General features: G+C 54.3%; 91 protein-coding genes, 3 pseudogenes and 1 riboswitch (2 of these 95 running past the window's edge). Of the genes and pseudogenes, 71 read left to right on the forward strand and 23 right to left on the reverse strand.

The window, feature by feature from the left end; genetic code table 11:
• Positions 1 to 2,496, forward strand: partial view of a HAMP domain-containing protein gene (locus NSS83_RS27525; protein WP_341346911.1) — the final stretch only. Its footprint begins 3,213 nt before the window's first position; only the last 2,496 of its 5,709 coding nucleotides appear in the window; its start codon lies off the left edge, out of view; the stop codon is at positions 2,494 to 2,496.
• A 116-nt stretch (positions 2,497 to 2,612) separates the two neighbouring features.
• Here the strand turns inward: NSS83_RS27525 and NSS83_RS27530 are convergent, their stop codons facing one another.
• Complete coding sequence (locus NSS83_RS27530) at positions 2,613 to 3,656, reverse strand: LacI family DNA-binding transcriptional regulator (RefSeq protein ID WP_341346912.1); 1,044 nt, start codon at positions 3,654 to 3,656, stop codon at positions 2,613 to 2,615.
• A gap of 258 nt (positions 3,657 to 3,914) precedes the next feature.
• On the opposite strand from NSS83_RS27530, the gene NSS83_RS27535 reads away from it, so the two are divergent.
• From NSS83_RS27535 to NSS83_RS27550, 4 genes are all read left to right on the forward strand, one after another.
• On the forward strand, positions 3,915 to 5,447 hold the full coding sequence (locus NSS83_RS27535) for a DUF5605 domain-containing protein (RefSeq protein WP_341346913.1): 1,533 nt from the start codon (positions 3,915 to 3,917) through the stop codon (positions 5,445 to 5,447).
• A gap of 1 nt (position 5,448) precedes the next feature.
• Positions 5,449 to 6,486 (forward strand): Gfo/Idh/MocA family oxidoreductase, encoded by a 1,038-nt coding sequence (locus NSS83_RS27540; protein WP_341187566.1) that lies wholly within the window; start codon positions 5,449 to 5,451, stop codon positions 6,484 to 6,486.
• A complete protein-coding gene (locus tag NSS83_RS27545) occupies positions 6,464 to 6,592 on the forward strand; it encodes a hypothetical protein (protein WP_341187567.1) in 129 nt (42 codons plus the stop codon). Before NSS83_RS27540 ends, NSS83_RS27545 begins: the two co-directional genes overlap by 23 nt.
• 67 nt (positions 6,593 to 6,659) lie before the next feature.
• A complete protein-coding gene (locus NSS83_RS27550) occupies positions 6,660 to 7,325 on the forward strand; it encodes a serine/threonine protein kinase (protein WP_341346914.1) in 666 nt (221 codons plus the stop codon).
• A 65-nt stretch (positions 7,326 to 7,390) separates the two neighbouring features.
• Here the strand turns inward: NSS83_RS27550 and NSS83_RS27555 are convergent, their stop codons facing one another.
• On the reverse strand, positions 7,391 to 8,287 hold the full coding sequence (locus tag NSS83_RS27555) for a helix-turn-helix domain-containing protein (protein ID WP_341346915.1): 897 nt from the start codon (positions 8,285 to 8,287) through the stop codon (positions 7,391 to 7,393).
• Between the two features lie 607 nt (positions 8,288 to 8,894).
• Between NSS83_RS27555 and NSS83_RS27560 the strand changes: the two genes are divergently transcribed.
• The 4 genes from NSS83_RS27560 to NSS83_RS27575 all read left to right on the forward strand — a co-directional run bounded on the left by NSS83_RS27560 (position 8,895) and on the right by NSS83_RS27575 (position 16,256).
• Positions 8,895 to 12,413 (forward strand): DUF5107 domain-containing protein, encoded by a 3,519-nt coding sequence (locus NSS83_RS27560; protein WP_341346916.1) that lies wholly within the window; start codon positions 8,895 to 8,897, stop codon positions 12,411 to 12,413.
• Positions 12,414 to 12,434: 21 nt separating this feature from the next.
• Complete coding sequence (locus NSS83_RS27565; protein WP_341346917.1) at positions 12,435 to 14,399, forward strand: sugar-binding domain-containing protein; 1,965 nt, start codon at positions 12,435 to 12,437, stop codon at positions 14,397 to 14,399.
• A 28-nt stretch (positions 14,400 to 14,427) separates the two neighbouring features.
• Entirely contained in the window at positions 14,428 to 15,714 is a 1,287-nt protein-coding gene (locus NSS83_RS27570) for a cellulase-like family protein (RefSeq protein ID WP_341187572.1), read from the forward strand.
• 146 nt (positions 15,715 to 15,860) lie between these two features.
• Positions 15,861 to 16,256, forward strand: a complete 396-nt coding sequence (locus NSS83_RS27575; protein ID WP_341187573.1) for a DUF488 domain-containing protein — start codon at positions 15,861 to 15,863, stop codon at positions 16,254 to 16,256.
• A gap of 67 nt (positions 16,257 to 16,323) precedes the next feature.
• Here NSS83_RS27575 and hmpA read toward each other — a convergent pair whose 3' ends face one another.
• Positions 16,324 to 17,505, reverse strand: coding sequence for an NO-inducible flavohemoprotein (gene hmpA, locus NSS83_RS27580; RefSeq protein WP_341188095.1), 1,182 nt, complete (start codon positions 17,503 to 17,505; stop codon positions 16,324 to 16,326).
• A 163-nt stretch (positions 17,506 to 17,668) separates the two neighbouring features.
• Between hmpA and NSS83_RS27585 the strand changes: the two genes are divergently transcribed.
• Positions 17,669 to 18,157 carry an Rrf2 family transcriptional regulator gene (locus NSS83_RS27585; protein ID WP_341187574.1) on the forward strand — a complete coding sequence of 163 codons (489 nt, stop codon included), beginning with the start codon at positions 17,669 to 17,671 and terminating at the stop codon, positions 18,155 to 18,157.
• Here NSS83_RS27585 and NSS83_RS27590 read toward each other — a convergent pair.
• Positions 18,114 to 18,530, reverse strand: a complete 417-nt coding sequence (locus NSS83_RS27590; protein WP_341187575.1) for a hypothetical protein — start codon at positions 18,528 to 18,530, stop codon at positions 18,114 to 18,116. The genes NSS83_RS27585 and NSS83_RS27590 overlap by 44 nt on opposite strands.
• Positions 18,531 to 18,841: 311 nt before the next feature.
• Here NSS83_RS27590 and NSS83_RS27595 point away from each other — a divergent pair, with 311 nt between their 5' ends.
• The 8 genes from NSS83_RS27595 to NSS83_RS27630 are packed head-to-tail and all read left to right on the forward strand — an operon-like array spanning position 18,842 to position 28,101.
• The gene (locus NSS83_RS27595; RefSeq protein ID WP_341346918.1) at positions 18,842 to 22,516 is read left to right on the forward strand and encodes a nitrate reductase subunit alpha; all 3,675 of its coding nucleotides are present in this window, start codon (positions 18,842 to 18,844) and stop codon (positions 22,514 to 22,516) included.
• Complete coding sequence (gene narH / locus NSS83_RS27600) at positions 22,506 to 24,077, forward strand: nitrate reductase subunit beta (RefSeq protein WP_341346919.1); 1,572 nt, start codon at positions 22,506 to 22,508, stop codon at positions 24,075 to 24,077. The genes NSS83_RS27595 and narH overlap by 11 nt, the downstream gene beginning before the upstream one ends.
• Positions 24,070 to 24,636 (forward strand): nitrate reductase molybdenum cofactor assembly chaperone, encoded by a 567-nt coding sequence (gene narJ, locus NSS83_RS27605; protein ID WP_341187578.1) that lies wholly within the window; start codon positions 24,070 to 24,072, stop codon positions 24,634 to 24,636. The genes narH and narJ overlap by 8 nt, the downstream gene beginning before the upstream one ends.
• Positions 24,633 to 25,319, forward strand: a complete 687-nt coding sequence (gene narI / locus NSS83_RS27610; RefSeq protein WP_209875083.1) for a respiratory nitrate reductase subunit gamma — start codon at positions 24,633 to 24,635, stop codon at positions 25,317 to 25,319. Before narJ ends, narI begins: the two co-directional genes overlap by 4 nt.
• 53 nt (positions 25,320 to 25,372) lie before the next feature.
• A complete protein-coding gene (locus tag NSS83_RS27615; protein ID WP_341187579.1) occupies positions 25,373 to 25,831 on the forward strand; it encodes a GAF domain-containing protein in 459 nt (152 codons plus the stop codon).
• Between the two features lie 32 nt (positions 25,832 to 25,863).
• Positions 25,864 to 26,874 (forward strand): sensor histidine kinase, encoded by a 1,011-nt coding sequence (locus NSS83_RS27620; RefSeq protein WP_341188096.1) that lies wholly within the window; start codon positions 25,864 to 25,866, stop codon positions 26,872 to 26,874.
• Positions 26,875 to 26,902: 28 nt separating this feature from the next.
• Positions 26,903 to 27,550, forward strand: coding sequence for a response regulator transcription factor (locus NSS83_RS27625; protein WP_341187580.1), 648 nt, complete (start codon positions 26,903 to 26,905; stop codon positions 27,548 to 27,550).
• Positions 27,551 to 27,573: 23 nt separating this feature from the next.
• On the forward strand, positions 27,574 to 28,101 hold the full coding sequence (locus tag NSS83_RS27630) for a hemerythrin domain-containing protein (protein ID WP_341187581.1): 528 nt from the start codon (positions 27,574 to 27,576) through the stop codon (positions 28,099 to 28,101).
• A gap of 65 nt (positions 28,102 to 28,166) precedes the next feature.
• On the opposite strand, the pseudogene NSS83_RS27635 reads toward NSS83_RS27630, so the two are convergent.
• Positions 28,167 to 28,868, reverse strand: a pseudogene (locus NSS83_RS27635) (Rpn family recombination-promoting nuclease/putative transposase); the annotation flags it as partial.
• A gap of 261 nt (positions 28,869 to 29,129) precedes the next feature.
• Between NSS83_RS27635 and NSS83_RS27640 the strand changes: the two are divergent.
• The 4 genes from NSS83_RS27640 to ilvB are packed head-to-tail and all read left to right on the forward strand — an operon-like array spanning position 29,130 to position 34,671.
• The gene (locus NSS83_RS27640; RefSeq protein ID WP_341346920.1) at positions 29,130 to 30,620 is read left to right on the forward strand and encodes an MFS transporter; all 1,491 of its coding nucleotides are present in this window, start codon (positions 29,130 to 29,132) and stop codon (positions 30,618 to 30,620) included.
• Positions 30,621 to 30,632: 12 nt separating this feature from the next.
• Positions 30,633 to 31,913: a gephyrin-like molybdotransferase Glp gene (gene glp, locus NSS83_RS27645; RefSeq protein ID WP_341346921.1), complete on the forward strand. Its 1,281-nt coding sequence runs from the start codon at positions 30,633 to 30,635 to the stop codon at positions 31,911 to 31,913.
• A 32-nt stretch (positions 31,914 to 31,945) separates the two neighbouring features.
• Positions 31,946 to 32,962, forward strand: a complete 1,017-nt coding sequence (gene moaA / locus NSS83_RS27650) for a GTP 3',8-cyclase MoaA (protein WP_341346922.1) — start codon at positions 31,946 to 31,948, stop codon at positions 32,960 to 32,962.
• A gap of 32 nt (positions 32,963 to 32,994) precedes the next feature.
• Positions 32,995 to 34,671 (forward strand): biosynthetic-type acetolactate synthase large subunit, encoded by a 1,677-nt coding sequence (gene ilvB, locus NSS83_RS27655; protein ID WP_341187586.1) that lies wholly within the window; start codon positions 32,995 to 32,997, stop codon positions 34,669 to 34,671.
• Between the two features lie 84 nt (positions 34,672 to 34,755).
• Here the strand turns inward: ilvB and NSS83_RS27660 are convergent, their stop codons facing one another.
• Positions 34,756 to 35,481, reverse strand: coding sequence for a YwiC-like family protein (locus tag NSS83_RS27660; protein ID WP_341346923.1), 726 nt, complete (start codon positions 35,479 to 35,481; stop codon positions 34,756 to 34,758).
• Between the two features lie 199 nt (positions 35,482 to 35,680).
• Between NSS83_RS27660 and mobB the strand changes: the two genes are divergently transcribed.
• The 14 genes and pseudogenes from mobB to NSS83_RS27730 all read left to right on the forward strand — a co-directional run bounded on the left by mobB (position 35,681) and on the right by NSS83_RS27730 (position 49,845).
• Positions 35,681 to 36,247: a molybdopterin-guanine dinucleotide biosynthesis protein B gene (gene mobB / locus NSS83_RS27665; protein ID WP_341188097.1), complete on the forward strand. Its 567-nt coding sequence runs from the start codon at positions 35,681 to 35,683 to the stop codon at positions 36,245 to 36,247.
• Positions 36,248 to 36,271: 24 nt separating this feature from the next.
• Positions 36,272 to 36,715: pseudogene (locus NSS83_RS27670) on the forward strand (molybdenum cofactor guanylyltransferase); the annotation flags it as partial.
• A 168-nt stretch (positions 36,716 to 36,883) separates the two neighbouring features.
• Positions 36,884 to 37,369, forward strand: coding sequence for a molybdenum cofactor biosynthesis protein MoaE (locus tag NSS83_RS27675; protein ID WP_341188098.1), 486 nt, complete (start codon positions 36,884 to 36,886; stop codon positions 37,367 to 37,369).
• Between the two features lie 19 nt (positions 37,370 to 37,388).
• Entirely contained in the window at positions 37,389 to 38,096 is a 708-nt protein-coding gene (locus NSS83_RS27680) for a DNA alkylation repair protein (RefSeq protein ID WP_341187588.1), read from the forward strand.
• A gap of 107 nt (positions 38,097 to 38,203) precedes the next feature.
• Entirely contained in the window at positions 38,204 to 38,695 is a 492-nt protein-coding gene (locus NSS83_RS27685; protein WP_341187589.1) for a pyridoxamine 5'-phosphate oxidase family protein, read from the forward strand.
• A 170-nt stretch (positions 38,696 to 38,865) separates the two neighbouring features.
• Positions 38,866 to 39,423 carry an RNA polymerase sigma factor gene (locus NSS83_RS27690; protein ID WP_341346924.1) on the forward strand — a complete coding sequence of 186 codons (558 nt, stop codon included), beginning with the start codon at positions 38,866 to 38,868 and terminating at the stop codon, positions 39,421 to 39,423.
• Positions 39,405 to 40,589, forward strand: coding sequence for a DUF4367 domain-containing protein (locus tag NSS83_RS27695; RefSeq protein WP_341346925.1), 1,185 nt, complete (start codon positions 39,405 to 39,407; stop codon positions 40,587 to 40,589). Before NSS83_RS27690 ends, NSS83_RS27695 begins: the two co-directional genes overlap by 19 nt.
• Before the next feature lie 201 nt (positions 40,590 to 40,790).
• Positions 40,791 to 42,140: an extracellular solute-binding protein gene (locus tag NSS83_RS27700; RefSeq protein WP_341187592.1), complete on the forward strand. Its 1,350-nt coding sequence runs from the start codon at positions 40,791 to 40,793 to the stop codon at positions 42,138 to 42,140.
• 280 nt (positions 42,141 to 42,420) lie between these two features.
• Positions 42,421 to 43,383 (forward strand): sugar ABC transporter permease, encoded by a 963-nt coding sequence (locus NSS83_RS27705; protein ID WP_341187593.1) that lies wholly within the window; start codon positions 42,421 to 42,423, stop codon positions 43,381 to 43,383.
• Entirely contained in the window at positions 43,380 to 44,225 is an 846-nt protein-coding gene (locus NSS83_RS27710) for a carbohydrate ABC transporter permease (RefSeq protein ID WP_341187594.1), read from the forward strand. The genes NSS83_RS27705 and NSS83_RS27710 overlap by 4 nt, the downstream gene beginning before the upstream one ends.
• A gap of 102 nt (positions 44,226 to 44,327) precedes the next feature.
• A complete protein-coding gene (locus NSS83_RS27715) occupies positions 44,328 to 46,091 on the forward strand; it encodes a sensor histidine kinase (protein WP_341187595.1) in 1,764 nt (587 codons plus the stop codon).
• A gap of 43 nt (positions 46,092 to 46,134) precedes the next feature.
• A complete protein-coding gene (locus NSS83_RS27720; RefSeq protein ID WP_341188099.1) occupies positions 46,135 to 47,739 on the forward strand; it encodes a response regulator transcription factor in 1,605 nt (534 codons plus the stop codon).
• Between the two features lie 112 nt (positions 47,740 to 47,851).
• Complete coding sequence (locus NSS83_RS27725) at positions 47,852 to 48,934, forward strand: Gfo/Idh/MocA family oxidoreductase (protein WP_341346926.1); 1,083 nt, start codon at positions 47,852 to 47,854, stop codon at positions 48,932 to 48,934.
• Positions 48,935 to 49,458: 524 nt separating this feature from the next.
• The gene (locus tag NSS83_RS27730; RefSeq protein ID WP_341187597.1) at positions 49,459 to 49,845 is read left to right on the forward strand and encodes a hypothetical protein; all 387 of its coding nucleotides are present in this window, start codon (positions 49,459 to 49,461) and stop codon (positions 49,843 to 49,845) included.
• Positions 49,846 to 50,617: 772 nt separating this feature from the next.
• Here NSS83_RS27730 and NSS83_RS27735 read toward each other — a convergent pair.
• Together NSS83_RS27735 and NSS83_RS27740 are read right to left on the reverse strand one after the other, a co-directional pair.
• On the reverse strand, positions 50,618 to 51,667 hold the full coding sequence (locus tag NSS83_RS27735; RefSeq protein WP_341187598.1) for a HAMP domain-containing sensor histidine kinase: 1,050 nt from the start codon (positions 51,665 to 51,667) through the stop codon (positions 50,618 to 50,620).
• Positions 51,664 to 52,338, reverse strand: coding sequence for a response regulator transcription factor (locus NSS83_RS27740; RefSeq protein ID WP_341187599.1), 675 nt, complete (start codon positions 52,336 to 52,338; stop codon positions 51,664 to 51,666). Before NSS83_RS27740 ends, NSS83_RS27735 begins: the two co-directional genes overlap by 4 nt.
• Positions 52,339 to 52,553: 215 nt before the next feature.
• Here NSS83_RS27740 and NSS83_RS27745 point away from each other — a divergent pair, with 215 nt between their 5' ends.
• Positions 52,554 to 54,932, forward strand: coding sequence for an ABC transporter ATP-binding protein/permease (locus tag NSS83_RS27745; protein ID WP_341187600.1), 2,379 nt, complete (start codon positions 52,554 to 52,556; stop codon positions 54,930 to 54,932).
• Between the two features lie 178 nt (positions 54,933 to 55,110).
• On the forward strand, positions 55,111 to 55,452 hold the full coding sequence (locus NSS83_RS27750) for a hypothetical protein (RefSeq protein ID WP_341187601.1): 342 nt from the start codon (positions 55,111 to 55,113) through the stop codon (positions 55,450 to 55,452).
• A 44-nt stretch (positions 55,453 to 55,496) separates the two neighbouring features.
• On the opposite strand, the gene NSS83_RS27755 is transcribed toward NSS83_RS27750, so the two are convergent.
• Both NSS83_RS27755 and NSS83_RS27760 read right to left on the reverse strand, forming a co-directional pair.
• Positions 55,497 to 55,787, reverse strand: a complete 291-nt coding sequence (locus NSS83_RS27755; protein WP_341187602.1) for a hypothetical protein — start codon at positions 55,785 to 55,787, stop codon at positions 55,497 to 55,499.
• Between the two features lie 162 nt (positions 55,788 to 55,949).
• Entirely contained in the window at positions 55,950 to 57,443 is a 1,494-nt protein-coding gene (locus tag NSS83_RS27760; protein WP_341187603.1) for a DHA2 family efflux MFS transporter permease subunit, read from the reverse strand.
• Between the two features lie 236 nt (positions 57,444 to 57,679).
• Between NSS83_RS27760 and NSS83_RS27765 the strand changes: the two genes are divergently transcribed.
• The 4 genes and pseudogenes from NSS83_RS27765 (at position 57,680) to NSS83_RS27780 (ending at position 60,534) form a co-directional block, all read left to right on the forward strand.
• Positions 57,680 to 58,261, forward strand: a complete 582-nt coding sequence (locus tag NSS83_RS27765; RefSeq protein ID WP_341187604.1) for a TetR/AcrR family transcriptional regulator C-terminal domain-containing protein — start codon at positions 57,680 to 57,682, stop codon at positions 58,259 to 58,261.
• A gap of 123 nt (positions 58,262 to 58,384) precedes the next feature.
• Positions 58,385 to 59,212 carry a metallophosphoesterase gene (locus tag NSS83_RS27770; RefSeq protein WP_341187605.1) on the forward strand — a complete coding sequence of 276 codons (828 nt, stop codon included), beginning with the start codon at positions 58,385 to 58,387 and terminating at the stop codon, positions 59,210 to 59,212.
• A gap of 147 nt (positions 59,213 to 59,359) precedes the next feature.
• Positions 59,360 to 59,811: pseudogene (locus NSS83_RS27775) on the forward strand (VOC family protein).
• A gap of 24 nt (positions 59,812 to 59,835) precedes the next feature.
• Positions 59,836 to 60,534 (forward strand): SDR family NAD(P)-dependent oxidoreductase, encoded by a 699-nt coding sequence (locus NSS83_RS27780; RefSeq protein WP_341346927.1) that lies wholly within the window; start codon positions 59,836 to 59,838, stop codon positions 60,532 to 60,534.
• 225 nt (positions 60,535 to 60,759) lie between these two features.
• Here NSS83_RS27780 and NSS83_RS27785 read toward each other — a convergent pair whose 3' ends face one another.
• Positions 60,760 to 61,971, reverse strand: a complete 1,212-nt coding sequence (locus tag NSS83_RS27785; RefSeq protein WP_341187607.1) for a sugar efflux transporter — start codon at positions 61,969 to 61,971, stop codon at positions 60,760 to 60,762.
• Positions 61,972 to 62,246: 275 nt separating this feature from the next.
• Between NSS83_RS27785 and NSS83_RS27790 the strand changes: the two genes are divergently transcribed.
• Positions 62,247 to 65,069 (forward strand): glycoside hydrolase family 3 C-terminal domain-containing protein, encoded by a 2,823-nt coding sequence (locus NSS83_RS27790; RefSeq protein WP_341187608.1) that lies wholly within the window; start codon positions 62,247 to 62,249, stop codon positions 65,067 to 65,069.
• A gap of 77 nt (positions 65,070 to 65,146) precedes the next feature.
• Here NSS83_RS27790 and NSS83_RS27795 read toward each other — a convergent pair whose 3' ends face one another.
• Complete coding sequence (locus tag NSS83_RS27795; protein WP_341187609.1) at positions 65,147 to 65,536, reverse strand: hypothetical protein; 390 nt, start codon at positions 65,534 to 65,536, stop codon at positions 65,147 to 65,149.
• Between the two features lie 17 nt (positions 65,537 to 65,553).
• Complete coding sequence (locus NSS83_RS27800; protein ID WP_341187610.1) at positions 65,554 to 66,465, reverse strand: AraC family transcriptional regulator; 912 nt, start codon at positions 66,463 to 66,465, stop codon at positions 65,554 to 65,556.
• Between the two features lie 183 nt (positions 66,466 to 66,648).
• Here NSS83_RS27800 and NSS83_RS27805 point away from each other — a divergent pair, with 183 nt between their 5' ends.
• A complete protein-coding gene (locus NSS83_RS27805) occupies positions 66,649 to 69,825 on the forward strand; it encodes an alpha-mannosidase (RefSeq protein WP_341187611.1) in 3,177 nt (1,058 codons plus the stop codon).
• Positions 69,816 to 70,955, forward strand: a complete 1,140-nt coding sequence (locus NSS83_RS27810) for a glycoside hydrolase family 88 protein (RefSeq protein ID WP_341346928.1) — start codon at positions 69,816 to 69,818, stop codon at positions 70,953 to 70,955. Before NSS83_RS27805 ends, NSS83_RS27810 begins: the two co-directional genes overlap by 10 nt.
• Before the next feature lie 410 nt (positions 70,956 to 71,365).
• On the opposite strand, the gene NSS83_RS27815 is transcribed toward NSS83_RS27810, so the two are convergent.
• From NSS83_RS27815 to NSS83_RS27845, 7 genes are all read right to left on the reverse strand, one after another.
• Positions 71,366 to 71,713 carry a hypothetical protein gene (locus NSS83_RS27815; protein ID WP_341346929.1) on the reverse strand — a complete coding sequence of 116 codons (348 nt, stop codon included), beginning with the start codon at positions 71,711 to 71,713 and terminating at the stop codon, positions 71,366 to 71,368.
• A 10-nt stretch (positions 71,714 to 71,723) separates the two neighbouring features.
• Complete coding sequence (locus NSS83_RS27820; protein ID WP_341346930.1) at positions 71,724 to 72,653, reverse strand: phosphotransferase; 930 nt, start codon at positions 72,651 to 72,653, stop codon at positions 71,724 to 71,726.
• Positions 72,654 to 72,729: 76 nt separating this feature from the next.
• The gene (locus NSS83_RS27825) at positions 72,730 to 73,182 is read right to left on the reverse strand and encodes a GNAT family N-acetyltransferase (RefSeq protein WP_341187615.1); all 453 of its coding nucleotides are present in this window, start codon (positions 73,180 to 73,182) and stop codon (positions 72,730 to 72,732) included.
• Positions 73,183 to 73,219: 37 nt separating this feature from the next.
• A complete protein-coding gene (locus NSS83_RS27830; protein WP_341346931.1) occupies positions 73,220 to 73,675 on the reverse strand; it encodes a DinB family protein in 456 nt (151 codons plus the stop codon).
• A gap of 64 nt (positions 73,676 to 73,739) precedes the next feature.
• Positions 73,740 to 74,252 carry a GrpB family protein gene (locus NSS83_RS27835; protein ID WP_341346932.1) on the reverse strand — a complete coding sequence of 171 codons (513 nt, stop codon included), beginning with the start codon at positions 74,250 to 74,252 and terminating at the stop codon, positions 73,740 to 73,742.
• Between the two features lie 46 nt (positions 74,253 to 74,298).
• Positions 74,299 to 75,309, reverse strand: a complete 1,011-nt coding sequence (locus tag NSS83_RS27840) for an alpha/beta fold hydrolase (protein WP_341346933.1) — start codon at positions 75,307 to 75,309, stop codon at positions 74,299 to 74,301.
• A 35-nt stretch (positions 75,310 to 75,344) separates the two neighbouring features.
• Positions 75,345 to 76,331 carry an alpha/beta hydrolase gene (locus NSS83_RS27845; protein WP_341346934.1) on the reverse strand — a complete coding sequence of 329 codons (987 nt, stop codon included), beginning with the start codon at positions 76,329 to 76,331 and terminating at the stop codon, positions 75,345 to 75,347.
• A 207-nt stretch (positions 76,332 to 76,538) separates the two neighbouring features.
• Here NSS83_RS27845 and iolG point away from each other — a divergent pair, with 207 nt between their 5' ends.
• The 18 genes from iolG to NSS83_RS27935 all read left to right on the forward strand — a co-directional run bounded on the left by iolG (position 76,539) and on the right by NSS83_RS27935 (position 102,548).
• Positions 76,539 to 77,588: an inositol 2-dehydrogenase gene (gene iolG / locus NSS83_RS27850; RefSeq protein WP_341346935.1), complete on the forward strand. Its 1,050-nt coding sequence runs from the start codon at positions 76,539 to 76,541 to the stop codon at positions 77,586 to 77,588.
• A 39-nt stretch (positions 77,589 to 77,627) separates the two neighbouring features.
• Complete coding sequence (gene iolB, locus NSS83_RS27855) at positions 77,628 to 78,458, forward strand: 5-deoxy-glucuronate isomerase (protein WP_341346936.1); 831 nt, start codon at positions 77,628 to 77,630, stop codon at positions 78,456 to 78,458.
• A 465-nt stretch (positions 78,459 to 78,923) separates the two neighbouring features.
• Positions 78,924 to 79,934 carry a LacI family DNA-binding transcriptional regulator gene (locus NSS83_RS27860; protein WP_341187622.1) on the forward strand — a complete coding sequence of 337 codons (1,011 nt, stop codon included), beginning with the start codon at positions 78,924 to 78,926 and terminating at the stop codon, positions 79,932 to 79,934.
• Positions 79,935 to 80,725: 791 nt separating this feature from the next.
• Positions 80,726 to 81,736 carry a 5-dehydro-2-deoxygluconokinase gene (gene iolC, locus NSS83_RS27865; protein ID WP_341187623.1) on the forward strand — a complete coding sequence of 337 codons (1,011 nt, stop codon included), beginning with the start codon at positions 80,726 to 80,728 and terminating at the stop codon, positions 81,734 to 81,736.
• A 46-nt stretch (positions 81,737 to 81,782) separates the two neighbouring features.
• Entirely contained in the window at positions 81,783 to 83,243 is a 1,461-nt protein-coding gene (locus NSS83_RS27870) for a CoA-acylating methylmalonate-semialdehyde dehydrogenase (protein WP_341187624.1), read from the forward strand.
• A gap of 23 nt (positions 83,244 to 83,266) precedes the next feature.
• The gene (iolD, locus tag NSS83_RS27875) at positions 83,267 to 85,291 is read left to right on the forward strand and encodes a 3D-(3,5/4)-trihydroxycyclohexane-1,2-dione acylhydrolase (decyclizing) (RefSeq protein WP_341187625.1); all 2,025 of its coding nucleotides are present in this window, start codon (positions 83,267 to 83,269) and stop codon (positions 85,289 to 85,291) included.
• Between the two features lie 94 nt (positions 85,292 to 85,385).
• Complete coding sequence (gene iolE, locus NSS83_RS27880) at positions 85,386 to 86,282, forward strand: myo-inosose-2 dehydratase (RefSeq protein WP_341188100.1); 897 nt, start codon at positions 85,386 to 85,388, stop codon at positions 86,280 to 86,282.
• 682 nt (positions 86,283 to 86,964) lie between these two features.
• Positions 86,965 to 89,232 (forward strand): AraC family transcriptional regulator, encoded by a 2,268-nt coding sequence (locus NSS83_RS27885; protein WP_341187626.1) that lies wholly within the window; start codon positions 86,965 to 86,967, stop codon positions 89,230 to 89,232.
• A gap of 408 nt (positions 89,233 to 89,640) precedes the next feature.
• Positions 89,641 to 91,254 (forward strand): extracellular solute-binding protein, encoded by a 1,614-nt coding sequence (locus tag NSS83_RS27890; RefSeq protein WP_341187627.1) that lies wholly within the window; start codon positions 89,641 to 89,643, stop codon positions 91,252 to 91,254.
• A gap of 138 nt (positions 91,255 to 91,392) precedes the next feature.
• On the forward strand, positions 91,393 to 92,232 hold the full coding sequence (locus NSS83_RS27895) for an ABC transporter permease subunit (RefSeq protein ID WP_341188101.1): 840 nt from the start codon (positions 91,393 to 91,395) through the stop codon (positions 92,230 to 92,232).
• Between the two features lie 25 nt (positions 92,233 to 92,257).
• Entirely contained in the window at positions 92,258 to 93,130 is an 873-nt protein-coding gene (locus tag NSS83_RS27900; RefSeq protein WP_341187628.1) for a carbohydrate ABC transporter permease, read from the forward strand.
• 40 nt (positions 93,131 to 93,170) lie between these two features.
• On the forward strand, positions 93,171 to 94,112 hold the full coding sequence (locus NSS83_RS27905; protein WP_341346937.1) for a TIM barrel protein: 942 nt from the start codon (positions 93,171 to 93,173) through the stop codon (positions 94,110 to 94,112).
• A gap of 60 nt (positions 94,113 to 94,172) precedes the next feature.
• On the forward strand, positions 94,173 to 95,912 hold the full coding sequence (locus tag NSS83_RS27910) for a hypothetical protein (protein ID WP_341346938.1): 1,740 nt from the start codon (positions 94,173 to 94,175) through the stop codon (positions 95,910 to 95,912).
• A 325-nt stretch (positions 95,913 to 96,237) separates the two neighbouring features.
• Positions 96,238 to 97,620, forward strand: coding sequence for a radical SAM protein (locus NSS83_RS27915; RefSeq protein WP_341346939.1), 1,383 nt, complete (start codon positions 96,238 to 96,240; stop codon positions 97,618 to 97,620).
• A 76-nt stretch (positions 97,621 to 97,696) separates the two neighbouring features.
• Positions 97,697 to 97,831, forward strand: coding sequence for a hypothetical protein (locus NSS83_RS27920; protein WP_341187632.1), 135 nt, complete (start codon positions 97,697 to 97,699; stop codon positions 97,829 to 97,831).
• Between the two features lie 76 nt (positions 97,832 to 97,907).
• Positions 97,908 to 99,278: a radical SAM protein gene (locus tag NSS83_RS27925; RefSeq protein WP_341346940.1), complete on the forward strand. Its 1,371-nt coding sequence runs from the start codon at positions 97,908 to 97,910 to the stop codon at positions 99,276 to 99,278.
• Between the two features lie 28 nt (positions 99,279 to 99,306).
• Positions 99,307 to 101,262 (forward strand): radical SAM protein, encoded by a 1,956-nt coding sequence (locus tag NSS83_RS27930; protein ID WP_341346941.1) that lies wholly within the window; start codon positions 99,307 to 99,309, stop codon positions 101,260 to 101,262.
• Between the two features lie 41 nt (positions 101,263 to 101,303).
• On the forward strand, positions 101,304 to 102,548 hold the full coding sequence (locus NSS83_RS27935; RefSeq protein WP_341348774.1) for an MFS transporter: 1,245 nt from the start codon (positions 101,304 to 101,306) through the stop codon (positions 102,546 to 102,548).
• A 223-nt stretch (positions 102,549 to 102,771) separates the two neighbouring features.
• On the opposite strand, the gene NSS83_RS27940 is transcribed toward NSS83_RS27935, so the two are convergent.
• Positions 102,772 to 103,011, reverse strand: coding sequence for a hypothetical protein (locus tag NSS83_RS27940; RefSeq protein WP_341346942.1), 240 nt, complete (start codon positions 103,009 to 103,011; stop codon positions 102,772 to 102,774).
• 218 nt (positions 103,012 to 103,229) lie between these two features.
• Positions 103,230 to 104,549, reverse strand: coding sequence for a helix-turn-helix domain-containing protein (locus NSS83_RS27945; protein WP_341346943.1), 1,320 nt, complete (start codon positions 104,547 to 104,549; stop codon positions 103,230 to 103,232).
• 117 nt (positions 104,550 to 104,666) lie between these two features.
• On the opposite strand from NSS83_RS27945, the gene NSS83_RS27950 reads away from it, so the two are divergent.
• The 8 genes from NSS83_RS27950 (at position 104,667) to NSS83_RS27985 (ending at position 114,618) form a co-directional block, all read left to right on the forward strand.
• Positions 104,667 to 106,946 carry a glycoside hydrolase family 3 C-terminal domain-containing protein gene (locus NSS83_RS27950; RefSeq protein ID WP_341187637.1) on the forward strand — a complete coding sequence of 760 codons (2,280 nt, stop codon included), beginning with the start codon at positions 104,667 to 104,669 and terminating at the stop codon, positions 106,944 to 106,946.
• 118 nt (positions 106,947 to 107,064) lie between these two features.
• A riboswitch (guanidine-I (ykkC/yxkD leader) is annotated at positions 107,065 to 107,173 on the forward strand.
• 59 nt (positions 107,174 to 107,232) lie between these two features.
• Positions 107,233 to 107,592 carry a multidrug efflux SMR transporter gene (locus NSS83_RS27955; RefSeq protein ID WP_341187638.1) on the forward strand — a complete coding sequence of 120 codons (360 nt, stop codon included), beginning with the start codon at positions 107,233 to 107,235 and terminating at the stop codon, positions 107,590 to 107,592.
• A gap of 1 nt (position 107,593) precedes the next feature.
• Positions 107,594 to 107,908, forward strand: coding sequence for a multidrug efflux SMR transporter (locus NSS83_RS27960; RefSeq protein WP_341187639.1), 315 nt, complete (start codon positions 107,594 to 107,596; stop codon positions 107,906 to 107,908).
• A 107-nt stretch (positions 107,909 to 108,015) separates the two neighbouring features.
• Positions 108,016 to 108,879: an aldo/keto reductase gene (locus tag NSS83_RS27965; RefSeq protein WP_341346944.1), complete on the forward strand. Its 864-nt coding sequence runs from the start codon at positions 108,016 to 108,018 to the stop codon at positions 108,877 to 108,879.
• A gap of 528 nt (positions 108,880 to 109,407) precedes the next feature.
• Positions 109,408 to 110,847 (forward strand): PTS mannitol transporter subunit IICBA, encoded by a 1,440-nt coding sequence (locus NSS83_RS27970; protein WP_341346945.1) that lies wholly within the window; start codon positions 109,408 to 109,410, stop codon positions 110,845 to 110,847.
• Positions 110,848 to 110,955: 108 nt separating this feature from the next.
• A complete protein-coding gene (locus NSS83_RS27975) occupies positions 110,956 to 113,022 on the forward strand; it encodes a BglG family transcription antiterminator (RefSeq protein WP_341346946.1) in 2,067 nt (688 codons plus the stop codon).
• A 16-nt stretch (positions 113,023 to 113,038) separates the two neighbouring features.
• Positions 113,039 to 113,473, forward strand: a complete 435-nt coding sequence (locus NSS83_RS27980; RefSeq protein ID WP_341019648.1) for a PTS sugar transporter subunit IIA — start codon at positions 113,039 to 113,041, stop codon at positions 113,471 to 113,473.
• A complete protein-coding gene (locus NSS83_RS27985) occupies positions 113,473 to 114,618 on the forward strand; it encodes a mannitol-1-phosphate 5-dehydrogenase (RefSeq protein WP_341346947.1) in 1,146 nt (381 codons plus the stop codon). The genes NSS83_RS27980 and NSS83_RS27985 overlap by 1 nt, the downstream gene beginning before the upstream one ends.
• A 106-nt stretch (positions 114,619 to 114,724) precedes the next feature.
• On the opposite strand, the gene NSS83_RS27990 is transcribed toward NSS83_RS27985, so the two are convergent.
• Positions 114,725 to 115,343: the 3' portion of a M42 family metallopeptidase gene (locus NSS83_RS27990; protein WP_036697912.1), read on the reverse strand. It continues 455 nt past the right edge of the window; 619 of the gene's 1,074 nt are visible here — the last part of the coding sequence; its start codon lies beyond the right edge, outside the window; the stop codon is at positions 114,725 to 114,727.

Raw genomic sequence — 115,343 nt, forward strand, 5'->3', positions numbered from 1 at the left:
GTCGGCCAGTGCCTGATTGAGAAGCAGCGGATTCTGCTGACTAATGTTCCGGGCGATTATGTGATGATCTCGTCCGCACTGGGCGAAGCAACGCCGCTTAATATCATTCTGCTGCCGATCATCTTCGAGGATCAGGTGCTGGCGATTCTGGAGCTGGCGACCTTCCGGCCTTACAGCGATATCGACATCGCCTTCCTGGATCAGCTTACGGAATCCATCGGCAGTGTGATCAACACGATGCAGGCGAACCAGCGTACGGAGGAGCTGCTGATCCAGTCCCAGTCGCTCACCGAGGAGCTGCAGAAGCAGCAGCTGGAGCTGCGGAGCACAAATGACGAGCTGGAGGATAAGGCGAAGCTGCTGGTGCTGCAGAAGGCAGAGGTGGAGAGCAAGAACCATGAGGTGGAGGTGGCCAAGCGTTACCTGGAAGAGAAAGCGGAGCAGCTTGCCCTTACCTCCAAGTACAAATCCGAATTCCTGGCCAACATGTCCCATGAGCTGCGCACGCCGCTGAATTCCTTGCTGCTCCTGGCAGAACAGCTGGCCGAGAACCCGGATGAGAATCTGCATGAGCTGCAGGTGAAGTTCGCCAAGACGATTCAGGACTCGGGGCTTGAGCTGCTGAATCTGATTAATGATATCCTCGATCTGTCCAAAATCGAATCCGGCACGATCACGCCGGATTTCAGCGAAGTCTCGCTTACGGAACTGACGGACGGGCTGGACCGTACCTTCCGTCATATGGTGGATGCCAAGAAGCTTGACTACCGGATCAAGATTGATCCCGGTGTACCGGCCAGCATCGCTACGGATTCCAAGCGTCTGCTGCAAATCCTGAAGAACCTGCTGTCGAACGCCTTTAAGTTCACCGAGCAGGGACAGATTATGCTGCAGATCCGCAAAGCGGCCGACGGGTGGCACCCGGATAAGGAGTCGCTTGAGCGGGCCACCACCGTAATCTGCTTCTCGGTAAGCGATACGGGAATCGGCATTCCGGCGGAGAAGCAGCAGATTATCTTTGAAGCGTTCCAGCAGGCGGATGGCAGTACGAACCGGGAATACGGCGGAACGGGACTCGGGCTTGCCATCTCCCGCGAGATTGCCGAGATGCTCGGCGGGGAGATTAGCTTGTACAGTGAAGTAGGCAAGGGCAGTGTATTTAACCTGTACCTGCCGACGGAAGCTGAATTCACTGAACCGGAGCCTCCGAAGGCTCATGTTCCCGAGGTCATTGATATCACCCCGGCCAAACGCAGAAGCAGCCTTGCAAGGCCGGAAGTGGAGCCCTTCGCGGATGACCGCGATCAGATTGAACCGGGAGACCGGGTGTTCCTGATCATTGAGGATGACCAGAAGTTCAACGAGATCATTCTGGGGATGCTCCACAAAAAAGGAATCAAAGCGATTATCGCCACCAGCGGCTGGGATGTGCTGGAGCTGGTTCAGAAATACCAGCCGGCGGCCATCACGCTGGATCTGCATCTTGGCGGGGATACGGACGGCTGGCTGGTGCTTCAACAGCTCAAGAATGATATCGGGGTGCGGCATATTCCGGTCTGCGTAATGACTGTGGATGAAGACGAGGTGCTGCTGCTGCAGAAGGGGGCTTACGATTACTTCCGCAAGCCCGTGACCAATGAGGAGCTGGAGAATGCGCTGGACCGGCTGAACCGGTTCGCGGATCATGCCACGGCTAATCTGCTGGTTGCCGTCCAGGATGAACAGGAGCGCAAGCATGTTGCCGGGCTGCTGGACAACCCGGATCTTACGCTTACTCTTGTAGAGACCGGGCGCAAAGCCTTGAACCAGTTGAACAGCAAGACGTTCGATGCGATCGTGCTGGACAGCAGCCTGGCGGACATGAAGCTGATCCGTTTCCTCCGGGAGATGTACAAGAACGCCAGAAATAAGAGAATCCCCGTCCTGGTGCAGATGAACCGGAAGCTGACATCGGAGGAAGAAGCCGAGTGGGATGAGCTGGCGAAGATGGCGGTGCTCAAAGAGGTGAAGTCGGATGCCCAGCTGATTGATGAATCCACCCTCGCCCTGCACCGCAAGGCAGAGAATCTGCCGCCGCTCTCCAGAGATAAGCTGGTGAAGCTCTATCAGTCGGATGAGATGATCGAGTATAAAAAGGTGCTTGTGGTGGATGATGATATCCGCAACATCTTTGCGCTCACCTCCATTCTGGAGCGCCATCAGATGAAGGTGATCCCTGCAGAGAATGGCCAGGATGCGATCACGCTGCTGGAGCAGACGCCGGACATCGAAATTGTCCTCATGGATATCATGATGCCGGGAATGGACGGCTACGAGACGACCCGGGCGATCCGGGAGAAGCCGGAATGGAGGGACCTCCCGATACTTGCGCTTACAGCCAAGGCGATGAAGGGGGACCGGGAGCTGTGCCTGGAAGCAGGCTGCTCGGATTATATTACCAAGCCGGTGAACAGCGGACAGCTGTTATCGATGATGCGTACCTGGCTGGACGAATAGAGCAGGACGAATAGGACGGACTATGCAGACAGGAGCAGGAGCCAACCCCTTAGCCGCGATCAGGCGGTTAGGGCTGGCTCCTGTTTTTTTTGCAAATAGGCTGTGAGTGTAGCTTATTAATCCCCAGAGGGTTCGAGCCGCCGGCAGGAAGCTCTCTCGATAAAGAGGGTGTCGACTTTGACCTTGGTGCTGACTGCGGGCTGCCGGTGAAGAGAAGCGGTGAACAGATCGACTGCCCACGCGGCCATCCGTTCTTTCTCCACATGAACCGTGGTCAGCTCCGGGGCTACAATCTGTGATTCATTGATGTTATCGAAGCCGATGACGGATACATCCTCCGGGACGGAAAAGCCCAGCTCGCCAAGCGCTTTGATCGCGCTGATGGCGATGTAGTCACATTCACAGAAGAAGGCGGTGGGAAAAGGCTGTCCGCTGTCCTTCAATCGCTGCAGCTTGTCCCGTAACGGCGCCTGGGAGGAAAATAAGGTCGGCGGCACCTCCAGTATACTGCTCCGGGGGATCTCCACCTTCGCCTCCGCTATGGCGTCCATGAACCCGCGCTGCCGTTCCCCGAAGTTATGAATCCGCTCCTCGGATGCAATATAGCCGATCCTCCGGTGTCCGTGGCCGGTCAGATAGGTGCCCGCCTGATAAGCCCCCATATAATTATTGATCTCGACAAAATGGACAGGCAGCGCATCGAAGCAGGTATCCAGCACGATTAGGCCGGGCAGCTTGTCCGCGATATCGGCTATTCTGGCCGCATCCAGGCTGGTCCCGAGCAGAATCACGCCGCTGGTGGGCTCCTCCATCACCGCTTGAATGCCCTGCTCATAGTGCTTCTCTTCAATCGCGGAGAACATCAGACTGTAGCCCCCCATCCGGCAGCGTTCCTCAATATGATGAATCAGCTCCCGGAAGAAGGGCTGCTGATAATACTCCTCATGAACGAGTCCGGCATTGGTGAACACCAGGAACCGCAGGGTGGTGGGGTTCGCCTCAGCGGCGGCCGCTCTTCCCCTGCCGGTATATCCATAGGTCTCCGCCAGGCGCAGGATTCGCCCGCGTGTCTCCGGCCCGACCCCCGGCTTCCCGTTCAGCGCCAGCGAGACGGCCCCTTTGGAGACCCCGGCCAGCCGGGCAAGCTCCTCCATATTCAATGACAAGACCTCCATTTCGCATCGTAGCTTAAGTATGTTTAGTGTAAGGGAAGGTGCCGATTTTAGCAATGAAGCGGTTATGAACCGGTTTGTTTAGTTATGTTTAGTTGTAAAAAATAATATTGACGATAATTATAAGGTGATGTAGGATTGCTTTAGAATAGATATAAAGTTGTTTCATCTGATTTGTTTAGTTAATGTTTAGTTCAATGTTGCTAATTGTATATCTGAGGATTCATACAGAAGGGAGCAGGACTTATGGCTAATCCGAAGGAAGCAGGGCAGGCTGAAGCATTTCAGGGGAGGATCTCCATATCGGTGCCGGACCAGACTTCGCAGTGGGGGGTATGTGAAATTGTACTGCAAGGAGGCCCTGCAGGGGGCAATCCGTTTACAGAGGTAGCGCTGCAGGCGGAATTCTCGATGGGAGACCGTTCGGTTCTGGTTCTGGGCTTCTATGATGGAGACGGGGTGTACCGCATCCGCTTCATGCCGGAGCACCAGGGGAGGTGGACGTTCCGGACCAGCAGCAATGCGCCTGCTCTGCATGGACTTGAGGGGGAACTGGAATGCATAGCGGCGGCAGGGGAGAATCATGGCCCGGTCCGGGTGCGGAACACCTTTCATTTTGCCTATGCGGACGGAACGCCCTATCTTCCTGTCGGCACCACCTGCTACGCCTGGACCCACCAGGGGGACGAAATGGAGCGTCAGACACTGGATACGCTGAAAGCGTCTTCTTTTAACAAAATAAGAATGTGCGTGTTCCCGAAATCCTACTCCTATAACGAGAATGAACCGGAGTACTATCCTTATGAAGGCTCGGTCCAGGCAGGCTGGGATTACAGCCGGTTCAACCCGGCATTCTTCCGGCATCTGGAGGAGCGGATTGCAGACCTTGGGGAGCTGGGCGTCGAGGCCGACCTGATTCTGTTCCACCCGTATGACCGCTGGGGCTTCGCAGATATGGGCAAGGAGGCGGATGACCGCTATCTCCGGTACCTTGTAGCCAGACTCTCGGCTTACCGCCATATCTGGTGGTCGCTGGCCAATGAATATGATTTCATGAGCAACAAGCTGCTGGCCGACTGGGAGAGGTACGCGCATATTGTAACGTCTTATGACCCTTACGGGCACCTGATCTCTAATCACAACGGTATAGCCTTCTATGATTTCAACCAGCCCTGGGTTACGCATTGCAGTATTCAGCGTGTGGATGCATACAAGACCTCCGAGAATACGGACGAATGGAGACGGCGCTGGAATAAGCCTGTCGTAATCGATGAATGTGTCTACGAGGGTAATGTCGAGCATGGCTGGGGAAATATTACCGGGGAAGAGATGGTCCGGCGCTTCTGGGAAGGTGCGGTCCGTGGAGGATATGTGGGACATGGGGAAACCTACCTGCACCCGGAGGATAAGCTCTGGTGGGCCAAGGGCGGCCAGCTGTATGGCACGAGTCCTGAGCGGATTGCTTTTCTGCGGCGTGTGCTGGAGGAAGGGCCTTCAGAGGGGCTGAACCCGTTGCCTTCAGATTGGGATCTGCCCAGAGCCGGCGTGGAGAATGAATATTATCTCTACTATTTCGGATTCAACCGGCCGGGCTTCCGCCAATTCACGATGAACCCGGAGTTCCGCTACAAGGTGGAGCTGCTGGATACCTGGAACATGACGGTGGAAGAGCTTACGGGTAGCTATCAGGGAACCTTCAGGGTCGATCTTCCGGGACGGACCTATATGGCGGTGAGAATGACTCGCCTGCACGATGAGTATGACTTGGAGGCTAAATAGGATGTGGAAGATTGGTATAGTGGGCGCCGGGTATTGGTCAGATAAGCATTTGCAGGCATGGCAGCGTATCCCCGGCGTTCAGATTCAAGGCCTGTGCGAACTGGATGCGGTTAAGCTGCACAGTAAGGGGGAGGCATACGGGATTCCCCGGGACATGCTGTACTCCACGCTGGAAGAGATGCTGTCTTCTGCGGAGCTGGATGTAGTGGATATTATTACTGCGCCGGATACCCATCCCGGGCTGGTCGGACTGGCCGCACAGGCCGGGAAGCATATCATGTGCCAAAAGCCTTTTGCCCGTTCTATGGAGGAAGCTTGTGAAATGGTGGAAACGGCGCGTGCTGCGGGCGTCCGGCTGATGGTTACCGAGAACTGGCGCTGGCTGCAGCCGATTCAAGCTATCCGCAAGCTGCTGGATGTGGGAGCGGCAGGACAGCTCCAGACGATCCGCTATATTCACACGGATTATTATTCACCACGGTTTGCCCCGGAGAATGAGCTGCCGCAGCCGTTCTTCCGGGAGATGCCGAGGCTGCTGTTCTATGAGATGGGGGTTCACTGGTATGATACGTGGCGCTTCCTGTTCGGGGAGCCGAAGCGGCTGTATGCGGAGACCCGGAAGGCCAGCCCGTATATTGCCGGGGAGGACGCCGGGCTGATTACCCTCGGCTATGAGGATTATATGGGCCTGATGGATATGAGCTGGGCCACCCGGCAGAATCTGCCGGGCAGGCTCACGCTGCCTGTGCTGCCGGACCATAAGGAACAGCTGATTATTGAAGGCGATCAGGCAACGATCAAGCTGTACAGCAGCGGTACCCTCAGCCTGATCGATAACAGCGGTACCGAGACGGTCGTGTCGGAGAAGAACGGGCTTGATTTTGAAGAGAGCCATTACCGCCTGCAGTCGCATTTCATTGAATGCCTGAACACTGGCGAGGAATTCCAGACGAGCGGCGAAGATAATCTGAAGACACTGGAGCTTGTATTCGGGACCTACCGAAGTGCGGAGGAGCATGAGGTTATTCATTTGGCATAGCGGGCGGTGTCCATTATGGGCGATTGTAACCGATACCCTTGGATATACGAAGAACCGGGGAGCTTTTGTCCGGTTCTTCGCCATGCTTACCGGCAAGATTGGCTGATCGCCGGGGAATAGCGTACACTGGGTGGATAGAGTCATTACTGAACTTAAGCTGCGGGGTGAGAAGGATGGACAAGCTGCTGGAGCAGATCACGGGCGAGTTGCTGGGGCTGGTTAAAATAGAGAGCGTGAATCCGCTGGAGCCGGTGAAGGTCAGTCGTGTACCGAAGCTCTGGAGGGTACTCGGAACCGGAAATTATGCGGCTGTCTTCTGCCGTCAGGGGGCTGAGGCTTACGCAGTGAAGATCTACGCGCCGGGCAGGCCGGGCATTGAGGAAGAAGCAGAGGTGTACCGCCGCCTTGGGCAGCATCCGGCTTTCTCGGAATGCTATTATGCCGGAGCGGATTACCTGGTCCTCAAAAGGCTGGGCGGAGTCACCTTCTACGATGCCATGAAACGGGGCATTCTCATTACCGGACAGGCCATTGAAGACATTGACAACGCGCTTCAGTATGCGAGATCCCGGGGACTGCGCCCGCATGATATCCACGCCAAGAATGTGATGCTCCGGGACGGCCGGGGACTGATTGTAGATGTCTCGGATTTCCTGAAGGATGATGATTGCAGCATGTGGGAGGATTACAAGCGGTTGTATTACCGGTTATACAGGCCGGTGGCCTCCCGCCGGGTATTTCCCGTTCCCCGTCTGATTTTGGAGACAGTCCGCAGAGGGTACCGGTTCTGGCGGCGGCGGAAGCAGGGGCGGACCGGGTTCACTCTTTTCCGGAAATGACAGAGGCTGGTAGATCAAAGCCTGCAGCCTGCGGTACGGATAAGAAAAGCGGCTCCGGTCCGGCTTCACCCCTTCGGAATTCGGCGATAGCTGGAGGGGGAGAAGCCGGAGATTCGCTTGAACAGCCGGGAGAAATAATAAGGGTCGTTGATCCCTACGGCAGAGCCGACCTCCTTAATGCTGAGTTCGGTAAGATCGAGCAGATGGCCAGCGCGCTGGATTTTGAGCCGCAGGAAATATTCGATCGGGGAGACCCCGGTCTCGGCGTTGAAGATATAGATCAGATGCTGCTTCGACACGCCGGCATGCTTAGCGAGCTCGGGCAGGGTGAGGGTGCTGCCCAGCCGTCCGTTCATATACTGGATTGCCTGTTCCAGATACGTCTCCCGCTTCTTCTCCTGAGCTGATTTCCCGGTACTGAGGCCTATCCCGGAGAGCAGTTGCCTAACCGTCTGAGCGATGTGCACATGGGTAGCCAGGGCATAAGTTCGCTCAGCCAGCAGCTCATAAGCAGGGACGAACCAGTCGATGAGCCGGGCCTTGCCGCTCGGGGCTAAGGCGAAGGGGGCACCGGACAATCCGAACAGCTTCACCAGCCGGTCGGCATGGCTTCCTTTGAAATGGAACCAGTAAATGCTCCATGGCTTCTCCTGCATGGCCCCGTACCGGTGAGGGGTGCCTGGTGGAATAATCATCATGTCCCCCGGCTGCAGGGTCATCGCCTCCCCGTGGTTCAGCTCCACCCAGCCCTCCCCTGCTTCACATAAGATCAAGATATGCGACGGGCTGCCTTCCAGGCGTTCCCTGAAATGATGCCGGGCATTCGGGAAGTACCCGATGTCCGTAATGAACAAGGAGGCGGTCAGCTCCTCCTGCTCTAACTCCTTCATCCAGTACTCCGGCAGCACGTACAGCTTCTCCTCCTCGAATCCTTCCGGCTTACGGATATTACTATCATTCATGCCGCTTCCCCCTCCCGATAGATCGTATATAAACCACACGTTAGACTCTGGCCCAACCAACTAACTAACTTTCCAATCCCTGCCCGCCGACACCAGCGTATTCATCAGAAGGCCTAGAACAGGATAGCCGCTTACAAAGTGAAATTGAGATTTTATGGAGCTGTAGAGGCTGAATAGAGGAAATGCTGAGATGCTGAGAATGTTGCAATGCTGAGATGATGAAAATGTTGCACATTTTGCAATTTTGATTCCCGGATAAGGGAGGGCAGAGTGGATTGTTGCACAAAATGCAGGAATTTCCCCGTTTGGCCGCCGGAAGGAGGACAGATGTTGCTTTTTGTGCAACATTTCCGGTTTATGGCTGAATTCAGGGGCGGAATGTTGCATTATGGGCAGAATTTAGGAAAAGAGCAATCCGATCGCAAAGAGCGGCTGATCCCCCACCCCAACCAGCGGCCGAGAAAGTGTATATTCACTGCAGTGACGCCCGGAATCTAAGCTTGCACAGAATAAGAATATAATCCATCACTTCCCGCATTTCGTCAATTGGAACCTTCCCGGCCAGAGGCTAGAGTAGAACTATCAAGTCAAGGGAGGCAGTGAAGGCATGCAGCATACAGGTAGCGGTAAGATGCCGGAGGCAGGCGGGGGGAACACAGACTTCGCTGGCAATGGGGACAACACGTATAATGCAGGCAACGCGGACAACGCGGACTACGCAGACAGAGCGGATAGAGCGGACCGGGTGCAGGTACGGGAGGCCAGTGTGATTATACCAACCTATGAAGCAGGCGCCGCTGATCCAAATCCTATGTTTCTGGAGAAAAGAGTCTATCAGGGAAGCTCCGGGCGTGTATACCCGCATCCCGTGATTGAGAGCATCTCGGATGTGAAGCAGGATAAGGCGTACAAGCTGATTATTCTGGAGAATGAATATCTGCGGATAGAGATCATGCCGGAGCTTGGAGGGCGGATCTACCGGGCGCTGGACAAGACGAATAACTATGATTTTGTCTATTATAACCGAGTGATCAAGCCCGCGCTGGTCGGTCTTGCGGGTCCCTGGATCTCCGGGGGCATTGAGTTCAACTGGCCGCAGCATCACCGCCCGAATACATTCGGACCCGTAGAATATAAGCTTGAGACTGCTGCGGATGGAAGCGCTATCCTTTGGGTGAGCGAGATTGACCGGATGTACGGGACGAAGGTTACGGCTGCATTCAGACTCTACCCCGGTTCCGCTTATCTGGAGGTCAATGCCCAGTGCTATAACAGGACACCGCAGGCGCAGACCTTCCTCTGGTGGGCCAATCCGGCGGTTGCGGTTAATGATCAGACGCAGTCTGTTTTTCCGCCTGATGTTACAGCCGTCCTCGATCACGGTAAAAGGGATGTATCGCGCTTCCCTATTGCGACCGGCACCTACTACAAACAGGATTATTCGGAAGGCGTGGACATCTCCCGCTATAAGAATATCCCGGTTCCGACCTCCTATATGGCCTACAAGTCCGATTATAATTTCGTCGGCGGATATGATCACGGTGCCCAGGCCGGGCTGCTGCATGTGGCTAATCATCATATCTCACCGGGGAAGAAGCAATGGACCTGGGGGAACGGGGAGTTCGGGCAGGCCTGGGACCGCCAGCTGACCGATGAAGACGGACCTTATATTGAACTTATGACGGGCGTATACACCGATAATCAGCCTGACTTCACCTGGCTGCAGCCGTATGAGGAGAAGAGCTTCACCCAGTATTTCATGCCGTATAAGGGCATCGGTCTGGTGAGAAATGCCTCGGTAGACGCTGCGGTCAATCTGGAGGTTGATGCGGCATTGGCTCAGGCGGTGGTGAAAGTATATGTTACTTCACGGTTTGAACAGGCTATTATCCGGTTGAGCGGAGCCGGTGGTGATTATCTGCAGGAGACCGCAGATTTGTCCCCGGTAGAGGCCATAGAGCTTACAGTCATACTGCATCGCGGAGAAGAGGAGCATGACCTCAAGCTGACAGTCCAAAGTGCAGAGGGCAGGCTGCTGGTCGCCTATCAGCCGAAGCGGCCGGAGATCGGGCGCATCCCCGAGGCGGCGAAGCCGCTGGCAGCGCCGGAAGAACTGCGTTCAGCAGAGGAGCTGTATCTGGCCGGTCTGCATCTGGAGCAGTACCGGCATGCCACCTTTGAGCCGGAGGCTTATTATCTGGAGGGGCTTAAGCGGGACAGCGGGGATATCCGGCTGAATGTGGCGTATGGAACGCTGCTGCTCCGCCGCGGGCAATATGCCCAGAGTGAGCCCTTGTTCCGCCGCGCCATTGAACGTCTGACCTCACGTAATCCTAACCCGTATGACAGCGAAGCTTACTATCAGCTGGGGGTTGCCCTGCGCGGCCAGAACCGCCTGGATGAGGCTTTTGCCGCCTATTACAAGGCGGTATGGTCGGCAGCCTGGCAGGATGCAGGGTATTACTCACTAGCTCAGATTGCCTGCCAGCAGGGCCGGTATGCCGAGGCATTGGAGCTGGCGGAGCGTTCGCTGATCCGCAATGCGCGTAACTATAAGGCGAGGAACCTGAGGTCTGCTCTCCTGCGCAGACTTGATCGGCCGCAGCAGGCGAGAGAATTCGCCAGTGAGACTGTGCAGCTTGATCCTGCTGATTTTGGCGCATATAACGAGCTGGTCCTGACTCTTGCAGCACTGGAGGACCCTGCTGCGGCAGAAGAGGCGCTGACGGAATTGGAGCGGCTTATGCGTGGTGGCGCACACAACTACCTTAATCTTATGGCGGATTATATGGACTGCGGACTCTATGCGGAAGCTCTTGCCGTAGGGCAGAGGGCAGTCAAACGCGGAGCATCCGAAACTGACACCGACACCGACACCGACACCGACACCGAATCCGTCTACCCAATGCTGTATTATGCCCTTGGCGAAATCTATGAGCGTATAGGACAAGTCGGGCAAGCACGGGAGGCCCGCCGCAAGGGGCAAGCGGCCCGCCCGCTGCACTGCTTCCCGAACACCCTGTCCGAGCTTGAATGGCTGTTAAGCGCCGTCCGGGCGAACCCCATGGATGATAAGGCCCACTACTATCTGGGCAATCTCTATTATGACAAGAAGCGGCCGGAGGAAGCGGCGGCGAGCTGGGAGCGTTCACGTGAACTGAGAGGGGATTTCGCCATCGTTCACCGCAATCTGGCGCTGGCTTATTACAACAAGCAGAACAATCCTGAGGCGGCGCTCGCTTCATTGGAGCAGGCCTTCGCCTGTGCGCCGCAGGATGCGCGGATACTGTATGAGCTGGATCAGCTGCGTAAGAAGCTTGCGTGGTCTGCCGGGGAACGACTGGGTCATCTAGAGGCACATCGCAATCTGGTAGAGCAGCGGGATGATCTGTATATCGAATATGTTACTTTGCTTAACCAGCTTGAGCACTATGACGAAGCAATTAGGGAAATAAGCTCGCGTACCTTCCATCCATGGGAGGGCGGGGAGGGAAAGGTGACCGGGCAATACCAATTCGCCCACAGCGGTCTTGGCAGACAGGCGCTGGAGAGCGGGCAGTATGAAGCGGCACTGGAGCATTTCCGGCTGGCGCTGGCCTATCCGCATAATTTGGGCGAGGGCAGGCTGGAGGGAGCGCAGGAGAATAATATCTATTATAACCTTGGCCGGGTATATGAAGGACTTCAGCAGGAACAAGAGGCTGCCTGCTGCTACAGAACGGCTTCACAAGGTCTGTCGGAGCCAGTAAGCGCGGTGTTCTACAATGACCAGCCGCCGGAGATGATTTTCTACCAGGGACTGGCTTGGCTGAGGCTTCAGGAGCCGAAGGAAGCAAAACGGCGCTTCAACCGATTGATCGATTATGCCGAGCGGCATCTCTTTGACGATATCAAGCTGGACTATTTCGCCGTATCGCTGCCGGATTTCCTGGTGTTCGAGGATGACCTCAACCGGCGTAATGTCATCCATTGCCGCTACATGCGGGGACTCGGGCTTCTCGGGCTGGGCCGGTATGAAGCAGCGGCAGCGGAGCTTGATACAGCGCTGGCCCTGGACCCTAATCATCAGGGGGCCGGGGTTCACAGACGGATGGCCGGCAGTGCACTGAACCGGGGACAACTCTAAGCAGAAGGAGGACAACAGAGTATGCATACAACAGGACGGCATAATTTAAGTCTGGACGAAGACTGGTGTTTTCAGGCGGATACAGCAGGTATAGGGGAGCATGAGGAATGGCAGATTACAGGCTTGCCAGCCCCAAGGAAGGTTGCGGTTCCGCATACCTGGAATGTGGAGGAAGGTCTGGAGGAGCACCGGGGAGCCGGGTGGTATGAGTATAGCATCAGTATTCCTGAGGCGTGGAGCGGCAGCCGGTTCCGCCTGCATTTTGAAGCCGTCTACCGTGATGCGGTGATCTGGGTCAACGGCCAGAGGGCCGGTTCGCATGTCAACTCAGGGTATACTGCCTTTGAGCTGGAGGTAACCGCGCATATTCTGCATGGCAAGGAGAACCGGATTACGGTAAAAGCGGATAATTCCCCGTCCGCTCAGGCGCTCCCGCAAGGCCGCAGCTTCGACTGGGCTGATGATGGAGGGATCATCCGGCCTGTCCAGCTTATTGTAACCGGCCCGGCCGCAGTCCAGCATATCCGCGTCACCCCGGAAGTCCGGTTTGGACCAGCGGGCCTGCAGGCATCCGGCCGGTTGCTGGCAGAAGTGCAGCTATGCGGACCCTCTGCTTCAGCGACTGTAGAGACGTTGATACTCAAGGAGGGGACAAGGATTTGGGGGGATCTCCAGCCTTTGCCTCCGCAATCCGAGACCTGGCAGCTTGCCGGGATGGAGTGGCTCCCGGTGGACTTATGGCATTTCGATCATCCGCAGCTCTATCAGCTTAAGCTCACCATCCGTGAAGGCGGGCAGCTTCATGATGAGGTAACCGTGAACTTCGGGTTCCGTGAGATTGTGGTCCGAGGGCAGGAGCTATGGCTGAACCGCGAGCCTGTCCGCCTGATGGGCGCGGAATGGATGCCGGGTTCTAACCCCGCGGTTGGCATGGCCGAGAAGCGGGAGGATCTCAGCGCGATGCTGGAGCGGCTGAAAGAGGCGAACGCTGTGATCACGCGCTTCCACTGGCAGCAGGGGAATGAGCTGCTGGACTGGTGTGACCGCAACGGAATCCTTGTGCAGGAGGAAATCCCGCATTGGCAGCAGCCGGGGGAACCGGATCAGCAGACGTTCGCGGCAGCCTTGTCCCAGGCGAAGGAAATGATCTGCGGCCATTCCCATCATCCGTGTATCTTCGCCTGGGGGATGGGCAATGAGCTGAATGGACAGTCGGAGACCACCCTCCGGTACATGGAACAGCTGAAGCAGGAGATCCATACGCTGGATTCACAGCGCCTGATTAACTATGTGAGCAACACGGTGCACCTGCAGCCGCGTAGTGATGCTACGGGAGCCGGGGACCTGCTGATGTGGAATGACTATATCGGAACCTGGCACGGCGGGCTGGATGAGGATGAGGTCATCCGGCAAATGCTGGCCGATTATCCGGATAAGCCGGTGGTAGTGGCTGAATATGGCCTTTGCGAACCGGTGTACGAAGGCGGAGACCCTAGAAGAACAGAAATCCTTATGCACAAAACAGAGCTTTACCGTAAGTATCCCCAATTTGCTGCCCTGATCTTTTTTAGTCTGAATGATTACCGTACGCAAATGGGAGAAGACGGGCAGGGAAGATGGAAGCAGCGGGTTCATGGTTCGGTGGATGTGCATAACCGGGTGAAGCCCTCTTTTGCCGCCTTGCGTGAGATTTCTTCACCGCTCCTGCTGTCAGAGTCCCCTTGCTGGAACGGAAGAGAGCTTGTAGTAACCCTGAAGTGCCGGAAGGATATTCCCAGCTATGCCGTACAGGGCTATTATGTAACAGTGTCTGCGGATAGTGTAGAAGGGGTGATACAGGTGATTCCTGATATGCAGCCGGGAGAGCTCCGCACCCTGAACCTTACGCTGACTGCTGCTCCTGCGCCGGGACTAACGCTAACCGTCTGCCGTCCGAACGGCTTCAGCGTGCTGGAGCTGGAATTGAGCCAGTACTCGACCCGGTAATTCAACCTAATCCTAAGGAGTGAAAAAAATGGATACAGTGCTGAGCAGGCTGCCGCGCAAGCTTACCCTAACCATGTGGGATTTCTCCTGGTATACGATGACCTTACCGGGCGAGCCCTATCATGATCTGGCGGCAAGATGTAAGGAAGCGGCGGACAGAGGGTACAACACCATCCGGATCTGTGCTATGCCGTTCCTGTTGTTCACGGAGGAAGGCAAACGCCCCGGACCGCTGCACTTCGGCAGTCTGGGGGAAGTGGGCCAGCGTACCCGCTGGTACAACTGCCGTGGAGGTGCCGTGCTGGACGGGCATGCGCATCTGCTGGAGCTGTTCAGACAGGCCAAGGCGCACGGACTCTACATTATGCTGTCTTCCTGGGAGTATCAGCAGAGCCCCAGCTTCCTGGCCTATCCCGCGCTGCGGGATGAGCTGGCTGCAATTGCTCCCGCAGAGCGGTTCATGGCCCTGGCCCGGTCGATGAACCAGCTCATCCGGTTCATCAAGGCGGAAGGCTTCGCCGGTCAGATTGTCTATGCCGAGCTGCACAATGAAGTGGAGTTCGGGCAGCTTACGGCCGTGGGTGTCGAACAGGGCATCGGTGAAGCGGATACGCCGAGATTGGTGGAGGCCATGCAGCCTTATATTGAGGAAGCAGTGGGTTATCTCCGGGAACAGCATCCCGATGTTCTGATCACGGCCAGCTATACGCTGAACGAGGTTTATCCGAAGGCCTATGTTGCCCGCAATCTGCAGGTAGCCCACTATCATCTCTATCTCAAAGGCGTGCTGAATGAGCTTATGGACGCTGCAGGGTTGAATGATGATGAGGTGCCTTTTCCGAATGCCTTTGTCCGGTCTATGCTGAGGGAAGAGGCCCCGCCTTTTGGGGAATGGACCCTGCCCGCAGGGCAGGAGTGGCGGATGGAGGGCAATCCGGTCGGGATGAAGCTGATCTATCTGCATGACTGGGCCGACCCTGATCTATGGGATCTCTATCTGTATGACCGCTACGGAGCCCACAAGCTGGCGATGCTGCAAAAAGCGGACATGCGCCTGGAAGAAGCGCAGGAATGGGCTGCACATTCCGGCCTGCCGGTGGTAATCGGCGAAGGCTATGTCGGCTATACCCCGCTGCTTGCAGGCTTCGAGGAGGGGCCGGTCGGGAAGTTCATTGCCGAGTATGCGCTGCGTAAGGGGATGGCCCTGGGCTTCTGGGGCATGACGCTGTGCTCCAACTGTGCGCCGCATCATCCGTTCTGGCAGGATGTGGCTTGGCAACAGCGGTGGAACCGGTACATTCTTGAAGCGGAGTAGAGGAGTGGCAGAGTCAGTGTGCCGGACTGACAGACCGCCAGAATATCAGCATGTCATGCCGCATCTCTCTAGGACGACAGCCGTTGGAGGTAGAGTTGGCTCCGTGGTATATTGGGTGTAATAGTGGTGAGCAGGAGGGATGCAGCATGGGAGAGTCATCCGGCGGCAAGGGCGCTGATGCTCCGTACGCTATTGGTCTGAAGCGGATCTATGAGCCTTCGGACCCCGGGGACGGCTACCGGATTCTGGTGGACCGGCTGTGGGCGCGCGGAGTGACGAAGCAGCAGGCGGCCATTGACGAGTGGATGAAGGATATCGCTCCAAGCCCGGCGCTGCGCCGGTGGTTCGGCCACCTGCCGGAGCGGTTCACGGCATTCAAGGAACGGTATACCAGGGAGCTGGAGGAGAACCCGGCATGCGCAGGGCTTGCGGAATCGATCCGGGAGCGGGCGCTTGAACAGAAGGTCACGCTGGTCTATGCGGCGAAGAACCCTGTCCATAACCATGCGAAGGTACTCTATGAATGGCTGATCTCACGTTGAAAAAAACGGGCTTCCTCCGAACCGGTAACGGTTCGGCAGGCGGCCCGTGTGCTTTTTGCTGAACAATCTACGCGTTGCTGAGCTGCAGTGCCGGTCCGAAGAACTCATAATGAATCTGAGCCTCGGTCATTCCCAGCTTCCGCAGTTCGCCAATCATGGCTTCCATAAAAGGAACGGGCCCGCACACGTAAGCTTCACCGGTAACATCTACATAGCTCTTCAGAATTTCGCCTGTAATCACGCCATCCGGCCCGCCGGAGAAGAAGGTTCTGGTCTTGACGTTGCTCAGCGCCGCCGCATGCTTCTCAATATCCTTCCCGAAGGCAGCGAGCGATTCGTTTCGTGCAGAGTGGAGGAAGACAACCGGCCGGTCCGGTGTTACATTAGCCACAGTCTCAAGCATGCTCATCATGGGGGTGATGCCTACGCCGCCCGAGATGAACGCTACAGGGGTGGTTCGGGAAGTATCCAGCAGGAACTCACCGGCAGGTGCGCTCACCTCAACAGTATCGCCCTCATTTACCCCGTTATGAAGATAGACAGACACTACGCCATTCGGGTCATTCGTCTCCTCGCGTTTCACTGAAATGCGGAATTCATCCCGCTTCGGCGCTTGGGATAGGCTGTACTGGCGGATCATGGTGTACTGCTCTCCAGGGATCAGCACGCGGACAGAGATGTATTGGCCCGGTTTATAGTCTGGTACATTCGAGCCATCGGCCGGCTTCAAGTAGAAGGAGGTAATGCTGCCGCTCTCCTGAACCTTACGAACTATGGTAAAAGGTTTGAAGAAGTTCCAGCCGTTGTCCTGCTCCCGCGCTTCCTTGTACATGCTGTCTTCTACGCCGATGAATGCATCGGCAATGACGCCGTAGGCCGCTTCCCAGGCAGTGAGGATCTCATCGGTAGCTGCATCGCCCAGCACTTCCTTGATCGCTTTCAGCAGAAATTCACCGACAATCGGGTAATGCTCCGGCTTGATGCCGAGACTGACATGCTTGTGGGCGATCTGAATCACCGCCGGGAGTATATTCTCAAGGTTGTCTATATGGACAGCCGCTGCATAGACCGCATTAGCCAGTGCCGCCTGCTGGCGGCCTTGCGCCTGGTTGGCGTGGTTGAACACATTCAGTAGTTCCGGGTGGGCCTCGAACAGATTTTTGTAGAACACCGTTGTAATGGTAGTGCCGTGTTCCGCCAGGACGGGCGCGGTGGATTTGACAATGTCACGAGCTTGCTTTGATAAAATATCAATCATCCCCTCTCCATATAGTACAAAATTAATATATACGGTTTTGAAGATAAAAGATATATTTAAAATACCACTTTAACAAATTGGACAAAAAATATGATAAACTTTGTAATAAATATCACTTACATTTAGCTGAGTTAAAATAGAACGGAGCATGACTATGAGGCTGACGTTATACACCGATTATTCCCTGCGAATCCTCATGTATCTGGGAGCCAAGCAGCGGGAGGAGTTAACAACAATACAGGATATCTCCAGTGCCTACGGCATCTCCAAGAATCATCTGATGAAGGTCTCCCATGAACTCGGCAAGGCAGGCTATATTGAAACGGTCAGGGGGCGCGGGGGAGGAATCAGGCTTGCGCTTGCGCCGGAGAAGATCAATATCGGGGAGGTCGTGCGCCGGATGGAGGATGATTTCTATCTCGTGGAATGCTTCAACCCTTCAGGCGGCAGCTGTCCGATCTCTCCGGTGTGTAGACTGAAGGGCGTGCTGGGCAAGGCCCTGCACGCCTATCTTAAGGTGCTGGATGAGTATACGCTCGAGGATCTGCTGATGAATCGAGATGATCTGCGTGCCATTTTGCAGGAGATCAGCAGTAATGCTACTCCCCGAACAGCAGACGCTCTTCATCCCGGCTATGAATAGCGTTCACCACCAGCAGGGCGTGGAACTGGTGCAGCACCTCTGAGGTGAGGCCGTCTTCGGCGAGCATGCTTTTGACATCCTGCACGATGATCCGCAGCAGCTCATGATCCCGCTTCAGCCGGGTAACGGCTTCTTCAAGGGCGGGATTCTTCGCAATCATCTCCTGATAGAAGCCGTCTTCTTCCGCATCGGCATGGCTGAGAATCCGTGTCTCCCAGTACTCAATCAAGTGGTCAGCCGCCTGGCGGGCCACCTCCACTTCCTTAAGCGCCAGCAATTCTTCCACCTCTTCTGTCTTGGCTACAGCGCCGGAGAGCCCGCCCTGATGTATGGCGTGATGGGCATGCAGTTGGCGTAGTGAGGGTCCTGACATCTTCTTCATCCTCCCGTATTATAACTATCTCAGACGTATCTACTGGTCAGTATAGCATATAGTATTGGCATGGAATTCCCGCTAGGAACTTCCCCCGGAGAGAAAGAGGGAAGTCCCTAATGGATCTCCCCGCCCGGCACAGCAGCGCAGAATCAGAGCTTTTCTCCTCAGGGGGGAAGGCTTTTTTGCTGCGGGATGAAGTCGAGGGAATTCCCGAGGTTCAATAGGTGTTTCCCTAATGGGAAGCGCAGCCGGGTAGATCCATAATGAGATTAATTGAATAGATTCGTACAAAGGAGTGTTCTGGACAGATGAAGAAGAAATTCGGCCTTAACTTTTTTAAGCCGGTAGAGAGCTATTCCGGGAACTGGTCCATTCTTGAAGAGAAAAATAGAGATTGGGAGAACATGTACCGCCAGCGCTGGTCTCACGATAAAGTAGTCCGCACCACCCATGGCGTGAACTGTACAGGCTCCTGCAGCTGGAAGGTGTTCGTGAAGAACGGGATTATCACCTGGGAGAACCAGCAGATCGATTACCCGTCCTGCGGACCGGATATGCCGGAGTTCGAGCCGCGCGGCTGTCCGCGCGGAGCTACCTTCTCCTGGTATGAATACAGCCCGCTGCGCGTGAAGTATCCGTATATCAGAGGGAAGCTGTGGCGGCTGTGGCAGACGGCGCTCCAGGAGCATGACAATTATGTCGATGCCTGGGCCAGTATCGTGGAAGATCCCGAGAAGGCCAGCCTGTATAAGAAGGCACGCGGCAAGGGCGGCCATGTCCGGGTTGCCTGGGACGACGCACTGCGGCTGATCGCGGCACAACTGATCTATACGATCCGCAAATACGGTCCTGACCGGATCGCCGGGTTCACCCCGATTCCGGCCATGTCGATGGTCAGCTATGCTTCAGGAGCACGGTTCATCTCACTGCTGGGCGGCCAGATGCTGAGCTTCTATGACTGGTATGCCGATCTGCCTCCGGCTTCGCCGCAGATCTGGGGCGAGCAGACGGATGTCCCGGAATCCTCGGACTGGTACAATGCCGGGTACCTGATGATGTGGGGCTCGAACGTGCCGCTGACCCGCACGCCGGATGCCCACTTCATGACTGAAGTGCGCTACAAAGGCACGAAGGTTGTATCGGTTGCGCCGGATCTCGCCGAGAACGTGAAGTTCGCCGACAATTGGCTGGCTCCGAACCCCGGCTCGGACGCGGCGCTTGCCCAGGCGATGACGCATGTCATTCTGCAGGAGTTCTATCAGGAACGCCAGGAGCCGATGTTCCTGAATTATGCGAAGCAATACACCGATATGCCGTTCCTGATTCTGCTTGATCCGCATGAGGACAGCCTGAAGGGCGGACGCTTCCTGCGGGCCAGTGATCTGGGCGATGCTTCCCCGCATTCGGACTGGAAGCCGGTGATCTTCGATGAAGCCACAGGGGAGATGATCGTGCCGAACGGGACGATGGGTCAGCGCTGGGAGGAAGGCAAGAAATGGAATCTGATTCTGGAGCGGGAGGACGGCAGCAAGGTGGAGCCGGCCCTGACGATTGAAGGCCACGGGGAAGAATGGACGGAAATCGTGTTCCCGTACTTCGACAATGCCGGCAACGGCACCTTCAGCCGGATCATTCCGGCCCGGAAGATGAAGCTTGCGGACGGCACGGAACGTTATGTCGCCACCGTATACGATCTGATGATGAGTCAATATGGCATTAAGCGCAGAGACAGTCTGCTGAACGCCAAGGGGTATGAGGATGAATTGTCCCACTACACTCCGGCCTGGCAAGAGAAGATTACCACAGTCAAAGCAAGTGTTGTTGTGCAGATTGCCCGCGAGTTCGCCCAGAACTCCATTGAGACCGGAGGGCGCTCCATGATTATCATGGGCGCAGGCATCAACCACTGGTTCAACAGCGATACCATCTACCGTTCGATTCTGAATCTGGTGGTGCTGACCGCTTCCCAGGGCGTCAACGGCGGCGGCTGGGCGCATTATGTCGGTCAGGAGAAATGCCGTCCGATTGAAGGCTGGTCCACGGTTGCCTTTGCCAAGGACTGGCAGGGTCCAGCGCGGCAGCAGAATGCAACCTCCTTCTTCTATTTTGCCACCGAGCAGTGGCGTTATGAGGAGAGCGGCACGGATTCCCTGAAATCGCCGACCGGCGGGGATGTTGCTTACCAGCACCCGGCAGATTACAACGTACTGGCTGCGCGTCTTGGCTGGCTGCCGTCCTTCCCGCAATTCAACAAGAACAGCCTGTTGTTCGCCGAGGAAGCGGCGCAGCAAGGCAAGAAGACGAATGCGGAGATTATCGGCCATGCCGTAGAAGAGATTACATCGCGGAAGACGCGGTTTGCTGTGGAAGATCCCGGCGCACCGGAGAACTTCCCGCGCTCGCTGTTCATCTGGCGCTCGAACCTGATCTCAAGCTCCGCTAAGGGACAGGAATACTTCATGAAGCATCTGCTCGGAGCGTCCGATGGTCTGCTGGCTGAACCGAATGAGGAGCAGAAGCCGGAGGAGATCGTCTGGCGGGAGGATGTGGAAGGCAAGCTCGATCTGATGGTGGCGCTGGATTTCCGGATGACCACTACGCCGCTGTATGCCGATGTGGTCCTGCCTGCCGCAACCTGGTATGAGAAAACAGATCTGTCGTCCACCGACATGCATCCGTTCGTCCATCCGTTCAATCCGGCCGTGAATCCGCTGTGGGAGTCCCGTTCGGACTGGGATATCTACCGCCAGCTCTCGGAGGTATTCTCCGAGATGGCGAAATCGCAGCTGCCCGGCGTCTATAAGGATGTAGTGATGTCCCCTCTGGGCCATGACTCCATCAGCGAAATCTCACAGCCGATGGGTCTGGTCAAGGATTGGACCAAGGGCGAAGTGCCGGCCATTCCGGGTAAAACCATGCCGAACTTCACCATTGTCGAGCGGGATTACACGCAGATTCATCATAAATACAGCTCGCTTGGACCGAATCTGGCGACCGGCAAAACAGGCGCACACGGCGTCAGCTTCTCGGTTGCCGAAGAGTACGAAGAGCTGAAGAAGATCAGCGGCGTGCATTACGATGAAACGATCCGGAACGGACTGCCGAAGCTGCAGACGGCCCGCCAGGCAGCGGATGCGATTCTGCATCTGTCTTCCGCCACCAATGGCCGTGTCTCCCAGAAGGCTTATGAATCAGCCGAGAAGGATCACGGGGTCGAGCTGCGGGATATCTCAGCAGACCGGGCCGCCGAGAAAATTACGTTCCAGAGCATTACTGCTCAGCCGCGTGAGGTCATTCCGACACCGGTATTCAGCGGCTCGAACAAGCAAGGCCGCCGGTATTCACCGTTCACTACGAATATTGAACGTCTCGTTCCGTTCCGTACCCTGACCGGACGCCAGCATTTCTATATTGACCATGAGATCTTCCAGCAGTTCGGCGAAGCGTTGCCGGTCTATAAGCCGACCCTGCCGCCAATGGTCTTCGGACCCCGGGACAAGGAAGTGAAGGGCGGGATGGATGCACTGGTGCTGAGATACCTGACGCCGCACGGCAAGTGGAATATCCACTCGACCTACCAGGATAACCAGCACATGCTGACTCTGTTCCGGGGCGGTCCGACGGTATGGATCAATAACGAGGATGCGGCGGCTCATGACATAGCGGACAACGACTGGCTTGAGGTCTATAACCGGAACGGTGTGGTAACTGCACGCGCCGTAGTCAGCCACCGGATGCCGAGAGGCACCATGTTCATGTACCACGCCCAGGATAAGCATATTCAAGTGCCGGGCTCCGAGATTACGGATACGCGCGGCGGAAGCCACAATGCGCCAACCCGGATTCATCTCAAGCCCACCCAGATGGTCGGCGGGTATGCACAGCTCAGCTACGGCTTCAACTACTACGGTCCGATCGGCAACCAGCGTGATGTCTACGTAGCCGTTCGCAAAATGAAGGAGGTCAACTGGCTTGAAAATTAAAGCGCAAGTGGCAATGGTAATGAATCTGGATAAATGCATCGGCTGCCACACCTGCAGCGTGACCTGTAAGACAACGTGGACGAACCGCAAGGGTGCGGAATATATGTGGTTCAACAATGTGGAGACGAAGCCGGGCATCGGCTATCCGAAGCGCTGGGAAGACCAGGAGCTGTACAAGGGCGGCTGGCAGCTGCGCAAGGGGAAGCTTGAGCTGAAATCCGGGAACAAGCTGTCCAAGATCGCGCTCGGCAAAATCTTCTACAACCCCGATATGCCGGAAATGAAGGATTATTACGAGCCGTGGACATACAACTATGAGCATCTGACCAACGCCGGGGAGCAGGAGCATTCCCCGGTAGCACGGGCCCACTCTGCTGTCACCGGCGAGAAGATGGATCTGGAATGGGGACCGAACTGGGAGGATGATCTGGCAGGTGCGCATGTGACCGGCCCGCTGGACCCGAACATTCAGAAGATCGAAGAAGAGATTAAGTTCAACTTCGAGAAATCCTTCATGATCTATTTGCCTCGTCTGTGCGAACATTGCTTGAACCCGAGCTGCGTGGCTTCCTGTCCATCTGGAGCGATGTACAAGCGGGATGAGGACGGTATTGTGCTGGTGGACCAGGAGGCTTGCCGTGGCTGGAGATACTGCATGACCGGCTGTCCGTACAAGAAGGTGTACTTCAACTGGCAGACGAACAAGGCGGAGAAATGCACGTTCTGCTTCCCGCGTGTGGAGGCAGGCCTGCCAACGGTCTGCTCCGAGACCTGTACGGGCCGTATCCGTTATCTGGGTGTGCTGCTGTATGACGCAGACAAGGTTCTGGAAGCAGCGTCTACCCCGGATGAACAGGACCTGTACAAGGCGCAATGCGATCTGTTCCTGAATCCGCATGATCCAGAGGTTAGAGCCCAGGCAAGACGGGATGGCATCTCCGAGGATTGGCTGGAGGCTGCCCAGAACTCACCGGTCTACAAGCTGGCCATTGAGCATAAGCTGGCCTTCCCGCTGCACCCGGAATACCGGACGCTGCCGATGGTATGGTATGTACCGCCGCTTAGCCCGATCATGAACTACTTTGAGGGCAAGGATTCACTCAAGAATCCCGATATGATCTTTCCGGCCATCGAAGAGATGCGTACGCCTATTCAATATCTGGCGAATATGCTGACGGCTGGCGATACGGAGACTGTGAAGAAAGCCCTGCAGCGGATGGCGATGATGCGCTCTTACATGCGCGCCCAGTCGACCGGTCAGGAATTCGATCTTAGCCGTCTGGACCGTGTCGGCATGACGGCGCAGCAGACCGAGGAGATGTACCGCCTGCTGGCGATTGCCAAATATGAGGACCGCTTCGTGATCCCGACCTCCCACAAGGAGCAGCACATGAACCCTTATCGCGCGCAAGGCGCGGCTGGCTATGGCAGCGACATGGGCGGCTCGGGCTTCGGCTCCGGCTGTGACGGCTGCGGACCGGCCAGTCCTTCCGGCGACACCATGAAGACCGGCAAGGAGATGTATGAAGAGAATTTCTACGGGGGGATCTGGCGTGATTGATCTGAACAAACTGCATCAATACAAGGAGTCCTTCGGTTATTTCGCCTTGCAGCTTATGTACCCGGAGAAGCTGGATTTCCATCCGGCTTTTCTGGAAGAGGCGTTTGACCCTGCTCACCCGGGATATGCCCACGTGCAGACATACTGGAAGCACATGCAGAGCTTCAGCCTGGAAGAGATTCAGGAGAACTATGCGGCTACGTTTGATTTTCAGAAGGACTGTGCGCTCTATATGACCTATTTCAAGTTCGAAGATGCCAAGGAACGCGGGCAAATGCTCGCCAAACTGAAGCTGCTGTACGAAATGTTCGGCCTTGAAATGCCGGAGAGCGAGCTGCCCGATTACTTGCCGCTGATGTGCGAATTCATCTATGCCGCGCAGTGGCTGGATGTCCCTGGTGCGCCGGAGAACTTCAAGATGCTGATGGCGATTCTGGAGGATGGTACGTATCATCTGGTGAAGGCGCTGGAGCAGCGGGAGAGTCCATATTATCACCTGGTTAAAGGGTTGCGGGAAACCTTCAAAGCTTGTGCGGAACAGGAGGCCCTAAGTCAATGAATATGATGGGTCAGTTTTTATGGGTTATTTTCCCTTATATGTGTATGGTGGTGTTTATAGGCGGTCATATCGCCCGCTACCGCAAGGATCAATTCAACTGGACAGCCAAATCCAGCGAATTCATTGAGAAAAAACAGCTGAAATTCGGCAGCATTCTGTTCCACCTCGGCATCATGCCGGTCATTCTGGGCCATATCGGCGGTCTAGCTGTTCCCAAGTCCTGGCTGGAGGCGGTTGGTGTCAGCGATCATATGTACCATATCGGTGCTGTATACATCGGGGGAATCTTCGGTGCGGCCACCCTGGCAGGGATGCTGATTCTGACCTCACGGCGCTTCACGCTTAAGAACGTCCGCCGGCTCAGCAGCGCCTCCGATCTGATCGTTAACTCGCTCCTGCTGTTCATTGTGTTCATGGGAATGTACTCCACGATTGTCACGAATGCGGTACAGCCTGAGTTCGACTACCGGGATACGATTTCGGTGTGGTTCCGCGGCTTGTTCATGTTCCGCCCGGACCCGTCGCTGATGAGCGGAGTGCCGTTCTCCTTCAAGCTGCACATCCTGTCAGGGTTCGCGATCTTTGCCTTCTGGCCGTTCACCCGGCTGGTTCACGTATGGAGTGTTCCGTTGAATTATGTAGGCAGAAGTTATATCCTATACAGAAGAAATAAATCAAATTAACGGAAGAGAGCAGCGTGGACTTCTTTCCCTGTTCGATCCGAGGAGAGAAAGCGATGATGAATAAGGTGGATTACCAGACGCGGCTGGACCAGATCCGCGCGGCGCTGGGATATGACTTCATGTCGCTGGCGTTCGCCGAACCGGCGGAGTATGACTATGCGATCCGCTGGAAATACGCTTCAGGCAATATCAGTGACCGCTACAAACGGATTGTGCTGCAATCCGGCAGAGGGATTGCCGGCATCGTGTTCAAGACCGGCAAGCCGTTCCTGATCCCTTCGGTGAAGCTCATGGTGAAGCCCGACAGCCTGTTCAATTACCCTATCACCAAGATGGAGAATCTGAACAGCATCGGGGCGGTGCCGATGTGGAATGATGCCCGCGTGGAAGGCGTGCTTCTGGGCGGCTTCAGAGGGGACCGGCAGGTGACTGCTGAGATGCTGCGTGACCTGGAGGCGACAGCTCGGGGCGGTATTGGAGACTTGAACGGGAAGGAATTGTTGCTCAGTTGAGGAACCCCGCTACGGATTTGCGCAGTGAGCTTATGACGAAGCTGTTCGAGAACAGCTCGGAGGCGATGTTCTTTTTTGACCGGCAAGGGAAAGCCCTGGCGATGAATCCGGCTGCCGAAACGATTGTCGACAAGGATATTCTGAGGCAGCTGTATCAGGGAAATCCTGAAGCACTCTGCGGAACCTGCCGGGGATATACCAGCGAGACGGAGCTGCGGACCTGCCTGAATTGTTATTTTCACACCCCGGACTCGGAGGAGTTCACCTCTTATCAGGTCTATCTGGAGACCAGGGACAAGGGAATTGTGCCTTATGCCGCAACCTTTCACACTATAGATGAAGAGAATGGAATCCGGGTCTTCATGCTCAGGGATTTAACGAGACAGTTCAAGACGCAAGAGAAGTTCTACCAGAACAAGATGATGAAGCATATTATTGAAGCCCAGGAGAATGAACGCAAGCGGATCTCCCGTGAACTCCATGACAGTGTTGCGCAAGAGCTGATGAGTGCCGTGATTGATCTGCGTGTGCTGAAATATATGACAACCGATGACGGACTGCTCAAAAAAGTAAAGCAAACCGAAGTGTCGATGACCCGTCTGCTGAGCGATATCCGCAACCTGTCAGTGGAGCTTAGGCCGGCTGCCCTGGATGATTTCGGTCTTGAGGCGGCTTTCCGCTCCCACTTCAAGCGGGTGGAACAAACGTATGGCCTGATGATTGAATATGAGTCCCGGCTGTCCGAGAAGCGGTACGGGAGCGAGATTGAAACGGTTATGTACCGGGTATGTCAGGAAGCGGTGCTGAATGCCTTGAAGTATGCCCAGGTCGACAGTGTCAAGGTATCGCTGACCGAGAACGACGGCATGCTCCAGCTGCTGATTCAGGATGAAGGGATCGGCTTCCATCTGGGCGATGAGCCTGCCGGAACAGGCTTGGGCTTGTTCGGGATGCAGGAGCGGGCGGAGCTGGTGGGCGGAACCTTCAGTGTGGATTCAGAGACCGGCAAGGGTACCCGGATTATGCTGCAGGTTCCTGTATGATGGGCCCGAGGAAAGGAATGAGCTTCTGATGAAGATCGTCATTGCAGACGACCATGCGATCGTACGCAGCGGATTCTCCATGATTCTTAATTTTCAGGATGATATTGAAGTGATCGGAGCAGCGGCGGACGGCAGAGAGGCCTACACCATGGTCGCCAAGCTCCGGCCGGATATCCTGATCATGGATTTAAGCATGCCTCCCGGAGAAAGCGGACTGACCGCAACCGGCAAGATCAAAGAGGATTATCCCGATACCCGAATTCTCATTCTGACGATGCATGACGATGATGAGTATCTCTTCCATGTCTTGAAGAACGGGGCCTCCGGGTATGTGCTCAAGAGTGCGCCGGATGAGGAGTTGCTGCTGGCGGTCCGCACGATTTATGAAGGCGGTACTTATATTCATCCCAAGATGGCTACCTCGCTGGTTCGTGAGTTCATTAAGCAGGACAAGACTGGCGGGACCGAGGATCTGTTCGAGCTGCTGTCCAAGCGGGAGCTGGAGATTCTGCCGCTCATTGCCAAGGGATACGGGAATAAGGAGATTGCAGAGAAGCTCTATATTTCCGTGAAGACCGTGGAGGCCCATAAGGCCAAGATTATGGAGAAGCTTAACCTTAAGAGCCGGCCCGAGCTGGTCGAATACGCTTTGAGGAAAAAAATGCTGGATTTCTGACCGGCCACTGGAGGGTTAGCCGTATGCCGGAACATACAGGCCTTAAGTTCACGTTGCCCGCGATGCGCATTCTTGAGAATGAACACCGCTATTTATCTTTTCTGATGGAGGAATGGCATGCCATTGTCCTCTGGTTTGAACAGGAGCAGCTTACGCTGGAAGAGGCCAGGACACAGCTTCAGAAGCTGCGCCGGGCGGTGCTGGAGTTCATGGTTCCGCTGAAGAAGCATACCGATAAGGAAGAGACGTATTTCTTCCCGCTGCTGGGCCGGTATATCGGCTTCGACCAGGGACCGCTGGCTGGCATTCAGGAGGAGCACCGCGAGATTGACGGGTACATCGGGCATTTCCTGCATCACTCTGAGGGAGATATCGGCCAGATGACACTCGCGGGAATCCGCTCAGCCGTGCACGATGCGGGTGAGGCCTTCGAGGTGCTGACCGTCCATTTTGTCAAAGAAGAGACCGTGATCTTCCCGATGGGCGAGAACCAGCTGAGTCCGAAGGACAAGGAACGTTTAGGTGAACAGTTAAATACGCTGATTACGTGACAAAAAAACAGGCCGCTCCATTCTAACTGGGGCGGCTTTTTGATACAACAGGGGACTTTTCACGGTCAGTGCTTCCCCATCTGTGCTTTTAACCTTAGGATTTGTTGTTCTGTGAGACCTGAAGCTTTAACAATAACTGAGGTTTCTACTCCAAGCGCAAGAAGTTCAAGTACTATGGCCTCTGCTCTTTTTTGTTCACCCTTAGCAATTCCTTCCGCACGTCCTTCCGCACGTCCTTCCGCACGTCCTTCCGCACGTCCTTCCGCACGTCCTTCTGCACGTCCTTCCGCTTTAGCACCGTTCATCCGTGAAGCCTCATCACGTAAATACTTCATCCGGGCATCATACTCCATACGTGTAGCGGCATCCTGGCTTAGAAATTCAAGTGTATCCATTGCTTTTTTTAACATGGGTTCATTCATGGTCAGCACCTCCCAGTTTGGTTGTTCAACACCCTTCAGGAATAATAACCAGTTGATTAAACCGCCTGTTAACGGTATAGCCTGCTCCTCGAGCTTTGTTAATTCCATCACATGAATCTCCAGATCATTGTTCAGCGAAATCCCGGTATGATCTTCCCGAAGGCGAAACACATTATGATGGCGGTCATTCGGTAGGCAGGAGTAGTTCAATATATTAATCGTAACACATTTCTTCAATTGGCTATAATCGTCGCCCTTTTGAATTTGGTGATAGTACATCTCACTCCAGTAAAAAAGTGTCCGCTTCTCCATATTGTAAGGATTGAACAATTGCATTTCGATGTTCTGTCCCTAAAACTCTGTAACGCATACAGTCAATTAGGCGGGGCTATTTTTTACAAGAATTTATATGTTTTAGGGTCCCCGCAAAGTACCTGAATCATCACCTACGCTAAAGCCCCACTTTGTGGGGTTATTTTAGGGTTTCCCCTGTCAGGGAAAGGGGACTCCCCTATATCTGAGCCGGGGAACGGCGGATACAATGAGTACAGGAAGTATTGATTACATGAAATCATCACAAGAAAAAACGGCGAAAAGGTGAAACGAATGATTAAAAAAATGCAATTGCCGCTGCAAACCTTAAACTTGATTACCGGATTCATGGTGTGGGTGATTATCTCTTCCCTGATGCCATTTATCTCGGAGGATATCAGCATCCCTCCCGGGCGGCTGGCGATGGTTACGGCCATTCCGGTAGTACTTGGCTCGATTCTGAGAATTCCGCTGGGCTACTATGCGAATATTCTGGGGGCGCGGATTATTTTTATGTCCAGCTTCATTCTGCTGCTGTTCCCGGTCTACTTCATCAGTGAAGCGTCCACGGTTACCCATTTGATTATCGGCGGCCTGTTCCTGGGTGTCGGCGGCGCAGTCTTCTCTGTAGGGGTAACCTCTTTGCCGAAGTATTATCCGAAGGAGAAGCACGGTCTGGTTAACGGTATCTATGGAATCGGGAATCTCGGCACAGCGGTTACAACCTTCTCGGCGCCTATACTGGCAGCACAGTTCGGATGGGCGAACGCAGTTAAAATGTATCTAATCCTGCTGCTGGTATTCATCGCTCTCAACTTCTTCTTCGGGGACCGTCAGGAGCCCAAGCTCCGCACTCCGATCATCGAACAGATCAGGGGCGTGTCCAGGAACGAGAAGCTCTGGCTGTTCTCCCTGTTTTATTTCATTACCTTTGGCTCCTTCGTAGCTTTTACCATTTATCTGCCGAATTTTCTGGTATCCAGTTTTGGTCTGGAAAAAGTGGACGCCGGGATGCGCACCGCCGGCTTCATCGCGGTGGCGACCTTCTTCCGTCCGATCGGCGGCTGGCTGGCTGACAAGTTCCAGCCCTTGTTCCTACTTATCTTTACCTTCAGTGTATACACCGTGGCTGCCATTATTCTGGCATTCATGCCGGACATGGGCCTGTATACAGCAGGCTGCCTGGCGATTGCGGTAAGTGCGGGAATCGGCAACGGTGTTATTTTCAAGCTGGTGCCGTTGTACTTCAATAAGCAGGCGGGGATTGCCAACGGGATTGTGTCGATGATGGGCGGCCTGGGCGGATTCTTCCCTCCGATTATGCTATCCGTGATTCATGCGGCAACCGGACAATATTCTATCGGCTTCATGCTCTTGTCCCAGGTGGCGCTGGCCAGTCTGGTACTCGTGGTGTGGCTGTACTTCCAGGACCGGCTGGCCCTTACCTCTGAGGTGTTCAATTCTACCGGCCAGGGGATTCTCGTTACGGATGTGTCCGGCCACATTAAGACGGTCAATCCGGCCTTCACGAAGCTCACCGGCTATACCGAAGAAGAGGTGCTGGGCAAACAGCCGAGCCTGCTGAAGTCCGGCCGCCAGCCGAAGGACTTTTACCGCGTGATGTGGGGTGAGGTCAAGGCCAAGGGCATGTGGCAAGGCGAGATCTGGAACAAGCGCAAGAACGGGGAAGAATACCTGCAGTGGCTGAATATCAGCGCGGTGAAGGATGAGACCGGTGAAGATGTCCGCTATGTAGGCACCTTCAGCGACATTACGCAGAAATAAACGGATGAGCGGATGATCATTCCAGCACCCGGTGAGGAGCAGATGAAGGTGGAGAAGACCAGAACTCCGGTTACTGTAGCGGAAGCGGTGCTGCGGGTAACCGGAAGAGTATGCCGCACAGGTCCGGAGACCATTCCGCTCCATGCAAGCTATGGACGTATTCTGGCTGAGCCGCTCACGGCAACCCATGATGTACCGCATTTCACCCGTTCCCCGTATGACGGCTATGCCATAGCTTCGGCAGATTCGGCCGGTGCTTCCGGGAGTAACCGGGTCAGCTTCACGGTGGTGGATCATATCGGCGCAGGGGAAGTGTCGCAGGCAGTAATCGGACGCGGCGAAGCGGTCCGGCTGATGACGGGGGCGGCGCTGCCGGCCGGAGCGGATGCGGTAGTCATGTTTGAGCAAGCGGTCCAGGCGGGGCAGACATTTACGATCCGCAAGGCGTTTGCGCCGCAGGAGAATCTGTCCCTGCAAGGGGAGGATATGCTGGCGGGGGAGATGGTCATTCCGGCCGGGAGCTTCATTCATCCCGGGGTTGTGGCACTGCTTGCTACCTTTGGCTACGGGGAGGTTAAGGCCGGGAAGCTTCCGGTGGTGGGGATTCTGTCTACAGGCACCGAGCTGCTGGCAGTGACAGACCCGCTTGTACCCGGCAAAATCCGTAACAGCAACGGGCCGATGATTGCCGCCCAGCTCGCGCGGATGGGTATCCCGTACCGGATCTATGATACGGCAGCGGACCGGCTGGAGGAATGCCTGCAGACCGTCCGGCAAGCACTCGCTGAGACTGACTGTCTGATCACTACGGGCGGAGTGTCAGTGGGCGATTATGACTATTTGCCGGAGATCTACAAGCGCCTTGGAGCCGATGTGTTGTTCAACAAGGTAGCGATGCGTCCCGGAAGTGTAACTACAGTGGCAGTGGCCGGGGATCAATTCCTGTTCGGACTGTCCGGCAATCCTTCAGCGTGCTTCACCGGCTTCGAGCTGTTCGTAAGACCTGCGCTTCTTAAGATGATGGGGGCGGACCATCTGTATCTGCCGCGTACCACAGCCGCTCTGGCGGAGGATTTCACCAAGGCGAGCCCGTTCACCCGGTTCATCCGGGCGGTATATGACGGCACTACGGTAAGGCCTGCCGGCTTCAACAAATCAAATGCTGTCTCTTCCATCGCACGCGGCAATTCCCTAATAGTACTGCCAGGCGGAACAAGAGGCTTCGCCGCAGGAGATAAGGTAGATGTCATGCTGCTAGGGATGGAAGAGGGCATGAATGATTGGGTACTGTAAGGCTAAGTGTACGGGAAGGGAGGTAGACGCACATGAATGATCATCCACTGCAGGATCAGCTGCGGCGGCCTATCCATGATTTGCGGATTTCGGTCACGGACCGGTGTAATTTCCGCTGCTCCTATTGCATGCCAAAGGAGATATTCGGTGACGACTATGCTTTTCTTCCATCCAGTGAGCTGCTCACCTTCGACGAGATCAGCCGGCTGGCGAAGCTGTTCGTCTCGCTTGGCGTAAGCAAGATCCGGCTGACCGGGGGCGAACCGCTGATGCGCCGCCATTTGCCGGAGCTGGTTACCAAGATCTCCGCCATTCCGGGTGTAGAGGATATGGGACTGACGACGAACGGAGTCCTGCTGGGCGGACAGGCAGCGCCGCTGTATGCTGCGGGCCTGCGCAGGCTGAATGTCAGCCTGGATGCGCTGGAGCCGGAGCTGTTCGGCAGAATGAACGGGCGCGGCTTCAGACCGGGAATGATTCTGGACGCTATAGATCAAGCGGCAGGCGCCAGGTTCGAGGTCAAGGTGAATATGGTCGTCCAGCGGGGGATGAACGAATCCGAGATTCTTCCAATGGCCGCCTACTTCAAGAAGCGGAAGATCACACTGCGCTTCATCGAGTTCATGGATGCCGGCAACGATAACGGCTGGAGCTATGATAAGGTCGTCACCAAGCAAGAAATCCTGCAGCAGCTGCAAAGCGTCTATACGCTGGAAGCTCTTGAGCAGAATTACAGCGGCGAGGTGGCGCAGCGCTACGGCTATCTTGGCAGTACGGCCCAGGTCGGCTTCATCACTTCCGTGTCGGAATCGTTCTGTTCCGCCTGTTCGCGTGCCCGGCTGTCTTCTGACGGTAAGCTGTATACCTGCCTGTTTGCCTCCAAGGGCTTTGACCTTAGGGCCATGCTGCGCGGAGGGGCTGGCGATGAGGAGCTGCTGGCAGCAATTAAGCAGGTATGGGAGATGCGCAGCGACCGTTATTCCGATGAGCGGACGGAAGAGACCCGCAGAAGCAAGGCCAAGATTGGCATGTCCTATATTGGCGGATAAATTATCTGGATGACAGGAGACGAAGGGGAAACATGAACGGAGCAGAGCTGTTGATTGAGATGCTGATTGACAAAAAGGTAGAGACCTTGTTTGGCTACCCCGGCGGCGCCGTATTGCCTCTATATGATGCGCTCTATGATAATGACCGGATTCAGCATGTGCTGGTGCGCCATGAACAGGCTGCGGTTCACGCTGCAGACGGATACGCCAGAGTAACGGGACGTCCGGGGGTAGCGCTGGTGACCAGCGGTCCCGGAGCCACCAATGCAGTGACCGGAATTGCTACTGCGTTCATGGATTCTGTTCCGTTAATTGTGCTTACAGGCCAGGTAGCGACTGACCTTATTGGTCTGGACAGCTTTCAGGAAGTGGATATCTACGGAATGACCATGCCGGTCACCAAGCACAATTATATCGTCAGAGACATTGCCGAGCTGCCCGGAATTGTGAACGAAGCATTCCATATAGCAACAAGCGGCAGGCCCGGTCCGGTTCTAATCGATCTGCCGAAGAACGTGATGAATGCGGAGTTCATTCCTGTCAGTGATGCGGCTACGCCTTGCTCTCAGCCGGTGATCCGGGGATACGAGCCGAATCCGTCCATTGAACCAGCGGATATTCTGCTTGCGGCAGAGCGGCTGAGCCGTGCAGAGCGGCCGCTGGTACTTGTCGGCGGAGGCTGCATGCAGGGAGAGACCCCTGCACTCTTGCGGGAATTCGCGGAGCGGCATCGCTTCCCCGTAGCGGGTACGCTGATGGGGATTGGGGCTTTCCCTTCAGGGCATCCCCTACATCTGGGTATGGTCGGGATGCATGGAACAGTGGCAGCCAACCGTGCGCTGCAAGCGGCCGATGTCGTGTTATGTCTCGGGGTGCGGTTCAGCGACCGGGTAACGGGCAAGCGGAAGGCGTTCTCGCCGGGATCGTATAAAATCCAAGTGGATCTGGATACCTCAGAGCTGAACAAGAACATCCCAGTAGAGCTTGCGGTGACCGGCTCTTGTGAGCAGCTGCTCAGAGGAATACAGGAACAAGTACATACAGTAGAGCATCCGCTCTGGGAAGAGCAGATCGAGGTCTGGCGTCAGCGCAAGCCGAAGCCCGGCCGGGAACAAGGCGTTAAGCTGACCCCGCAGGAAGTCATCCGCGCCCTTCAAAAGGCTACTGCAGGCGATGCGGTGATTGCCACCGATGTAGGCCAGCATCAGATCTGGACGGCTACGCATTATGAATTCTCGGAAGCCCGCTCCTTCCTGACCTCCGGCGGGCTGGGCACGATGGGGTACGGCCTGCCTGCTGCGATTGGGGCGGCCGTAGCTTTTCCTGACCGCGATGTGGTGTGTATTACAGGGGACGGAAGCTTCCAGATGAATATGCAGGAGATTATGACCGCCGTGGATCACGGCCTGAATGTCAAGGTGGCCATCTTCAAGAACGGGTATCTGGGGATGGTACGGCAATGGCAGCAGCTGTTTCTGGGCCGGCGTTATTCCTCAGTGCGGATCAGCTCGCCGGATTTCGTTGCCTTAGCCAAGTCCTTCGGCGCCCACGGGTTCCGGGCACGAACGCTGGCCGAAGCGGAGCAGATTATTGAACAGGCTCTGTATACGGAAGGGCTGGTCGTGATGGAATTTGATATCACCGAGGAGGATAATGTCTATCCCATTGTGCCGCCGGGCTCAAGCAATCAGGATATGATCGTAGAATAGGCTGGAAGACTTGAAGGAAGCTCCTCTCGCGCAGACTAGCGAAGGAGCTTCCTGGTTTTTGTCCAAATAAGCATGGTGGTGCTCCTAGAAATACAGCACCAGCACAGACACATATAACATGACGGAGAAGCCGATCTCGATCATACCGGTGTGCTTGGCGCTGAGACCTGTCCTCGGCAGAATGGCTGCCCGCAGCAGCAGAACCAGCAGCGGGACCAGCAGCGGGACCAGCAGCGAAGGAAACAGGAACAGTCCGGCTGCCGCGAACAGCAGATGATAGGCCACGGACCCGTAATAGAAGCGGATATTGTTCCGCTCACGGATGACGGTCTTGACATAGAAGGCAGTTCCTATGAAGTATAGCACCGCCAGCACGAACAGCTCATTCACGGCTCTCCAGTTCTCCCCCTGCCCCACATAGAAGACCGGATAAATCACCAGGCAGAACGCCACAATAGCGGAGATGTCATTAAGCAAGGCGCGTTCATTTCGGGTCCGGGCATAATAGAGGTTAACGGCGAATAACGGCAAGAGCAGCAGCACGAAACCCAGCAGCACGGGCTGGACAATCACCAGATAGAGGGCGAATGGAAGAAGCAGAAGCCCGTATAACCTGAGCGGATGGGCATAACGTGCGAACTTCCGGGTCTTCACCCCCTGCAAAAGCGGAAAGCTGAACAGATAGATCAGCAGCCAGCAGACAAACAGCGGAATATGTAAGAACTGCCCCTTGGAAGCAGCGACGCCCAGCAGAAAAGGGAGAATAAGCATCGCCCAGGCGCCGTGCTGGTTGGGGATGTATTTTTTCATGCAGTAATAGACCTCCTTCGCGGATATATCATGACATGTAAGCTGCCAGACTCTTTAACTATACTTGTACCCGGCCGGGAAGGCTGGTGATTTGAAGCACAGTGGCTTCCTGTCAGGCAATTAGGCGGGGAATGGGCAGCGGCTGGAATAGTGTATAATCGAAAATAGATCTTCAAGCAGAGGAGCAGACACCGTGACTATGGAATCCCAGCATGCGGCGGTACAGCGCCTAGTTCCTGTACTGCAAATCATCGGATACAAGAACAGCGGCAAAACAACTCTCGCCTGCCGGCTAATCGAGGCCTTGTCTGCGCAAGGATTACGGGTTGGCTCTGCCAAGCATGATGCCCATTCCTTCCAGCTGGATGATCCGGGGACGGATAGCAGCAAGCATCTCCTGCACGGTGCAGTGGAGACGGTATTGACCTCGCCTGAGGCAACAAGGGTCATGCGCAGATCCGCGGCTTCACTAAGGGAAATAGCGGAGTCGATGCACGGCAGAGTAGATCTGGTAATTGCCGAGGGGTTCAAATCTGCGGAATATCCCAAGATCGCCCTAATTCGCCGCACAGCGGACCAGATAACGCTGCAAAAGGAAGCAACGAACATACGCCTGTGGTTAAGCTGGGGAGAGGCTGCGGAACTACAGAGTGCTGCGTCTGGTTCCCGGATTAGCCCGGATAGTCCGCCGGTATTGCCATTGCGGGATCAGGCGCTTGCGGATCAGGCGGTTATCGCACTGGCGCTGTCACTGCTTCAGTCCTAAAATTTACTACAGGAGGTGTCCTTGGTGCTGACAGGAATTATACTGGCGGGCGGACAGAACACCCGCATGCAGGGCCGCAATAAAGCCCTCCTGACCTACCAGGGAGAACCGTTCATTGTCCGGCAGGTAAGGGAGCTGCAGACCCTCTGCTCCAGCGTGATTGTGGTCACGAACAATCCTGCCCCGTATCTGGAACGTCTTCCACCGGATATTCTATATATACCGGATGTTTATGCCGGGCATGGGCCGCTGAGCGGGTTTCATGCCGCTTTTCTCAATGTAGAGACGGACTATGCCTGGGTGGTAAGCTGTGACAGCCCCGATATATCAGCTCCGGCCGCCGCATGGATGCTTACCCGGCTTGAGGCCGGCGGCTATGATGCGGTTCTGCCCGTGATTGACGGCAAGCATCAGATGCTGCACGGCGTATACCGGCCGCACCGGATCTTGCCGGATATTACAGCAAGACTTGCGAACCGTGAATACCGGCTGGGCGGGTTGTTAGAATCACTGCACTGGTTAGGGGTGGAACGGGAGGATCTGGCCGGTGCGGGGCTAAAGGAAGATTTCGCGGCAGATATAGATACACCCGAACAATATGAGCAGCTGCTGCATCACTCGAAGGGAAGTGAGGAAATGGGCGATTCGTTATTTGAAATTACAGAATCCGTGATTATACCCGCTAAAGTATCCGATAAAGTTCTGCGCAGAGAGGCCGGGGCGATTACCTTATTCATCGGTACGGTGCGTGAGTTCACGCAGGGAAAAAAAACCTTGTATCTTGAATATGAAGCATACCCGTCCATGGCTGTAACGCAGCTGAAGCGCATCGGACAGGAAGTGCTGGAGCGCTGGCCGGATACGAAGGTTGCAGTTACTCACCGGATCGGCAGGCTGGAGATTACCGATATTGCTGTAGTCATCGCAGTCTCCTCGCCCCACCGTAAGGCTGCCTATGAAGCGAATGAATACGTGATTGAGCGGATCAAGCAGATTGTTCCAATCTGGAAGAAGGAGATGGGCGAGGACGGCGAGGCCTGGATTGGCGACCAGCTCGGCCAGCAGACGTACCCCAAGGGGCGTCCTGACTTGCCGGATATTCCGGCGGAAGACCAGAGGTAGCGATAAGGAGGAACGTTCAATGAATGCAGAACAGGTGATGCAGGAGCTTGAAGCGCTTGGCAAGGAACGGACCAAGAAGATGTATACCGCAAACGGTGCACGGGAACCGCTCTTTGGTGTGGCTACCGGTGCCATGAAGCCAATTTTTAAGCAAACCGGAATCAATCAGGCGCTGGCTGAGGAACTGTATGCTACAGGTAATTATGATGCGATGTATTTTGCCGGGATCATTGCTGATCCGAACGGGATGACAGAGGCGGATTACAACCGCTGGATGGACGGGGCTTATTTCTATATGCTGTCTGATTTCGTTGTGGCTGTAACCTTGGCTGAAGCGGATATTGCCCAGCAGGTGGCCGACGAATGGATCAGGAGCGGAGAAGACCTCCGAATGTCGGCAGGCTGGAGCTGTTACTGCTGGCTGCTGGGAAGCCGCCCGGATCAGGAGTTCCCGGAGAGTAAGCTGGCAGATATGCTGGAGCAGGCCGAGCAGAGCATTCATCAGTCCCCGGAGCGCACCCGGTATTCGATGAACAATTTTATGTATACGGTGGCCGTATCCTATTCGCCGCTTCATGAGCTGGCTCGTGAGACGGCGGAGCGGGTGGGTCCGGTTGAGGTGGACAAGGACAAGCCGAAGAGTAAGCTCATCAGCGCATACGATAATATTATGAAGGCTGTCGACAAAGGACGGATCGGGTTCAAGCGCAAGCATGTACGCTGCTGATCTCGCGGATTTCACCGGCATCCGGTAATGTTTCGCTGCTTCTGGTTAATAAATGCTATGCATTTGGATAACCTATTCCCTATCCTGGAAGAAAAGAGGCGGTAAAGATGTCAACTACACACCATAGTCACGAGGAAGCCGTTGAGACGGTCCGCAAGCTGATCAAGGGTATCGATATGGCCATGCTCACCACCATCTCGGAGGAAGGGCTGGTCTCCCGGCCCATGAAGACCCAGGAAGTCGAATTCGACGGAGACTTGTGGTTCCTGACCAAGAAGGATACCAGCAAGTTCGGGGAGATTCTGTATGATCCGCGAGTGAATGTCGTGTATGCTGATAAATCTTATGTATCGATCCGCGGGACAGCCGAAATTGTAAACGATGTGAACAAGAAGAAAGAGCTCTGGAGTGCAGGGTACGATACGTTCCTGAAGACAAGCTATGATGATCCGAATGTCATTCTGCTCAAGGTCCATGCCGAAGCCGCCGAATATTGGAAGAGCGGCAATCTGGCCGAGAAGGCAGTATATATGTTCAAGCGGATGACCGGCCAGGACACGGAAGGGCTGAATCTGAATCAGACGGTCGAGCTGGAATAGAGCAGACAGAAGGTTTTAGGAAGCTATAGGTTCATAGGTTCTGCAACGGAGAGATCAACAGAATTCATCTGGGGGTCTCTTTTTTTTGTTGTGGCGCTTGTAAAAGATAATTGTCACATTACATACGGCTCATGTGTTATATCTATATGCTTTGCAGAAAGGAGATTATCGTGGACCCTATCGAAGAGAAGATTAGAAGGATTCAGGGCGGGGAAGGAGGCTTGTACTCGGATGTGATCAGGCTGTACCAGCAACGGATTTACCTCTATTGTTACCGCTTGTTGAATAACAAGGAAGAGGCAGAAGACGCAGTACAGGATATCTTGATCAAGGCCTACCAGAATATCGGGCAGTACAAGCCTCAGGCAGATTTCACCTCATGGCTCTACAAGATTGCTTATCATCATTGCCTCAATCAGCTGCGGCGGCAGAAATCACGGCAGCAGCTGCGGAAGCTGCTGGGGCAGGAGGTTACGGAGAAGAGCGCCGAGCAAATGTTTGAGAACCGCCTGTTCAGCGAGCCGGTCTCGGCGGCTCTGGGGAAGCTGGATGTGGAGGACCGGAATTTATTGATCCTGCGGATTTATGAAGATAAATCATTTGCGGAAATCAGTGAAATTCTGGGTGTGAGTACGGCTACCGTACGCAAAAGATATGAACGGACCAGGGAAAAACTTAAAAAAGCGATTGAGCGAAAGGAGAAACAATTATGGGCAAGCGTGAATTAACTCCAGAGGAACAGTTTCTCAAGGATGGAGACCGTTCAGCACATTGGAACACCGTTGATGTTCATGATCCAGTAATGAAGGCGCTCGGGCTTGAGGGGGCATTGACTGCTGAAGGAGACGAGAACCTGCTTCAGACCCTTCCGCCAAGCGTAGAGGCACCTAAAGTAATGCGCAGAATGGAAACAAGAACCGGGCGGAGACAGAAGCGGATGCCAGTGAAGGGCTGGGCGGCGGCGGTCCTGGCACTGGTCTTGCTGGGCGGCGGCTATACCCAGTTCTCCGGTATACTCCAGCAAGGAGCTGAAGCCCAGAGTCCGGGTGAGGTCCGGCAAGGGGCTGGAGCCCAGTATAAGGTGCTTCCGTATCAGCCGCTTCCGGCGACGGCTTCCGGCGGAACGCTGATTGAGAAGGCGAAAGAACCCCTGAAGCCTTATATTCCCAACGCAGAGCCGGGTGCAGACGATGAAGCCAACAAGAAGCTGAGTATTCTCTATAACCAGAAGTATTCAAAAGGGGCAGAGCTTATGAAGGAGATTTTGCTTCCTGGAGAGTATGCCACCTATCTAATTACACGTGAAGGAGAGGAGGGAGAGGGGAGTATGAATATGTATCGTCCGCCCCTCACGTTCAAGGACTATACCGCCTATAAGACCAGTGTAGAGGAGCACAACGCTCCGGTCCTGGAGCAGCCGGCGTATCTGCCGGAAGGGTATACCCTGGACGAGGCCATCATCAACCCTTCTTTCTTAAAAGTGCCGGATGTGCAGGAGCTTAAAGGCGAAAACGAGAGAGACCTGGGAGACAACTTCCAGTTGGCCTGGAGAGTCGAGAAGGCGGAGAACATTGACTATCCGTATTCCTCCCTGGTATACAAGAAAGGGGAGGCTCAGGTGAGAATCAGTGTCTCGCGTGTGGATAACAACCAAAACCCGGCAGACCCGCTCTCGTGGAGTGAACATACAAAGATGGAGAATATCGAGATTAAAGGCAGACAGGCCATTTTCTCGGATGACTCGGACAACAAGGAACTTGACTTGGGATTTAAGTACGAGTTAGTTTGGTCTGACCCCGATGCAAAGGTCATCTATTCTGTGATCGCCGGCCAGGAGAATACGGAGCTAACGAAGGATGAGCTTATCGGCATTGCCGCCAGCATGATGAAATAATTAATTCAGAGTTGACACTCAGGGCTGTTTCACTATCTTAGGATAGCGGAGCAGCCTTTGAACGTTTTTTGCCTAGCTGCAGGATGGCATATTCGTAAGATTTTATAAGAATTCGTGCATCGCCCTCCTATGAACTTCCAACCCGTCTTGTTAATATAGCAATGTAGCAAGAGAATACAGATGCATACAGGAGGGTTCAAGATGTTGAAATGGAAGCGTTCTCTTTCGGTCCTGGCGATGACAGCGATATTAGGTACACTGGCTGCCTGCGGCGGCGGAGGGAATAAAGTAAACAATGCAGGAGGGGCTACAGAAGCACCCGCCGGCACCAATGCGGCTGCAACGGCAGCTGCAACTGAAGCGCCAAGCACCAATGAACCGGTCAAGCTGCGGATTATGTGGTGGGGCTCCCAGCCGCGTCACGAAGCTACCTTGGCGGCCCTGGAATTGTACACGAAGAACAATCCGAATGTAACCTTCGAGCCGGAATATTCCGGGATGGACGGTTATCTGGACAAATTATCCACGCAGGCTGCGGCCAACAACGCACCCGATGTGGTTCAGCTTGACCCGGGCTGGATGCCGGACTGGATGGCCCGCCAGCAATTGGCCGACCTGGCTCCTGAGGTCGATGTAAGCAAATTCGATACGAAGCTGCTGTCAGGCGGCCAATTGGACGGCAAGCAGTATGCCGTTCCGCTCGGCTCGGTGGCCTTCGGTATGGTATATGATAAAGCCGCTATGGATAAGCTGGGGATTGCGAATCCGGCCAACGGCTGGACCTGGGATGAGTTCTTCGCCCTGGCGAAGGAATCCAAGTCCAAGCTGCCGAAGGGGCAGTATTTCACCCTCGACTATGCAGGTAACTATTTCATGTACTCGGCGTATCAGTATGCCAGAGGCAAAGGGCAGGTCATCACGGATGACGGCCACTTCAACGTGGATGAAGCCACCTATCTGGACTGGACCCGCAAGTTCGAAGAGCTCCGCAAGGAAGGGCTTGTTCCTCCGGCGGATGTGAATGCTTCCGATAAGGAAAATGATCCGCAAATGGATCTGCTCGCAGCAGGCAAGGTACTGTTCCGTTACAGCTTCTCCAACAATCTGGGAACCTGGGACAGCATTAAGCCAGGAGCCTACGCACTTGTAACCATGCCGCGTGCCGAAGAGGCCGGAGGCTGGCTGAAGCCGTCGATGTACATGGCGGTCTCCAAGAACTCCAAGCATGCCGAAGAAGCCAAGAAATTCATCAACTGGTTCGTGAATGATGCTGAAGCGGCCAAGATTACCCAGACCTTCCGTGGCCTCCCGGCCAACAAGGATAACGCCGCTCTGCTGGAAGCTAATATGAGCGATCTGGATAAGGTAGGCTTGGCTCTGCTCCGTGCTACAGAGCCGGATGGCCAGACCTGGTCAGCCGGAGCCGGCGGCTGGACGAACTTCGTGGACAAAGACTGGGTACTGGTCCGTGATCAGCTCAGCTTCGGTAAATCCACACCGGAAGAGGCGTTCAAGCAGCTGAAGGAAGCCTCGCTATCCTACGAGAAATAAGGTATGAACTGAAAGCCCGGGACAGCAATGTTCCGGGCTTTATCTTTTTAAAAGATAAGAATTTATATGCTTCACGCTATAATTATCCTTATCTTTCTCGCTGAAACGGTACCGTCCTTAAAAGGACGGCATTGCCGTTTCCACTTGGAACGCGGTTATACTCGTGTTTTCGAATTAATCGTTATATTTTGAAAGAATTCGAGCATTGCCCTCCTTTAGCCGGAGTGTGGACCAATACTATACTTAAGCTATACAAATTGACCACAAGAGGTGACCACAGATGAACCGCTCCACAACCACTTTAGCCCAAGCCTCGCCAGCGCCCAAAAAAAGCTCTTATTTCAAAAGCCGGTGGAATGCTCCGCTTGCAGGCTATTTGTTTATTTCGCCCTGGCTGATCGGGTTCCTGGCCCTGACGGCGTATCCGTTGTTCTTATCGCTGTACTATTCGTTTACCGACTACACCCTGATGCAGCCGATGAAATGGATCGGGTCCCGCAATTACGAACGGATTTTCACAGCAGACCCCAAATTCATTCAATCCGCCAAAGTCACGGTCATGTACGTGCTGGCCTCTGTGCCTCTTAAACTAATTGCGGCCCTGCTCGTGGCCATGATTCTCAGCAGAGCGGTCAGAGGGATCAGCGTGTACCGCACAGCGATCTATTTCCCTTCACTGATCGGCGGAAGTATCGGGGTATCGCTGCTCTGGCGCAACATCTTCGGGGTAGACGGGATTTTCAACAAGCTGATTGCTGTCTTTGGCATCGAGGGGAAAAGCTGGATCACCAACCCGGACACTGCGCTTGGTACACTGATTCTGCTCACGGTCTGGCAATTCGGCTCAACCATGGTTATCTTCCTGGCCGGGCTGAAGCAGATTCCGAATGACTTATATGAGGCTTCCTCGGTAGACGGGGCTAATAAGTTCATTCAATTCTTCCGCATCACACTGCCCATGCTGTCGCCGATTCTCTACTTCAATCTGATCATGGCCGTGATCAACGCCTTCCAGATGTTCACCTCGGCCTTTGTGATTACGAATGGCGGACCGATGAACGCTACATACGTGTACGCTATGTATTTGTACGAACGGGCCTTCAGCCGGTACGAGCTGGGCTATGCCTCTGCACTGGCCTGGATTATGCTGGTCGCTATCGTAGCTGCAACGCTGCTGATCTCCTACACCTCGAAATATTGGGTATTCTATGAGACTGACACTGGAGGGAAAAAACGCAAATGACAACTCTGAATTGGAAGCCTGCACTCCGGCATGTGTTCATGATTCTCTTCAGCTTCATCATGGTCTATCCGATTGTCTGGTGGGTCGGCGCCTCGCTGAAGGATAGTACGGAGCTGAGTTCACCGGGAATCTTCCCGTCCGTCCCGCAATGGGAGAATTTCACCAAGGGCTGGAACTCGGTACCCGGACACACGTTCACCGATTTCTATCTCAACACCTTCTGGCTTGAAATTATGGTGCTGATCGCAACGCTGCTATCCTGTACACTGGTCGCTTTCGGGTTCGCCCGACTGGATTTTCCGCTCAAGAAATTCTGGTTCTCGATTCTGATGCTGACGCTGATGATGCCGGGCCAGGTACTGATCATTCCCCAGTACGCCTTGTTCCATCAGCTGGGCTGGGTGAACACGTATTTGCCGTTTGTCGTTCCCCATCTGCTGGCGGGCGGGGCCGGCGGGAGCTTCTTCGTCTTCCTGCTGATCCAGTTCATCCGCGGTGTGCCCAAGGAGCTGGATGAATCGGCCAAAATCGACGGTTGCTCCTGGTTCGGGATTTTCTGGAGAGTGGTCATGCCGCTGGCCTTCCCGGCGGTCGTTACGGTGACCATCTTCTGCTTCCTGTGGAACTGGGATGACTTCCTGGGACATCTCCTCTACATCAACACGGTTGACAAATACACGGTGGGTCTCGCGCTGCGCATGATCAATGACTCCCAGTCTGCAGCTGAGTGGGGCCAGCTTCTGGCCATGTCGCTTGTCTCTATTGTTCCGGCAACGCTTGTGTTCACCTTCCTGCAGAAGTATTTCGTGGACGGGATTGCCACAACAGGCATAAAGGGATAAGATTTAAAAAAAACATCCGTCCGATAACGGTAAAGCGCCTGAGCCTTATTCGACGCTTTACCGTTTATTTCTTGTGAACCGGAGGCGAAGGAAGGGGATCATTTGACCAACCCTTTTAAAAAGTACAGGATCGACCGTCTGTTTTTTCACAGCTTTGCCATTATTCTTATTCTGGTAATTGCAGTTACGGCTTGGACCAGCTACAGCAATTCCTCCAAAGCCCTTGTGCAGACGACCTCCCATTATCAGCAGCGGCTGCTGGATGAACTGAATAATGAAATTACCACCCGGCTGGATATGATTGAGCAGATCTCACTGTCTACCTCACGGGACAACGAGCTGACGACCTTTCTGCTGAACCGGCAGGATGATTTCGAGCGGTACCGCAAGCGTGTAAGCGTTGAGAGTGCCCTCGGCAATCTGACCTATGCCATTCCGTTGATTCAGGGGATTGACCTGTATATGGATGAACCGATGCCGAGCGACGGCCAGAGCTATATCCAGTTCCGGAATATTCGCGATTTGGATAAGCAGCCCTGGTCCAGGAATCTGGTAAAAAGCGATTTCGCCTGGTCGGGGGAACATTCCATTCCCAGCGTGCAGGGGGAGATTCCGGTTCTAAGCTTCGCCAGAAAGGTAATGAACGAGAACGATTATCTCGGAGTGCTGGTCGTCCATATTAAGGCCAAGGAGATTCGGGCGCTGCTGACCGGTAACTCCGCCGGGTCGAACCGGATCATGGCGGACAGCGGGGGGAAGCAAATTCTGAGCATCGGGGAGACACTGGAGCAGAACGAATGGTCTAAATGGATCGACCTCAAGAGCAACAAATCCGGCTATGTTCATATTCCCGGCGACAAGGATTCGGGCAATACCCTGCTCGTCTATTCCAGAATGGACAACTCCATATGGACACTGCTCGAATTCACCTCCTGGAAACAGATTACCGCAAGCAGTCTCGAACTGGCGGAATGGATCGGACTGATCGGGATTGGAGCGATTCTGCTGGTCCTGCTGCTGACGCATTATCTGAGCAAGCAGTTTACCAAGCCGATCAAGCAGCTTGTAAGCGCTATGAAGATGTATTCTGTGGGAGGGCATAGGGAGGAGCTGCCTATAGATTACGAGAATGAATTCGGGTATTTATTCTCCGGCTACCGCAAGCAGACCGATCGTATCGAGGAGCTGTATCTGTCGCTGGAGCGGCGGTATGAGCAGCAGCGCAAAGCGGAGATTGAGGCCTTGCAGGCCAATATCAATCCTCATTTTCTGTACAATATGCTGGACCAGCTCAACTGGATGGCGATTGAGGCCGGACAGGATGAGCTGAGCCGGATACTGGAGCTGATGGGCCAGATGTTCAGGATCGGCTTATCCAACGGCGCAAGCTTCATCATGGTGTCGGAAGAATTGCAGCACATCCAGTGTTATCTGGAGATCCAGCAGCTCCGCTGGGGCGACGGCCTGGAGTACACCATCAATGTGGAGCCGGAGCTTCTGGAGGCTTACCTTCCCAAGCTCACCCTGCAGCCTTTTGTGGAGAACTCCATTGTACACGGATTCAATAAACAACGCAGCGGACAGGTCACCATCCGCTTGACTAAGATTGAGGAGACACTGCAGATTATAATTGATGATAACGGGGCCGGTCTGAAGCAGCCGGAGGCGCGGCCGCAGAGGCGGCACACCGGCGGTTATGGCATACGGAATGTGAGAGAGCGGATTGCCGGATATTTCGGAAATGACTACGGGGTTACGCTGAAGGAACGTGAAGAGGGAGGGACCCGGGTAGAGATTGTTCTACCGCTGCTCAGAGAGGCTCCGGCACAGATACTGACTGCTTCTCTCGCCGTGAAGGAAGGCTGAATGCGGCTGCTGCGGGACAGAGAAGCTTAAGGAGGCAGACATGATGTGGAAGATCGCTATTGTTGACGATGAGCGCCAGGTGCTTCAGGGGATGAAGCGGGCGATTCCATGGGAGGAGCTGGATGCAGAGTGGGCCGGTGAGGCGCTTAACGGGGAAGACGGTCTGGCGATGATCCGCGAAGCCAGCCCGGACATTGTAATCACCGATATCTACATGCCGGTGATGAGCGGCCTGGAGATGATGGAGCAATTAAGGAACGAGGGCTTCAAGGGCAAAATTATTATTTTGAGCGGATACTCAGACTTTGAGCATGCCAGACAAGCCCTCCGGCTTCAGGTCAGTGACTATGTCTCCAAGCCGATCAGTCTGCCTACGCTTAGAACGATCCTTCATAAGGTGATCGCGGAGCTTATCAGAGAGCAGGAGAAGGTGATCCGGCAAGGCGAGCTGGAGCTGAAAATGATGCTGTACGAGCCTTTTGTCGAGAAGGAGTGGGTCCGGTCCGCAGCGGTCGGCACCCTGGAGCCTTCGTACCGGAACAATTCCCATCTTCCGCCTTCGTACCATTACTGGCTGGAGGGCAGGCATGCGACTATCGGGATTGAGCTGATCCGCGATGACCGGGCCAGCTCCTTCTCGGTCTCGGACTGGAATCTGCTGCGCTTCGCGGTCAGCAATATTGCCTGTGAGGTCACACGCAAGCATTACGCCAATATGGAATACACCGAGCTGAACAGCTACAGGGCTCTGCTGATTATTCACCCCGAAGCTGAATGCACACAGCAGCTGGAGGAGCTGGGAATCCGGCTGGTCGACAGCATCCACTCGTATCTCAGGCTGGTGGTCCGCATAGGTATAGGGGGACTGAAGGATACGTGGACGAAGATTCCCGAATCGACGGAGGAGGCGTTCCGCGCGATGGATCACGGGGCCTTGCGGATCAGCCCGGCCTATGAGGTGTACTGCTACCGGGAGAGCCACAGCAGCGGGCAGGACCGTGGAGTTCTTTTCCCGGTGAAGTTCTCTTACAAGCTGGCCGCTGCGATGAAGGCTTCACAGGAGACGGAGGCGCAGCAGCTTGTACACGGATACATTACCGAGCTGCAAGCGCAGCAAGGGGTCTCCGCCAGCTACGTGCAGATGCTAGGGAGCGAGCTATGGGGTATTATCACCTACTCCCTGTATGAGTCGGGCTTCGTGCTTGATGATCTGTTCACCAATGACCAGATTGCCCAGGAGATCGGCAACCTGGCCATACCTGACCAGCTGGCAGGCTGGTTGTCCGCCAAAATCACAGCGATCTGCGCCAGCCGCCAATGGAAGGGCAGCAGCAAGCACCGACAGGTCGTTGATTTCATGACCAACTACATTCATGAGCATTATGCCGAGGAGCTTACGCTGGCTGATCTGTCGGATAAGGTATTCATCTCCCGCAATCATCTGTCGATTATCTTCAAGAACATCACCGGGGAGACCTTCAACAACTACCTGACCCGGGTACGGATTGAGAAGGCCAGGGAGCTGTTAATGGAGCGCAATATGCTGGTCTATGAGGTGGCAGAGAGGGTTGGCTACAAGAACATTCCTTATTTCAGCACGCTATTCAAGAAGATCACCGGCATGAATCCTACCGAGCTGATCAAATGATGACACATATAATCCACCAGAGACAAGTATGATGGTAGAAGCCGCGATGACGAAGCAGGGAATTGCGGCTGAGCCGCACCAACATCAATGTGTCATCAAGGAGGACAGGAATATGCCCGTTAACTTCAGCATTATCGGCGGAGCGGGATTCCGCGCACAGTATTATTTACGAATTGCCCGGGTCATGCCGGACCGGTTTCGGGTTGGCGGCCTTGTGGTCAGGGACCGGGCTGAGGGACAGGAGATAGAAGCAGCGTGGGGCGTTCAGACGTACCGTTCCCTTGACGAGCTGCTGCAGAATGAGGACCCGGATTTCGCAGTGGTCTCTGTCAGCGGCGGGGCGGCCATGAACTATTTGTACCGCCTGGCGGAGATTGGCCTACCGGCGCTGGCAGAGACACCGCCTGCCTCCAGTCTGGAAGAGCTGGAGCAGCTGCACAAGGAGCTGACTGTACACGGGGCCTGGATACAAGTCGCAGAGCAGTACCCGTACCATCCTGTTCAAGAGGCGCGGCTGTCGCTGATCCGCTCCGGCAGGCTGGGCAGAATCACCGAAGCGACCGTCTCTGTATCCCATCTGTATCACGGGGCAAGCCTGATGCGCAGGATGCTCGGCATCGGGTTCGAGGAGGCCGTCATCCGGGGGATGCGGTTCGAATCCAGCTGGGTTGGCGGACCAACCCGCAGCGGCCCTCCGGCTGAAGACAAGCTGATTCCGCTGCACAGGGATCTGGCTTGGCTGGATTTCGGAGACCGGCTGGGCATATATGATTTCACCAAGGACCAGCACCGCTCCTGGACGCGCTCGAATCACCTTAGCGTGCGCGGCGAACGCGGAGAGATCTTCGACAACCGGGTGCTGATCCAGCAGGATAATCTGGTGCCTCTGCAACTGGAACTGAAGCGGATCAACCGAGGAGAGCAGGAGAATGCTGAAGGCTATTACCTCCAAGGGATTATTTGCGGAGAGCAGTGGCTCTACACGAATCCGTTCATCCCTGCCCGTCTGTATGATGATGAGCTCGCCATTGCGTCCTGTCTGGACAAGATGGCCCTCTATTCCGCTGGCGGCCCCGGCTTCTACGGGCTGGAGGAAGCCTCGCAGGATGTATACCTCGGCAAGATGATTGAGAAGGCCATCGAGTCCGGCGAAGCCATAAGAACTGAGCGGATGTGCTGGGCGGAGGGGAAGTAGGGTTGTGGCAGGAGCATAGCTGCTGGCGGGAGTGTAGCTGCTGGCGGGAGTGTAGCTGCTGGCGGGAGTGTAGCTGTTGGCGGGAGTGTAGCTGCTGACAGGAGTGTAGCTGCTGGCGGGAGTGTAGCTGCTGTCAGGAGTGTAGCAGCTGGCGGGAGTATAGCTGCTGGCAGCTGCTTGTTTGCCCAAACCTCGGGTCCGTGAATCCTCCATCGCCCCGACCATTTTCGCAGTGAGAGGTGCATTTTAGCAGTGAGAGGTACGTTTTAGCAGTGAGAGGTACACCTGGAAGCGAAGTTGATCCACCGGTGAAGGATGCTATTGACGCCTGCAGTGTGGCGATACTATAATTTGTAAAACGGATGAAGCACATCCCGCGCCCTGGTTTATCGGGTGCGGGATTTTTTGTGCGTGGATATGCCAAGTAACTTTAGGTTCAAACGCCCCGTAAGCGAGTGAGCAAGTGGGATGATCAAGCTATGTTTGCGGGGAGAGAGATGATTTTGCAGAGGAGGAAGAGAGGAATGGGATTTGCCGAAGAGCATCAGAGATGGCCGGAGTACCATAAGAAACGCAGGGCAGGGGAGCGTCTGGACCGGCTGGATCGGGGGCACCGGCATGGGGAGCAAATGTTTGTAGAGCGGGTATGGTGGCCGATTTTCGGTAACCTGGATGATCTGCATCCCGAGTACGAGGTAGCAGACTGGCGGGGCAGGCCGTATTTTGTGGATTTTGTGTGGAAGCCGGGACAGGTTAAGTTCGCTATCGAGATCAAGGGATATGGGCCGCATGTTCAGAATACGGACCGCACCCGTTACCGTCAGGAGCTGAACCGGGAGACGTATCTGCAAATTGCCGGATACCGCGTCATCGCCATCCCGTACGATGATCTGGAGTCCTCACCGGAGTAGACCATCTCCCTGCTGAAAGCTTTGCTAACCCCATGTTTGTTGAAAACCAGTTCTAAGAGGAGTAGCCAATTTGCAAGGATAGAGCGCGACATACTGCATATGGCGAGCCGGATGAATGGGATGATACGGCCGGTGGATGTGGTGAAGGGGCTTGGTATTGATCCGCGAACGGTGAAGAAAAACTTGAATAGTTTGTGTGACAAAGGCAAGCTCAAGCCTGTCTTGTTGCAAGGAAGTAATAGAATATGCCGGTATGAGCTTGTTCCATCTATTTTGGATAATGAGATATGGTAGATTGTAACGTCTGATCCCGCCAAAAGTGGGTGTGGGGAGGAAATAGGAGGGATAAATCCCTCTGATCCCGCCGAAAGTGGGCGTGGGGAGGAAACGAGAGGGATAAATCCCTCTGATTTCGCTGAAAGTGGGCATGGGGAGGAAATAGGAGGGATAAATCCCTCTGATCCCGCCAAAAGTGGGCGCGGGGAGGAAATAGGAGGGATAAATCCCTCTGATCCCGCCAAAAGTGGGCGCGGGGAGGAAATAGGAGGGATAAATCCCTCTGATCCCGCCAAAAGTGGGCGAGGGGAGGAAATAGGAGGGATAAATCCCTCTGATCCCGCCAAAAGTGGGCGCGGGGAGGAAATAGGAGGGATAAATCCCTCTGATCCCGCCGAAAGCGGGCATGGGGAGGAAATGAGAGGGATAAATCCCTCTGATCCCCCGCAAGCGGCCACAAAAGGGCGCACGCCCAAAGCCGCAAGCGCGCAGGGGCCTAATGAGCTGCCCCGCCCACCGGCAGCTTAATCGTGAACGCCGAGCCCTGGCCCGGCTCGCTGCGCACCTCGATGGTGCCTTTGCTCAGGCTGATGATGCGCGCGGCCAGCGGCAGGCCGAGGCCGTTGCCTCCGGCGGAGCGGGCGGGGTCGCCCTGGTAGAACTTCTCGAAGATGTGCTTGCGCACCTTCGGGGTCATGCCGATGCCGGTGTCCGCGATGACCACCGAGATCCAGGTCCCGTCCGAGTGGAGCGCGACCGAGATCATCCCGCCCTCCGGCGTGAACTTGATCGCATTGCCCAGCACATTAAGCCACACCTGCATCATCAGCTCTTCGTTGCCATAATACCGCTGCTCATCCAGCTCAATGTCCAGATTCAGCTGCTTGGCGGCCCAGAGGGATTCCAGCAGCAGCAGTGCCTGGCGGAGCTGCTCGTCCAGCGGATATTCGGCCAGCTCTGAGAGCATCTCCTGGTTCTCCAGCTTGGAGATCTTGAGGATGTTACCGGACAGATTAGACAGCTGCCGTGAGCTCTCGATAATCATTCCGGTGTATTCGTCATGCTCCTCCTTGCTCAGATTCTCCTCCTGCAGCAGCATGGCGTACCCTTCAATCGCTGCAATAGGCGTCTTAAATTCGTGAGACACATTCACGACGAAGTCATTGCGCAGGGTCTCGATGCTGCGCAGCTCCTGGACCATCAGATTGAAGTGATGTGCCACTTCACTGATCTCATCTACACGGTGCGACTCATTCAGGTAGATGTCGAAGTTGCCCTTGGCGATTTCTTTGGCAGCACGGCTGAAGTCTGTGATCGGGGCCAGAATTTTTTTGCCGACCATAATACTAATCGTAGTCCCGATGACCAGACTGAACAGCATCGTAGTCAGCAGGGGCGGGAACATATTGCGGTGCCCTATCGTATTATGCCCCACGCGGATATATAAGAAGGCCAGAGCAGACAGAATTACGACGAAGAATAGAATAATCACGAATACCATCGATACGAAATACCACCACAAGCCTCTATTGTTCCCCCGGATCATCCCCGCTTCACCGCCTTATAGCCCAGCCCTCTGACCGTAACAATCTCGAAATCCGCACTGTTCCGGAAACGCTCCCGCAGCCGGTTAATGTGGACTACCACCGTATGCTCATCCGACTCGGAGTCCATCCCCCAGATTTCATCCATGAGCTGCTGCTTGGTGAAAATTTTATTCGGGTAAGAGATCATTTTATAGAGGAGATAGAATTCTTTCTGCGGCAGCACGATGCTCTCAGGCCCCTGAATCACGGTTAACGTATCATAGTCCAGCACGGTATGGCCCCATTCGATTTTGCGTTCACTGATGATTTTGGCCCGGCGCAGCAGCGCCCCGACACGCAGGATCATCTCATTCACATTGACCGGCTTGACCATATAATCATCGATGCCAACGAGGAAGCCCTGCTGCTTATCGGCAAAAGTCTCCCGTGCCGTCACCATCAGGACCGGAAGCTGGCTGTTGTTGTCCCGGAGCATCCGTGTCAGCTCAAAGCCGTCCATCACAGGCATCATAATATCGCAGATCATCAGATCGATGTATTCCTTATCCAGCATCTCCAGCGCATCCTCGCCATTCATAGCCGGAACCGCGCGGTAGCCGTGCCTGGTCAGTACAGTGCAGAAGAGCTGCCGCAGCTTGGCGTCGTCCTCCACTACAAGAATAGTAAACATAGATTCTCCTCCTGGAACGGTTCCATGTAATAGAACGTATAGCTTGTATAGATGTTTTGCGGATTCTTCCAGTATACCTCATGAAGATCAACTTAATCTCAACCGGGAGTTTAGGTTTAGTTTATATTGGACGATTATACTGGGGAACAGCAGGACAGGAAGTACGAAGCACATACAGAGAATAAGAGTATAGGAATGGAAAGGGAGACTGGACAATGCTGCAATTAAAAAACATCACCAAGAGCTATAAGACCGGCGAATTCACTCAAGTCGCACTGGATAAAGTAAATCTCAATTTCAGAGAAAGTGAGTTCGTTGCGATTCTGGGCCAGAGCGGCTCAGGCAAGACCACGCTGCTCAACATCGTCGGCGGACTGGATCAGTATGACAGCGGAGAGCTGATCATTAACGGCCAATCGACAGAGCGCTTCAAGGACAGCGAGTGGGATGCGTACCGGAATAACAGTGTCGGCTTTATTTTTCAGAGCTATAATCTGATCTCACACTTAAGCATCACGGACAACGTGGAGATGGGGATGACGCTCAGCGGGGTATCTTCAGCCGAGAAGCACCGTAAGGCGCTGGAGGTACTGGAGAAGGTTGGCCTTAAGGATCATGTGCACAAAAAGCCGAACCAGCTCTCCGGCGGACAGATGCAGCGTGTAGCCATTGCCCGGGCGCTCGCGAACAATCCCGATATTATCCTGGCCGATGAGCCTACCGGGGCCCTGGATTCGGAGACGAGTGAGCAGATCATGGAGCTGATTAAGACCATTGCCGAGGATAAGCTCGTCATTATGGTTACCCATAACCCGGAGCTGGCGGAGAATTATGCAGACCGTGTCATCCGCTTCTCGGACGGACATGCCATCTCGGACAGCAACCCGCTGGCTACGCAGAAGACCTCAAGTGCGTACAAGCTGAAGCAGACAAGCATGAGCTTCCTCACCGCCCTCAAGTTATCCGGCAAAAACATTGCCACCAAGAAATGGCGCACGGGATTGACCGCTTTTGCCTCCAGTATCGGAATTATCGGTATTGCTCTGATTCTGTCCCTGTCCAATGGCTTCGACAAACAGATCAGCTCCTATGAGACCGGGGCCTTATCCAACTTCCCGGTTTCCATCAACCAGACAGCGATCAACTTGCAGAATGCGGGCCCTCCCGGCAAAGAAGCCACGGAGCTTACCGCATACCCAGCAGAGAAGAAGCTCTACCCGTATGACCCTACTGTCAACTCCGCTATGCATGTGAATGTGCTGACTAAGGAGTATATGCAGTATCTGGACGGGATTGATCCTAAGCTGCTGGACGGCGTGTCGTACACCCGCAGTGTGAAGATGAACATGCTGGTCAAGGATGGGGATAAGGCAGTGGCCCTGGATACCAGCAAAATCACCGTGGCTCCGTATCCCAGCAAACAGGATAGTGCTTCGGGAAGCTACCTGGAGCAGTACTATGACCTGCTGGAAGGAACCTTCCCTGCAGAGAAGACAGATCTGGTGCTCATCGTGGATCAATACAACCGTATGACCAAGGCGGAAGTGGATGCGCTCGGGCTGGACTATGAAGCCAAGAGCATCAATCTGAGCGATCTGGTCGGCAAGCCGGTGAAGCTGATCATGAACAACGATTATTATAAAAAGAACGGCGAACAGTTCGTGGTCAATGCTCCAGGCGGGAATATGAATGATCTTTACGACAGCCCTAAGGCGGTTACGCTTAAAATTGCTGGTGTGCTGCGCGCACAGGAAGGGTCGAGAATCTCAACGCTGTCGCCCGGTCTGGTCTACTCCGACGAGCTGGCGGCCTCCTTCATTGCTGATGCGAAGGAATCCGAGATTGTCCTGGCCCAAGAGAAGGCAGATATCAATGTGTTAACGGGACAGGGGCTGTCGGATGGCCTTACAGGCTCGGGTTCAACCGGCCCGATGGGCGGGTCTGCTATGATGAACGCGGGACAGGCTGCTGCTGCCGGTATGGCTTCTCCCACGAAGGAGAATGCGCTTGCCACTCTGGGGGCTACCGATATCCCGACAGCAGTCTCACTGTATCCGATTGATTTCAGTGCGAAGGAATCCGTAAATGCTTATCTGGACAAATGGAATGAAGGCAAAGCGGCAGAGGATCAGGTGCAATATACTGACCTTGCAGCGATTGTGACGAATATTTCCGGCGGAATTATGGACGGGATTACGATGGTGCTGATTGCTTTTGCGGCGATTTCTCTGGTGGTATCCCTGATCATGATTGCGATCATTACGTATATTTCCGTGATGGAACGTACGAAGGAGATCGGCGTATTGCGTGCACTGGGTGCCCGTAAGAAGGATATCACGCGGGTGTTCAATGCCGAGACCTTCATTATCGGGGCTTGCTCAGGGATTCTGGGCATCGGCATCACTTATCTGCTGACCATCCCGGTCAATGCGGTCCTCTACAACCTGACGGAGCTGAAAAATGTCGCCCAGCTGAATCCGCTCCACGCGCTCATTCTGGGTGTCATCAGCGTGCTGCTGACCATGCTCGGCGGTGCTATCCCGGCCAAAATGGCGGCGAAGAAGGACCCGGTGGCTGCCCTGCGCAGTGAATAACGGGCCGTAGTCCAGATCCGCCAGACTGAAATGACGAAGAACCAAGGGAATCCGTTCCTTTGGTTCTTTCTGCATTCTATTTTGCAAGAAAAATTGCCATAGATCACAGACAAATAGGGAGATAGTGGGATAAAATAACAGGAAATAGAGATTTAATCATATACCCAGGAGGGATCAAATGAAGACCAGAGGCAAGTTGCAGGTCATTGCGGGTTTTCTTATGCTGGCGCTAATTATTACCTTGCACGATGTGCTAGAGAATCAGAATCTGAGAATCGTATTATCGATCACTGTAGCGGTAGCCGCTGCTTATTTTCTGTCCAAAATCAGTCTCCCGCAGCAGGTATCCGGCAGAACGATAACGGTAGGATTGGTGTCACTGCTGGGATTCACTTGCGTGTACCATGTTCTACTGTCCCTAGCGCTGGAGCAAAGTATATTCGCTAATTATTTTTGGGTTTTCTTATGCGTCATTTACCTGTTAATCTGGATGCGTGCCCGGCTAAGTCCCTCAAAATAACAGCCGCCGCTTGCATTGGGAGTAGCCGGAGCAGCAGTCTGGGATTACTCCGCAGAAGGCAGCTGGGCGCGCAGCGTTTTCTTTTTATTAATCTCCTTGGACAGCTCTAACTGCTGCTGGGAGATTTTTTTGAGTTCAGCCTGCAGCTTGGTGATGCGGCTCATTTTACTGCTGAGGGAGCTTGGGGATGAGCTTAGCTTGCAGTCCTTTTCCAGCTGGTTGATCTTGAGCTTGGTCTTTCGGGTCTTCTTCTGCAGCTCTGTAATACCGGCTTCCATCTCTGCGATCTCCTGGTTTAAACGATCCAGCACCGGTCTTGTGAAATTAATTGCCATTCGGGCACCTCTTACTTTTCTTAAAATATAATAAGCAGTCAGGATATCATTGTACTATAAGCGCCAGGTATATGCGAGATGTGGAAGAAGACCCATGGAGTGCGCTCCGCGGGTCTTCTTCTATATGCAGCCTATGAATTAGCAAAGCATCAGGCGCTCTCCTTAGATTTCCTCGGCGACAACAGCTGGCTGCTTCAGGGCCGGTTCCTTGGCCTGACCCACCTGCTTAATGAAGAAGGAGAGGAAGAGCCCGATAATCCCGATGCCCACGATAACCAGATAGGAATCGTTGATGCCCTGGATGGAAGCCTCCATTATCATATGCTGCTGAGTCTCGCCGGCAGTTCCGCCGCTGGACATAATATCCTGGAAGTGAGTGGCGGTACGGCTGGTCATCACGGTGACCAGCAGAGAAGTGCCTACTGCGCCGGCAACCTGTCTTACGGTATTGGAGATCGCTGTGCCATGTGAATTCAGCCTGGAGGGCAGTTGATTCAGCCCGAGGGTCTGAATAGGCATCAGCAACAGGGCCATGCCAATCCGGCGGCCGGTAGACATCAGCATCAGATAACCGTAGCTTGTCGAGTCTGTAAGATTCACGAAGCTGAGCGTAGTCAGAATCGTGATCGTCAGGCCGATAATGGCGAGCCATTTCGCTCCGAAGCGGTCGAACAGCTTACCGGTGACTGGCATCAGTGCGCCCATAATGACTGCGCCGGGCAACAGCAGCAGGCCGGACTCCATAGCGGTGAAGCCGCGGGCATTCTGCAGATAGAGCGGCAGCAGCATCATATCCGCATACATCACAATCGTAACCGCCACACTGATAACGGTGGTCAAGGAGAACATATTATATTGGAAGGCCCGCAGATCCAGCAGCGGGCTCCCGGAAGTGAGCTGCTTCCATATGAATAATCCAAGCGATATAGCGCCTGCGGCCAGCGACAATAACACCTCTGCACTGGACCAGCCAGCACTGGCTGCCCGGCTGAAGCCGTAGAGCAGGGTACCGAATCCAATGGTCGACAGGATCACGCTGGTGATGTCGATTTTGGGAAAAGAACGCTCAGCCACATTTTTCAGATAAATAAAACCGCATACGATGACTATAACCGTGAGCGGAAGCATGCCGTAGAACATCATCTCCCATGAATAACGTTCCATAATATATCCAGCCAGAGTAGGGCCAATGGCTGGGGCAAAGATAATGGCCAGCCCGACCATCCCCATGGCGGCGCCTCTTTTTTCACGCGGGAAGAGGGTCAAAATAACCTGGGTAAGCAGCGGCATAATAATGCCGGCACCGGCAGCCTGAATCATCCGTCCGGTAAGCAGCACCGGGAAGCTGCCTGCGAGCGCCGATACAAGGGTACCCGTGAAGAAAATAAACATCGAGGTCTGGAACAGCTCCCGTGTAGTGAAGCGCTGCATCAGATAGGCCGTAATGGGAATCAGTACACCGTTAACCAGCATATAGCCGGTAGTGAGCCACTGGGCCGTGGCCGCTGTAATATTGAAGTCATGCATAAGCTCCGGTGTAGCCACGCTCATGATGGTCTGATTCAGCGTAGCCAGAAAGGCACCGAGAATCATTACGAAAAGAATAGGTCCCTTGGAAATGGACGGAACTTCTTGGCTTGCTGTCTTGTTACTCACTATTCTCCATCCTTTCAAACCGCCAACTCATGGACTAAATTTACAATGTGTCGTATAGTTTACAATGTATAAAGTAGATTATAAATGAAAATTTCATGTAATCAAGCAACGATTTCCGGGAAAATGTAATTTAGTTGACACTTAGAGGATATGTGTAGTGTATGTGGTTGAAAAACGACACTTTAGACTGAAATTGTAGCCTGCCCTTAGACGGCAGCAGATTGGAGAGACCAGAAATGACAAATCCGGCCCAGCGGACAGATCCGCGCGTTCTTCGTACACGCCAATTCCTCAAAGAGGCTCTGATTGAACTGATGGAAGAGATGAGCATTGAGAAAATCACCGTCAACCGCCTTGCACAGCGGGCCCAAATTAACCGTGTGACCTTCTATCTGCATTACCGGGATATTCCGGATATGCTGGAGAAAATGGCGGATGATATGGCTGAGGAGGTTCTGGAGGTGGTGAGAGCGGATACGGACTTTACGGAAGCTGCACAAGAAGAGAAGTGGCCGATGCTGGAGCACCTGCTTGTGCATATTGCCGAGAACGCCAAATTCTACAAAATCGTACTTACGTCGCGCAAGAGTACGATATTTACCGACCGGCTTTTTAAACTGATGGCAGACATTATTTCTGCACGGGTGGAGAGCAGGGTTACCGCGCATGAGGCTTCGGAACCAACGGTGCAGAAGGATATCGCTGTGTGGTACGGCTCGGCGGCCCTCATTGGTACCATCATCGCCTGGCTTCGGGAGGACATGCCGTATACACCGCAGTATCTGGCGAAACAGATTACTTCACTGCGGGCGAATTAATTGCCCGATGCATTCCTTCTTGATGGATTCATAGGTCCAAGAGCAGCCAATCCCTCCCGCATATAAATAGTAGGGACTACTATATATTCTGAAGCTATTTTTGATGGGATGGGGTGGTACGGGATGAGGAGAAAGGCAGGACCGGCACGGAAGCGGGTGCTTCGCGCCAAGCGGCAGGCTGTTCCCGGAGTGAAGCGCAGAATCAAGGCACAGACGGTTGAATTTGCGGTGTTTGGTGACAGTCATGTGGGATATGGTAACAGCTTGAGCATCTTTAAGAGTCTTTTGCCTAAGGCGGTGAGCAACGGGAACAAACGGTTTATCATCTTCGGGGGAGATAATACCCAGGCGGGAGCGGATCACGGGAATAACGCTAACGCCTACTATAAGGACTTCAAGGATACAGTGACTGCCACGCTGGGAAGCATCCCTTACAAGGCCTCTATAGGGAACTGGGAAGCCAGTACCCGGTCCTTGTTCACGCAGTATTTAGGGGCGGTGGCCGGACAGATGAATTTCCCGGGAACGCAGGGCAAGGTGAGATATGTGTGGCTGGATTGTGCGCTGGGCCAGTTCACACCGGCAAGCCTCAATCTGCTGCGTAATCTGGATGACAGGTATTTCTATATTATTGATTTCCACTGGCCGCTCCGGGTGCAGGGCATTACGGTGGATTCCAGCCATGTGCTCAGCGCGGCCGAGACCTCCAAGTTCTTCACGGCCATTCCGGCAAAAGCCAGAGAGAAGGTGCTGGCGATCTTCACTCATCATGGTCACAAATTCTACCGGAAGCTGAACAACATCTATCCCGGCTACACCAGAACCAAATTCTTCGTCACCGGATGCTCCGGGGACTACAAATGCAAGCCCGGCGGGAACATGGGGTACTATAATGCTACATTAACCAGCAGCGGGTCAGGCTACAAAGTCGAGGCTTTTATCGCGCACTGAGGGGCTAAGTGAATGAGGCATAGCGGCGGGAGAGTGTCGTGAAGACATTCTCTTTGTTTTTGGGCAGACGTCCTGAAGGAGAACTTGACAGCCCTTTCACAGGTTGGGTATGGTTGTCTGGTCAGCAGATAAAGGAGGCAGAACAGAATGTCAGGATTACTTGGAAATCACTTCATGACACAGATTGGGATTCTGGTTCACGATATCGAGAAGGTGAGTCAGGCGTATGCAGACTTTTTCGGACTGGACAAGCCTCAGATCAGCATCACGGACACAGCCGATATTGCCCGGACGGAGTATAACGGCAGAGGACAGGGGCGCGGGCGAAGCTTGCATTTTTTGACATGGGGTCCTTGCAGCTAGAATTGATTGAACCGGATCATGAGCCGAGCACCTGGCGGGATTACCTGAATGAGCACGGGGAAGGGGTTCACCATATTGCGTTCGTGGTAGAAGGTATGAAGGAGAAGATTATGCTGCTTGAAGGCAAGGGATTTCCGCTTCAGCAGAAGGGTGAATATACCGGCGGACGGTATGCTTATATGGATACGTTCAAGGAATTGAAGGTAGTGCTGGAATTGCTGGAGAATGACAAATAGACTTCAGACGGGAGGAATTATAGAATGAATATTCTAATTACAGGGGCGGGACGCGGACTGGGCCTTGAGCTGGCAGCAGCTGCGCTGGAGCGTGGACATGCTGTTATTGCGGGAGTGCGGGATCTGACGCGCGGGCAGGCAGCATTAGCTGATCTGGCGGCAGTACACGGGGACAAGCTGACTCTTGTGACGCTTGATGTGACGGATGAGGCCGGAATCGCGGCGCTTGCTGCCAGCCTGACAGAGCAGGCCCGGACACTCGGCGTTATCATCAATAATGCCGCAGTGCTGAATGCCACGGACACCGCACTTGAAGCGCTGGATATGGAAGAGATGCAGCGTGCCATGGATATCAATCTGTACGGGCCGATGCGGGTGGTTAAGCACCTCCTGCCGCTGCTGACCGATCCGGATGCTTCAATCATCAATATCTCATCAGAGGCAGGCAGTATCACCAATGCTTACCCGGGCAGCTATCCGTATACGATCTCCAAGACCGCACTAAATATGTTCACGCAGAAGCTCCATGTCACGCTGAAGGACCGCGGCATCCATGTGCTCAGCGTCCATCCCGGCTGGATGCCTACCGATATGGGCGGAGCTAAGGCACCGCTTCACCCGCGCACCAGTGCCGAGGGCATTCTGGACCTGATCGGGCAGAGAGCCGAGCCGTCCGGCCACTTCAGATTCGTGGATTACACGGGTAAGGATATGGAGATTTAACTATACAGCATTAGGTTTAGAACTGTAAGGATGAACCTTAGGGGTGTTAAAGTCTGAGCATGAACATCGAGCTACTATTAGGCTGATACTGTACCCGTTACCGAATTCTGCTCTTACATTCAAGTAACTGATTGTACTTCCTGCAATAGTAAACGCATATCCGATAATGATCATATTCACAATATTAAATCTAATGCTCTATTACTATACACAGCACTTCACCTGTTAAGAGGCGAGCGGAGCTGTGATTTTCTCGTCCGGAGAGCGGCGGGGCCAGAGCAGCAGTCCCAGTGAGCAGACTACCAGAACTACGCAGAGCAGGTAGGAATGGCGGTATCCTAACCACTGGGCTGCAGCTCCTCCCGCCAGGCTTCCGGCCAGTCTGCCGATAGTTGTAGCGTTGGTATACAGGGTGGAGGCATAGCCGGGAAGGTCCGGCAGCAGATCCTGAATATAGCTGATGCCAATCGCAGAAATTACAGCGACAAAAAAAGCGAGCAGCACCTGTCCGGCGATGAGCTGCCACAGCTCACCTACTCCGATCACCAGTGCATAGTAGATTCCCCCCATTGCCATTCCCCAGCCCAGCAGCACCTTGCTGTCGTATTTGGCTGACAGCAGCCCCAGCACCAGCATGAACGGAATTTCCATTAACGCGCAGATACTGGCTACCGAAGCTACATTCTGTGTAGTGCCTCCCAGCGTATTGACAATGAACAGGGAGATATTCAGATTATTGGCCCAGTGTCCGGTATAGAGCAGGGTCAGGATAAGAAAAGGAACCAGTACCCTGGCGCTGCGTTGGCGTCCGGCATGCGGTTGGACACGCCGCTCGGGCTGCTGCTTAGCGGCTGAAGGCCGTACGAAGCTGAACACCAGCAGGGCGTTGATCAGGAAGATCAGTGTCGTCGTTGAGAAGATTCCCTGAAATCCGAAGCGGCTCAGGAGCGCGGCTCCAACCAGCGGACCGCTGATGAAGCCAAGGGAGAACATCGAGCGCAGGGCCGAGTTAGCCAAGGCATGATCAGGAGAGCTGCTGGCGTTCACAGCTTCTCTGGCACTGGCGAATAATTGCGGCATCGCCGGGGCGCCTAATGCGGTGAATATGGTCATATAGGCCAGCAGCGCGTAGAAGTCATGAATGAATATGTATCCGGCAAAAGCAACCGCGTTGAACATCATACAGATCACCATCAGCCTGCGGCGGTTCAGCCCGGCGTCGGAGCGTTTGGCGATGAACATGCTTAAGGCTACCCCGCTAAGGAGGGTCACCGCTGTAAATATTCCGAAGGTTCCGGCACTGACGCCGAGTTCTTCTGTGAAGTAGACCGCCAGGAATGGAGCGCTGATAGAGATGGCCATTCCCTGGAACAGCATGCAGAGCAGGAATATAGGATAGGTTGGAATGAGGAGCAGAGCATAGGTTCTTTTGAGCATAGAGTGTGTGGACTTCCTTTCCGCATCGCTTGTAGTCTTATCTTTGGTTTAATTATAGTATAACGTCAATAGCATAGGATGTGTCTGATTAGCATCTAACCAATACGGAATCCCTAATAATGAACTGGTTTTTGGGCCAATTGTGCTGGTGTTATTGTCAGGGAAGATATTCTAAGATGGAGAGGATAGGACAGCCGGACTGTGCGGAGGCAAGAGGACGCTGGGCTTGGCTGGAGATGAAACCGTTATCATGAAGAATAAAGGAGAGATTACATATGGACGCTGCTGCGTATCCTTTTAGACAAATTGAATTGCCATTAGATGAACGTGTTCAGGATCTGCTCTCCCGGCTGACGCTTGCAGAGAAGGTCAGTCTGATGCCGCAATATCAGGCAGCCATTGAACGGCTGGGTGTAGGCGGTTACAAGCATGGGACGGAGGGTGCGCACGGGATTTCCTGGCTGGGCAAAGCCACCTCGTTCCCGCAGCCAAGCGGGCTCGCCTGTACCTGGAACCCGGCGCTGCTGCAAGAAATCGGTTCGGCAATCGGGGATGAGGCCAGAGCCTTTTACCGCAAGAATCCCACTATTAACGGCTTGACTCTGTGGGCACCGACAGTAGATATGGAACGGGACCCGCGCTGGGGGAGAACAGAGGAGGCCTACGGGGAAGACCCTGAGCTGACAGGCCGGCTGAGTACAGCGCTTGTCCAGGGAATTCAGGGGGATCATCCGGTGTATCTGAAAGCGGTAGCGACCCTGAAGCATTTCCTCGGCAACAATAATGAGATTGACCGGGGCGTGGCTTCGTCCAGCATTGACCCGCGCAATATGCGCGAATATTACCTCGAAGCCTTCAAGCCTGCCTTCAAGGAAGGCGGTGCACAATCCATGATGACCGCCTACAATTCCGTGAACGGTGTGCCGGTTATCCTCCATCCGGCGGTGATGGAGATTGTGAAGGGCGAATGGGAGATGGACGGCTTCATTGTCAGCGATGCCGGAGACCTGTTCGGCATTGTGAAGGACCATAAGTATTATGAGTCCTTCGCCCAGTCTATGGCGGAATCTATTAAGAATGGCATTGACAGTGTGACCGAAGAGACGGAGGAGACCATTAAGGTTATTCACGATGCGATCCGTGAAGGGCTGCTGACTGAGGCAGATCTGGACCGCGCACTGGCGAACACCTTCCGTATCCGCTTCCGGCTCGGTGAGTTCGACCCGGAGGAAGGAAATCCGTACACGAAGATAGACGACTCGGCGATTCTCAGCAAAGCGCATGGCGAGTTGTCACTCGAAGCCGCGAAGGAATCCATTGTGCTGCTGAAGAATGACAACGCAGCCCTTCCGCTGAATGCAGCCGCGCTCTCCAAGGTGGCTGTAATCGGCCCGCTGGGAGACGAAGCGTTCAGAGACTGGTATTCCGGTACGCTGCCGTATGCTGTGACCCCTTTGCAGGGAATCATCAAGAAGCTCACAGGCAAGCAGGTCACCTTCGAGAGCGGGGATGACCGGATCATTCTGACCTCCGCTGCCAGCGGACAAGCCGTGGGGTTTACGGGGGAAGACGGACGGCTCGCAGTGTTGCATGATCTGCCGGAGCGCGGGGAGCTGTTCCGCCATACGGCATGGGGCTGGACCGCTCATACCCTTGAATCTGCCAGCCGGGGACAATATGTTACCCTGACAGATGCCGGTACACTGACTGCTTCCGCGGATGAAATCTATGGCTGGTATGTGAAGGAATCACTGAACCTGGTTGAAGAAGGCGAAGGCGGTGTCAGCTTGCGTACCTGGAATGATCAGCCGGTTGCCGTCAGTGCCGGAGACGGAACCCTCCGTGTCTCGGAAGGGGAGCCCTCCTCCGAAGCACGGATCTTCCATAAGCAACTGGTAGTGAATGGCGTAGAAGCAGCCGTTGAAGCGGCCCGTGCCGCTGAGGTTGCCGTCGTATTCGTCGGTAACCATCCGCTCTTGAACGGTAAGGAGGAGATTGACCGGCCGGATATTGTACTGCCCGCAGAGCAGGAGAATCTGGTCAAGGCCGTGTATGCCGCCAACCCGAACACCGTCGTGGTGATCGTCGGCAGCTACCCGATTTCTTCTACCTGGATCGACGAGCATATTCCGGCCGTGCTGTACACTTCGCATAGCGGACAGGAGCTGGGCCATGCCGTTGCAGATGTCCTATTCGGGGATTACAGCCCGTCGGGCAAACTGAATATGACCTGGTACCGCAGCGTCAGCCAACTGCCGGAATTCATGGACTACGATATTATCAAAGGCAAAAGAACCTACATGTACTTCGACGGTGAGCCGCTCTACCCATTCGGTCACGGTCTGAGCTACGCGCAGGTGAATTATAATAAGCTGTCGCTGGCAGCGGAGGAAGTCCAGCAGGACGGTAATATCAGTCTGACCGTAGAGCTTGAGAACAGCGGCAGCGTTGACGGTGACGAGGTAGTCCAGCTGTATGTCCAGTGCTTGTCCACACGGATCAAGCGGCCGCTTAAGCAGCTGAAGAGGTTTGTTAAAATCCGGCTGGCTGCCGGACAGAAGCAGACGGTCACCTTCACCTTACCCGCCGCTGAGCTCTCCTTCTGGGACGTCAGCCGCGAACAGTACTGTGTGGAGGATGGGGAATACCGGGTAATGGCAGGCCGTTCCTCAGGAGATATCCGGCTGTCCGCCACCATCAGGGTGCATGGCGAGACCGTTCCGCCGCGTGAGCTGTATTCGCAGGTTAAGGCTGAGAATTACGATGATTACGATAGCGTCTTCCTCGATGAATGCAAGGCTGGCGGCGCTGCGGTGCATCCGGTGAAGGACGGGGCATGGATCGCTTTCCATAATGTCCGGTTTGCAGAGGGTGCAACAGGCATTGAGATGTTGGTATCTTCCGCCTTGGGAGGCGTGGTTGAAGTCCGGACCGGCAGCCCGTCCGGCAAGCTGGCAGCTACACTTGCTGTTGCGTCCGGCGGCGTCCAGCAGTGGCACAGCCACTCGGCTATAGCGGACATAGACGCCGGAACCACAGATGTGTATCTTGTGTTGCGGGGTGAGGTTCTGCTCAGCCGCATTCAGTTTATGGTGTAACAAGAAGCTAACAGAGCAGCGTTTCTCCTGTAACAGGAGAAGCGCTGCTCTGCTGTGTATCCGGGCCCCGGATCAGTCTAGCTTAATTCATCCGTCACATCTGACCAGGTGAAATAATCAGGCAGCTGCTGCATGCCCCAATAATCCAGCAGCAGCCGGATCACGCTGACCCGGTCCGTCATCAGCCGGGAGAAATGCCTGAAGGACCCGTCTGGATAACCGAGGCGCAATTCAACGACGATGCTGTGAGGAGTATGGCGGACAGGGGCGGCCTGCATATAAAGACTTCCCTCTACCGGCACACTGGGATCAATGACGATGAAATCATCCGGATCGTCCGCGAAGCCGTTCACGATATCGGTGATAAGCGAGGCTTCAATGGCGTAGTTTGCATAGGTTTCATATTGGGTGCTGATTGTATAAGTGACATTGCTGCTGTTATCTGTGCCGGAGTTTACCGTTTCCATGTTTTATTTTCCTCCTCTTAATACGAACTCAAAGACGAAGCTCCGCCAGACAAACCCTGCGCCTTGCGGAACGCGGAGGGAGACATGCCGCTCTGCTTATTGAAGATGCGGTTGAACTGGGAGAAGCTGTTGAAGCCGCATTGTCCGGCGATGTCGGAGATCTTGTGCCGGGTGTGGAGCAGGAGCTGCTGGGCTTTGCGGACGCGGGTCATTTGGATGTACTCGGTCAGGGTAAAGCCGGTGACGGTTCTGAACTGGTGCGATAAATAATAAGGGCTAATATAGAACTCCTTGGAGATTGTATCCAGGGACAGCTCGCTGCCGTAATGGCTGTGAATATGGGCGGTGATTGAATAGATTTTTTGCATCATCGCGTTGCCGATCTCCTCCAGCACGTATGCATTCTTGTCATTCTGCTGGGACAGACTGCATAGGAACTGCTGGAACAGACTGTGAATCAGCACAGGGTTCAGCGGTGAAGCGCTGCGGGAACAGTTGAAAATAGCATTGAGCGGCTCGAACACGGCACTGCGCGGGCCTCCGGTGAACCGGTAGATCGGAACCTCCTCGGAGAACGGCTGCAGCATAGCATTGTAAGCGGTCTCAAATCCGGGCATATTCCTGGGCAGGTTGAAGTTGATAATCAGCCGCTTATGCGGCGGGCCTGCGGGATACTGGGTCATATGCAGCCGGTACGGGGCAAGCAGAACAATGTCATATTGCTGCAGGGCATGTACATTACCTTCAATAATATGAGTAGCGCTGGAATCCAGCAGAATATGAATCTCATAAAAGTCATGATCGTGCTGAAACTCCATATTGATATCGTGAGAGCGCTGATCGTAGTCAAAATAGTAAAAGAGCGGATCAGCCGGGGTATTGATTCGGATGCTATATCCTTGTTCGTATAACAGGTCGCTGTCAAGCATAGCCTCTCTCCTCACCGTTGCCTTTTTACTAAAGAAGCCTAAGCCGTTTCCACCTGTATATTATAGGCCCGAAAAAGCAAAATATGCAATGTATAGTGCGGAATGCAGCAAGAGTAGGGTAGTTTTTGGAGTGAAAGGTTTGCTATAGTAACCATATGAAAGCGGATACAGGGAGTGATAGGGATGTTATTCACAGAAGAAAAGCTGATCAAACGCCAGGCTGAAGTAGAAAAGTATAGATATCTTAAGCTCCAGGAGCTTACAGAGTTCGCGTTCGCTGAGGATGAGGAAGGGGCTAACGGTGTATACCCGGAGTCGGTGTCCTTTGATGGCATCATCAGGCTTCAGGAGCATTGGCGCGGGCGGGACCGTTACATCTGGCTGCGCACGGAGGTTGTACTGCCGCCTAGTCAGGCAGGCTTCAAAATAGCCGGCAGATTTGATTTTGGCAAAACAGGGGATTTCAATAACTCCGGCTTCGAATCGCTGCTGTTCGTGAACGGCTCGCCTTATCAGGGCGTAGATAACAACCATCGGGAGGTAATCTTCGGTGATGAATGGGGCGGACAGACGGTAGAGCTGGCCTTCCGGCTGTGGTCGGGACTTGAGGGCGGCGGAGTGCCCAGAATTCAGGAGCACCGGCTCAGTGAAGCATTTATCGGCTATTTGGACGAGGGCATTGATGATCTGTTCTACATGTCGAAGGCGGCGCTCGACACCTTCCGTTACCTCGGCAGAGACCAGCCGGAGAAGCAGTGGCTGTTAAGAGCGCTGAATGAGGCCTTCCGTCTGATCGACTGGTCGGAGCCGGGTTCGCCAGAGCATACGGCTTCGCTGTACCAGGCTGGTGCCAGTCTGAATCAGGCGATAGAGGCGATGCCGCAGACTTTTGACGTAACGCTTACCGCTGTGGGCCATACCCATATTGATGTTGCCTGGCTGTGGCGGCTTAAGCATACCCGCGAGAAGACTGCCCGTTCCTTCTCCACTGTATTACGGCTAATGGAGGAGTTCCCGGAGTACCAGTTCCTGCAGACGCAGCCTCAGTTGTACGCTTATCTGGAGCAGGATTATCCGGAGCTGTTCGGGCGGATCAAAGGGAAGGTTAAGGAAGGACGCTGGGAAGCGGAAGGGGCAATGTGGCTGGAGTCGGATTGTAATATCCCGTCCGGCGAGTCGCTGGTCCGCCAGATTATGCTGGGCAAACGCTATCTCCGTGAACAATTCGGCGTAGAGAGCAAATACCTGTGGCTGCCGGATGTCTTCGGATACAGCTGGGCGTTGCCGCAGATTTTGCGCAAATCGGGCATTGACACGTTCATGACGACCAAAATCAGCTGGAATCAGTTCAACCGGATGCCGCATGACACCTTCTGGTGGCGGGGGATGGACGGCTCAGAGGTGCTGACGCATTTCATCACGACCTCCGAGAAGGATGGGGCTGAATACACCTATAACGGACGGATGACGGCTGGGCTGCTGCGCGGGATCTGGAATTCCTATCAGGATAAGGAGATCAACGATCACCTGATGTTCGCATACGGCTGGGGTGACGGGGGCGGCGGGCCGACGCGGGAGATGCTGGAGCTTCGCCGGCGCTTCGACAAGCTTCCGGGCATTCCGAAGATTGAGATGGGCAGTGCCGGAGAGTATTTCACCGGACTGCATGAACGGATCGGGAAGACGGAGGCGTTCGTACACACCTGGAACGGTGAGCTGTATTTCGAATGCCACCGGGGCACTTATACCTCGCAAGCCCGCAACAAGAAATATAACCGCCGCCTGGAGCTGCTGTTGCGCGATGCCGAGTGGCTGCATACGCTGATGGGTGTAAGACAGGGGAATCTTGAAACCGCTTATCCTGCGGCTGAACTGACCGGGATCTGGGAGATTCTGCTGCGCAACCAGTTCCATGATATCATCCCCGGTTCGTCGATTGCTGAGGTCTACGAGGACAGTGATGCTGAATATGCAGAAGGCGAGGCGCGCTCACTTGCTCTGATCCACGGTGTGGCTGATGCTAATAGCAGCAATAAGCCAGACCTGCAAACGTTCACTCTGCTGAACAGCTCGAATTGGAACCGTCCGCGTTATGCACTGCTTCCAATAGATGCCGCAGATTCCGTAAGTGTTCATAATGCTGACAGGAACCGTCTGTGGCAGCAGAGGACGGCAGACGGGGAATTGCTGGTCTACGTTCCGTCTGTGCCTGCACTGGGTACGGCGGTGCTGAAGGTAGTTCACGGGCAAGCAGCTGTGGCCTCCCAGGAGACGCAGATTCAGCCGCTTGCAGCCGTATCCGGCAACACGCTGAGTACACCGCTTGTGGAAGTGGTGTGGAATGAGCATGGCCACTTCACTTCAATGATCGACCGGAAGAACGGCCGCGAGCTGCTGGCTCCCGGGCAGCGCGGGAATGTACTGCAGGTGTTCGAGGATAAGCCGCTGGATTTTGAAGCGTGGGATATCGATATATTCTACCAGGAAAAGATGACCGAGATTACTCAGCTGACCGGATGTGAGCTGACCGAGAACGGCCCGCTGCGGGCCGTGCTGCGCATGACCTGGACCTATCACCGTACAGCGGTCACCCAGGATATTATCTTCTACCGCGATACCGTGCGGATTGATTTCCGTACAGAGATGGACTGGCATGGGCATAACCAGCTGCTGAAGGTGGCCTTCCCGGTGGATATTCATGCGCTGGAGGCTACTTATGATATTCAGTTTGGCAATGTGAAGCGCCCTACACACTGGAATACGAGCTGGGATTACGCCCGCTTCGAAACGGTGGGCCATCAGTGGGCGGATATCTGCGAGAAGGGCTATGGGATAGCGCTGCTCAACGACTGCAAATACGGCTATGACATCAAGGACAGCGTGCTCCGGCTGACGCTGCTTAAGTCGGCGGTTCATCCCGATCCGCAGCAGGATCAGGGGCATCATGCCTTTACGTATGCACTCTATCCGCATACCGGTGATTTCGTTGAAGGCAGGGTCGTCCAGGAAGCATGGGAGCTGAATCATCCGCTGCGCAGTGTAGCAGGTGAGCTGGAAGGGAACCCGCTGCTCTATGTTGACGGCGCACATGTGACAGTGGATGCTATCAAACGTTCGGAGGACGGCAAGGATGTGGTGCTGCGTCTGCATGAATATGCAGGTTCACGTACGAAGGTTACTATAGACAGCGCTTACGAGATCGCCTCCTGGCAGGAATGCAACCTGATGGAGGAGCCGCTGGGAGACTGGCAGGAAGCAGAGGAGCTGAGCTTCCAGGTGAAGCCGTATGAGATCAGAACGTTCAGAATCAAGCTGCGCGGAACGCATGTAGATGAAGGAGGTTATGGACATTGGAAGTAACAGAGAAGCAAGCGGTGCCGGTTAGCTGTGTGAGCAAGGAAGAGGTTATGCAGAAGCTGGACCTGGTCACAAATAAGCTGCTGAAGCTGGGCCGGCCGGATAATGAAGCGGAATTGCAGAACCTGGGGGAGGATGCGGAGCGCCGGGGGTATTTTGCCAGGGACTTCGGGATGGAAGAGTGGGATTGGCCGCAGGGTGTGGGGCTGTATGGCCTGCAAAAGCTTGACCGGCATTTCGGGGATGGCCGCTATGCGGAATACACCAAGCCGTGGATGGCCCGGCAGATGGAGAAGGGACTGCCCAGCCGGAATATTAATACAACTGCCCCGCTGCTGTCGCTGATGGAGCTGGAGGAGGCCGGGGAGCTGAGTCTCGAATGGATAGAATGGCTGATGCACGGCCTGCCCCGGACGCTGGAGCAAGGCTATCAGCATGTGACTACGGGGACTCAGAAGCATGAGGTCTCGCTCCATGAGAACGAGATCTGGATTGATACACTGTTCATGGCGATTCTGTTCACTGCCAAAATGGGTGTGAAGTACGACAACCCGGAGTGGCGCGAGACCTCGCTGCATCAGCTGCTGCTGCATATTAAATATTTGTATGACAAAAAAACCGGCTTCTTCTTCCACGGCTGGCATTTTGCAGAGCGCCATAACTTTAGCGAAGCCTTCTGGTGCCGCGGCAACGGCTGGTTTGCCCTCGGCCTGCCGGAATATCTGGAGCTGATGCGGCCCTATCTGGCAGACGGAGTCTTCAGCTATCTACAGCAGACGCTACAGGCCCAGGCCGAAGCCTTGCTCGCATGTCAGAGCGGGGACGGATTATGGCATACCCTGCTGGATGACTCTGGCAGCTATACCGAAACCTCCGGTTCGGCTGCGATTGCCGCCGGTATTCTGAACAGTGTGCGCCGGGGGCTGCTCCCGGAGGTCTACAGCGAACCTGCTCTGCGGGCAATCCGTGCCATCCTGGACAGAATTGACGGTGAAGGCACAGTGCTCGGTGTGTCCGGCGGGACTCCCATCGGCGCAGCGAAGGAAGATTACAAAGGGATTATCATTGCCCCCATGGCCTACGGCCAGGCGATGGCATTGGTCGCGCTGGGTGAAGCGCTGCATTACTGCTGAAGCGGCAGGTCTGATGAAGCGTTGAAGTAGACAGTGGGGAAGTGACAGAAGTCAGCGGAACAAACAAGCGGCAGCCATGGACGAAACGTCCTCGGCTGCCGCTTTTTTTTGCATAGGAAACTATTGTTTCCTCCTGCGGTCGATAAGGTGTGTGTAAAACCGAATGCAATCGGCTGGTACAGCGGCGCCGCATAGCTCGATTGTATGTGGAAAACAGCATACATTGTGCTCGCATGAAGGCGTATGGCCGAATGTATGTGGAAAACAGCATACGTTGTGCTCACATACCGGCATATGTCCCGAATGTATGCGGAAAACAGCATACATTGTGCTCACATGCAGTAGCATGGCTCGAATGTATGTGGAAAACAGCATACAATATGCAAACACATAGAATAGGTCTGATTGCATCAAGTATCCAACCCATGGTCCTCATCGATGCACCAGCCGAATTCGTCAACAATGGCCATCACCAACCCGGTTATCGCACGCTCCAATGGCGCATCTATCTTAGTTGTGGGCAGAATGACCTCGACCAGGTTCACCTCTTCAACCCCTTCCAGGGTATAGTAAGCGTAACTGCCGTCCGGGTTGGCAGCGATCCCCTTCAGCCCTACGTGTGCACCATAGAGCGCTTTGGAGAATTGCAGCGGTCCGGTCTGCTCAAACCCCAGGGTCTGCACGACAAACCGCTCCAGCACTTCTGTTTTTACGCTTGTGGCGTAATCAATGGAATGGATGCTAATGTAATCATACACTTCACTCACCTCACGTATGCATGAACTCAATCTTGCTTCTGTACAGATTCAGAATCCGCACCTGCTCCTCGCTAAGCTCCTCGAAGTTCCAATACATATGCATCAGGTTGTACACAAACAGCTCTTTCAGTCTCATAAACAGCGGCAGTTTTCTGGACATCTCAGCGGAGAGGGGATGCTCTTCCTTATATCCGTCCGTGATTGCCTTAGTTATCGCACGCTTATAGTCCATGAGGTTCTGTCCCCCCGCGAAGGAGTACTCCAGTGCAGAATAGATGGGCACAGCTAAATCATAGGCATAATAATGCCGTTCGCAATCCTGAAAATCAATCATCGTCAGCGCAGAGTCACTGTCCACCAGGGTATTGTTCAGCCATAGGTCACCGTGGATTAAGCCGTAGTTCGCCTCATCTTTGGGCAGCATTCGGATCTGCTTGAGCACATCCTTCGCAATATCCCGTATGGCCCGCTCTTCGGCAGGAATGTACTTGAGAAAATCATATTCATCGTTATCATACCAATGCGGAATCGGCTGGGCAGCTTCAGACTGCTGATATTCTTTGCTCACCTGATGCATTCTGCCTATTTGCTGTCCCAGGGTTCTGAGTATGGTTTTGTCCCATTTGGCCCGGGGCAGGTGGATTCCAGCTGCCGCCCGGAACAAGATTACGAACTTCGATTCTTCATCCAGCAGCAGGGTGCTGATAAGCGAATTCTGTTCAGTAGGTACAACCTCCGGCACCCGTACGCCCCGGTTGAACAGATAAGTAGTCCAGTTCACTTCAGCTAATTGTTCTTCATAGGTCTTATAATTCGTAATTCGGGCGAAGAAGGTCCCCTTTTCCGAGTGGCAACGGTACATTTCATTGGTAACGGCCTCCATATTGGAGAGTTGAACAGGATAGGTGTTATTGAGAAATTGCAATATTTGTGCTTGCATAAGATGTGTTACCTCCCGCGATAATTTCTGCAGCTGCGCTATCGTTCGTGAAGCTGTTCCGCAGTCCTGAACTGGCTTACAGATCTTGAGACAGGCGGATCATATCCACCACCTGCATCCCGTTCTCATAGATGGGCTCACTATAATGTCTGATGAAAAAATCCTTGTCGATCCCGGTGATCCGGAAGCCGCATTTCTGATATAGTGCAAGCTGGCCGATACTGGAGTTGCCTGTGCCGATCTCCAAAGTTTTGAAGCCGAGCTGTCTGGCTTCCTGAATGGCGTGATTCACCAGCTGCTTCCCGATTCCCTGGCTCTGGAACGCCTCATTCACTGCAATATTGACCAGCTCAGCGGTCTCCGGCCGGGTAGGCAGCAATACATAGACACCTATTACACGGTTATCCTTTTCAGCAACGAAGCATTGCCCTCTTGCTACATAATCCTCAACCAGCTTCGGTGCAGGGTCGGCCAATAAAAGCAATTCGGTAGGTGCTTGTTCACCCGTATGTAATGCTCTGATCTCCATTTCTTATATCCGCTCCTTGTTCACCAGCAGTTGTAGCTTAAAGCCTTGAGAAGGCGATGTAATCAACAGGGGCAGGCTCTGCTCCTTCCATCCGGAGGGCACGGTTGATCTGCCCCCGGTGATATTGCCCATGTAAAAGCACCTGCAGCAGGATGTCCCGGACGGAGGTCAGGAACGGAATTCCGCTCTGAGTTGTATAATCAACCATCCTGTCCAGCGCGGATTCTTCCAGCTCTTGCACATAGCTGCGGTATTGCTCTGCATTCGCTTCGAACAGCCGCCGGACCGCTGTCAGGTCTTCCGCTTCCTCCCATAGCCAATATTGCATGCTGCTCTTGCCCTGCAAGCGTGACAGCCAGACTTGCTCCGCCACCGCCACATGCCGCACCAGCTTCAGAAGCTCTGCGTCCCTCGTATGACTCGCTTCGAGCGCGTCCATGATCCGGCCGTCCGCCCAGTACAGATGGTCCATCATGGATAGGATCGTCTTCATTGGAGTTCCCCCTCTTTTTGTGGCCGTTTATAAGCGTAAATGCTCCGTATGGCTCACTGTGAATTCACCTCATAGCTTGGAACCAAGAAAGCGCCTGTTGTTCCATCGCGCTCACAAATGCTTTTTTGGCCGGGCCGTACTGGCTGGTATCCTCGAAGCGATCCGCTAATTCTTGCTTGAACTGACTGTATCTTGCCGCTTCTTCCGGATGCGCTCGCAAATAATCTCTAAATATAAGATGCCGGTCAATCTGAGGATTGTCTGCCTGATAACAATGAATGTGATGCGTCCTCGCCTCACCGCCCTTGCGGAATAGCCTTCTGCCGGGAATCCCCCAATCTCCAGCTGCATCATATCCGAGCAGTGTCATCTTATCGTTGTAAGAATCGATTCTGGCTATGTCTTTTACAATACACATCATATCTATCACGGGTTTGGCTTTCAGGCCTGGTACGGAGGTGCTTCCAAAGTGCTCGAAACGTACAATTTCATCTGTGAAAATAGTAGTTAAAAACTCAGCCTCCTGCTGATAAAGTCTGACCCAGTCTGGATTATAGTCGCTAAGTCTGATTTTCATACAAAATGCCCTCCCAGGTCAATGGGTGTTTGGGCATCAATTCATGTTAGGTTTCTGCAGGATCACCCTCTGAATTGATGGAAATGACGGTTTCGCTGAGCTGTGATGCTGCATTCGGAGGCAGATCCCTCTTATTAAATACCGCCTCCATGAATGCGGTTGCAGCTTCTGCGGTAACAGCATGAACGGGGACTGCGTGATAATCACTGTAATGGAGCGGAATGTCGGAAAAAGACATGTGCTGAGCCCCGTTTACCCGATAGAAATAGGCGTTGTTCAGAGAGTTGAAGGCATAGCGCTGCCCGTCGATATAATCGGATGCAATAGTCTCATTCATAGATGCTGCCATCTCCCGGTACGCCGAAGCTTCTTGCCGCAGCAGCAGAACTGGAACAGAAGAGGGTTCGTCTTCCCGGCGTATGAGGTGAAAACTGGGATCAAGCAGGACAGCAGCCTTAATCCGGCGATCCTGCTTGGCGGCCTCAAGGGAGGCGGCACCTCCGAGCGAATGTCCCATGACAGCAACCTTATCCAGATCGAACAGCCCGGCAAGCTCAGTATCGGAGCGGTTAAGCGTCTCAAGAACGTCCATAACTGCGTTTATATATTGAATCCGGTTGTGGAGCAGACGGGACCAGCCGGGGTAGTCACTGCTCGCCAGCTCCGCCATTTCAGGTGCCTGCTTAAGATAACTGCCGTCTGGAAATACGGTGAACACGGACTCAAGCGGAGCGCTAATTGTAACTACCACGTAGTTTTTAGCGGCTAGCTTGGAAATCACTCCGAGATACATATCACGTTCAACCCCGAATCCAGGGGAGAGGAGGATGACGGGATACCCTTCTGTTTTTGGAGCTAATGCCCCGCCTGTGGTTACACTGGCAATATTCAGGTTGTCCAGATCAACGCCCATCTCTGTCAAAAGCTTAGCTGCCTCTGCCTGGCAAGGTGCGTACAGGTCTATACCCTTCACCGGATCTCCCCCGATTGCCGGATGAAAAATGCTAATAACGAGTCTGGGGCTTCCCTCCAGAACTCTAATGATTCTCCCAATCATTATAGCTCACCTTTCTTAATGGATATATATTCCTACTAAATAGACGCCTGCTTGTCTGTTTGGTTGCGGTGATTATCTCTTAATAGACTCAGCACCGAATCTACGACAGCTTGCGGCTTATACAGTTGAATGGAATGCCAGCTATCCGTGGCGATGATCTGCCGGGTTTTTGCGGTTAACTGGAGGAGCTTCTGCTGTGATTGTTGCCAATCTTCATTTTGCCTTCCGGCGGATAATACGGTGACTGGTAATTCCGAATCTAAAGGCTCTGACTCTATTAATTGGAGGGCACTTTCTATAGTGCAGAGAGATTCCAGATAGGCCGCTTTATACGCATTATTCCGATATCCCAGAGCACTCACTTTTTGTTGGACAGGTGGAGGTAACCGTTTTGCACCAATAGGTTGTTTTAATAGACGGGGTAACCCTATGGGGGATAAAAGATAACCCATTCTTAGTCTTTTCAGATGCCGCAGCCGTTCTTCATATCTGATTTGATTAAAAGTGGATTCTATGAATCTTTGCTCATGTGTGGAGTCCACCAGAATAATCCCGGAGACCTCTTCAGGATACTTAGAAGCAAACAGCCGCATGATCATTCCGCCATAGGAGTGCCCTACAAGGATGTATGGGGGTTCTAATTCAAGCTGCGTTAGTAATTCCCGCAAATCACGAACATAACCTTCGCAAGTCGGCTCACTGATAGGTGTAGTGCTCCAACCGAACCCGGCCCGGTCATAGGAGAGGACCTTGGTATGTTTGGCTAATGCGGGCTGAACCAGCGACCAGTCCAGAGCACAACCACCCATTCCTGATTCTAATAGGATCGTTGGCAGATTACTTGTGCCATTGCCGGTAACAATTGCATGAAGAAGGTGTGTTCCCGCTGAGATCATTTCTCCTGGAGCCTTATATTTATGTAGAAAATATTTGGACAGAGCGGCCTGAATCCCTGTGAATGGAAGTCCGATCAGAGAAATAATGACGCGAAGCAGGCTTTCGGTAAAATTAATTTTGCTCATAAGTCACCTCATTTGCTGTTCTCTCTTAGATAATATAGGAATCAATGGGGTGTTAAAGAGAAATCTGACAGGATTCATTTCCTATTTTATTTCGGACTACGCCTATCTGATCTTTTGGAGAAAAGATTTGCTTGAAGCTTTCGCGGGCATGAAGTATACTATTCTCGGGAAGGTTAAGCGCTTACCCTTCGAGGAGGATAAGCGAACATGGTTAAACCGATTGTAGTTGGCATTATCGGTGCGGGAAGAATCGGACGCCTCCACGCAGACAATCTGCGTGCGATGCCGTCGTTCAAGCTGAAGTCCATTGCTGAAGCTATGATGAGTGAGGAATTGCTGGCCTGGGCAGAGAGCAGGGGGCTTGGCTCTGTTTTTGCTGCGGGTGAAGATATACTGAATGATCCTGAGATTGAAGCGGTGTTCATCTGCACGCCGACCGATTCGCATGCGTCGTGGATTGAGCGGGCCGCGCTTGCGGGTAAACATATCTTCTGTGAGAAGCCGATTAGCCTCTCCTCGGAAGAGACCCGGCGGGCCTTGCAGGCGGCAGAGGACGCTGGTGTGCTGCTGCAAGTAGGCTTCAACCGCCGGATGGACCCCAGCTTCCGCAAGCTGAAGCGGCTGGTTCAATCTGGGGAACTGGGAAATCCGCATATTGTGAAGATCACCTCGCGTGACCCGCAGCCTCCCGGTGAGGCTTATGTTCGGTCTTCGGGCGGAATGTTCATGGATATGACGATTCATGATTTCGATATGGCCCGTTATCTGGTAGGCAGTGAAGTGGCCGAGGTCTACACCCGGGGGGCGAATCTGATTGATCCGATGTTCGGCCGTTGCGGGGATGTGGACACCGCCGTCATTACACTGACGTTCGTGAACGGGGCGATCTGTGTGATCGACAACAGCCGGAAGGCCGTATACGGATATGATCAGCGGGTCGAGGTGTTCGGAACGCTGGGTTCTGCGACGGCTGACAACTGCCGCCCGACGACGGTGGAGGTATCCACCGCGACTTCGGTTACCCGCGATCAGCCGGAGCATTTCTTCCTGGAGCGCTATAACCAGGCATTTATGGAGGAGATTGTTGCGTTTGCCCGTTCGGTAAGGCTGCAGGAGCCGGTGATTTGCAGCGGCCGTGACGGCGAAGCCGCACAGCTCATTGCTGAAGCAGCCAGAGAATCGTATCTGAGCGGACTTCCCGTCAAGCTGTCTGTAACTGCTGCGGAAGCAGGGTTTTCTGAACTGCAAGCCTTGTAAGCGGATACAGATTTCGAAGACAGAGGAGGATGAACGAAGATGTCTGATTTACTCATTAAAGCCGGAGCGCCTGATAAGGATGGCTGTATCGCTGCGGTCAGCCCGGAGAGCGCCGGATGGAAATATGTCGGGTTTGAAGTGTACCAATTGCAGGCCGGGGCTACCCTGGAACGTGATAGCGGTGGGAACGAGATCTGCCTGGTACTGCTGGCGGGCAAAGCAGATATAGTGGTGGATGGCGAGCGGTTCGCCGATATCGGCGGACGGATGTCGGTCTTTGAAGATAGAGCTCCTTATGCGGTATATGTTCCGGCGGGGGCGCATTATGAGGTTAGCGCATTGACAGAGCTGGAGCTTGGGGTCTGCCTTGCTCCGGGAAGCGGCAAATATCCGGCACGGCTGATTACCCCGTCAGATGCGGCAATCGAGGACCGCGGCTATGGCAGCATGACCCGCAAAGTCGTTAATATCCTGCCGGAGCACAGCGTGGCCGAGAGCCTGCTGGTGGTTGAGGTGCGCACGGGCGGCGGCAATTGGTCCAGTTATCCGCCGCACAAGCATGACCAGGATAACCTGCCGGCCGAATCCTACCTGGAGGAGACGTACTATCACCGGGTCAATCCCGGCAAGGGCTTCGTGGTGCAGCGGGTCTACAATGATGACCGCAGCCTCGACGAGACGATTGCTGTCCCGGATAAAAGCATCGTGCTGGTGCCGGAGGGTTATCACCCTGTCTCAGCGCCGCCGGGATATGACTCATATTATCTTAACGTAATGGCCGGACCTGTCCGCACGTGGGTGTTCCACAATGATCCCGATCATGAGTGGCTGTTCAAGCCGGGTGCAGGTGCGCCTGCGGGGGAAGAGTGAACGGGGAGGGCGGCAGTTTCATAGAGTAATCTTAAGGCTTCCGCTGGGCGGAGGCCTTTTCTGCCATTACAATCCAAATGAAACGTTGTGACGTTGTCGATATAGTGATTCGGAGTTGGCTTTTGTGCGAAATGCTGTATTTTTTGCAACAATGAGGAATAGATAGCTGGTAGTTTGGCAGAGATGTTGCAGGGAATGCAACAATATCTCCAGTAGGTTGCCGGAAGGAGGCAGAATCCTGCTAAAAGTGCAACAATTCTGCGTTTGGAGACTATGCGGAGAGAGGATGTTGCATTATGTGCAGGATTTGCGGAAAGTAACAGGACTTGAGCGAACTGGCGGAGCTGACTCGTGTTAACCGGTAAACCAATCTGTGGCGGCACACCTGTTGAATAGACACCACTGGAGGAATTCCTTATAATTTAGTTATTAGAAGGCATGAACGCAAAGGCGGGCTTAATAACGATGAAACCTACGATTTATGATGTGGCACGGGAAGCAGGCGTCTCTATCGCTACGGTGTCCAAGGTATTGAATAAGAGCGGCCGGATCAGCGACAAGACGCGGGAAAAGGTAGGGCGGGTCATGGAGGAGCTGAACTACCAGCCCAGTCTGGTAGCTTCTGCCCTGACCAGCCGCCGGACGGGGACCATCGGGCTGATGATTCCCGATATTGCCAATCCTTTTTTTGCGGAGACGGCCCGCGGCATCGAGGATGTTGCCCAGGAGCAGGGCAGCGACTTAATCGTATGCAGTACAGACCGCAGCGATGAGAAGGCGGCCCGGTATATCTCGCTGCTGCTGCGCAAACGGGTGGATGGCCTGATTATTGCTTCTCATACGGGGAATCCTGAGCTGATTCGCGGAATGGTGGCTGATCATGTGCCGCTCGTGCTGTTCTCAGCCGATATCCGTATGCTGGAGGGCAACAGCGTCACCGTCGATGATTACAAAGGCGGCTATCAGGCCACGGAATATTTGCTGTCCCTTGGTCACCGCAGGCTAGGAGTCATCTCTGACAATCTGCCCGGAAGCATGCTGCGTGTGGAAGGGTTTCTGGATGCGCTGAAGGCGGCGGGAATTTCTTTTGACAATCCGGCGAATATGATCCATACCTCGGCTACGCTGGAGAACGGGCGCACAGCAGCGGCAGAGATGCTGAATCAGGCACAGGACATCCGTCCCACAGCCATCTTTGCCTGTAATGATCTATTGGCGATCGGGGTACTCAAGGAGGCGCGCAGTGCCGGCCTGTCCATTCCCCGAGACCTGTCCGTAGTGGGCTTCGACAATACGATGCTGGCCGAAATCTGCCATCCCTCGCTGACCAGTATCGCCCAGCCTCTGCGCGAAATGACTGAGCAGGCGATGCTTCTGCTTAATGAATCGATCAGCAACCCCACCAGTCCCAAGCGCAAAATCATGCTGATGCCCGAGCTGGTCATCCGCCATTCTACGGGGCCAGTTCCGCAGTAACCACATACTATCTATTCAAGACCTGTTCCGGCTTCGGCCGGGAGCGGGTCTTTTTTGCGTGCTGTAGTAGTGTGGAAGAGCGCGAGTGTGTGGAGGGACATGGACCGGATGTATGCGAGAAACCGAACACAATCTTCCAGCCGACTCTCCCCGTTAGGCAGCAGCGTGTGCTAAGGCGGAGAACAAGTGGATTTACTACAATTGCTGAGGAACGATTGCCCGCCAGAGGGACATTAGTTGGAAAAATGGCACTTAAATAATCCCGGCAGCAAAATCAATCAGAGGAGGTGCTGTTTGTCCACTTGCTTGCTTCTAATCGTCAAAAACCGCGGAATTAAGCTGCGTTTTTCCACCTGTTTTTCCGAGGGAGATGTTCCTCTTCAATGCCTGCCACCCGATTATTGATATCGCTTTCAAATTGAGGATTGCCAAAAGCACGCTTCTAAACTATACTAAAGTAGAAAATTAGGTTAAGCGCTTACCCTCCACCCAGAGATGAATTGAAACATTCTGTTCCAAAGGAAACAATCAAACGTTGAAATACTCAACTGCACGCCAAGTTATACGCCAAATGACTCTTACAGCAGCTTATCAAACTAACCTTACGATTGTGCGATTTTATAACTTCATTATGCGATGTATAGCTCCACTGTACGAATTACAACTTCCCTGCACGATGTACAGCTCCACTGTACGAATTACAGCTTCACTGTCCAATTGACGACGATTTACAGCCATTCGTATTACCGAATGAACTACCTTTTCCCTAGCTTGATCAAGGAGGCATCACTATGAACGGTTTACAGTTCGACCCTGACCGGCGGCTGGATGTAGTTGCTGTTGGCCGGTTGTGTATAGATTTGAACGCCAATGAAACTGGGCGGCCGATGGAAGAGACGATGACCTTCACCAAATATGTCGGCGGCTCTCCGGCCAATATTATCATCGGTGCAGCGCGGCTCGGTATGCGTACCGGCTTCATCGGCAAGCTGGCCGACGACCAGATGGGCAGGTTCATCCGCAGCTATCTGCGCAAGGATGGCATCGACGACAGCCAGGTCTGCGTGGACCGGACGGGTGCGGTGACGGGGCTGGCTTTTACAGAAATTAAGAGCCCGCAGGAATGCAGCATTCTGATGTACCGCGACCACGTGGCCGATCTGCTGCTGAACACGGAGGAGATCTCCGAGGCATACATCGCCAGCTCCAAGGCGCTGCTCATCTCCGGTACGGCGCTGGCGCAGAGTCCTTCCCGCGAAGCGGTGTTCCTGGCGCTGGAATTCGCCCGCAAGCATAACGTGACCGTGTTCTTCGATCTCGATTACCGCCCTTATACCTGGACATCACCCGCTGAAACGGCGGTCTACTATAACCTTGCTGCCGAGAAAAGCCACTGCATCATCGGCACGCGCGAAGAATTCGACATGATGGAGAATCTGTATAATCTGGCTGGCGCTGATGACCAGGCCACAGCAGCCCGCTGGTTCTCGCATCAGGCAGAGCTGGTGGTCATCAAGCACGGCGGCAGCGGCTCGATTGGCTATACAGCGGATGGGCAGAGCCACCGGAGCGGGATTTTCCCGGCTAAGGTCCTTAAGACGTTCGGCGCAGGCGATTCCTATGCGTCAGCCTTCATCCACGCTCTGATGAGCGGGCATAGTGTCAGCGAGGCTATGCGGCGCGGCAGTGCTTCGGCATCCATTGTCATCTCCCGCCACAGCTGCTCCGATGCTATGCCAACCCTGGAGGAGCTGGAGGAATTCCTGCGAACCAACGAGGAAGTTACGGCAGGAGCGCAATAAGCAATCATAAGCAGCTTAATATATAGAACCGAAGGAGTGGACATAAATGACAGAGCAAACGTCACAAGTACTCAAAAATTATATCGGCGGGCAATGGGTAACAGCCGATACGGAGCAGACGGAGCCGGTAGTGAATCCGGCCACAGGTGAGCTGCTGGGCAGAACGCCTCTATCCGGCAGAGCCGATGTAGACCGGGCGGTGGCGGCGGCTAAGGCAGCTTTTGCAGGCTGGTCCGCAACACCGGTGCCGCGCAGAGCACGGATTTTGTTCAAATATCAGCAGCTGCTGGTTGAGAATTGGGAGAAGCTGGCGAAGATCATCACCCTGGAGAACGGCAAAAGCTTCAAAGAAGCCTACGGCGAGGTCCAGCGCGGCATTGAATGCGTAGAATTCGCGGCAGGCGCTCCGACGCTGATGATGGGCCGGCAGCTGCCGGATATTGCGACGGGCATCGAGTCAGGGATGTACCGTTATCCAATCGGGGTGGTCGGCGGGATTACCCCGTTCAATTTCCCGATGATGGTGCCGTGCTGGATGTTCCCGCTGGCGATTGCCTGCGGCAATACCTTTGTGCTGAAGCCCTCGGAGCGGACACCGCTCCTGGCAGCCCGCCTTGCGGAACTGCTGGAGGAAGCCGGACTGCCGGACGGTGTGCTGAATGTGGTGAACGGCGCGCATGAGGTAGTGAACGGGCTGCTGGAGCACCCGGATGTGAAGGCGATTTCTTTTGTCGGATCGCAGCCGGTGGCGGAATATGTATACAAAAAAGGAACGGACCATCTCAAGCGCGTGCAGGCGCTGGCCGGAGCGAAGAACCACTCGATCGTGCTGGCGGACGCGAACCTGGAAGCCTCAGCTTCCCAGATTGTGAATGCGGCCTTCGGCTCTGCCGGGGAACGCTGCATGGCCTGCTCGGTGGTAACGGTGCAGGAGGAAGTCGCCGACGAGCTGATCTCGATCCTGCTGCGGGAGTGTAACAGCATGACCATCGGGAATGGGCTGGAGGAGGATACGTTCCTGGGGCCGGTGATCCGTCAAGGCCATAAAGAGCGCACTGTCAGCTACATTGAACAGGGGATTGCCGAAGGCGCGAAGCTGCTCAGGGATGGCCGTGAGGATGCGGCGGTGCAGGGAGAAGGTTATTTCATCGGACCTACGCTGTTCGACGGGGTGACGGAGGAGATGAAGATCTGGCAGGAGGAGATTTTTGCACCGGTGCTGTCAGTGATCCGGGTGAAGGATGTGGCCGAGGCGGTGGAGATCGCGAATCGCTCGCGGTTTGCGAACGGGGCTTGTATATTCACGAATGATGGCGGGAAGGTCCGTTACTTCCGCGAACATATCGAGTCCGGCATGCTGGGAGTCAATGTTGGAGTGCCTGCACCGATGGCCTTCTTCCCGTTCTCGGGCTGGAAGGATTCGTTCTACGGCGATCTTCATGCGAACGGAAGCGACGGGGTAGAATTCTATACGCGCAAAAAAGTCGTCACTGCCCGCTGGCAGTAGACAAGGCGAAGGGAGGACAAGAAGTGGAACGTATCCGATTAACGACAGCGCAGGCGCTGGTTAAATTTCTGAATCAGCAATATGTGGATTACGGCGGCGGGCCGGAACGCTTCGTGCACGGGGTATTTACCGTGTTCGGGCATGGCAATGTACTGGGCCTGGGGCAGGCACTGCAGGAGGCGCCGGGAGAACTGACCGTCTATCAGGGACGCAATGAGCAAGGGATGGTTCACGCGGCAACCGCATTCGCCAAGCAGAGCCGCAGGCGGAAGATCATGGCCTGCACCGCTTCAGTAGGGCCAGGAGCTGCTAATATGCTGACGGCTGCGGCAACAGCAACGGCGAATCAGATTCCTGTGCTGCTGCTGCCGGGAGATACCTTCGCTACCCGCCAGCCTGACCCGGTGCTCCAGCAGATGGAGCATACGTATAACTTGTCGATCACGGTTAATGATGCCTTCAAGGCGGTCAGCAAATACTGGGACCGGGTAACCCGGCCGGAGCAGCTGATGTCCGCAATGCTCAGCGCGATGCGCGTGCTGACTGATCCGGGCGATACCGGAGCAGTGACCATTGCGCTGCCGCAGGATGTGCAGGGCGAAGCCTGGGAGTATCCGGCGGATTTCTTCCGCAAGCGGATTCACCGGGTCATCGCCCGGCTGCCGCACCCGCAGGAGATCGCGGCGGCGGCTGAGCTGATCGCAAGCAAGCAGCGGCCGCTGCTGGTCTGCGGCGGGGGTGTCCGGTATGGGGATGCCGGAGCGGCACTGCGCGCTTTTGCCGAGAAATTCGCCATTCCGTTCGGAGAGACCCAGGCCGGAAAAAGCGCCGTAGCCAGCAGCTTCGAGTACAACCTCGGCGGCATCGGCGTCACCGGCAACGGCTGCGCGAATGCGCTGGCCCCGGAGGCCGATCTGGTGATCGGTGTCGGCACCCGGTTTACGGACTTCACCACCGCCTCGAAGAGTCTGTTCAGTCATCCTGAGGTGGAATTCCTGACGCTGAACGCTTCGCCCTATCATGCGGCCAAGCTGGACGCGCTGGCGGTAGTCTGCGATGCTGCCGAAGGCTTGAACGCCTTAGCCGCAGCGCTGGAAGAGCGGGGGTACCGCTCTGCATATACGGGTGAGATCGCCCGGGCGAAGAAGTCGTGGGCTGCGGAGAGAGAACGTCTGGCTGGGGTGGAGTATCCGGTGAATGCGGAGAATACAGGGCCAGCGGGCGGCGCGTCTGTGGAGAGTGTTGACGATAACGCCGCTGCTGGTGTGCCGGGAGCAGACCGCTCTACAACGTCGTTCACCCCGGAGGTCGCCGGACATCTCGATGAGAAGCTCCCCGAATATGCAGAGGTGTTAGGCACTTCGCTGACCCAGACGCAGGTGCTGGGGATCATTAATGAAGCTATTCCGCAGGATGCGATTGTCATTGGAGCGGCGGGCAGTCTGCCGGGAGATATGCAGCGGATGTGGAACTCGGAGGTGCCGGATACCTATCATATGGAATACGGCTTCTCGTGTATGGGCTATGAGATTGCCGGGGCGCTGGGCATCAAGCTGGCTGAGCCGGAGCGTGAAGTCTATGCGCTGGTCGGGGACGGCAGCTACCAGATGCTGCATTCTGAGCTGGTAACCAGCTTACAGGAGAAGCGGAAGATCAACGTCCTTCTGCTGGATAATGCAGGCTTCGGCTGCATTAATAATCTGCAGATGGAACAGGGAATGGACAGCATGGCCACAGAATTCCGCTACCGCGAAGCGGACGGCCAGCTCAGCGGTGAGCTGATGCGGATTGACTATGCGGCGAGTGCGGCCGGTTATGGAGTGCAGACCTTCCGCGCGTCTACAGTTGAGGAGCTTCGCACGGCCCTGGCGGCGGCCCGCCAGTCGGAACGTTCCACGCTGATCGACATCAAAGTACTGCCGAAGACCATGACCCACGGCTATGGCGCCTGGTGGAATGTCGGGGTTGCGGAAGTGTCCGGCAAAGAAGCGGTACAGGAAGCTTATGACCGGAAGCGCAGCGGTCTCGAGGCAGCCCGAAGCTACTAAGCGGGTGCTGCATGTGCGCGAACCAAGGCAGACGGCGCGCAGTGAAAGAAGGATTCTGCCATACTTGGGATTGTGGAAGGGGTAGAACATGAGCATGTTCAGAGACAAGGCCGTCCGGCTGGCGATCGCTCCGATTGCCTGGACGAATGATGATATGCCTGAGCTGGGGGGCGGCAATACGTTCGAGCAATGCATCAGCGAGATGGCGCTTGCCGGATATGAGGGCAGTGAGGTGGGCAACAAGTATCCGCGTTCCCCGGAGCTTTTGCACAAGGCACTGGAACTGCGCGGTCTGAGTATTGCCAGTGCCTGGTTCAGCGCCTTCCTGACGGTGCGGCCGTATGAAGAGACGGCTGAAGCGTTCAGAGCGCACCGGGATTTCCTGCATGAGATGGGCGCCAAGGTCATTGTCGTATCTGAGCAGGGCCGGAGCATTCAGGGGCAGATGGATACGCCGTTGTTCGCTGATAAGCCGGTATTCACCGATAGCGAATGGACCAAGCTCGCAGAGGGGCTGGGCGGACTAGGACGGCTGGCGGCCGAGAAGGGCATGTCGCTGGTCTATCACCATCACATGGGCACCGGGGTACAGACTGCAGCGGAGATTGCCCGGCTGATGGAGCTTACAGATCCAGACGAAGTGTCACTGCTGTACGATACGGGGCATCTGGCCTTCTCCGGTGAGAATCCGATGGAGGTGCTGCGTGAGCATCTGCCGCGGATTAAGCATGTGCATCTGAAGGATATCCGGCCGGAGGTGGTCCAGCGGGTGAAGGCGGAGAATCTTAGCTTCCTTCAGGCGGTAAAAGCGGGAGCCTTCACCGTACCGGGCGATGGCTGCATCGCGTTCGGAGAGATTTTTGCCGAACTGGCTGCCTCTTCCTATACGGGATGGTTCGTTGTTGAAGCGGAGCAGGACCCGGCGCTGGCCGATCCGCTGGAATATGCGATCAAGGCGCGGCGGTATATCCGGGAACATAGCGGTTTGTAGGACATCCGGGTGGCAGCCTGTATGTCTGAAGGGCAGGAATATGCGGGGGTGCACAGCTGCGGCTGTGCGCGCTCCTTTTTTTCATGAAATCCATAGATCAGGTGGAAGCTGCGGGCGGAGTTAGTTGGAATTACTCCACTTGCTGCCGGAAGAATGAATCCTGGTACAACAGCAGTTGGAAAAACAGCACTTAATTTAATCACATTTCATTCAAAGTGCCATTATCGATACTATTAAATGCTGTTTTTCCACTTGCTTGGGTATTAACGTAAGCAATTGAATAAATAAGATACATTTATCCACCTGTTGTGCCGGAGTCGGTTGCAGGGGGGCCGAGTGGGTTGAAGGCAGTGCCGGAGTCGGTTGCAGGGGGGCCGAGTGGGTTGAAGGCAGTGCCGGAGTCGGTTGCAGGCGGGGCCAAGTGGGTTGAAGGCAGTCCCGGAGTCGGTTGCAGAGGTATACCGGGGAAAAAGGCCCGGGGGGAGTTGACTTTATCTGGTTAGCTGGAGGAGAAGCGTATGTGCTATAATGGCAGGAATTCGAACGGCGGTCAGTTGAAGAAATTGCCGCAGTTGAAATAGATCTGATGTCGGAGAGCCGCCGCAGAGCAGCCTTGGACGAAGTATATATGAAGCGGCCGGATACGGCCGGGTATCCTGATGGTTGTGGAGGAGGTTGTCGAATGTTCCGTTCCTGGTACCGCCGGTTGCTGCTGTCTTATTTCCCTATATTTTTGCTGACGGTGACGATTCTGATCTTTGCCTCCTTTGTGTTTATTAATGATATTTCCCGGACGGAAACGAAGAAGGCAGACCGCATCTCCGCCAGCTATCTCAGGGATAGTGTGGACCGGACGATTAAGGAAGCTGAGCTGTCGGTGCTGGATGCGGTAGAGCGGAGCGATGCTTACAAGCTCTACTTCAATAATCAGGGGGTGACGGACAGATCGACTATCTATGCTGTTGCCTTGAGTCTGCGCAATCTGATTAAGGAATCCTCGTATATCCAGTCGGTGTATTTGTACGACCGTGTGCGTGGAAGCGTTCTAACCGATACGGGGCTGAAGGAGCTGGAAGGATTCGCCGATGAGGAATGGATCAGAGCCATGGCTTCGAAACCAACAGTACCGGAAGGCTGGCAACCAGTCAGGGATTACCATTCGGATCTGTCCCAGCGTACAGAAATTCGTGTGCTGACTACCAATAAAGCCATGCCGCTTCCCTTCGGCTCCGGGGGAATACTGGTCATTAATATCAAAATGAGTGCCCTGGAGCAGCTCATCGACAGCATGGTTAACCAGCAGCTCTCGTTCATGACGATTCTGGACGCTAATGGCAACAAGGTGTACCAGGCCCATTCCGATACGGAAGGTGCGGCTGACGGCAAGCTGCTGAACACACTTAAGCTGGAGAGAAACGGCTGGACGTTCGAGAGCGGAATCAAGGCTGGGAATCTGTTCAGCTGGGTCTCTGTGATCTCTTATCTCTGGGTAGCGATTGCGGTGGGGACCGTGGTCTGTGCGGTATTGTATCTGATCTATGTAACCCGGCGCAATTATAAGCCAATCCAGGTGATTATGAACCGGATTGAGGGCCATCAGATCCGCATGATGGATCAGTCTACCGACAGGCCGGACGAGATGATGCTGATTGACGGCGTGCTGGAGGATCTGATTAACCACATGACCGATTATGATACCAAAACCAGGGAGAACCTGCTGCTGCAGCGCAGCAAGCTGTTCACCGATCTGCTGCACAGCGAGCGGCTGGAGCAGGTAACCCGGCGGCTGGAGGAGCTGTCTCCGCTTACCGGTGCGAATGCCTCCTCGCGCTTCATCGTTGTGCTTGGGGAGATTAACCGCTACGAGCAGGTCTTCGAGGACCGGTATACCCGGGGGGATCAGAATACGCTGAAATTTGCCCTGATGAATGTATTCCAGGAATTGGCGCGGAATGCGGAGCTGCAGGGATGGGCGGAATGGGTGGGCACCGAACGCGCAGCGATCCTGTTCCTGGCGACCGGCAGCGATCAGGAGATGGAGTCCAAACTCCGGGTCTTCGCGGAGGATTGCCGCTCCTGGGTCGAGCAGAATCTGCGGATCTCGCTCAGCTTCGGCATCGGCTCCGCCGCCGCCGGGCCGGGAATGATCCGGGAGTCTTATGCGGCAGCCGAATATGTGATGCAGCACAAGCTGCTGATTCATGAGGATATCGTCTTGGCAGGCAGCGGCGAAGCGCGCCAGCCGCTGCTTGAGACGTATAAATATCTGCAGATGATCGCTGAATTTGTGAAGTATTTCCGCATGTCGAGCGGGCAGTGGCGGGAGCAGCTGGAACGGATCTTCGAGTCGTTCGAACAGGATTTCCTGAAGGACGAGGATATCCGTTCCCTGATCCAGGCTATGCTGCAGATGCTGAGCCGGGAAGTGGCGGTGATGTCTGAGCAGCTGCAGGACGAGCTGTCGGCGGAGAATGCAGAAGTCCGGCTGAAGCAGCTGGAAGAGGCAGAGGCGCTGCATGAAGTGAAGTCCATTCTATTCGAATATGTCACTGATTTATTCCGTACCTATGTCTCTGCCAGCGAAACGAAGAGCTACCGGGCCATGGTCAATGAGATGAAGGATTATATCGAAGAGAACTTCACTAATCCCGATCTCTCGCTGAAGCATCTGAGTGACCGGTTCCAGGTCTCCGGCAAATACGCGAGCTATCTGTTCAAGACTGAATTCAAAATGAAGTTCGTGGATTTCCTCACCGAGCTGCGGATGAAGGAAGCCGAGCAGCTGCTGATAGATACGGATTGTTCCCTGCAGGATATCGCGCTTCAAGTAGGATATGCGAATGCCATTTCATTCGGCAGAGTCTTCAAGCGGATTGCCGGTATCACGCCGGGCGATTACCGCTCCTCCAGACGCCGCGAAGCAGCCTCCAGATTGGAGCCGCAGGACTAGAGTAAGCTGTAATCATGAAGGAATTCCATTAGCCGGTGAAGCAGGGGAATCATCTGCTGCATCGGTGTAAGGTCCAGGCCGCATTTCTCTTACGCCAACCTCTGAACAAGGGGGCGAATAGCGATGCGGCCTGTGTTTTTGCCCATATGAAAGCGGTTTATTGTACGAAAATGGTTGGTCTGATAAACCGGATGTCCGAATTCAGGCGCTTTATCGCATCCGAAACAGGTTTATTGTCAGACCTTCTAAAGTTATGGAATACTGTGGTCATCCCGGAACAACAAGCTGCCTTGAACGCTGAGGGGAATACAGGCTTGTACGGGACATTGTTAATAGTACGGGCACAGTGAAGCTCGGGGGTATCATGAAGTCACCATTATAGCCTGCTAAGGCGAGGGAGATGGAACAATGACAGTGAACGTAAACCAAAGAGTTCTGAAGAAGGCAATCGGCATCGGCTTGACCGCAGTAATGGGAGCTACTCTGCTTGCAGGCTGTTCCTCGGACGGTAAATCGAATTCGGCAGCCGGAGGTACAGATGCACCCGGGAAGAGCGCTGACCGCGTAACCTTGAAGGTAGAGATCTTCGACCGCGGTAAAACGCCGAAGCAATACACCATTACCAATAACTTCATGTCTCAGATGATTCAGAAAAATTTCGGTGATCCGAATAATATCAATGTAGAATTCGTTCCAGTGCAGCGTTCAGAGGAAGTGACCAAGCTGAACGTACTGATGGCCAGCAATACAGATGTGCCGGATATTGTCTTCACTTATGATTCCAGTGTCTTCTACCGTTACGCCCAGCAAGGCGGGCTGACCGATGTGGGTCCCTTATTAGAGGAGCATGGCCAGACCCTGAAGAAATTCATTGGTGATGAGACGATGGCCTTCGGCCAGCTCGATGGCAAGCAATTCGCGATTCCGGGTAAACGGGCGATTACAGGCCGCTACACTTCATACATCCGCCAGGACTGGCTGGATAAGCTGGGGCTGCCGGTACCGAAGAACACCGATGAGCTCTACACAACTTTGAAAGCGTTTAAAGAGAAGGACCCGGCCGGTCTGGGCAGCAAAACTATTCCGATGGGCATGTCCCTCGGCTCCGCTCAGCTGGAGACGCTGATCTACTCCTTCATCAAGCCGATCAGCGGCGACCTTACTTACAGCCAGCGCTACGAGCTGCCGCTGCATGAGGGCTTCAAGGATGCGGCACAGTTCCTCAACAAGCTCTACAATGAAGGGCTGGTCAGCAAGGACTTCAGTCTGGATGAAGACAAAGCCCAGGTGTCCAAGGACATTCAGAACGGCAACGTCGGCTTCTTCTCCGAGGATGTGGACAGTCTGTTCTATGCCGACGGTACGCTGGATAATCTCTACAAGAATGTACCGGGCAGCAAGCTGCAGCCGGTGGATGTCCTCACCAATGCCAAAGTGGACAATAAGTATATCAAATCCCGCTATGCCTCGAACGGTATGTACATCATGATTCCTAAGAGCAGCAAGCGTGCGGTGGAAGCTGTGAAATACCTTGACTGGATGGCAACCGGCAACAATCTGATTGACATCTACAACGGCGTTGAAGGCGAGAACTACGATATGGTGGATGGTATTCCGGTAGTTAAGGCTGATGTTTCCCAGGAATTCCAAGACCGTCTGTTCACTTCCGGGGACACCGCGATTATCTCCAACGGTAAGAACCTCGGCGATCAGGCCACCAATGAGAAAGCCTGGATTATGGGCTTCCCTGCGAACAACCAGGAGGCGCTGAAGCAATCTATTGATATTGCCAACACAGATACTGTGGGTCCTATCGTCTTCGGCAAGCCGATTGAATCAGAATCGAAATACGGCACTACGCTCAGCGACAAGCTGAACGTGATTATCGTAAAGACCGCGATGGCGAAACCGGATCAATTCGATACGATTTTCGAACAGGAAATGAAGGACTACATGTCTCTGGGCGGAGACAAGCTGAAAGCGGAGCTGGAGCAGGCGCTTACAGAGATTTCAGCCAAATAAACTAAAAAAAAGTGAAAACCGGGGGGAGCTTGCATGCTGCTCTGCCCGGTTTTTTCTCCATAGGAGGAGAGGAACTTGAGCAAAGCGTCTTACATCAGAAGGTACTGGCAACTATACGCGCTGCTTTCACTGCCCATTATGTATTTCCTGATTTTCCGCTACGGCCCGATGTACGGGGTGCAGATTGCCTTTAAGGATTTCAACCTGTTCCAAGGCATCAACGGCAGTGAGTGGATCGGCTTCGATGCGTTCCGCGAAGTGTTTGGCATGAAGGAGTTCTACAGCAGTCTGCGCAATACGTTTATGCTGAATTTTCTCGATTTGATAGTGTCTTTCCCGGCCCCGATTATTCTGGCTATTATGCTGTATGAAGTGAAATCAGTATGGTTCAAAAAAATATCACAGACCCTTCTCTACATTCCCCATTTCATTTCCTGGGTCATCATCGGGGGGATCGTCTATCAATTGTTCGGCAACCAATCCGGTATGGTGAACGGCCTGCTGGAGAGTATGGGGCTGAACCCTATTCCATTTTTGACCGAAAAAAATCCATGGCTGATTACTTATCTGTTCACTGGTGTCTGGCAAAGTGCCGGCTGGGGCACCATCCTGTATCTGGCGGCGCTTACCGGTGTCAACCGCGAGCTGTTCGAGGCTGCTGAAGTGGATGGGGCTACCCGGATGAAGAAGATCCTCTACATTACGCTGCCCAGTATCAAACCAACCATTATTACCCTGCTCATTCTCAACCTGGGGAAAATGGTCAGCATCGGCTTCGATCGTCCTTACATCATCGGGAACACGGCAGTGCGCGAATACTCCGATGTGCTTAGTACCTTCGTCTACCGGATTGGTCTGGAATCGGGCCAGTATACGCTGGCAACTGTAGTTGGATTGTTCCAGGCGGTGGTTGGACTGGTGTTCATCCTTGGTTCCAATTATATATCGAAAAAAGTGACCGGCGACGGCATTCTATGATTATACAGAAAGGAGGCGGAGTACGATGAGTGAACGTACCTCTAACCGGATATTCGATATCGTTAACGTTACCTTTATTGCACTGTTCGTGCTGTTCTGCCTGGCTCCGTTTGTACACGTTATTGCAGTGTCCCTCAGCTCCACGCGGGCTATTACCTCCGGGGAAGTTACGATTTTTCCGATTGAGCTGAACTGGAAGGCTTATGTGCAGGTCTTCACCGACAATGCGATGATCCGCTCGCTGATCTTCACCATTATCCTGACGGTTGCGACTACTGTATTATGTATGCTATTCACCGTTGCAGCCGCTTACCCGCTGACCAAAAGCAAGCTGAAGGGCCGCACGATGTTCATGTACCTGATCATTATCACCATGTTCTTCAGCGGCGGTATTATTCCTGAATACCTGCTGATCCGTGATCTGCATATGATCGATTCTGTATGGTCGCTGATTCTGCCCGGTCTGGTCAGCCCGTTCAACCTGATTATCCTGATCTCCTTCTTCCGCAGCATTCCGCCGAGTCTGGAAGAGTCAGCAGAGATTGATGGCAGCTCGCATATCCGCACCCTGCTGAAAATCGTGCTGCCGTTATCCATGCCGGTTATGGCTACACTCGCGCTCTTCTATGCGGTGGGACGCTGGAACGGATTCCAGGATTCCCTGATGTACATCAATAACCCTGACCTGTATCCGCTTCAGTTGAAGCTCTTCCAGATGGTTCAGAACAATATGATCACTGAGCTGACGAACCTGGAGGGAGCGGCCCGCACCAAGCTGCCGCCGGAGAGCCTCAAGGCCGCTACTGTCGTCTTCGCCACGGTACCGATTCTGGTCGTCTATCCTTGGCTGCAGAAATATTTCGTCAGCGGTGTTATGCTAGGAGCTGTGAAGGGCTAACTAACGACACTGCGGTACAGCGAGAGGAGAGACAGAGAAGATGGATAAGGGAGAGTTTTCATTCTCAACCTGCTGGAACATGAGACGTCATACTACAGGTGATGGATTGCTTAATGAGATCCGCGAGCTGGGATTCCGCAGAGTAGAGCTGAACTATAATGTGACGGAGGAAATGCTGGTTACCATCGAGCCGATGATTGAACGCGGGGAGATCGGCATATCGAGCGTTCATAATACGTTCCCTCATGTTCCGGACCCTGACTATGGCACGGATTCGGTCCTGCTGGGCTTCGAGGACAAGGAGAAACGGAAGCGGGCGATAGACCTGCTGGTCCGCTCGGCAGAATACGCTCAGCGTTACGGCGGCGAAGCTGTAGTAGTGCATCCGGGCGAGGTACCGTTCCCGTATGATATCTCCGGGGAGCTGGAGCAGATCTACGGGGGGCAGGGCAGGGATTCGGCGGCCTACCGCAGCAAGTGGGCGGAGTTGATGGAGCGGCGTGAAGCGTACAGTGCAGGCTATGTGCAGACTATTATTGAGAGTCTGGACGAGGTGTGTAACCGTGCGGTGTCCAAGGGGCTGAATGTCCGCTTCGGCATCGAGACCCGCTCCAAGCCGCAGCAGATTCCGACGCTGGCGGAAGCGAAGACGATAATTAATGCTTTAAAAGGAGCGCCGGTCGGCATCTGGTATGACACAGGCCATGCCATCATGATGGACCGTCTGGGCCTGTATGACAGTATAGGGGAAATGGAAGGGCTGATGGATGATATCGTCGGTGTCCATATTCATGAGACGATCGGCCTTGCCGACCACTGGTGCCCTTATGTGAACAGCGGAGATCCGGATTTCTACGATGCCTATCTGCCGATGATTGAGCAGGCGCAGGTCAAGGTGTATGAGCTGAAGGCTGCCTGCCGCCCGGAAGAGATTCATGAGAGTCACCGTCTGCTAACAGCCAAGCTGGCACGCAGGGGATAGGACGAAGGCTGATTGGCGAGAGCTTCGGGAGTTCCGAGATATCCGCAAGGAGGAAGCGCAATGTATAAGCAACTGGTGGATAGTAATGACAGAGCAGTAGAACAGGGAATTCCCCGGCAAGTGCTGGATGAGAGCGACCTGTATTATGGAGGAACCCTTGATCCCCATACTGGGATTGCCTGGGTGAATCACACCACCGGCACCCCGACGGACATGTGTTATTGGGGTGCGGCGCTGGTGAACCCGGATTCCCGGTATTACCGGGATGAGGAGCTGCTGGAGCGGCTGAAGCTGGCCACGGAGTTCGTGCTGCGCTTCCAGCATCAGGACGGCTCTATCTCCCCCGGCTGGACGAATTATCATTCGCCGCCGGATACGGCCTTCGTTGTGGTCGGCTACGCGCAGTTATATCAGCTGCTGGCGAAGCAGCAGTGGGCTCCGCTTCAGCCGGTGCTGGACAACATGCTCCTGTTCCTTAAGCAGTCCCTCCCCGTAATGCTTACGGGCGGAGTCCATACTCCGAATCACCGCTGGGTGATGTGCGCGGCGCTTGGGTTTCTCTATGAGCTGTTCGGCGAAGAAAAGGCCCGGCAGCGGTCGGATGAATGGCTGGCGGAAGGAATGGATATTACACCGGACGGGGAATGGACCGAGCGGAGCAACGGCATCTACAGTGCCGTAAGTGATATTATGCTGATTCATGCCGCCCGGCTGCTGGATAAGCCGGAGCTGCTGGACCCGGTGCGCCGGAATCTGCATATGATGGTCTACCTTGTTCACCCGTCCGGCGAAGTCGTAACCGATTATTCCGGGCGGCAGGATCTGGGGGTGCTCCATGATCTGTCCCCTTATTATCTGCCGTATGCGATTCTTGCCCGTTCGGACAAGGATGCCGTGCTGGCGGGTATGGCGGAATGGGCCGGACGCTCCTTGTCCAATCCGGGCGTATGCTCGGTGAACGCCCTGGTACGGATGCTGCTGGAGCCGGAGCTGCAGCGGCCGCCGGAGGTTACGGCAGAGCTACCCGTGCAGTATGAACAAATCCTGAATGGTGATTTCCTGCGGGAGCGCTATCTGCAAAGAATGGAGTCGGCGGGTCACCAGGGGAAGATCTACCACAGCCGGCTGCATACCGACTTCGGGGCGCCTGTAGCCCGGCTAAGAGACGGGGCGACCAGCGTGACGCTGATCACGGAGACGCCATCGTTCTTCGCGATGCGCCACGGTGCTGTAAGGCTGCTGGCCGTTCAGCTGAATACCAGCTTCAATCCCGGTTTCGTGCCGATGCAGGAGATGACCCGGCTGCCGGAGGGCTATTCTCTGAAGGGCGTGCAGAAGAAGGGCTACTACGGTCCGGTTGAGGGGGCACTGCTCCCGCCGGAAGCGGGAACAGCTGTCAGTCCGTGGTATCTTTTGCCGCATCAGAGCCGTCCGCTGACCCATGAGCAGACGTTATCTGTTGAGACAGAGGTGCACCGTACAAAGACGGGCTGGAAGATCCGGCTGCACTGCGCGGAGCCTGCCCAGGTCCTGGCCCAGTTGTCCTTCAAATTCGGCTGGGAAGGCAACTTCACTTCAGGTGAGCTGCAGACGCTGGACGAGGATAACTTCCTATGGAGCGGAGGACAGCTCCGGTACACGTATGGCGGAGACTGGATCGACCTGGCGGGCGGCGAAATGGCGCATCTCGGCAGAACAGCCCCGGAATCCGGTTCGCTCAAGAACTACAAAACCGTGCAGGTTAACCTCGTGACCCCGTTCGATAAAACCTTCACGCTTACGTTGTCTCCCTCTACTTAGGAAGGAGCGCTTATAGAAGTACTGTATAGACGCCAGCATCTGCGGATGCTGGTTTTTTTGGCGTGAAGATCCGGTCACGGTCGGCGGAATGAGCGAATGAGGAGCATAAGTGCACCTGATTTCGGGAAAAGTGGGCGGAACGCTATGGGCTGGCTGCTGTAGCTCCGCAGATCAGAGGTTTTTTGCTAATTCCCTATTTTTTATCTCATTTATTAGATTAATTCCTATTTTATGACTTTTATCATAGTTGTCCATCCGGAAAAGTTTTACATTATTTACAAGTTAGTGAGTGCAACTCTATCAGTCCTGAGGAGGATGAGGGCGTATGAGATTGTCTAAGTATAACTACAAACACAGATTAAGCGATGATGTTCTGCTGATCATGAATACATTAACCGGCGCTGTAGACTTGGTTGAGCCTAAGGTAGCCCGTGTTCTTTTTAATAGAAGCTCCGATACATCTGCATTAAACGATCTGGATCCGGAAACGCTTACCCTGCTTAAAAGCAGGGGTTATCTTACGGATAAGAACGAAGAACAATTTGTACGGGAATCCCTGGATACTCTTTACCGCTCGCGCCAGGCCTTACACTTCACGATTTGCCCTACCTATAAATGCAATCTCGCCTGTCCCTACTGCTTCCAATCCGGCATTCACCAGGACTCGCCAACACTTACACCTACACAGATTCATGAGATGTTTCAAGCTATGGATCAAATGGTACAGAAACAGCCAGATGCGGACGTCCAGTTCGAGCTTTTCGGCGGCGAGCCCTTCCTGGCCCGTAATCAATCCCTGGTAGAGCACATATTGCAGCAGGCGATCGAGCGGAACTGGCCTATTCTCTCCATCACGAATGGAAGCGAGCTCGGTGCGTATTTCCCTTTTCTTCAGAAACATTCTGCGCATTTCCATCATATGCAGATCACCCTTGACGGCCCGAAGGAGATTCATGACCAGCTGCGAAAATACAGGGACAACAGCGGCAGCTTCGACCTGATTTGCGCGAACATTACTTTTCTCCTCGAGCATCAGATTCCCGTCACTGTGCGGATCAATACAGGCCGGGAGAACGTCCGGTATCTGCCGGAAATATTCGCCGGGTTCGAGCGGCTGCAGTGGACAAGCTCACCTGATTTCTCCTGCCAGATTGCTCCGATTAACGATAATTTCAATACAGGCAATGTTACCGGCTTTCAGCCTGAGTATGAGCTGCTGAAGCAGCTTCATTCGCTCTTTCCCGACTGGGAAGCCGCCCGCGCAAGATACAGGGTCAGCCTGGGATATTTCATGGAGAAGAAGCTGAGGATACTCCGCAAAGCTATTTTTGATACAGACGATGAGCACTACTATTTCGATTTATCCGGCTGCAGTGCTTCGAGGCTTCATAATCTCGTATTCGGTGCAGACGGGCTGCTGTATCCATGCGTCGAAACCGTGGGATTCCCGGATTATTCGATCGGGAGCTATCTTCAAGGGCTGCAGTTAAATGAAGAAAAGTGGCAGAGATGGCACCGGGATATCGCAGTGAATGACAAATGCAGCCAGTGTAATCTTGCTCCTCTGTGCGGGGGCGGTTGTGTTCTCAAAGGAAGCAGTGAGGGTGAATTGAGAGAATTTGAAGCGAGCTGCAGCTTCACAAGGCAGTACTTGAAGACTTATCTGGACCTTCACCGGGACCGTCTGCTTGAGAGCTACTACAAGTGAAGAGTGAGCAGCATTCCCTTGATGTCAAGGCATCCGCCTTGTCATAGATATTCTCTTAGGAGAGGAGGTAATGTACATGAAATCACTGACGAAGAGCAAGGATCTCTGGACGAATCTCTCAGCCAAAGACCTTGAAGAAGTTACGGTTCCAATGGCCTGCTGCCAAAAAGCATCCATTCAAATCAACAACCCGACCAAAAAAGCCATCTAACAGCATCCTTATTATTGGACAATAGCGGGAAGCGCATGATTATGCCTTCCCGCTGTTCTTACCAGGGGGATAAATTATGTATATTTCCGATTATATTTTAACCTGCCGCTTAAGCAATGGCCGGCATCTGATCTTCAATTCGCTCTCAGGTGCGATGGATCTTGTGGAAGAGCATATCAGCCAATTCCTTCAAAAACAACCGTCTGCTACCGGCACGCTTTCTGCTCAAGAAGAGCAGTTTCTGATGGAAAGAGGCTATCTTTATGAAGATAGAGCCGAGGAGCAAACCCTGATCAGCCGATACAAAGAATACCTGGATCATCATCACTCCGCTGAAATTTCATTTGTATTCTGCCCGTCGATGACCTGTAATTTGAAATGTGTCTACTGCTTTGAACCCCAAGAGATCCGCTCCAGCAATGAACGAATGACCGAAGATCAGGTCCGCGCTGCCTTCCTGGCTATGGATCAAATGATGGACAAGCACTATTCGACTAAGCATCATTTTATTATTTTTGGCGGAGAACCGCTCCTTCCCCTGAATGATTCTGTTGTCGGGCTTATTCTCAGCCTGGCCCAGGAACGGGGGATTACAGGAACGATCATTTCAAATGGGGTCTTCCTGTCTCACTACCAGAACCTCCTGGAGCCTTATAAGGACATGATCAAGATCCAGCTTACGATTGACGGCCCCGAGGCCATTCATGACAAACGGCGGATCACTCACGCCAACCAGGGAACCTTCCGGAAAATAACAGAACAGATTGACGCCTTTCTGGAGCATCAATTCGACATTACGATTCGCGTCAATCTGGATGGTGAGAATATAGAGCATCTGAATGAGTTGCTGGATTTTTTCGGAGACAGGCATTGGAACACTCACTCTAACTTCTCGGTTACACTGTCTCCTGTGGAGAATTATGCCGGGAATTCCGCCCCGGGTCTGCTGCCCAATTACCAGCTTACTGAATCTATCAAAACGCATGTGCCAAACGACAAGCTCAAAAGGCTGAATACGACATTAAACAGTGACCTAACCAGACTCGCCTTGCCGTTTGAGAAGGTCCTGGATACCGGCATCGTTACGGATAACTATTTCCCTAATGTTTACTTTTGTGAGGCAGCCGGAGGAAAAACCTTCACCTTCTCACCGGATCATCAGGTCTACCCGTGCACCAGCATCATAGGCGACAAGAAGTGGAGTCTCGGAACCTATTATCCGCAGCTCGAGCTGGATCAACAGAAGCTGGAGTTATGGCAAGGCCGTCATGTCTTGAATCAGCCAGCGTGCACAGCATGCAATATCGCTTTTCTCTGCTCCGGGAATTGCCCTGTGCAAGCTGAACGGACCACCGGTTCGATCATGGGTTCCTACTGCGGAAATGTGAAGCGTGACCTTGACGGTCATCTGGAACTGCTGAATTCTTCATTCGTCAGCTTAAGCTAATTCTTCTCTTACGGGAGGTGATTTGAACATGATCCAACTGATATGTCCGCCCTACAATGCAACCGTGGATACCGTTGACCCTCCGCTCAACCTGCTGGTGCTGGGTGCTGCTCTTATTGACGCGGGCTATGCGGTCTGCCTCACAGACCTGGCTCTGCGTTATTCAGGCACCAGCCATTTTGATGAAGCCGCTCTTCACGATATTGCACAACTCATCATCCGTAAGCCATCCAGAGTTCTCGGGTTCACGGCGATGTGCGGCAATTATTCTATCGCACTGAGGATTGCAGAGGAATGCAAGCGGCTGGACCCGGACAGAATCATCATTTTTGGCGGCCCCCATGCAAGCTTTGTAGCCGAAGAGACATTAACCTGGTTCCCGTCTATAGACTATATCGTGATTGGAGAAGGTGAACTGACGCTGCCGGAGCTGATTACCGCCCTGGAGTCCGGCCAGCCTCTTCATGGAGTAGATGGCTTGTGTTATCGCGCAGAGGGAACCGTCCACACCAATCCGCCGCGGGCGATCCTGAGGAATCTGGATGATACGCCTTTTCCTGCTTTCCACTTAATAGAGGATCTTACCGCCTATTTCACTACCGCTGAGACCCGGTTTTTCCCGATTGAGGCAGGACGCGGCTGTCCCTTTCATTGCAGCTTTTGCAGCACTTCAACCTTTTTCTCGCGAAAATACAGAACTAAAAGTCCGGCGCGGATCATTGCAGAAATGCGGTACATCCGGGAGCAGTGGGGAATTACCCATTTCAGCTTAACGCATGATAATTTCACGGTGAATCAGAAGTTTGTCAGACAATTCTGCCAGGAGCTGCTGGATTGCAGCGAGTCCTTCACCTGGAGCTGTTCCTCCCGTACCGACCATGTCAATCAAGAACTCTTCGAGGTTATGATGCAGGCCGGATGTAACGGTGTATTCTTCGGAATTGAGAGCGGCAGCCAATCCATCCAGCAGACAATCGGCAAAAAACTTAATTTGAATCAGGCCTATGAGCTGCTCCGGGAGCTGCACCAGTCGGGTCTGTCATGTACCGTCTCCTTTATTACGGGATTTCCGGAAGAAACGGAAGAGGATCTCAATCAGACTCTGGATATGATCATCCGGCTGCTCTCTATTGGAATAGCGGATGTGCAGCTGCATCAATTATCTCTTTTTCCCGGAACCCAATTGTATGAGGCGGAGAAGGACAGTCTAATTCTGGATGACCAGCTCTGGGGCGGCAATGATATGAACAGTGACTTCCAGCTATCTGCCATTGAGAAAAAATGGATTGCCAGCTACCCGCAAATTTTCAGCAACTATTACACCTTACATGCTGTGGATACAACCGCCCTGCACAGAATTAGAAAACTCTATTATCCGCTGGCCCATTCTTTCTTCCACACCTTGTACTACCTGAACCATCTGGCTGGAGTTTCCTACACCCGTACGATCGAGTTCATCTCTGCCAGGCTGGTTATGCCTGATGCCATGCCGCAAGAAGCAGAACTCGCGGTCATGCTCGATGAGCTGATCCAAGGACTTGCACCGGAAGCCGGGCTGATTCTCAAGGACTTCCTGTCTTATGAGCAGGCGGTAATGGAGCTTATGCGGCAGAATACAGCTACTGCGGACAAGGCTGATATGAAGCCTGTGAGAATGATGCAGCCGCATTACTCCATCCCTGAGCTGAAGCTGCACAGCCCTCTGCCTGCTGATCTTCAGCTGGTGGAAGGACAGGAGGACTGGATTGTACTGGTGCTGGAGCATGCATCCGCTCTGGAAGGCCACGGGCGCTATGTCCGGATTATGAGCATGGATCATTTAAGTATTGCGATTCTTCAGCAAATGGAGAGTGGAGACAACTTCCAGACGGTTGTCCATCACCTGTCCTTGGAGAACCCCTTTGCCGCAAGCGAGAAAGAACGGGAAGAATGGATCGGCCGGGTGTACGACCATTTCTATAGGCATCAATTGCTGATTTCCTAGGGTGAAAATACCGGAAGAGAGGGGGCCTTTCCTTGTGGAGCATGCTGAAGAACGGCGTATTTCGCCGCTTATGGTGCACGCAGACTTTATCCTCTGTAGGCGATGAGATCCGCAATTGGGCCATCCTGTTTTGGATATTTGCAGAGGCGGATCAAGCCGTCTTTTACCGGACGGCTCTTCTGTTTGCCCAGATGCTTCCTGTCTTCATCATGGCCCCTCTGGCCGGAACATGGGTAGACCGCCGGGATCCTAAGAAAGTGCTGCAGGCGACGCTCGTCATCCGGGCCTTAATGTCGTTTGTGCTAGCCGGATTAATATGGTTCGAGCAGGTTCCTCTGTTGCTGGTTATGTTGGCCTTTACCTGCACGGTCCAACAATTTTTCCAGCCCGCCATCAGTAAATTGACGGTCACAGCCGTGGATCATGAAGATTACGGAACAGCCAGTTCTTCGGTGAAGACGATAGATACGTTAATCAGTCTTGCCGGGCCTGCTATTGGAGCGTTTGTCTACCAATGGTGGGGAGCCTCCACTTCGTTGGTTGCGGACGGCTTTTGCTTTATCCTGGGCAGCCTGTGCATTCTGAATTTAAAGGCTAGACGTACCCCCTTGGCGGATCTCTCAGATCCCGCTCCTGCAACCTCTTTTTGGATGGATGTACTGGAGGGCTTCCGGTATATTCTCTCTTCTCCGCTCACCAAACGGTTATTTATTATGCTGTCAGTTATGGGGGTGTGCACCGGGGCTATCAATCTGTTGAACATTTATTTTGTGGTGAACGAGTTGCATTTAGACCAGAATTACTTGGCCTGGGCCAGCACCGCCGGCGGCATTGGCATGTTCGGGGGAGCGCTCGGCCTGAACCTGCTCGGGGCAAGATTCAAGAATTACATTCACATCAACATTTGGGGAGCAGGGGTCATGACCGTTGGACTACTGCTGCTTACGCTGTCCTTCGGCTCTTGGTCTATGCTGCTCAGCCGCGTCGTTATCGGGATCGGAATATCCCTGCTGAGCATCACGCTGTCAACCTTGTTAATGACTTACGTTCCAGAGCACCTGCTGGGCCGTGTCGGTTCCGTATTTGAAGGGGGGCCACTGGCGACCAATATGGTGTCTTATGTTTTTTTCGGATGGCTGTATCTGTATACCGGCGCCAGACTGATCTTTGGCATCTCCTTCATGCTGTTCTGTATGGCGTTCCTGCTGGCCCTCAGCCTACAGTCTCTAATCTCTCCGTCCCGGAGAGTCCATGCCGAGCAGCAAGAGTTTATCGGCCATTCTTAGTAACAGCCTAACCCGGGATGTACCGGCGGGATGAGCGAATGAGGGGCATAAGTGCACCTGATTTCGTACTAATAGTAACTGGTTTTAGATGTTGAGCGCCGCTCTTTACTACTTACGTTAGCCTACATAATAATTTAGCTTCTGTAAACGTTCCCCGTAATCCATTTCACCACAAAAGCCTCCCATGCTGCCGCTTCCTGGCAGTCCGGGAGGCACTATAATTCTAACCGTCAGTCACCACCACCGCCGCCACCAGAATCTCCACCGCCGGAATCTCCGCCGCCTCCGAAATCGCCGCCTCCATGGCTGCCGTGGCCTCCGCTGTCCCAGCCCCCGTGGCTGCCGTGATGATGATCATGTGAATGATTCCCGTGGTGATGACCCTGATGATGGCTGGCGCCGCTGTGCCCGTCCGTGCCTGGATGGATTTTGTGCGGGCTGTTTTCGTTGTAGCTGCCCGCATCGGCTCCGGTACCTGTGATGAAATAATGATCCCCCGAGTGAGAGCGGGTTCTATTGCCATAATTTTTATACCGGGCATTACGATTGCTGCGATTAATACCCATTACCGCAACGAATATAACTGCTCCTGCGAATAGTAAGCTTCCCATCATGCAGAACCTCTCCTTTAACCAAATGTAGGATTGCCGTCATAGCAGAATCATACCATAATTATGGAAACTATTTGGAATGCTGCTTGAATTGTCTCGGGGTGAGACCGGTATACTTCTTGAATACCTTGGTAAAATAGCTCTGGTCGTTAAAATGCAGACGGGTAGCGATGTCCGACAGCGTAATGCCGGGCAGCTCGATTAGACGCTTGGCTTCTTCAATCCGCTGCTGCTGAATGTAGTCGCTGATGGCGGTGCCGGTTTCTTTTTTGAACAGCTGGGACAGATAACTGGCATTCAGTCCGGCGTATTGAGCCAGCCTGCTGAGCGGAAGTTCTTCATACAGATGATTGAAAATAAAATTCCGGCACCGGTCGGAGATTCGCGAATGTCTTGCGCTGCGGCTGCCCGCTACCTGATCGGCGAAGTCGCAGAGCGCGGCCAGCATGGCCCGGTCCACCGCAGGAATATCGCGAAGTTCTTCAATATGCTGGATATGGAAGTCGCTGAGCGTATAGGCGATCTCCCAGAACAGCCCGCCTTCAATTGCTGCGCGGGTAGCCAGGGTGATGGAGGAGACGGCCAGGTTTTTTTTGCTGCGCAGCTCGCTTTTCCGGGACAACCTTCCGTAGCTCTCCTCGGCAAAAGAAGCATGGGTCCGCAGCAGCCCCGCCTTGTCCCCGTTCGTAATATGGCGGAACATTTCGCGTTCCTGCATGGGGTCGTGGTGCAGCCACGTATGCTCGCGGCGGTAGGACAAATCCAGATCCGGGCTGTCGTCTGCCGGATGCAGCGGTTCCGTCAGCGTATCCGCCGCCAGCAGCAGCTTCGTTACGGACAACGCCTGCCCGGTGACTAGCGTGTAGAGCAGCAGCGCCGCATGATACCAGCGCTTCCGGCTGATCACAGGCAGGCTGCCGTAGTACTCCAGCCAGCTTGCCTGCTGCCCGGGCGGGATGTTGTGGTCGCGCAGCAGGCTGGCTGCGTTATCACCGGTAACAGGTGCGTTCAGCGCCGGGCCGGTGACGATGGCCCCGCCTGTACCGGGAAGCCGGAGAATAATGAAACTCTCCAGGAAGCCGGTTGTGTGCAGATGCGGTAACGATGGCGCGGCCGGAGCAGCCGTTCCGTCCGCCGCCTCTCTAAGCGGCCCGTCCGAATCCAAGCTGATAGAACCGCCCTGCGCTCCTCGACGCACATGGACAAGCTCCATCACCTCAACCGGCAGGCCGCCCGTTCCCTGAATGGAAGGGCGTTCCAAGGCAGCCTGTGCCAGGGCTAGACGGGGCACAGCCCCTTCATTCAGCCACAAGACCGGGACCCGGTAAGCTTCGTAGATCAGCTTGCAGATGTACTGTATATTATCGTCATTCCCAGTTAGCTTCGCCATGGGCCGCCCCCTTAATTAGTATACTTAGAATACCAAAGATCGAAAGAGAGTACCATAATTAGCCGGAACAGTCGTATAGAATGGAGTCAAGAAACCGTATTCATAGGAGGCTATATAATGGCAAAGGACATAACCGGGATTCGGAAGCTCATCTCACAAATGACACTGGAAGAGAAGGCCGGACTCTGCTCCGGGCTGGATTTCTGGAACACCAAAGGCATTGAGCGTCTGGGCATTCCCTCAGTCATGGTAACGGACGGACCCCACGGGCTCCGCAAGCAGCAGGGTGACGCAGATCATCTGGGATTGAATAACAGTGTGCCGGCAACCTGTTTTCCGTCAGCGGCCGGACTGGCCTCCTCGTGGGACCGCGATCTGATCTTCCGTGTAGGCGAGGCGCTGGGAACGGAATGCCAGGTGGAGAATGTCGCCGTTTTGCTCGGACCGGGCAATAATATCAAACGCTCTCCGCTGAATGGCCGGAATTTTGAATATTTCTCGGAGGACCCGTTCCTGGCCTCAGAGATGGCTGCGAATCATGTGAAGGGGGTGCAGAGCCAGGGCGTCGGCACTTCTCTGAAGCATTATGCTGCCAATAATCAGGAGCACCGCCGCATGTCTGTAGATGCTGTTATTGACGAACGGACGCTGCGTGAGATTTATCTTGCCAGCTTCGAAGGCACGGTGAAGCAGAGCCAGCCGTGGAGTGTGATGTGCTCATATAATCAGGTGAACGGGGAGTATGCTTCCGAGAGCTACGAGCTGCTGACCAAGGTGCTGCGGGAGGACTGGGGCTTCGAAGGCTTCGTCGTGTCGGACTGGGGAGCGGTCAATGAGCGGGTGAAGGCGCTGGCGGCAGGGCTGGAGCTGGAAATGCCGTCAAGCGCTGGAATCGGAGATGCCAAGATTGTAGCGGCTGTGAACAGCGGCGAATTGGCTATGGAGACGCTGGATCTCGCGGTAGAACGGATGCTGGCCTTTATTTTCAAAAGTGTAGAAAACCGCAACCCGCAAGCAGTCTTCGATGCAGATAAGCATCATCAGCTTGCACGCGAAGTAGCCCGGGAGAGCATGGTGCTGCTGAAGAACGAAGGCGGGATTCTGCCCCTTGCTAAGAGCGGCCGGATTGCCGTGATCGGCGAATTCGCCAAGCAGCCGCGCTATCAGGGCGGGGGCAGCTCGCATGTGAATCCATCCCGGATGGATGATGCCTTCGCCGAATTGCAGGCCGTTGCCGGGGATGCAGCCAGCTTCCTGTACGCACAGGGCTATGAGCTGGAGAGCGATGACATCAATGCTGATCTGCTGCGCGAAGCCTGCGATACAGCAGCCAAGGCGGATGCAGCGGTGCTGTTCCTCGGCCTGCCGGACCGCTACGAATCGGAGGGCTATGACCGTAGCCATTTGCTGCTGCCTGCGAGCCATAAGGCGCTGATTGAAGCGGTGGCCGAGGTGCAGAGCGAGATTATTGTAGTGCTGAGCAACGGCGCACCGGTCGAGATGCCTTGGCTGCATAGGGCGAAGGCGGTGCTTGAAGGCTACCTGGGCGGTCAAGCTTTTGGCGGTGCGGTTGCGGACCTGCTCTTCGGCGAAGTGAGCCCGAGCGGCAAGCTGGCGGAGACCTTCCCGATGAAGCTGAGCGACAATCCGTCATTCCTGAACTTCCCCGGTGAAGGCGATACGGTGGAGTACAAGGAAGGCTTGTTCGTAGGCTACCGTTATTATGATAAAAAAGAAATAGAGCCGCTGTTCCCCTTCGGCTTCGGCCTTAGCTACACGCAGTTCGAATACAGCGGTCTGCTGCTGGATCAGACCCGCATTCAGGACACAGATACCGTTCAGGTGTCGGTCACGGTCAAGAACACCGGCAGCAGAGCAGGCAAGGAAGTCGTGCAGCTCTATGTCAGCGATGTGGAGAGCAGCGTGATCCGTCCGCTGCAGGAGCTGAAGGGCTTCGCTAAGATTGAGCTGCAGCCCGGGGAAGAAGGCATCGTAACCTTCACTTTGGATAAGCGTTCCTTTGCCTACTACAATGTGAAGCTGGCTGACTGGCATGTAGAGAGCGGGCTGTTCACAATCTCTGCCGGATCTTCCTCACGCGACATCCGTCTGAGCACACAGCTTGAGGTAGAATCCACCGTGAAGCTGTCCGGCCGCTTCCACCGCAACACCACAGTCGGTGATCTGCTCGCCAATCCGCTGACCGAGGAGAAGGCGAAGAGCTTCAGCAGCGTGTTCGGGCTGGAGGATGTGCTTGGCGACAATCCGGAGATGCTGCTGGCCATGATGAAGTATATGCCGCTGCGCGCCATGATCGGCTTCGGCCAGGGCAAGTATACCGAGGCGGATCTGGAGGCGGATCTGCAGGAGCTGAACAGACTGGCGGGGCAGGCGTAGAACTTATCAGCCAAGCGGGGAGGCAGGAGTATCAGGCTTCTGCCTCGGGTGTTTCGGCGGAGCAAGGGTTGCTTTTAGCGGCGTGATTTGCTAACATACGATGTAAATTCATAAGTAGTTAATAGTTCTCTAGGGTTCCGCAGCAGGTTCACCGCTGGCCTGGTCCGAGAGAGAACACACGGATGAAGCTACTCCGTGTAACACGGAGGGACAAAAGCCCGGGAGGTATCGTCAGGTAATGACGATAACCTTCCGGGCTTATTTTATGAAACAGGAGGACGGAGAAATGAAGAAGAACACTAAGAGCTGGATCATGATTGCAGGCGCTGCCTGCTTTGAAGTGATATGGGTCATCGGGCTGAAGCACGCCTCCGCACCATGGGAATGGGCCGTTACGGTAGTTGCAATTCTCATCAGTTTCTACGCGCTCATCTGGGCTAGCGGCAGGCTGCCGGTTGGGACAGTCTATGCTGTATTTGTCGGACTTGGAACAGCAGGCACCGTGCTGGCGGGCGGAATTCTGTTCGGTGAACCGCTGCGGCCGCTGAAGCTGCTGCTGATTGGCCTGCTGCTGGCGGGCGTTGTCGGCTTGAAGCTGGTTACCCCCGCCCAGGCTGAACCGGAACAGGCAAAGGGGATGAACTGAGATGGCATGGGTGATGCTGATTGCTGCCGGAATATGTGAAATGTTCGGGGTCGCCATGATTGGCAAGCTGTACAAGAACCGCAACTGGCAGTCCTTCTGCCTTTTGATACTAGGCTTCGGGGCAAGCTTCCTGCTGCTGTCTCTGGCGATGGAGAGTCTGCCTATGGGGATTGCTTATGCGATCTGGACAGGGATTGGAGCATCTGGGGCGGCGATCATGGGCATGTTGTTCTACGGGGAAGCGCGTGATCTGCGGCGGATTCTTTGTATTGTACTGATTCTGGGAGCCGTAACGGGCCTTAAGCTAATCGGCTGAGGCTGCTGAAACGTTCCCGGTATGGACACTTAACGGATGTTTCGTTGCCCCGGATATGGTAAGTATAGTAACTAAGAACATTATTCTTATAAGGAGACTTATCACTTATGAGCAAACCTGTATCTGAGAGTATCCGTCTGAATGACGGAGCAGTGCTGCCCAGACTGGGGCAGGGAACCTGGCAGATTGGCGACCAGCCGGCGAAGCGGGCAGAAGAGATTGCTGCGCTTCGCCAGGGCGTGGAGCTGGGCATGAATCTGATTGACACGGCTGAGATGTATGGGGACGGCCGCTCTGAGGAGTTAGTTGGTGAAGCGCTGCGGGGTATCCGCGACCGCGTATTTCTGGTATCCAAGGTGTACCCGCATAATGCAGGCGGCACTAAGTTGATCAGCAGCTGCGAAGCCAGCCTGAAGCGGCTCGGCACGGACCATCTGGACCTGTACCTGCTGCATTGGCGCGGCAATATTCCGCTGGAAGAGACCGTGGAGGGGATGGAGGCACTGGTTGCATCCGGTAAAATCGCCCGCTGGGGCGTATCCAATCTGGATACGGCAGATATGCAGGAGCTGCTGCACATCCCCGGCGGCAATCACTGCGCAGTGAATCAAGTGCTCTATCATCTGGGCTCAAGAGGGATTGAGCATGAGCTGCTGCCTTGGCTGAGAGGGCATAAGATTCCTGTCATGGCCTATTCTCCGCTGGCACAGGCGGGAACGCTGAGAAAAGGGCTGACCGAGAATGAAGCCGTGCAGCGGATTGCCCGGAATCATGAGGTCACTCCGCTGCAGGTTCTGCTGGCCTGGACCCTCCGTGACGGGGATGTCATCGCTATTCCCAAGGCTGCCACCCGTGAGCATGTGAAGGGGAATGCGGCTGCTGCCAAGCTTGTATTCACAGATGATGAGCTGTGGCAGCTCGACGATGCTTTTCCCCAGCCGTCGTGGAAGGTTCCGCTGGACATGATTTGATCATAGCTTAACTGCTGCTGCATGGCATAGCTGTCTCCGCTTAGGGGGCGGCTTTTTTGTTTTGGGGTCCCCGCAAAGAACCTGAGTCATCACCTACGCTAAAGCCCCACTATTCTGGAAATGCACCCTGAATTCGCAGAAAGTGGGCCGAAGGAGTAAATGAGGAGCACTAATGCCCTTGAATTCGCCGCATGCCCCCGACAGAGGGCAGATATGCCCATATAAACTACATCATCCGTACATAGCTAGATTCCGTTCGTTCTTGTACGCTTCTAAGCCTTAAATGATATTATACGTGAATTTGTGCATCCTATGAGAAAGCTTGTAGGCCGATTGGAGCAAGGTGGATACCGGACTTAAGCCACTTGGCAGGAGCTCTTAAATGTTGTCAACAACGTTCATGCCGAAACCGTGTTTTCAATTTGGTGACAAAGAAAGCGCTTTGATTTACGATGTGTTCAAAGGGAAAACACCTTTCAGCATGCAGTGCGGAAGGTTCCCGTTCATTACAATAAGGGGGCATCTTAAATGGCCACAACGGCAACGAAACAAGCTTCATCCGGCGGTGCAAGGGTGAAGGTTCAACAATTCGGACGTATGCTCAGCGGTATGGTAATGCCGAATATCGGCGCTTTTATCGCTTGGGGATTGATTACAGCATTATTCATTCCAACGGGCTGGTATCCCAATGAGAGCCTTGCAGCTCTGGTAGGCCCAATCATTAACTACCTGCTTCCTCTACTGATCGGTTACACCGGCGGACAGATGGTTCACGGTAAACGCGGTGCTGTCATCGGCGCACTGGTAACCATGGGGGTTATCGTCGGCTCAACCATTCCAATGTTCCTGGGTGCGATGATTGTCGGTCCGCTGGCTGCCTGGGTGCTGAAGCAGTTCGACAAAGCAGTGGACGGCAAAATCAGAGCCGGGTTCGAAATGCTGGTCAACAACTTCTCGCTGGGCATCATCGGCGGCGCGTTGACTCTCGGAGCCTTGAAAGGTGTCGGTCCGCTGGTTCAAGGCCTGACCAACATCCTCTCAAATGGCGTGGAGTTCCTGGTTAACCACAATCTGCTGCCGCTCATCAATATCATCATTGAGCCGGCCAAGGTACTGTTCCTGAACAATGCGATCAACCACGGGGTACTGGGACCGATTGCGCTTGAAGAGTCCCAGAGAATCGGCAAATCCATCCTGTTCATGCTTGAATCGAATCCGGGTCCTGGTCTGGGTATCCTGCTGGCATACTGGCTGGCGGGCAAAGGCTCTGCCAAATCCTCCGCACCAGGCGCCATTATCATTCACTTCCTGGGCGGGATTCATGAGATCTACTTCCCTTACATCCTGATGAATCCGCGTCTGATTCTGGCAGTTATCGGCGGCGGAATGTCCGGTACATTCACCTTCCAGATGCTGGGCGCCGGTCTGGTAGCTTCTCCTTCACCAGGCAGTATCTTTGCTTACTTCGCAATGACGCCTAAGGGCGGATATCTTCCAATGATTGCCGGGGTTGTCGTTGCTACCATCGTATCGTTCCTGATTGCAGCTGTGCTTCTGAGATCTTCCAAGAATAATGATCAAGAAGAGATGGATTTGGAAGCGGCAGAAGCCAGAATGAGAGACATGAAATCCGCCGGTACGGCAGCTCAGGCTGCGGCTACAGCAACCGTGGCTTCCAATATCCGCAACAAAGCAAGTGTCCACAAAATCGTCTTCGCTTGTGACGCAGGAATGGGCTCCAGTGCAATGGGTGCCTCGGTCCTGAGAAAGAAGCTGCAAAATGCAGGGGTGAACATCACCGTTACGAACTCTGCAGTCAGTGAAATTCCGGCGGACGCGGACATCGTGGTCACCCAGAAGACCCTTACCGACCGGGCGATTGCCAGCAATCCGCAGGCAGAGCATATCTCGATTGATAACTTCCTGAAGAGCCCGAAATATGATGAGCTGGTAGAACGTTTGAAGTAAGAGGCACAAGTGTAAAATCTAAGCATATACTTCTCGCTGAAACGGATGCCGTCCCTTATAGGACGGCATATCCGTTTATGCTTGATGCAAGGCGGAGGGTTAGCTGAAATGACGAAAATTACCGCCAGACAGCGCCAGATCCTGTGGCTTCTGCTCGAAGCCAGTGGAGAGATTACCGCTGTAAAAATTGCCGAGGCTACCGGGGTAAGTGTAAGAACCGTACACCGGGAGATGGAGGACATAGAATCCGTGCTTGAGAACTTTGGTCTTGATCTGATCAAAAAATCAGGCAAAGGGATTGGATTGAGCGGCCCGGAGGCCGGTCTTGCGGAGCTGCGCCTGTTCCTGCGGGAAGAGAAGCCGGCGGATTATTCCGGCGAAGACCGCAAGGTATTCGAGCTCTGCGTTCTGCTGGAGGCGGAGGAGCCGGTGAAGCTGTTCACACTTGCGCATTCCCTTAAGGTTACAGTTGCTTCTATCAGCTACGATCTGGATGAACTGGAGCAGTGGGTCCGTAAGTTCGGGCTGGAGCTGGTCCGAAGGAGAGGCTACGGCGTTGAAATCACCGGCAGCGAGATCGACAAGCGTCGGGCGATTGGGCGGTTGGCTGCCGAGCATCTGGATCTGTCTGATCTGGTCGGCCATGGTTCTCTGGCTGAGAGCAATCCGGCTTTTCGCATGCTGTTGACTACAGTCGGTCAGTCCAACCTCATGGAAGTAGAGAATACGCTGTGGGATATGGAATGGAAATGGACGGCGGAGCTGCCCGAAATTGTCTATATGGAAATGCTCCTGGCCCTTGCAGTCACTACCCGGCGGATTGAGCTTAGCCGGAGCATCGACAGCGGGGCGGAAGCAGGCTATTCCAGGGTGTCCGACCACCGGAACATTGCCGGAGCCGAGCGATTTGTGCAGCAGCTCGCAGAGGTGCTTGAGCTGAAGATTCCCCGGGTAGAGATTCTGTATATTGCCGGGTTGTTCGACCGGGTTCAGGATTCCTTCTCCTCATCGGGCTATGCTTACGGAGATATTGAATTAATGGAGATTGTTTACAAGCTGACCGAGAGCGTGGTCAAGCGGACGGGGCTGCCCTTTCAGAGCGACCGTTCCCTGCGCGAAGGTCTGCTGGAACATATTGATCCGGCATTGAAACGGATCCGGGAGGGCACACGTATCCGTAACCCGCTGCTCGGCCCGATCCGCAGGGATTACGAATATCTGTTCAACATCATCCGCGCAGCCGTGGAGGATATGCAGCTGGAGCTCCAGATCCCGGATGAAGAAATCGGATTTCTGGTCATGCATTTCGGAGCTTCCGCAGAGCGGCTGAACCAGCTAAGGCGCAACGTAAGAGCCATTCTGGTCTGTGCCAGCGGCCTCAGCTCCTCCCGGCTGCTGGCTACCCGGCTGACCAAGGAAATGCCGCAGATCGAGATTCTCGGCAATATCTCCTGGTATGAAGCGGCGCGTCTGCCGGATGAAGATTACGATCTGATTATATCTACCATTGATCTGCCGATTGACAAGGAGCGTTACATCAAGATCAGCCCCCTGCTCACAGCGGAGGAGATCGAGAAGCTGCTGAATTACATTCAGAACACGACGCTGCGGGAACGGGAGAACGGAAGGAACGGTGAACCGGACCAGGCGGTCCGGGAGGAGGGCTCGCTTGAACGGCTCCGGAGCTACAAGGGCATTCTGGATGAGATCGTCAGCCTGCTGGAGCGGTTCCGGTTCCATCCCATTGATAACAAGGGGATGGATCTGTCAGCGACGATAGTGGAAATGCTGGAGACACTGAATGGTAACGGCGTGGTCGGAGATGCCGGTATTGTGCTGGAGCGTCTGCTGGAACGGGAGCGGATGACCAGCCAAGTGATTCCGGATACCGCGCTGGCGCTGTTCCATACCAGAAGCAGTCATATTCACCTGTCATCGCTGACCCTGTACCGGCTCGATCAGCCCGTAATTCTGGAGGGGAATACAGAGGTCCGAGTCATTCTGCTCATGCTGGCTCCGCGCAGACTCTCTAAGGAGAGCCTGGAGGTGCTCAGCGAGATCAGCGCACTTCTGCTGAACTCCGAGCTGGTTCAATTGCTGGAAGAACGTTCAGAGTCCGAGATCCGGGGGTATTTATCCTCGGAGCTGCTTCATTTTTTCCAAAATAAATGTTGAAAGAGGGAGAAACCATATGAGTATACTGTCAGAAAATAAAGTGATTATGCACGGAGCCGCAAACGATAAATATGAAGCCATCAAGATGGCGGGCAAGCTGCTGGTCGATGCAGGGCATGTCACGGAGGAATATGTTCCTAAGATGCTGGAGCGCGAGGAAGTAGTGTCCACGTATATGGGCGGCGGATTGGCTATTCCGCATGGTACTAAGGAGGCGCGGCCTTATATTAAGTCCACTGGTTTGTCGATCATCCGCTTCCCGGACGGGGTGGATTTCGGCGGCGATGAGCCGGCGTTTGTAGTCATCGGCATTGCAGCCGCAGGCGACGGACATATGGAGGTTCTGACGAACGTGGCGATGATTTTCACCGAGGATGATGCCATTGACCGCGTCATGAACGCTCCTACGGCTGCTGATGTTATTGCAATCTTTGAAGGAGGACTGGAGTAATGAAGGCGGTCCATTTCGGCGCGGGCAATATCGGCAGGGGCTTCATCGGGCTGCTGTTGTCGCAGGCGGGCTATGAAGTTACTTTTGTGGATGTGAATGAGGCCTTTGTGACCCAGCTCAAGGAACGCGGCGAGTACCCGGTCACGCTGGCCAGCGACGGTCAGGAAACAGTCATCGTGAAGAATGTTACGGCTCTTAGCAGTGTAACGCATGCAGATGAAGTGGCGGCCGCCATTGCTGAAGCGGATCTGGTTACTACGGCGGTCGGCGTATCGGTTCTGAAGCATATCGCGGGTGTACTGGCTGATGGCATCAGCCGAAGAGTAGCTGTCTCCTCCGCACCGCTGCATGTGATCGCCTGCGAGAATGCGATTGGCGGCAGTGCGCAGCTCAAGGAGCTGGTGTACGCGAAGCTGGATGAAGAGAGCCGTGCGAAGGCTGAATCTTCGGTTGCTTTTCCGAACGCGGCAGTGGACCGGATCGTTCCGCTCCAGCAGCATGAGGATATCCTGAAGGTGGTCGTTGAGCCGTTCTATGAATGGGTGGTGGACGCCTCGCAGATGATCCCGGGCTATACGCCGGTTGAAGGGGTGCATTACGTAGAGAATCTGGAGCCGTATATTGAACGCAAGCTCTTCACTGTGAATACAGGCCACTGTTCTGCGGCGTACCTTGGTTTCCTCGAAGGATACGAGACCATTCAGCAGGCCATGGCGGATGAGGCGTTAACGGCGAAGGTTCGTGAGGTGCTGGAGGAGACCGGCGCGGTGCTGGTCCAGAAGCATGGCTTCGATGCAGCGGAACACAGTAAGTATATCGATAAAATCCTGGAGCGCTTCCGCAATCCGGCGCTGACCGATGAGGTATCCCGTGTAGGGCGTTCGCCGGTGCGCAAGCTGTCGCCGAATGACCGTTTGGTATCCCCTGCAACACAGGCGTATGACAGAGGGCTGGGCTACACGGCGCTGACGCGATCTATGGCCGGTGCGCTGCTGTTCAAGGCAGGCGATGATCCGGAAGCTGTGGAGCTGCAAGCTGCAGTCGCGGAGCTTGGAGCAGAAGCGGCACTGACGAAGTACACGGGGCTTGCTGCGGATCACCCGATTCATCAGTCTGCGATGGAGCAATACGCGAAGTTGAGCTAAGAACCTATGTGTTAACAACATAAAAATACAGCCGCAGGGAAAGCCTATAAGCTTATCCCTGCGGCTGTTTGCGTTAGTCTGCGACTCTTAAAAGTGGAGAGATTGATTAGCTGTTCTCCAGAATTGTCTGCAGTGTCGTACGGTCCAGTCCTTGGACCAGCTTGATCAGCAGCTCTTTGGCTGCCGCATAATCATCACTGTGGATGATCGAGGTTGCCGTGTGGATGTAACGGGAGCAGATCCCGATTACTGCTGAAGGAATGCCGATTCCGCTGAGATGTACCTGACCTGCATCTGTTCCTCCCTGGGAGACGAAATACTGGTATTTGATCTTATGAGTGTCGGCTGTGTCCTGCACATATTCAATCAGCCCCCGGTGGGTAATCATCGTCGGGTCAAAAATACGCAGCAGCGCGCCCTGGCCCAGATGGCCGAAGGCCTGGCGGTCGCCGGTCATATCAGCAGCGGCGCTGGCGTCCAGCCCGAAGAAAATATCCGGGGCCAGCAGATTGGCAGCCGTCCGGGCACCGCGCAGCCCGACCTCTTCCTGAACGGTAGCCCCGCAATAGAGCGTATTCGGCAAGGCTTGTCCGTGCAGTTCCTTCATTAATTCAATAGCCAGTCCGACACCGTAGCGGTTGTCCCAGGCCTTGGCCATAATCTTCTTCGGATTGGCCAGCGGCGTGAACGGGCATACCGGTACGACCTGCTGTCCCGGAGCGACT

The sequence above is a fragment of the Paenibacillus sp. FSL H3-0469 genome, from assembly GCF_038051945.1.
Classification (GTDB): Bacteria; Bacillota; Bacilli; order Paenibacillales; family Paenibacillaceae; genus Paenibacillus_AQ.

Coding starts and splice junctions, on each gene's coding strand:
- NSS83_RS27535 (WP_341346913.1), top strand. CDS start 3,915: ATGGCTAATCCGAAGGAAGCAGGGCAGGCTGAAGCATTTCAGGGGAGG.
- NSS83_RS27540 (WP_341187566.1), top strand. CDS start 5,449: ATGTGGAAGATTGGTATAGTGGGCGCCGGGTATTGGTCAGATAAGCAT.
- NSS83_RS27545 (WP_341187567.1), top strand. CDS start 6,464: ATGAGGTTATTCATTTGGCATAGCGGGCGGTGTCCATTATGGGCGATT.
- NSS83_RS27550 (WP_341346914.1), top strand. CDS start 6,660: ATGGACAAGCTGCTGGAGCAGATCACGGGCGAGTTGCTGGGGCTGGTT.
- NSS83_RS27555 (WP_341346915.1), bottom strand. CDS start 8,287: ATGAATGATAGTAATATCCGTAAGCCGGAAGGATTCGAGGAGGAGAAG.
- NSS83_RS27560 (WP_341346916.1), top strand. CDS start 8,895: ATGCAGCATACAGGTAGCGGTAAGATGCCGGAGGCAGGCGGGGGGAAC.
- NSS83_RS27565 (WP_341346917.1), top strand. CDS start 12,435: ATGCATACAACAGGACGGCATAATTTAAGTCTGGACGAAGACTGGTGT.
- NSS83_RS27570 (WP_341187572.1), top strand. CDS start 14,428: ATGGATACAGTGCTGAGCAGGCTGCCGCGCAAGCTTACCCTAACCATG.
- NSS83_RS27575 (WP_341187573.1), top strand. CDS start 15,861: ATGGGAGAGTCATCCGGCGGCAAGGGCGCTGATGCTCCGTACGCTATT.
- NSS83_RS27585 (WP_341187574.1), top strand. CDS start 17,669: ATGAGGCTGACGTTATACACCGATTATTCCCTGCGAATCCTCATGTAT.
- NSS83_RS27590 (WP_341187575.1), bottom strand. CDS start 18,530: ATGTCAGGACCCTCACTACGCCAACTGCATGCCCATCACGCCATACAT.
- NSS83_RS27595 (WP_341346918.1), top strand. CDS start 18,842: ATGAAGAAGAAATTCGGCCTTAACTTTTTTAAGCCGGTAGAGAGCTAT.
- narI (WP_209875083.1), top strand. CDS start 24,633: ATGAATATGATGGGTCAGTTTTTATGGGTTATTTTCCCTTATATGTGT.
- NSS83_RS27615 (WP_341187579.1), top strand. CDS start 25,373: ATGATGAATAAGGTGGATTACCAGACGCGGCTGGACCAGATCCGCGCG.
- NSS83_RS27620 (WP_341188096.1), top strand. CDS start 25,864: ATGACGAAGCTGTTCGAGAACAGCTCGGAGGCGATGTTCTTTTTTGAC.
- NSS83_RS27625 (WP_341187580.1), top strand. CDS start 26,903: ATGAAGATCGTCATTGCAGACGACCATGCGATCGTACGCAGCGGATTC.
- NSS83_RS27630 (WP_341187581.1), top strand. CDS start 27,574: ATGCCGGAACATACAGGCCTTAAGTTCACGTTGCCCGCGATGCGCATT.
- NSS83_RS27640 (WP_341346920.1), top strand. CDS start 29,130: ATGATTAAAAAAATGCAATTGCCGCTGCAAACCTTAAACTTGATTACC.
- glp (WP_341346921.1), top strand. CDS start 30,633: ATGATCATTCCAGCACCCGGTGAGGAGCAGATGAAGGTGGAGAAGACC.
- moaA (WP_341346922.1), top strand. CDS start 31,946: ATGAATGATCATCCACTGCAGGATCAGCTGCGGCGGCCTATCCATGAT.
- ilvB (WP_341187586.1), top strand. CDS start 32,995: ATGAACGGAGCAGAGCTGTTGATTGAGATGCTGATTGACAAAAAGGTA.
- NSS83_RS27660 (WP_341346923.1), bottom strand. CDS start 35,481: ATGAAAAAATACATCCCCAACCAGCACGGCGCCTGGGCGATGCTTATT.
- mobB (WP_341188097.1), top strand. CDS start 35,681: ATGGAATCCCAGCATGCGGCGGTACAGCGCCTAGTTCCTGTACTGCAA.
- NSS83_RS27675 (WP_341188098.1), top strand. CDS start 36,884: ATGGGCGATTCGTTATTTGAAATTACAGAATCCGTGATTATACCCGCT.
- NSS83_RS27680 (WP_341187588.1), top strand. CDS start 37,389: ATGAATGCAGAACAGGTGATGCAGGAGCTTGAAGCGCTTGGCAAGGAA.
- NSS83_RS27685 (WP_341187589.1), top strand. CDS start 38,204: ATGTCAACTACACACCATAGTCACGAGGAAGCCGTTGAGACGGTCCGC.
- NSS83_RS27695 (WP_341346925.1), top strand. CDS start 39,405: ATGGGCAAGCGTGAATTAACTCCAGAGGAACAGTTTCTCAAGGATGGA.
- NSS83_RS27700 (WP_341187592.1), top strand. CDS start 40,791: ATGTTGAAATGGAAGCGTTCTCTTTCGGTCCTGGCGATGACAGCGATA.
- NSS83_RS27705 (WP_341187593.1), top strand. CDS start 42,421: ATGAACCGCTCCACAACCACTTTAGCCCAAGCCTCGCCAGCGCCCAAA.
- NSS83_RS27710 (WP_341187594.1), top strand. CDS start 43,380: ATGACAACTCTGAATTGGAAGCCTGCACTCCGGCATGTGTTCATGATT.
- NSS83_RS27720 (WP_341188099.1), top strand. CDS start 46,135: ATGTGGAAGATCGCTATTGTTGACGATGAGCGCCAGGTGCTTCAGGGG.
- NSS83_RS27725 (WP_341346926.1), top strand. CDS start 47,852: ATGCCCGTTAACTTCAGCATTATCGGCGGAGCGGGATTCCGCGCACAG.
- NSS83_RS27730 (WP_341187597.1), top strand. CDS start 49,459: ATGGGATTTGCCGAAGAGCATCAGAGATGGCCGGAGTACCATAAGAAA.
- NSS83_RS27735 (WP_341187598.1), bottom strand. CDS start 51,667: ATGATCCGGGGGAACAATAGAGGCTTGTGGTGGTATTTCGTATCGATG.
- NSS83_RS27740 (WP_341187599.1), bottom strand. CDS start 52,338: ATGTTTACTATTCTTGTAGTGGAGGACGACGCCAAGCTGCGGCAGCTC.
- NSS83_RS27745 (WP_341187600.1), top strand. CDS start 52,554: ATGCTGCAATTAAAAAACATCACCAAGAGCTATAAGACCGGCGAATTC.
- NSS83_RS27750 (WP_341187601.1), top strand. CDS start 55,111: ATGAAGACCAGAGGCAAGTTGCAGGTCATTGCGGGTTTTCTTATGCTG.
- NSS83_RS27755 (WP_341187602.1), bottom strand. CDS start 55,787: ATGGCAATTAATTTCACAAGACCGGTGCTGGATCGTTTAAACCAGGAG.
- NSS83_RS27765 (WP_341187604.1), top strand. CDS start 57,680: ATGACAAATCCGGCCCAGCGGACAGATCCGCGCGTTCTTCGTACACGC.
- NSS83_RS27770 (WP_341187605.1), top strand. CDS start 58,385: ATGAGGAGAAAGGCAGGACCGGCACGGAAGCGGGTGCTTCGCGCCAAG.
- NSS83_RS27780 (WP_341346927.1), top strand. CDS start 59,836: ATGAATATTCTAATTACAGGGGCGGGACGCGGACTGGGCCTTGAGCTG.
- NSS83_RS27785 (WP_341187607.1), bottom strand. CDS start 61,971: ATGCTCAAAAGAACCTATGCTCTGCTCCTCATTCCAACCTATCCTATA.
- NSS83_RS27790 (WP_341187608.1), top strand. CDS start 62,247: ATGGACGCTGCTGCGTATCCTTTTAGACAAATTGAATTGCCATTAGAT.
- NSS83_RS27795 (WP_341187609.1), bottom strand. CDS start 65,536: ATGGAAACGGTAAACTCCGGCACAGATAACAGCAGCAATGTCACTTAT.
- NSS83_RS27800 (WP_341187610.1), bottom strand. CDS start 66,465: ATGCTTGACAGCGACCTGTTATACGAACAAGGATATAGCATCCGAATC.
- NSS83_RS27805 (WP_341187611.1), top strand. CDS start 66,649: ATGTTATTCACAGAAGAAAAGCTGATCAAACGCCAGGCTGAAGTAGAA.
- NSS83_RS27820 (WP_341346930.1), bottom strand. CDS start 72,653: ATGCAAGCACAAATATTGCAATTTCTCAATAACACCTATCCTGTTCAA.
- NSS83_RS27825 (WP_341187615.1), bottom strand. CDS start 73,182: ATGGAGATCAGAGCATTACATACGGGTGAACAAGCACCTACCGAATTG.
- NSS83_RS27830 (WP_341346931.1), bottom strand. CDS start 73,675: ATGAAGACGATCCTATCCATGATGGACCATCTGTACTGGGCGGACGGC.
- NSS83_RS27835 (WP_341346932.1), bottom strand. CDS start 74,252: ATGAAAATCAGACTTAGCGACTATAATCCAGACTGGGTCAGACTTTAT.
- NSS83_RS27840 (WP_341346933.1), bottom strand. CDS start 75,309: ATGATTGGGAGAATCATTAGAGTTCTGGAGGGAAGCCCCAGACTCGTT.
- NSS83_RS27845 (WP_341346934.1), bottom strand. CDS start 76,331: ATGAGCAAAATTAATTTTACCGAAAGCCTGCTTCGCGTCATTATTTCT.
- iolG (WP_341346935.1), top strand. CDS start 76,539: ATGGTTAAACCGATTGTAGTTGGCATTATCGGTGCGGGAAGAATCGGA.
- iolB (WP_341346936.1), top strand. CDS start 77,628: ATGTCTGATTTACTCATTAAAGCCGGAGCGCCTGATAAGGATGGCTGT.
- NSS83_RS27860 (WP_341187622.1), top strand. CDS start 78,924: ATGAAACCTACGATTTATGATGTGGCACGGGAAGCAGGCGTCTCTATC.
- iolC (WP_341187623.1), top strand. CDS start 80,726: ATGAACGGTTTACAGTTCGACCCTGACCGGCGGCTGGATGTAGTTGCT.
- NSS83_RS27870 (WP_341187624.1), top strand. CDS start 81,783: ATGACAGAGCAAACGTCACAAGTACTCAAAAATTATATCGGCGGGCAA.
- iolE (WP_341188100.1), top strand. CDS start 85,386: ATGTTCAGAGACAAGGCCGTCCGGCTGGCGATCGCTCCGATTGCCTGG.
- NSS83_RS27885 (WP_341187626.1), top strand. CDS start 86,965: ATGTTCCGTTCCTGGTACCGCCGGTTGCTGCTGTCTTATTTCCCTATA.
- NSS83_RS27890 (WP_341187627.1), top strand. CDS start 89,641: ATGACAGTGAACGTAAACCAAAGAGTTCTGAAGAAGGCAATCGGCATC.
- NSS83_RS27895 (WP_341188101.1), top strand. CDS start 91,393: ATGTATTTCCTGATTTTCCGCTACGGCCCGATGTACGGGGTGCAGATT.
- NSS83_RS27900 (WP_341187628.1), top strand. CDS start 92,258: ATGAGTGAACGTACCTCTAACCGGATATTCGATATCGTTAACGTTACC.
- NSS83_RS27905 (WP_341346937.1), top strand. CDS start 93,171: ATGGATAAGGGAGAGTTTTCATTCTCAACCTGCTGGAACATGAGACGT.
- NSS83_RS27910 (WP_341346938.1), top strand. CDS start 94,173: ATGTATAAGCAACTGGTGGATAGTAATGACAGAGCAGTAGAACAGGGA.
- NSS83_RS27915 (WP_341346939.1), top strand. CDS start 96,238: ATGAGATTGTCTAAGTATAACTACAAACACAGATTAAGCGATGATGTT.
- NSS83_RS27920 (WP_341187632.1), top strand. CDS start 97,697: ATGAAATCACTGACGAAGAGCAAGGATCTCTGGACGAATCTCTCAGCC.
- NSS83_RS27925 (WP_341346940.1), top strand. CDS start 97,908: ATGTATATTTCCGATTATATTTTAACCTGCCGCTTAAGCAATGGCCGG.
- NSS83_RS27930 (WP_341346941.1), top strand. CDS start 99,307: ATGATCCAACTGATATGTCCGCCCTACAATGCAACCGTGGATACCGTT.
- NSS83_RS27935 (WP_341348774.1), top strand. CDS start 101,304: ATGCTGAAGAACGGCGTATTTCGCCGCTTATGGTGCACGCAGACTTTA.
- NSS83_RS27940 (WP_341346942.1), bottom strand. CDS start 103,011: ATGCGGGCAGCTACAACGAAAACAGCCCGCACAAAATCCATCCAGGCA.
- NSS83_RS27945 (WP_341346943.1), bottom strand. CDS start 104,549: ATGGCGAAGCTAACTGGGAATGACGATAATATACAGTACATCTGCAAG.
- NSS83_RS27950 (WP_341187637.1), top strand. CDS start 104,667: ATGGCAAAGGACATAACCGGGATTCGGAAGCTCATCTCACAAATGACA.
- NSS83_RS27955 (WP_341187638.1), top strand. CDS start 107,233: ATGAAGAAGAACACTAAGAGCTGGATCATGATTGCAGGCGCTGCCTGC.
- NSS83_RS27960 (WP_341187639.1), top strand. CDS start 107,594: ATGGCATGGGTGATGCTGATTGCTGCCGGAATATGTGAAATGTTCGGG.
- NSS83_RS27965 (WP_341346944.1), top strand. CDS start 108,016: ATGAGCAAACCTGTATCTGAGAGTATCCGTCTGAATGACGGAGCAGTG.
- NSS83_RS27970 (WP_341346945.1), top strand. CDS start 109,408: ATGGCCACAACGGCAACGAAACAAGCTTCATCCGGCGGTGCAAGGGTG.
- NSS83_RS27975 (WP_341346946.1), top strand. CDS start 110,956: ATGACGAAAATTACCGCCAGACAGCGCCAGATCCTGTGGCTTCTGCTC.
- NSS83_RS27980 (WP_341019648.1), top strand. CDS start 113,039: ATGAGTATACTGTCAGAAAATAAAGTGATTATGCACGGAGCCGCAAAC.
- NSS83_RS27985 (WP_341346947.1), top strand. CDS start 113,473: ATGAAGGCGGTCCATTTCGGCGCGGGCAATATCGGCAGGGGCTTCATC.